Below are 115,343 nucleotides of genomic sequence, written 5' to 3'. Positions count from 1 at the left end.
GGATACGATTAAACTGAATATGGATTTTAGGGAAAAGGAACGCGAATTAACTGCTGTCGTTAATTTTCCTCTATTACAATATGGATCAAATGTAATAGACAGCCTTGCTTTTAGGGTGAACTCTAATAAAGAGAATCTGGATTTCGAGTTTGGTTTTAATTCCCTGGAAGGTGGCCCTCTTCTGGTTAAAAAAACCTTCCTCCAGGGAAAGATGGAAGACCAGAAACTATACCTGGACTTTGTTGCTAATGATAAGGATAGTCTTTTGGTGCACGTGATGACAGAAACCAGGAGAAAGGGTGATAGTGTGATGGTGAGCCTAAATTCTTCCGAATTAATTCTTAATAAAAATACCTGGAATATTCCGGATAATAACAGAATTGTATATACCCAAAACAAGCTTGAGTTCAGTAATTTCATAATAAGCCGAAAGCAACAGGAAGTAAGTCTGGATAATGTCTCCGGAAACACAGAAAAAGAACATATCGCCCTTAATTTCAGAAATTTTAATCTGGCTACCATTTTCAATTATTTTAATCCTGAAAAGGAACTGGCAGGAGGGAAAATGGATGGTCACCTGACACTGGAAGAACCTTTTGGAAGTACTGCCATGCTGGCCGATTTGGAGGTTAGAGATTTTAGAGTGATGGAAGCGCCCCTGGGAGTATTAAATATTGATGCAAGCGCCAAAGGCGGAGGAAATTATGCTATGGATCTTTCTACAAAGGGTGGAGAACTGGATATGGATCTAACCGGGGAATATGCAGCAAATGAACAGGCTGCACAATTAAACCTGGATCTTCAGATCAATGAGTTGCAGTTAAGCGTTTTGGAACGATTCTCCCAGGGGGAGATCAAAGAGACCAGTGGGAGTATCGCCGGGAATGTAAAAATTGGAGGAACTACCCTGGAGCCTGAATATTCAGGGACTTTGAATTTTCAGGATGCCAATTTTAATATAGCCAGGCTGAATGCCAATTTTGAACTTCAACAGGAAAAAATAGCTATTGATAATGAGGGAATTTATCTGGATGATTTCACCATAAGGGACAGAATTGATAACAAATTCGTGGTTTCAGGGGAGATTTTAACCGAAACATATTTAAATCCAGAATTCGATCTGAGACTTGAAGCTAATAATTTCAATGCTCTGAATTCTACCCGGGAAGATAATGATCTTTTCTTCGGAAAAGCCAATTTTGATGTAGATGCCAGGATAACCGGCGATCTTAAACTCCCCAGAATAGATGGAAATCTTAGAGTTAATTCTAATACCGATCTCACTTATATAATGCCGGACGCCGAACTTGAGATGATGGAACGTGATGGCGTTGTGCGTTTTGTAAACCGTGAGGACCCAGACGATATTCTAACAGGAAATACCGAAGAGGCAACTGCCGTAGTTTCTGGAATCGTTGTAAATACAATTATAGATGTAGATGAAGATGCGGTTTTTACAATAATTATAGACGATAATACTGGCGATAATTTTAGAGTTGCCGGGGAAGGGGAGCTAACTTTTAATATAGCTTCAAATGGCCGAACCAGTCTTTCGGGACGTTATGTTATGAACCGTGGGCACTATGAGATGAGCCTCTATGAATTGGTTAAAAGACGTTTTGAAATAGTAGCGGGGAGCAGTATTTCCTGGGCGGGGGATCCTATGGAAGCTCGATTGGATATAAGTGCCCTTTATGAGGTAGAGACCTCTGCAACTTCACTTATGGCCAGTGGGGCTACCACAGATGTTAGTGGACGATTCAGGCAGGAGCTTCCGTTCCAGGTTTATCTTAATGTTGATGGAGAACTTATGCAGCCCCAACTTAGTTTTGGTCTGGACATGCCTGAGGCGCAACAAGGCGCCATTGGAGGACAGGTTTATGGTAGAATTCAACAGCTTAACCAGCAGGAAGCTGAACTTAATAAACAGGTCTTTTCATTGCTTGTATTGAATAGATTTTTTCCTGAAGGAGGAAGTGATGGCAGTCGCGGTGGAACTATGAATATTGCCCGGGATAATTTAAACCAGGCCTTATCCGATCAGTTAAACCGGTTTTCAGATCAATTGGTGGGAGAAACAGGAATCGAATTAAACTTTGGCGTAGATAGCTTTACTGATTATCAGGGAGAAAGTCCGCAAGAGCGCACTCAACTTGATATAACCGCTCAGAAACGCTTGATGGACGATAGGTTAATCGTAAGTGTGGGAAGCCAGGTAGATGTGCAGGGAAGTAATCCTACGGGCGAAAGTACCCCTATGATAGGAAATGTAAGCCTCGAATATCTCCTAACCGAAAATGGACGCTTCCGGCTTAAAGGCTTTCGAAGGAATATGTATGAAAATGTGATAGATGGGCAGATTATCGTTAGTGGTATCGCTCTAATTTTTACCAGAGAATTCAACAAATTCAAAGAATTATTTGAAAAAGAACTCCAGGAAACGCAGAAAGAAAAATAGATATGCTTAACAGAAAAAACATATTCAGAATTTCTGTGCTTGTGGTGGCAGGAATGCTGGTGCAGGCTTGTAATGTAAAGCGTTTTATCCCTGAAGATGAACTTCTATATACTGGGGCAGAAATTAAGCTGGAAGCCGAAGACAGTATAAAAGCACAGAACAGGATAAAAGAAGAAATTGTGGCAGTGCTAACCCCCGATCCAAACACAAAAATTTTGGGCAGCCGTCCCGGATTGTATTTTCATTATAAAGCCCAGAAAGAAAATCCGGGGTTTATCAATAAATTCCTGAATAAAAAGATAGGAGAGGAGCCGGTTTATACTTCAGATGTAGATTTAGGTCAAACTTCAGATTTAATTAATAACCGTCTTGAAAACCGTGGATTCTTCTATAGTAAGATTAATGCTTCCATGGAAGAGGATTCCACCGCCAAAAAAGCTAAGGCGATTTATAAGGTTAATTTATCACGCCCGTATAGAATGGAAAAATTTGAGTTGGATGCTGATTCCTTAAATATTTATCCTGAAATAAAAGAAAGCCTGGCGGAGAGCTATATCGAACCAGGAATGAGATTTGATCTCACCATAATGAAGGCCGAACGCGAGCGAATAGATAAACATTTAAAAAACCGAGGTTATTATAACTTCAATCCATCTTTTTTGATATTTGAAGCCGATACCAATCAATATGATAACAAAAAATTCAAGCTTTATCTGAAACTCAAAAATAAGGTTCCGAAGCAAGCAATTATTCCTTATCAAATTGAAAAAGTAAATATTTATGCAAATTATGAAGTAGGAACCGATAGTGTTCGCCAGGATACTGTAAGATACGGGAACAAAAATTTTATTCAGAACCCCGAATTTTTTAAGCCAAAATATCTTGAGCCTTATATAATAATAGATGAGGGGCAATATTTTGACCCCGATGATTCCCGTAATACCGCCAGAAGACTTGGCTCTATTGGCGCCTATAAATTTGTGAACATTCGTTATAAGGAAACAGACACTATAACAAGCGATAGCCTTGGTAAACTTGAAGCCAATATATATTTATCGCCTCTCAAAAAAAGATCCATTCGAGCCGAGTTGCAGGCTGTAACCAAATCAAATAATTTTGCCGGCCCGGGCCTGGCCGTTACTTTTACCAATCGGAATTTATTCCGCGGTGGAGAAATACTTAATCTTACAGGGAAGTTCAATTATGAAAAACAGATTTCCAGTGGAGACCAGCGGGGTTTGAGTAGCACCCAACTTGGTCTGGAGACCGATCTCATCTTTCCACGCTTATTATTTCCGGTGAACATAAATCATAACTGGTTTCGGTATTCCATTCCTAAAACCAAAATAAGCCTGGGCGGCGATTATTTAAACCGAAGCAAGCTATTTAGCATGCTCTCTGCTTCAGCTAGATTTGGCTATTACTGGGATGCCAATCGTTATGTTAGTCACGAGTTTAACCCCATTTCCCTTAATTATCTCAGACTTGCTAATACCACTCAGGAGTTTAGAGATATCCTGGATGATAATCCCTATTTGCGCAACAGTTTTAACCAGGAATTTATTTCGGGCTTAACCTATTCCTTTATTTACAACGGGCATATAGACCAATGGAAAAAGCATCAGTTTTTCCTGAATTCCACTCTTGATATTGTAGGAAACAGTGTAGATCTGTTAAGTAATAAAGATGGCCCCAGGCCACGCACTTTTTTAGGCCTGGAATATGCACAATATGCCAAGGCCGATGCTGATTTTAGATATCATTTTATAATCAAAGGGGAACAAAAAATTGCCACCAGGATATTCGCGGGTTATGGAATTCCCTACGGAAATTCTGAAGTTTTGCCCTTCACTAAACAATACTTTACGGGAGGCCCGTATAGTGTAAGAGCTTTTAGAATACGTTCCCTGGGACCTGGAACTTACAACCCGGACGAAGATAACCAGGATTCTTTCTTTGATCAATCTGGAAACATAAGGTTGGAAGCCAATCTAGAATACAGGTTTCCAATAATATCGTTTTTAAAAGGAGCTGCCTTTGTCGATGCCGGCAATGTTTGGAACAGTAAATTTAATGAGGAACTGCCAGGTGGAAAATTTAATTCAAATTTTATAAATGAGCTTGGTATTGGCGGTGGCGCCGGGCTAAGAGTAGATATACAAAATTTTGTAATCCGGTTTGATCTGGCTGTTCCATTTCACGATCCGGGCTTAGATAAAGGCGACCGCTGGACGTTTGCTATAGATGAACCAGTACTTAATTTTGCCATTGGTTACCCCTTTTAATGCTGCGCTTTTTCTCCATAACACAGGTCGCCGGCATCGCCAAGACCTGGTACGATATAGTCCTGGTCATTTAGTTTTTCATCTATTGCCGCAATCCATAACTTTGTGGCTTCAGGGAAATTTTCAGCAATATATTGCACCCCTTCCTGGGCACCAATTACAGAAACCAGGTGAATTTGTTTTGGTTTCCCCATTTCCTGTAAAGCATTGAATACATTTACAAAAGATCGCCCTGTGGCCAACATAGGATCTGCAAGAATAAGCGTTTTTCCTTCCAGGGAAGGAGAGGCGAGGTACTCAACTATTATTTCAAATCTTTCATCATCATAGGGATGATGGCGGTAAGCAGAGATAAAAGAATTTTCAGCTTCATCAAAATAATTAAGCAAACCTTCGTGCAATGGTAATCCTGCTCTTAGAATACTACAAAGCACAATATCTTTATCAGGAAGATGCATAGTTGCTGATCCTAATGGGCTTTTTATTTCAGCTTCCTGAAAATTAAGCGATTTACTCAACTCGTATCCAAGGATTTCTCCTAAACGTTGAATATTTCTTCGAAACCGCATGCGGTCCTTTTGAATACTAACATCTCTTAATTCTGCTAAAAATTTGGAAGCGATGGAATTTTGTTCCAGAAGGTGGTGAACCTGCATTTTTTATGAGTTTTAGCAAAGATAAGAAATCCAAATTCCAAATTAGGATTAAAATAAAGCCTTGTAATTTCATAATCTCTTAATTTGGCTATATTTTTGATGTATACTGCTCCAATACAATTTAGTCATATGAAATCGGGATTACTTCTTTTAGTTATGTTATTAGTTGGACTGGGAACATATGCCCAGATTGAAATCCCCAGAACGACTAATACCGGAGGTTTACTCAAAGCCGAACCCGAATCAAAATCTGGCTTTCCTTTGCTGAAAGCTGAAAACCCAAAAGAGAGTAAATACCTTAAGACTGATAAGGCTAAAAAAATTGATTTCAGAGAAACCAATGATGAGTTAATTACTGCCGGGGAGGTAGTGGAAAAGAAATGGAAAAAAGAACGGGACATTAAAAATGCTCATAAAGAAAATCAATATTTGGGTGATTTTACCACAAGTGGAAAATTCGTGGAATTGTATGCCCGGGATCACGAATATGTTGATGGAGATAAAGTAAGGGTTATTATAAATGGCGTGGAAGTACAACGCATTACCCTTGGTGCAGGTTACCATCCCGTCCTGGCCAAACTTGCAAGCGGCTTTAATAATATCGAATTCGAAGCTTTAAACCAGGGAACATCTGGCCCCAACACGGCTGAATTAAAAGTCCTGGATGAAGAGGGCAAACTTGTTACTACCAAGGTATGGAACCTACTTACCGGAGCTAAAGCAAGCCTTATTGTTGTAAAAAAATAACCACTGCCCTGAGGCCAGAATCATCTGGATTTTTACTAACTTTATTAGAAGGATAGTCACTTAGGTAACAATTGTTACACTTTGATTTCGGCAATAATTTTATATTCGGGCGCTTCACTAAATTAACAGGCTTGCAATTGTATTATGGATAAATTAAAAGTTTTTAAGACTATATCTAAGATTTTCCTCGGATTTGTTGTATTTATCGTACTCTTATTTGGAGGGCTTATTCTCTTTGTTGAATCGCCAGAACTTTTTATCAGAGATAAAATAGCTGCAGCCGATTGGGAGCCGAAAAAAGTCGAAGAAGACCTGGAATATAATATCTTAGATCGTGACGTAGAATATGGCTACCGTTTAGTAGCTGAATCTGCCAAATATATGGGACCCGGAGCCGATCATCCTGAAATGCGCTATGCCGGTAATAATCTCGCTTGTGTGAATTGCCATTTAAAAAATGGTACCCAGGCAGGCTCGGGATCCTGGGTAGGTGTTTTGGAAAGGTTTCCTCAATACTCCAATAGAGATGGGAAAGAATCTACTATTCAAGATAGAATAAACGGTTGTATGGAGCGCAGTATGAATGGAAAAAAACTCCCGGTAGATTCTAAAGAAATGAATGCAATTGTTGCTTATATGGATTATATAAGTGAAGGTATACCCGAAGAAAGAAAAGCTGAATTTAAAGGTTATCCTTCTATTGAACTTCCAAATTTTGCAGCAGATCCAAAAATTGGAAAAGACTTATACACTAAAGAATGTGCAACCTGTCATGGGGAAGATGGGCAAGGGCAGAGGCTGGCAGAAGCAGAAAAAGGGTATTTGTATCCACCACTTTGGGGTGACGATACCTTTAATCACGGGGCAGGGATGCACCGGGTTATTACCGCCGCCGAATTCATAAAAAGCAATATGCCCTTCGAACAGGCAACCTGGGATAACCCGAAGTTAACAGACGAAGAGGCATATCATATTGCAGCTTATATAAACAGTTTTGATAGGCCTCAAAAAGCCAATACCGAACAGGATTTTCCTGATAAGAAATTTAAACCGGTTTCAACTCCCTATGGCCCCTGGGTGGATGATTTTTCTCCTGAACAGCATAAATACGGACCGTTCCCTCCAATAATAGCTTATTACAAAGAGAAATATGATATTTCTAAAAGTAAATAAGATAAACATAAACTAATCAGCCAGGTCTTCCAGGTTTTGGATTTCAGAAACTGTTGTGCGTATCTCCTGTAAATGCTTTTCCAACATGGCTTTGGTTTCAGGAGTAAATTCGGTTTTCTTTAATTTCTCTTCGTATTCTTTCAAACTGGCCTTTTCTCCCCGGAGACATTCTTCCAGGACCGCTTCATCATCATTTTTGGTGAATAAGGTTTTAAGGTCTATCCAGGTACGGTGTAAATCTGCCGTAGCGCTTCCTTTTTCTTTAGGTTCTGCATTTAGTGCCCTTATTGCTTTATGAATTTCGGTGGCAAACCTATTACGCCTTATGGCCTGTTTCTTTAGAAATTCTTTAAGGTTCACATTATCTGCTTCTTCCAAAGTTTTTTTATAGCCTTTTTCAGCATCATAGTTTTTTTCTAAAAGCTCTTGTAAACTATGGATTCGTTCTTTCTGGCTATCTTCTTTCGCAGCTTCTCTTGTAGTTTTCATAATTAATTGATTTTAAAAGGTTAATACCTTTAAATTTACGGCTTCAGAATCTAACCGCAATTGGTTTTAACAAAATTGAATTAAAATTTTCTTCTTAAATTTAATTCGCTAACCTAAAATCAGCTATTGCTATGAAAAAAGTTCTTATTGCTATAGATTACCATCCCGTATCTGAAGAAGTTGTAAATACCGGCTATGAATTAGCTCAAAAAATGGGTGCAGAAGTTTGCCTTGTCCACGTCCTTGCAGATGTGGCCTACTATGGGATGCAATACCAACCATTTATGGGATATGAAGGCTATAATGAAACGGCAATAGATTTAAACGTTGCCTCAGAAATGCGACAGGTAGCCGAAGATTATTTAGAAAAAGCCGCAGGACATTTAAATGATAAAACCGTTGGGCGCCATCTTGCTGAAGGAGATACCGCCAGAGCCATACTGGATTATGCTGATGAGTGGCAAGCAGATCTAATTGTTATGGGAACCCATAGCCATTCCTTTTTAGAGAAACTTCTAATGGGTACTGTTGCGGCCCAGGTACTGGAAAAAACAAAAATTCCTGTTTATATGGTTCCTGTGAAAAAATAATTTTCTTTTCTCCCATGTTTTAAATCAACTTTTTACAACTGTAGTCATAAAAAGTTGATTTTATGAGTTTAAAATACATTTTAATTAGGATAAGCTACGGCCAGGCCTTAATTTTGCATATCAAGAAATTAACTGCAATAATTGTATTTCCGGTAATAAATCCTTATAATAACTTTATTGCATAGTAAAACAACTTTCAGGATAAACCTAAGCTTGAAAATAATTTACAGAAATAATATAAATAATTAAATAATCAATAGGTAGTTAAAACGAATGGCAAAATCCCAACAAACATTTAATAAAATAGAAAAAGAAAAAAAGAAAGCAAAAAAGCGGGAAGAGAAGAAAAAGAAGAAGGAAGAGCGAAAAGCTTCTAATTCTGATAGTCCTGAATTCGCTTATGTAGATCAATATGGCAATCTTACCGATACCCCGCCAGATCCTGATCAAAAAGTAGAAGTAGATGCCGAAAGCATTGAAATTGGTGTTCCTAAAAAAGAGGATATGCCTGAGGAAGATCCCCAAAGGGAAGGTAAAGTTTCCTTTTTCGATCACTCTAAAGGTTTTGGTTTTATTTTGGATACTCAAACCCAGGAAAAATATTTTGTTCATATTAGCGGTACCCTTGAAGATATTGATGAAAATGACAAAGTTACTTTTGAACTTGAAAGAGGTATGAAAGGAATGAATGCCGTAAAGGTCAAAAAGATATAATTTCAATTCTATGGCTTCGGTATTATACCATGTTTTATTACCGAAGCTTCTTTATTTTTAGGCTATTAAATAGCCCTGTTACTTCCTGGAGCCGGAATTCACATTTTCCGGTAGTCCCCATTTATACAATTTATGCAGAAAACTAAAAAAAATCATCAGGAGATCCTGACCAAGCTTGGTATATCTGAGCTTAATCCTATGCAAAAAAAAGCGCATAAGGTAATAACGGAGCAAAAAGACACCGTTCTGCTATCTCCAACCGGAACCGGAAAAACCCTGGGGTTTTTATTGCCTTTATTAGAACTATTGGATCCTGATCTTGATCAGGTCCAGGCCATTATTCTGGTTCCTTCAAGGGAGCTTGCCATACAAATTGAACAGGTCACACGGGAAATAGGTTCCGGGTTTAAAACCAATGCTGTCTATGGGGGGCGTGCATTTGCTAAAGATAAAATAGAGTTAAATCATCCACCTGCAATTCTCATCGGTACTCCTGGTCGTATTGCCGATCATATAAGAAGAAAAACATTTGCCGTAGAAGAAATCAGAACACTGATTCTGGATGAATTCGATAAATCCCTGGAGGTAGGATTTACCGCTGAAATGAGTGAGATTATTGGTAGCTTAACCCAACTGGAGAAACGAATTTTAACCTCTGCTACACAGGGAATCGAAATCCCTGGGTTCACCGGTGTTAAAGAGCCTAAAATATTAAATTACCTGGAAGGAGGGAGGCCGCCACTCGAGATAAAAACCGTATCGGTTCCAGGTCGTAATAAACTCCCGGGACTCAAAAAGCTTATCAATCAAAACCCGTCAGCTAGCGGTATAGTTTTCTGTAATTTTAAGGATAGCATTGCAGAAGTCAGTGATTATTTAAATGGAAACAAAATCTCTCACGCTTGTTTCTTTGGAGGTATGGAACAAAAAGACAGGGAACGAGCCCTTATTAAATTCCGTAACGGAAGCCACAGAATAATTATCGCAACTGATCTCGCAGCACGTGGGATAGATGTGCCTGAGATCGATTTTATTATCCATTATCAACTTCCATTTAAAAATGAAGAGTTTATTCATAGGAATGGAAGAACCGCCCGGATGCACTCCAGGGGTATTGCTTATGTTTTACATGGTGAAAAGGAAAATTTACCGGAGTTTATTAAACCGAATCAACATAAATGGGAGGAGGGGCTTTCCTTTGAAAGTACAGTAAATACCTCTGCTGAACAAACCACTTTATTTATTTCCGGGGGAAGAAAAGATAAGATTTCCAAAGCTGATATCGCCGGTTTATTTCTGAAACAGGGACAGCTTGAAAAAGAGGAACTTGGCCTTATAGAACTAAAACAGGATTGCGCCTTTGTTGCCGTACCGACTTTTAAGGCGAAGAATTTAATAGAAATCCTCAATAATACTAGGTTAAAACGTAAAAAAGTAAGAATAAGTTTGGTATAATGGTTTTCCAATATGGGTAAAATACAGGAAAATACCTATAAGCTAAGCGAGGGTTTGAAGTTAACTTGGACTGTTTTAGTAAAAGTTACTTGGAACATAGTTATAATTCCTAAAAACCCTGTAATTATGAAAACATTCTTTCAATCATTTAAAACGAAAATTTTACTGTTGTCATTTATTTTTTTGTCTACGGTAACGCTCTTTGCTCAGGAACCATTTGAAGATTCTGTTGTAATAACCAAAACCGATAATAATCTACAATGGGGAGCTTGTCCCGATTTTATGCCAGCTGGTTGCGAGATAGCTGTATTACACGGGGATCCCGGAAAAATGAATGCTGATGTCTTTTTTAAAGTTCCCGCAAATACCCTAATTCCTAATCATAAACATACTTCAGCAGAGCGTATGGTATTGGTTTCAGGAGAATTGGAGGTTACCTACAAAGGTGAAGATTCTCAAATTTTAAGAGAAGGAAGCTATGCATACGGGCCGGCAAAGAAACCTCATTCGGCTAAATGTGGAGATTTGCCCTGCGTACTGTTTATTGCATTCGAGGAACCTGTAGATGCTTTTGCGGTAGAAGAATAAAATTTCTGAAATAGATTAATAAAAAGCTCCTAGAAAAGGTTCTATCCACCTTTTTACTCATATCAACAAATTGAACTATAATTTATATTATGTAAAATAGCATAATTAGATCCACTTCTATTTGTTTTATTTTTTAATTTCTAATCTTCTCCTATATGTCTAAAGTTTTCTAAAATTTAAGCTTAATACCTATGAGCGCTATTTAATTATTGTAATTTCATTTTTACACTGAAATTAATAATCAAATAAATTAAATCTGATCTCTATGGCAGGCGGATCGAAAATCGCAATCTATGGTGCCATTGGCGCCAATACACTTATAGCAATCAGCAAATTTACAGCATCGTTTTTCACAGGTAGTTCTGCAATGATGGCCGAAGGAATTCACTCCCTGGTAGATACCGGGAATGGTCTTCTTCTTCTCCTGGGTATAAAACGTTCTAAACAGGAACCAGACGAAATGCATCCATTTGGTTATGGTAAGGAAGTATATTTCTGGAGTTTTGTAGTGAGCATCCTTATTTTTGCTCTTGGTGGTGGATTTGCCATTTACGAAGGTATCCACGCGCTACAGGACCCTCACGTTATAGAAGACCCTACCTGGAATTATGTGGTCCTTGGCGCAGCAATTATTTTTGAAGGCACGGCGCTGTATCTTGCCCTTAAAACTTTTAATAAATCACGAACTAAGAAAACCAATCTTATCAATAGCATTGTAAAAAGTAAGGATGCTGCTACTTTTGCGGTAATCATTGAAGACACTGCCGCCCTGGCAGGACTTCTTGTAGCCTTGTTTGGTATATTTTTATCTCAACAGCTTCAGAATCCTTATCTTGACGGAGCCTCCTCCATTCTCATTGGACTTATTCTCCTATTAGTAGCCACTTTTCTTGCCCGCGAAAGCAAAGGTCTTCTCCTTGGTGAAAGTGCCAGCGCCGATGTTATGGTTTCTCTGGAAAAAATCCTCAAAAGAAATATTAATATAAAAGATTGGGCTGTTCCCCAAACTATGCATTTTGGTCCCGAAAACATTTTTGCAGTTATCGAGATAGACCTGGCAGATGACCTCAAACTTATTCAGGCAGAACAAACAATGGAAAGTCTGCGTTTGGAAATTAAAAATAAAATTCCGCAAATTCGCCAGGTGGTGATTCAAACCAGTAATGATATTGATGAATAATGTGTTTTCAAACTAAATAATTAGTTTGCGATAATTACCAATCATAAAACTTTGCCAAATGTGTTTGTGATGCTTGTATTGTTAGTGAAATTTATTTTTCTTGAACCTAAATAAAAAATAGAACTATGGACGCAAGATTTCAATATGTAAAGATGGATAAAAGCGAAGGTTTGGAGGAATTCAGCCAGAAAAAGCTTGATAAGTTAGAAGAAAAATATGATTTTATTATAAGTGCTGAAGTGCATTTTAAAAAACATGAAGTTGAAGACCCTAAGGGATATATCTGCAATATAAATATCAGTATGCCTGGCCCTAAAATCTTTGCAGAATCCAACGAAACTTCATTTGAAGCCGCTGTGGTAGAGTCTATTAAAGATATCGATCGTCAGCTTCAGAAAAGAAAAGCAAAAATGAGCACTCATTAAGAGTGGTCGTTTAAATCTAATAAAAAGGGTCTGAAAATTCAGACCCTTTTTTAATTAGATTTTATTCCATTTTGTCCTTATAAGTATGGTCTAAAGCTTCGTCTTCTCCCAGTTCCTGTTCTTCAATTCTTTCTTTAAATTCATTAATGATTCCGCCTTTCAGCAAGATGTTTATCTGGCGATCACTCATACTATGTTTTGTTTCAAATCTTACTTTATCCCCATTGGGTTTACGAACAATTACCCTGATATTATTTCTGTTTATAACATCATTACGCAGATCTCGAAAGGTTATGATATCCCCCTGCTCTATTTTATCGTAATCATTAATATCTAAAAACTCCAAAGGTAGAATTCCAAAATTAACCAGGTTTTGCCAGGCGATTCTTGCGTAAGAATTAGCTATCACCGCTATTTGTCCCAAATATTTTGGTGCGATGGCGGCGTGTTCTCTACTGGAACCCTGTGCATAATTATCTTTTGCAACAACAATGTGCCCCCCGTGTTCGTCTTTGGATTTCATGGCACGGTCATAAAAAGTTTCATCAATGACGGTATAAGAAAATTTACTGATCTCAGGAAGATTACTCCTAAAGGGTAAAACCTCGGCTCCTGCTTTTAAAATCTCATCGGTAGAAATATTATCACCCATCTTTAACAGAACAGGCACACTATAATGATCCTGCATGGGTTCAATATATGGAAGCGATTTAATATTGGGCCCCTTTTCAAGCTCAATATCAGAACTGTCTTCTGGCGGTGCCACGAGCATTTCAGTATTAATGATCTCCAGATCGGGATATTTAAATTGTGGATAGCTCATGTTATAAAGCTTTTCCAAATCCCTTGGATCGGTGATTTTTCCAGTTAAGGCTGAAGCTGCAGCAGTTTCAGGACTACATAGGTACACCTGATCATCTTTTGTTCCAGATCTGTCAGGGAAATTTCTAGGCATAGTTCTCAAACTTATAGTTTTAGATGCCGGGGCCTGTCCCATCCCTATACATCCCATACAACCAGACTGGTGAAACCTTGCTCCCGCTTTAATGAGGTTGGCAAACGCCCGGTTATCTATCATATTCTGAATTATCTGTCTTGATGTTGGGTTGATATCGAAGGATACATCGCCACTAACAGTTTTCCCATCCACAATAGCACCTGCTATCCAGAAATCTCTTAAGCCCGGGTTGGCCGAAGAGCCTATAACCACCTGGCTTATCTCCTTCCCTTCTACTTCGCGTACCGGAACCACATTTCCCGGACTTGTAGGTTTTGCTATTAGCGGAACAAGTTCATCCAGGATAATTTCTTCATGAAGGTCATATTCACATCCCTCATCGGCTATTAATTCTTTCCAGTCTTCCTCTCTGTTCTGTGATTTTAAAAACCTCCGGGTTTCTTCATCGCTCGGGAATACCGTGGTGGTAGCACCTAATTCGGCTCCCATATTGGCAATCACGTGGCGGTCCATTGCACTTAAGTTTTTAAGTCCTTCTCCATAATATTCCACGATCTTTCCTACTCCACCTTTTACATCGTGACGACGCAGCATTTCAAGAATGATATCTTTTGCACTAACCCAATCTGGCAGTTTACCGGTTAACTTTACCCCCCAAACCTGTGGCATTTTTACAAAATACGGTTGTCCTGCAATTGCAGCAGCTACATCCAGGCCTCCTGTACCAATGGCAAGCATACCCAGAGCACCTGCAGCCGGGGTATGGCTATCTGAACCTACCATGGTCTTTCCGGGTTTTCCAAAGCGCTCCATATGTACCGGATGACTTACGCCGTTTCCGGGACGGCTATACCAAAGCCCGAATTTTTGCGCTGCAGACTGGAGGAAAACGTGGTCATCAGCATTTTTAAAATCGGTTTGTAAAAGGTTATGATCTACATATTGTACCGCTACTTCGGTTTGCGCTTTTTTAAGTCCCATAGCTTCGAGTTCTAACTGCACGAGGGTTCCGGTTGCATCCTGAAGCAGGGCCTGATCTATTTTCAAACCGATTTCGGTGCCTGGTTTCATTTCCCCTTTGAGGAGATGCTCTTTAATAAGTTTCTGGGTTACATTTAATTGTGACATAGTTGGTTAATTTTATTTTTTAAAATATCATTTTTTCATTTGAATTACCTAGCATTTAACAATATCTTATAGCATGATTTAGTCTTATTCCTTTATTTTCCGATTGCTAACTAATTTTTGGATTATGAGTGTAATTATTAAACGGGCGCTTTTTGGAGGAGCTGTGGCTACTCTCGTTATGGCTTCCGGTACATTTGTGCTGGGCAGGCTTTCGGGTTATGAGGCAAAGGCTTTATTGGAATCTTCGGTTTCAGGTATAAATATGCTTTGTAATACCGTGATTTTGGGATCGTCAACCATTCTGGCTTTAATGTTAACCCTATTAAGCCTAAGTCGGGCTGCCAATTCCAGTTTAAATAAGGCACATTACCGGCAGGTATTGAGTATTGCTAAATATGATACCATCCTGATAATTTCAGCAGTGATAGCTTTTTTATTCCTGAATATTCCAATTACAGAAAGCCAGGAAGTACCCGGTAGTTGGTATACCACAATTTATTATATAACCCTAGGTGTCGCAGCTTTGCTTGGAGGTGGTTTGATCGCTGTTGTGACTATGCTTTATGGAACAATAGCAAATATTATTTTAATCGTGGGCCTGGGAGTTACCGATCACCCTTTGGTTGAAGATAATCAGGATGAGGAAACAAGTGAGGAATAAAGAAAAAGGGACTGCCTGAAAAATAAAACCAATACCAGACTGAATCCTGTTAGAAATTGGGAAAGGTATCGTTTTATTTTTATAGCAGCCCCGGGAAACTAAATTTAATGACTTCGGCTTAATGCGTTTAGAATATCGGTTTGCTGGCCTTCTTCCAGGTTAAAACCTGGTTTTCCTTTCCTCGGAAATAAATAACTGAATTCTTCTCTGAATGCACTCCAGCTTTCAGCAAGTCCAAAATCGTCATTCTTTTTCTTCATCTCAGGACGCTTGAAAGTATTAAGATCAGAATCGTAAGGGGAACCCTCGGCATCATCCCCGGTAAATAACATCCCGTCGTTTATTTCAGAATAAAGAATCACAGATGCTCCCCCATTGCCGGGAAGATCAAATACCTTTAGACCAAAATCCTTCAGGACATTTTCCTTGGCGGTTATATCCTTTGTTCTAAAGTCATCTCTGAAATTTTTTCTGGGATGGGCAAAAATTGCAGCGCCACCCGCGTCTTCCGAAATTGTTTTTAGATCGGCATAAGCGCTTTTCATTATTTCATCACAGGTGATGAGAATTCCTTTAATGCGATAGCCATCAGAAACCAGTTTTTTTACTGCGTCTTTTGTAGATTTTTCAACGACATCGATCAGAATTATATCCTGGCGATTTATATGCCTTATAGCATACCCCTGATTATGGCTTCCGTTGTTTTTATCTCCTTTAATAATAAAGGTATCCGGTATTAACTTATGGAATTTCCCAGGTTCGGCCTTTTCGATAAATTCGGCAGACTGGCTGTGAAGCACCTCCATTTTATCAACTGTCTTCATAAATTCTTTGGATTTTATATTAGTGGTATTAAGATACAAATTCACTTGAGCCCTCACAATCTCCTTTAGACTGTTTAACGCGTTTTAGGACTTAATTAACTACAAATTATTTTAGATGCTCCCCGCCATTTACCGGGATAATACTTCCATTAATCCAGCCAGCCTCATCTTTGCTCATCAGGTAAACCACATTGCCTACATCGGCAGGTACAGTGAGTCTTTTAAAAGGATTATGTTTTAGGGCGTGAACCCGTAGGGTTTCATTCCCGGGAATCATTTGAAGCGATCTGGTTACCGTTACTCCTGCCTGAATGCAGTTTGCTCTTATCCCATGGGGCGCAAATTCGAGGGCGATATTGCGCGTTATTGCTTCGAGGGCAGCTTTTGCCGCCGAAACTGCTGCGTAATTTGCCCAGGCTTTTTTATGGCCTTCACTGGTAAAGGAAATTATACGCGCATCTTTGGCAAAAAGTTTATTTTCAAAACAGTCTTTGGTCCAATCATAAAGACTAATAGCCATAGCATCTATGGTTAGCTGAAAATCCTGATTACTCAAAGTTTGGTCTTTTCCGGTCATTGGCCTTAATCTGGCTTTGGAAATACTGTGAATCAAACTTCTTATTTTCCCTTTTTCGTTTAGAATTTTTACAATTTCAGAAATAAGGTAACTCCTTTTATCGGCATCGGTGGCATCTACATTAAAGCTTTTTAGCTCTACGCCATGGGCTCTTATTTCGTCGAAGGTTTCCTCAATTTCCGGAATTTCACCTTCAATATCCCGGTGGATAATAATTATGTTCATTCCGTGTTTGGCAAGTTTGCGGGCCGAAGCCAGGCCCAGTCCGGTGCTTCCTCCAAGAATTAATGCCCAGTAATGAGAGTCTTTAAATTCAGCTTCCATACGAATGTAGATTGATTAGTTCTTCTAAGTTACCAAAAATCAATGGATTAAAAATAAAAATCCCGGCTTCTGGCCGGGATTTTATATTAATAAGCATAGTTTAATTTATTCCTGTTCTTCTGCCTGTCTTTTGGCTTCTTCTTTTAGTTCTTCATTGGCTACAATGGCCAGCTCTACCCTACGGTTTTTGGCTCTGCCTTCCACAGTACTGTTATCATATTTTGGCTGGAGTTCTCCATACCATTTCGTCTCAAACCTTCCACTGGCGAGACCTTCTCCCAATAAATAATTTGTAACAGCTTGTGCTCTGTTCTTGGAAAGGGTAAGATTATAACTCTCGCTACCTGTATTATCGGTATGTCCCTCTACAAGAATATTGGAATTGGGATATTCTCTAAAGATATCGGCAAGCTTATCAAGTGTTTCGCGAGATCTGGAGTTGATATTGTATTTGTCGGTATCAAAATAAACCCCACTGGATTCATCAAAAGTAACATTAATACCTTCTCCTACTCTTTCCACTTCTGCTCCAGGGATCTCTTCCTCAATTCTTTGAGCCTGCTTATCCATACGATCTCCAATATAGGCACCAGCGGCTCCACCTACTACTCCACCAATAATAGCTCCAAGAGCGGTATTTCCATCTCCGGTATTGTTACCAATAACACCTCCAATAACAGCACCACCGGCAGATCCGATTACAGCACCTTTTTGTTTATTATTAGCATTCTTGGTTGCTTCACAGCCAAACAACATAGTCGCGGCAAAAAGTAAAGCGAACATTTTATTCAATTGCATCTTCATATCAGTAAAATTTAAATTAGTTTTTAGAAAAGTTCATTCGAATAACAAATGGAGATCCATCCAGACTAACTGTTTGTTCCCAAACCATTTGTGTTTCACTTAAGGATCTAAGGTTTAATCTGAAGCCTTGATTTCCGGTAGTAGATTTGTAATTTTCATCGGTTGGTTTCAGCAGGAAATCATACAGGCCTTCCGGGGTATTTTCCTCATCTATAGACCACATAAAATGACGTTCACCTCCGTCGCAATTAATTCCCTGTACCCGATAGGTTCCATGGTTATTATTTGATATAAAATTCCAGGTACTTCCTTCAAAGCAATCGGCAGAGGCATCATTCAATAAGGTTACATTAAACTCCCCGGCGTTGTTCGGATAGGTTACACTGCTAAGTGTCCAGTCTCCATTAAAAGTTTTTCGGGCCTCTCTGGCAGTTTTACTGGGGCCACAGGCCGCGACCAGTAATGTTATAGATAATAATATTAAAAGTTTTTTCATGGTTTTGGATTTAATTAAATATAAAAACCCAATGCAAGCCCTGGAAAAAACCAAAAAACCACATTGGATTTAAGACTATAATAGATTAAATTATCTTCTGAATAATCGACTAATTAATGATATGACCAGTAGCACTAGAAATATATAGAAAATGATCTTTGCAATATCAGCGAAACCTTCTGCTATGCCACCAAATCCAAAGATTGCAGCGACCAAAGCAATGATTAAAAAAATAACGATTAAACGTACCATAATATTAGATTTTTTGATTAGTTAAAGTCTAAATTACAGTAGGAGCCTAAGGTCCACAAAAGATTATTACTAATTTAACAGTAAGCCCGTTAAGGTTTCTTAATATGATTGAAAAACTGTTTAATTAATGCTAATATTCAATTAATTCCTGAAGCTTAACTTTAAGTTTTTCCTTGGGTAGGTATTGTTTTTCCAACTGAGAGGCAAAGGGTATAGGAGTTTCCATGCTTCCTATTCGGAATACCGGGGCATCTAAATATTCAAAACACTCTTCTTGTATTAAAGCTGCTATCTCTGAAGCAAGACTACCGAATAAGCTATCTTCGGTAAGTACCAGCGCTTTCCCCGTTTTCTTTACCGATTCTATGATAGCTTCCTTATCTAAAGGTTGCAGGCATCTTAAATCTATTAAATCGGCATCGGAATAATCCATATCCTTTAATACTTCCAGCGACCAGTGTACCCCGGCACCATAGGTGATTATGCTAATTCGTTCCCCACGCTGAAGCATAGAGGCTTTTCCCAGAGGAAGTGTATAATAATCTACAGGAACCTCCTGTCTAATGCTTCGGTATAATGCTTTATGTTCGAAGAAAAGCACAGGATTAGGATCATTAAAAGCCGTATTTAGTAGCCCTTTGGCATCATAAGGGAATGCAGGGTAAATCACTTTTAAACCTGGTGTCTTGGTAAACCAGGCCTCATTGGTTTGGCTATGGAAGGGGCCAGCCCCCACTCCTGCCCCGCAAGGCATTCTTATAACCACATCGGCATTTTGGTTCCAGCGGTAATTAACCTTTGCCAGGTAATTTACAATGGGATTAAAACCGGAGCTTACAAAATCGCCAAATTGCATTTCTACCATGGCTTTCATGCCGTTAATAGATAGGCCCATTCCAGCAGCCACCACAGCAGATTCACAGATAGGAGTGTTTCTCACCCGCTCCCTGCCAAATTCAGCCATAAGACCATCGGTGATTTTGAAAACCCCTCCATAATCTGCGATATCCTGACCCATTAAAACAAGCTGGTGATGTTTCGCCATAGATTGCTTAATGCTTTGGGCAATAGCATCTACCAATCTTAACTCCTCTGTTTCTTCTTTTGGTGTAACTTCTTCATAATTAAAACTCCTGTACACATCATTTAATTCATCACTTTCAGTAGAGGATACGGGGTTTTCAGAAAAAGCAATCTTTAAATTCTTATCGATTTCTGTTTTAATTTCTGTAATCAATTCATCATTAAATTTTTGATCAAGAAATTCTTCCGCCATTAAATAATTTCTGAAATTTATTACCGGATCTTTTTCTGCCCAGTGTTGCATCAATTCTTCAGGTACATATTTAGTTCCGCTAGCCTCTTCGTGGCCCCGCATTCTGAAGGTTTTAAATTCCAGCAAAACCGGTCTCGGATTTTCACGAACACTTTGGGCTATTTCATTCACACGGGTGTAGACCTCGAGTATGTTATTTCCATCCATAATATGGGATTCCATTCCATAACCCAGGGCACGATCTGCGATGTCTTTGCATCGGTATTGTTCATTTGTAGGCGTAGATAATCCATATCCATTATTCTCAATACAAAAAAGTACCGGAAGGTCCCACACCGATGCAATATTAAGCGCTTCATGAAAATCCCCTTCACTGGTTCCTCCTTCTCCGGTAAAAACAGCGGTAAGTTTTTTCTCTTTTTTAAGTTTATGAGCAAGTGCGATCCCATCTGCAACGCCAAGTTGAGGCCCGAGGTGGGAAATCATTCCGACAATTTTAAATTCCTGAGTTCCGAAGTGAAAACTACGGTCCCTGCCTTTGGTAAAGCCGTTCATCTTTCCCTGCCATTGAGAGAAAAGCCGGTGTAATGGAATTTCCCTACCGGTAAATACTCCCAGGTTTCTATGCATAGGGAGTATATATTCATCCTTATGTAAAACTTTGGTTACACCCACGGAAATCGCTTCCTGCCCAATTCCGCTAAACCATTTGGATATCTTACCCTGTCGCAGCAAAATGAGCATTTTCTCTTCGATGAGACGGGGTTTGAGCATTAATCGATATAGTTCCAGCAATTCCGTTTTAGAAAGGCCTTTATTTTGGTAGGTAATATTGGAAATTAAAGAGGTTTCTGTTGTCATAATTTGAGGATTTCAATATCAAATGTAAATAAAAATCTCACGTCTTTATAATGCTAAGAAAAATATAAACGCTCGGCTTTTCCCTTAATTTTACTTAAATTCGCACGTTGACCTTACATATAAAAACACCCAAAAATGGCAATGAATAACATACCCAGCGTAAATCTGGCTGATTTTCTGTCGGATGATCCCAAAAGAAAACAAAAATTTGTTGATGAAATTGGCAAAGCTTACGAAGAAATTGGTTTTGTGGCTTTAAAAAATCACTTTTTGAGCGAAGAGCTGGTAGAGGAATTATATAAAGAGGTGAAGGCATTCTTTGATCTTCCTCTGGAAACAAAACGCAAATACGAAATCGAAGGCCTGGCAGGACAGCGGGGGTATATTTCTTTTGGAAAGGAACATGCAAAAGGTAAAAAAGAAGGTGATCTTAAAGAATTCTGGCATTTTGGACAGGAACCCGCCGAAGATGCTAACTTAATCGAAGAGTATCCTGAAAATGTTCAGGTTGAGGAATTAAAGGACTTTAATTCCGTAGGGATGGAAGCATACCGGATGATAGAAAAAACCGGCATTTATGTACTTCGTGCCCTGGCTTTGTACATTGGTCTCGATGAGCACTACTTCGATCATTGGGCGAGCAATGGAAACAGTATTTTAAGACCAATTCACTACCCTCCTATTACTGAAGAACCGAAAGGAGCTGTAAGAGCCGGAGCCCATGGGGATATTAATCTTATAACCCTTCTAATGGGAGCGTCTACTGGAGGCCTACAGGTGCTTAGAAAAGACGGGGAATGGATAGATGCTATTCCACAGGAAGACGAATTGGTGATTAACGTGGGAGATATGCTGGAGCGCCATACCAATAATAAATTGCGTTCTACCATTCACAGGGTAATAAACCCTCCAAAGGATGAATGGGACAAACCACGTTATTCTATACCCTTTTTTATGCATCCACGCAGTGAGATGCCCCTCAATTGCCTTGAGGAATGTATAGATGAAGATCATCCAAAACAATACGAAGATATTACAGCAGGTGAATTTTTACACCAACGCCTGGTGGAAATAGGTCTGGCAAAAAAATAAAGTTATGGGAAAGAAAAAGATGGGACTTGAAGATCTTGGAGGTTTCGTTTTTTCAACTAACGAAGATTTTGAAGGAAATGAAACTAAACAAAGCGATAACACCGAACTTTTAAGTCCGGGTGAACAGTTATTGGAAGCCCACTTTAGCAAAAAAGGACGGGGTGGTAAAACCGTAACGATTATTAAAAGTTTTGAAGGGCCCGAGGAAGAATTGGTCACGCTAGGGAAAAAACTTAAAAAAAGTTGTGGCGTGGGCGGCTCAGTTAAAGATGGTGAAATTATCATTCAGGGTGATGATCGTGAGAAGGTTGTAAAATTGCTTCAGAAGGACGGATATAAAGTAAAAAAAGTTGGTGGTTAACTAATGCTCCCTTTATTTAAATAGCTGTTATGGAAGGTACTGCTTTACATATCACTAACGGTGATGAGCTTACTGAAGAAATGCTGGAACTCAACCTGCCAGGGGAAATAGTAATCTGGCGTGAAATGTTATGTGAAGGTCCTACCCTACAGGAAGTTGGAAGCCAGGAATTCCTTAAACAGCGTAAAAAATTTCTAAAAAAGAATTATGGAATTTCTGCAGAAGCTTATGAAGAGAAGTTCATTTCTCAATTAAAGAAACTAAAGACTGCAAAAGATCACGATTATGTAGTCTTGTGGTTCGAGTTTGATCTTTTCTGTCATATCAATATGCTTGCCGCCATCAGTTACTATCTTAACCACAGGAAAAGCAAACCTTTTTTTCTGGTATGCAGTAAAAAATTAAAAGGAGAAAAAGAACAAATACCACTTTCCAGGCTGTCTCCAAAACAATTGCTTAATCACTACGAAAACAAGATCGCCCTTAATGATGACGATATTGAAATTGCCCTGTTGATCTGGGAACTTTATTGTAGCAATAATCCTATGAAGCTTAAGCAGCAGATCAAGACTACTTCAAATTTCGAGTATTTATCCAGTTCAATAAGAGCACATATAGAACGCTTCCCCAACTCGGTAACCGGACTCAATACCCTGGAGAAAAATGTACTTAAACTCATTAAAAAATATGAGATAACCTCTTTAAATCAATTACTGGGGTATGCCCTGCAATATCAGGGCTATTACGGTTACAGCGATTTACAGATGCAACGGCTTATCGATAAAATAAAAAATTTCTACCAGCTTATTAACAATCGGGTAAGCCTTACCGAAAAAGGGGAGTTAGCCTTGGAAAAGAAAAAGAACTTTTACGGAGAACTTAAAAATGAAGATTACCTGGGAGGTGCCAGAATGTATGACTTCTTATATGATTCTGAATCCCATCGTTTATTAAAATTATAGCATGAAAATTAAAGCTTCAGAATTAATATTAAATAAAAACGGAAGTATTTATCATCTAAACCTGCTTCCGGAACATATAGCCAAAACCATAATCACCGTTGGTGATCCTAACCGGGTTGCACGAGTTTCGAAACACTTCGATAAAATTGAACATAAAATAGAAAAGAGGGAATTTCATACCCACACGGGATACTATAAAGGTAAACGCCTTAGTGTGGTCTCTACAGGAATTGGCCCCGATAATATTGATATTGTATTTAACGAGCTCGATGCCCTGGTAAATATTGATTTTGAAACCCGGAGTTCGAAGGAAAAACTTAGTACCCTAAACCTGGTGAGGATAGGTACTTCAGGGTCAATCCAGCCGGAAATTCCAGTAGATTCCTTCCTCTTAAGTGAGAATTCCATTGGTTTTGATGGAGTACTTCATTTTTATAAAAATGAAAATATTCAGGACCTTGATTTCGCCCAGGCTTTTGTGGAACATCTCAACTGGTTTGAAAAGAAAGCAAGTCCGTATGTAGTAACTGCAGATGAAGAATTAGTGAAGAAACTCTCTTCTTCAAAAGTCTATAAAGGGATTACAGCGACTAATATTGGTTTTTATGGCCCCCAGGGTAGAGTCTTAAGGCTGGCATTGCAAGATGAGGAGATGAATGACAAAATCTCTTCTTTTTCCTATAACGATTTAAAAATCACCAATATGGAAATGGAAACGGCAACCATGTATGGCCTTGCGAAATTACTGGGACACCGTTCCATCTCTATGAATGCCATAATTGCAAACAGAGCTACCGGGGATTTCTCCAAAGACCCCGGGAAAATAGTTGATGAGCTAATTGTTTACACCTTGAATAAGCTGGTAGATTAGGCTTATTTAACAGAATATTAGAAACAGCACCATAGCCTAATTTGTATTTTTGGAGAAATACAAAATCTATGCAAGAAACTTCTGAGGATCTCCCTTTAATACATCGGGACCTTAACTGGCTCAGCTTTAACGAAAGAGTTTTACAGGAAGCCGAAGACAAAGTTAATCCTCTGTATGAGCGCATACGTTTTCTGGCTATATTCTCCTCGAATCTGGATGAATATTTTAGGGTGAGAGTATCTCAATTAAGGCAAATAAAACGGGTTGAAAAAAGTATCCGTAAAAAGCTTGCCCTTAAACCTACCAAGATCACCAAAAAAATTATTGAAGAAGTAAAAAAACAGCAGGATAGGTTTGGTGATATTTACCATGGGCAAATTCTTCCTGAATTAGCCGAAAACGGGATCAACCTTATTGATCATCAACAATTCAGCAAAAACCAAAAGAATTATATTGCTGATTTTTTTCATAAAAAAATAGAACCACAGCTCACTCCAAAATTAATAGATCTTAATAAGGAAAATGAACTCTTTTTGGAGAATTCTGTCTTATATTTTATCGTGATCTTTAAGAAAGAAAATGAATTAGGGGTTGTTAATCTTCCCGTAGAAAGCTGTGGAAGGTTTATAAGTCTGGAGAGTGAAGGAGACGACTGTTATCTCACTTATCTCGATGAGGTTCTTCGAGCCGAAATTGCTCATGTCTTCCCCGGAAAGGAAATCACTGGTATTTATGAAGTAAAGCTTTCCCGGGATGCCGAGCTGTATATCGAAGATAAATACACCGGGGTGCTCGCAGAAAAGATATATAAGTCTTTGGCGCAAAGAATGGATGGTCAACCCACCCGGCTATTGTATGATGCAGATATGCCCTATGAATGGCAGAAAAAAATAAGGAAACTACTTGGACTTGGAAAAATAGATATGATGCCGGGTGGGAGATATCATAATTTCAAGGATTTCTTTTCATTTCCCGATCCCACAAATAATCCCGAGCTTCAATATAAGCCTATGCCTCCAATAAAACATAGTAGCCTGGAGCAAAGCGAGAATTATTTCGAAAGCATTACAGAGAAAGATCAGTCTGTTCATTTTCCGTATATGTCTTTTAAATATGTCGAAAACTTCCTGGAACAAGCTGTTTCCGATAAGGAGGTTACCCATATCAAGATCTCCCTGTACAGGGTGGCCGATGAATCTAAGTTAACCAGTTGCCTGCTACAGGCTCTTGAAAACGGCAAAAAAGTAACAGTATTCGTAGAAGCAAAAGCCCGCTTTGACGAGGAGAACAATATTATCTGGGGAAGGAAATTTGAAGAAAAAGGTGCTAATGTAATTTATAGTTATCCCAAAATCAAGGTGCATTCTAAAATTATGTTGGTGACCCGGCGGGAAAATGAATCCTTGACCGATTATGCCTATATAGGAACCGGGAATTTCAATAGTGAAACCTCAAAGATATATTGTGATCACGCCATCTTTACCGCTAATAAAAGCATTACAAAAGAACTCTCACGACTCTTTAAAGTTCTTGAAGGCGATTTGATAATTCCCAGGGAAAAGAACTTGCTTATTTCCCCCTTCTCTACCCGCCAACGTTTCAGTAAGTTGATCTACAATGAAATGGATAATGCCAGGGAAGGTAAGAAAGCAAAGATCACGGCTAAAATGAATAGCCTTGAAGATCCCGAGATTATAGAGCTCCTTTATAAAGCCAGCCAGGCTGGAGTTGAGATCCGACTATTGGTAAGAGGCTTCACCTGTCTGATTCCGGGAGTGAAAGGACTTAGTGAGAATATTTATATGACCAGTATTGTAGATCGTTTCCTGGAACACGGACGCATTTATTTATTTGAGAATGGAGGAGAAGAATTGATTTTTTACGGAAGCGCCGACTGGATGACCCGAAATCTGGATAGGAGAATTGAAGTGATTGCCCCTATTCTGGATGAAGACATCGCTAATGAGTTTAAGGAAATTCTGAACATTCAGCTTAGGGATAATGTAAAAGCCCGCATCCAGGATGCAGAAGAAAGCAACACTTATGTAAAGGCGAAAAAAGGTGAGAAACCAATAAGATCACAGAACGAGATCTATAATTACCTCAAGAAAAAGCATTCAAAATGAAAACCATAAAAGTAGGCGGTGTGCCAGAACATTTTAATTTCCCCTGGCATAAGTGTATAGAAGAAGGAAAATTTAAAGAGAAAGGAATTAATGTAATCTGGAAAGATTTTCCAGGGGGCACAGGTGCGATGAATAAAGCTTTAACATCAGGAGAAATTGATGTTGCTGTAATTCTCACCGAGGGGATTATAAAAGATATCATTGGGGGCAATCAAAGCAGAATTTTGCAAACTTATATCGGTTCCCCCCTCATCTGGGGAATTCACGTCGCTGCCGATTCAAAATACAAATCGATAGAAGATCTTAAAGGAACCAAAGCCGCGATAAGCCGTTATGGATCGGGTTCTCATTTAATGGCTTATGTAAATGCTGAAAGGCATAAATGGGATATCAAAAAAGACCTCGATTTTGAAGTCGTTCATGATATTGATGGTGCTGTTGAAGCCCTTAAAACAGATAAAGCTCAATATTTTATGTGGGAACATTTCACCACTAAACCCTTTGTAGACAATCGCACCTTTAGATTGGTAGCCGATTGTCCAACTCCCTGGCCCTGTTTTATGATCGCAGCAAGAGACCAGGCGATAAAATATAATGCTGAAAGGCTCAATACCATGCTTCAGGTTTTAAATGAAGAAACCTTAAAATTCAAAGACATTCCGGACCTGGCTAATATTCTCGCCGATAATTATGCTCAAAAGCCTGAAGATATTGAAAAATGGTTAGGCATAACCAGTTGGAGCCAGGAACCTATAAATGAAGCGGAAGTAGAAGCCGTTCAGGATAAATTATTTGAGCTTGAACTTATTCCGAAGAAATTTAAGTATTCACAATTGGTTGCAACCCTTTAAATTTACCAGTCTATAGGCTTTTTTCCATTTTTACTGAGATATTCATTGGTTTGACTAAAATGTTTATTGCCAAACCAATACCCCCTGTTGGCACTTAAAGGCGAGGGATGCCCACTCGTTAAAACCAAATGTTTAGTTTGGTCTATCAGTTTCATCTTTTTTTGCGCAAATCCACCCCAAAGCATAAAAACCACGTGTTCCTTTTTTGTTGAAATTAAACTGATGACCCGATCTGTGAAAATCTCCCAACCTTTTTTTTGATGAGAACCTGCCTGCCCGGCCCTCACACTAAGCGTTGCGTTTAAAAGTAGAACGCCCTGGTCTGCCCAAGACTCCAGATTGCCCGAAAATGGTATGGGTTTATTTAAATCATTCTCAATCTCCCTGAAAATATTCTTAAGGGAAGGCGGGAATTTCACCCCGTCATTAACCGAAAAACATAAGCCGTGTGCCTGCCCGGGATTGGGATAAGGATCCTGCCCCAGGATGACTACTTTTGTGTTTTCGAAAGTGGAATGCCGAAAGGCGTTAAAGATTAAATCCTTTGGAGGGAAACAAGTGTTTTCTGCATATTCCTGTTTAACGAATTGAAGTAGATCCTGAAAATATTCTTTCCTGATTTCTTCCTGTAATTCTTTTTTCCAGTCGGGTGGTAAGTCTGGCTTCATTTTAATTAAGTAAATTTGCAGCACCTCAAAAGTAGGGAAATTATTCTATGATTAAAATTGCACCTAAAAGCCTTATTGACCTTGAATTTCCGGTGGTTTGTAACCAGATATCGGAGCTATGTATCACAGGAATGGGAAAGGAAAAAGCCCTGAAAATTCAGCCTTTTCCTTCCTATTCTAAAACTATCTTTGGCTTAAACCAAACCAATGAATATTTAAGTTCCAAAACGCGGGAAAGCCGTATTCCAAACCATGGTTTTGATGCGGTGAATAAAGAACTCCGAATGCTGGAGATTGAAGAAGCCATCCTGGAAGTTGGGAGCTTTAGAAAGATCGCCAGCCTCTCTGAGACTGTGAATACTCAGCTTAAGTTTTTCAATAAATTTCAGGAATATTATCCAAGTCTTTATAAAACAACTTCAGAAGTAGAATATACCACCGAAATTATCGACAAAATTGGGATTGTGATCGATAAATTTGGGGAGGTAAAAGATGATGCTTCCCCTCTTCTGCAATCGGTTAGAAGGTCTATCAATTCGGTAAAGGGACAAATCAATTCGAGTTTTGCCAAAGCGCTTACTACTTACCATAGCTATGGTTATCTTGATGAAATACGGGAAAGCGTTGTTGAAAATGTACGTGTATTGGCGGTAAAAGCTATGCACCGTCGCAAAGTAAAAGGGGGAATTCTCGGAAATTCCAAAACCGGTAGTATAGTTTATATTCAACCAGAAGCAACTTACCAGTTCACCCGGGAACTCAATAATCTGGAATACGAGGAAAAAGAAGAAATAAAGCGAATTCTGAAAGAATTGACCGAATTCATAAGGCCGTACGCAGGCTTGTTGCAGGAATATCAGGACCTTTTAAGCGAGATAGATCTCATTGCTGCAAAATCTAAGTATGCTGAAAACATTAACGGGATTTTACCTAAAATAACCAGGGAACGTGAGCTACAATTAAAGGAAGCTTACCATCCTCTCCTCTACTTGAGCAATAAAAAGAAGGGAGATAAAACCTATCCCCAAAGTATTGAACTGGGAAAGGATAACCGGATAATTGTGATTTCAGGGCCAAATGCGGGTGGAAAAAGTATTACCCTAAAAACTGTGGGCTTACTTCAGCTTATGGTACAAAGCGGGATTCTTATTCCGGTGCATGAATACAGCCGGGTTTGTTTGTTTGATAAGATCTTAACCGATATTGGGGATAATCAATCTATAGAAAACCACCTGAGCACCTATAGCTACCGGCTAAAGAATATGAATTATTTTCTTCGGAAATGTGATAACAAGACCCTTTTTCTTATCGATGAATTTGGTACTGGAAGTGACCCGGAACTCGGGGGCGCTCTGGCAGAAACTTTTTTGGAGGTTTTTTATGAAAAGGAATCTTTTGGTATTCTTACCACTCATTATGCAAATTTGAAAAAACTGGCTAACGAACTGCCGGATATGAGTAATGCCAATATGTTGTTTGATTCTCAAAGCCTGGAACCTATTTATAAACTACAGGTGGGCGAAGCGGGTAGCTCCTTTACCTTTGAGGTAGCACAGAAAAACGGCATTCCCTACAGCCTTATAAATCGTTCCCGTAAGAAGGTAGAGAAGGGAAAAATAAGGTTTGACCGCAGTATTGCAAAGCTTCAAAAGGAACGTTCCAAACTTCAGAAAACAACAGATTCCTTAAAAACAAAGGAACAGAAAGCCGCAAAAGAAAAGGATAAACTGGAGGAAACCAATACCAGGATTCAGCAGAAACTGGAAAGCTATCAGGAATTATATGATAGCAATCAACGTCTAATCTATATTGGACAAAAAATAAACGACATCAGTGAAAAATACTTTCAGAATAAAAAGAAGAAAGAGCTGATAGCTGAATTCCTGAAATTCGTGGAGATAGAGAATTCCAAGCGGAAAAAGGAAACTAAAAAGCAGCAGCAGGCCAAGAAAGCCAAGGAGAAAAAGGTTCAGCAGGAAGTAAAGAAAAAAGTGGAGGTTATTAGGCAGAAGAAGAAAGAAGAAAAAGCCAAAATGACCGAAGCTGAACGAAAGGCTGCCGAAAAGCCAAAAATAACTCCCAAAGTTGGGGATAGGGTTAGGTTGGAAGACAGTAAATCTGTTGGGACCTTAGACAAAATCGAAAAAGGAAAAGCCCTGGTTAATTATGGAATGTTTACCACCCAGGTAGACCTGGAGAAGCTGGAACTGGTGCAGGCAATTAAGAAAAAATAAATATGGAGATACCTAAGGATAAAAAGATAGTGCTTTTTGATGGGGTTTGTAACCTTTGCAACGGTGCTGTGACCTATATTATAAAACACGATAAAAAAGATGTTTTCAGGTTTGCTTCTCTGCAAAGTGAGCTTGGCAGAAAATTGGTTTCCGAAAGAGGAATGGATCCCGATGATCTTGATTCTATTATTTTAATTGAACCCGGAGTAGCGTATTTCAGAAAATCTACCGCAGCCCTCGAAATTTCCAAGGATCTCTCAGGGGGTGCTTCTTTGCTTCAGTATTTCTGGTTTATTCCTGAAAGTCTAAGAGATGGGATCTATAATCTGGTTGCCAATAACCGATATAAATGGTATGGCAAGAAGGAAAGCTGTATGATCCCAACCCCCGAATTAAAATCTAAATTTCTGGATTAAGCTTTTTCTTCCGCAGGAATATTTTTAGGATGATATTCGTCGTCCCATTCTTTTACATTTGGGGGGCCCATTTTGTCAACAGATTTTGCCACCATTAAAGAAACCGCCGCATCGCCGGTAACATTGACCACTGTTCGGCACATATCGAGGGGACGGTCTACAGCAAAAATAAGAGCCAGGCCAGCTTCGGGAATTCCTGCCTGGGCAAGTACGATTACCAGCATTACCATTCCTGCACCGGGAACGGCCGCCGATCCAATAGAAGCCAGGGTAGCAGTAGCGATAATTCCGAGTTGCGCCCCTATACTAAGGTCCATTCCAAAGGCCTGGGCGATAAACACGGCGGCAATCGCCTGGTAAAGGCTTGTTCCATCCATATTAATTGTTGCGCCTATAGGAAGAACAAAACTCGTAACCTCCTGGTGTACTCCCATATGCTCTTCTACTCTTTCCATAGTAACCGGTAAGGTAGCGGCACTCGAACTGGTTGAAAAGGCGAGTAACTGTGCCGGAGCGATTCCATTGATAAAAAAGGAAGGTTTGTTTTTAGTGAAAACCCAAACCAGGAGGATATATACTCCTATCATTAATGCGAGACCAATTAAAACGGTAATTCCATACATGGCCAGGGCTGCAAAAAGATCGCTGCTCGGGGATTCTACGACCAGGGCTGCGAGTAAAGCAAAAACTCCATAAGGCGCTGCGAGCATTATAAGGTCTATCATTTTTAGGATCACTTCGTTAAACCCATCAAAGAAATCCTTAACAGGTTTGGCGGTTTTTTCAGGGATAAGAATTAATCCTATTCCGAAGAAAATAGCGAAGAAAATCACCTGCAGCATATTGGCATTATCTCCAGCGGCTGCAAAAATATTGTCGGGAACAAGGTCTTCCAGCGCTTGTAAAGGTCCGGCTTCTTTTTGTTTTTCGGCATCGGCAATTTTACTGGAAGCATCACCCTCATAGCTTGTAATAAGGTCTTGCTGGGTTTCCTGGGTAATGGCGTTACCGGGTTTGATTAAATTCACCATCGTGAGGCCAATCAAAACGGCGATAATAGTGGTTCCAATATATATTCCAATAGTTTTAGTTCCCATTTTGGAAAGCTTGGAGATGTCTTTCAGGTCTGAAATTCCTTTGATCAGGGAACCCAAAATTAGCGGCACTGCAATAAGCTTAAGGGCATTGATGAAAATTGTTCCGAAGGGTTTGATCCAGTCGTTTACAAATTCTGATCCCCAGCTGAAATTGGTTAGGATAAGCGCGAAAATAACCCCGGCGGCCATTCCTAATAAAATCTGCCAGTGCAGTGCGAGTTTCTTCATAGTTGTTCTATTTCAATTTTGGATTATAGTTTAGAAATCTTATTCTCAAGCCAGAAATCGGCAATTACCAGTGCAGCCATTGCCTCTACAATAGGCACAGCCCTGGGAACTACACAGGGATCGTGGCGGCCTTTCCCTTGCATTTCAACGGTTTCGCCTGCAGCGTTAATCGTTTCCTGATTTTGCATAATGGTCGCTACTGGTTTAAAAGCGACATTAAAATAAATATCCATTCCGTTAGAAATTCCGCCTTGCACGCCTCCGCTCAAATTGGTTTTGGTAGAACCATCAGCATTAAAAAGGTCGTTATGTTCACTGCCTCTCATTTTAGTTCCTTCAAAGCCACTGCCATACTCAAAACCTTTTACGGCATTTATGGATAACATTGCTTTACCAAGCTCTGCGTGAAGCTTATCAAAAACCGGTTCTCCTAATCCTTTAGGTACGTTCTTAATTACGCATTGTACGGTTCCTCCTACCGTATCCCCATCTTTCCTTATTTCCTTGATATAGGCCTCCATTTTTTCTGCGGAAGCTTTGTCGGGACAGCGCACGGGATTGCTTTCAATAAGACTGAAATCTATTTCTTCCGGGCTTTTATTTAGCTGGATATCTCCAACAGAAGCGGTATAGGCGTAAAAGTTGATTTCTTTTAATAATTGTTTGGCTATAGCACCTGCCACCACACGCGAAGCGGTTTCGCGAGCCGAAGACCTGCCTCCTCCCCTGTAATCCCGAAACCCATACTTTTCATCATAGGTATAATCGGCATGACTCGGGCGGTAGGTATCTTTAATATGTGAATAATCCTTTGACTTTTGATTGGCATTGCGAATCACAAAACCTATAGGGGTTCCGGTGGTTTGTCCTTCAAAAATCCCTGAAAGGAATTCTACGGAGTCCGGTTCTTTTCTTTGAGTGACTATCGCCGATTGGCCTGGTTTTCTACGGTTTAATTCCGTTTGAATAGCTTCCAGGTCAAGTTGAAGTCCTGCGGGGCAGCCGTCTAAAATTCCTCCAATTGCAGGGCCGTGTGATTCCCCAAATGTGGTAAGTTTAAATAATTTTCCAAAGGAATTTCCAGCCATGCTTTCGATTTTGAACAAATGTAATTTTTTAACCTAATATTTAAAAATCTAAGGCTAATTAAAAAAACTCTTCGTATTCTCTAATTTTTCCTGTAATTAGAGGTCCTGTCAGATTGTTTAGATTAAAGCTTCCCTTAGAATTGTTACCGGGTGTTTCGCAATGCGTTTCGTCCCGTCAAAAATTTGGTGACGACAACTAGTCCCATTTGCAGAAATAATCGTCTCCTCAGCCGTTTTTCTTACGGCTGGGAATAATGTTTGCTCTCCAATGTTCATGCTCACTTCGTAATGTTCCTTTTCATAACCAAAAGAACCGGCCATCCCACAACAACCCGAAGGGATGATACTCACCCTATAATTTTCAGGAAGGTTTAATATGTCAAAAGTAATGGCCGTATTAGACAAGGATTTTTGATGACAATGTCCGTGAATTTTAATTGTTTTTTCTTCTGAGGTAAATTGATCGGGTTTTATTTTGCCGAGTGCGATTTCTTTTTTCAGAAATTCTTCAATAATAAATGAGTTTTGTGCAAGTTTCTCTGCTGCCACTTTATTATCTGCAAGGCGGAGGTATTCGTCTCTAAAGCTTAAAATAGCCGAAGGCTCAATACCAATTAAAGGTTTTTCAGCTGTAATGAGATCTTTAAAGATGCTGATGTTCGTATTGGCAAAATCCCGGGCTTCCTCAAGGAAACCTTTGGAAAGATGACTTCTCCCGCTTTCCGCGTGATTTACGATTTCTACCTGGTAGCCTAATTCACTCAGTAATTCCAAACTGTCTATACCAATTTCAGCATCCAGATAATTCGTGAACTCGTCATTGAATAAATAAAGGGTTTTTATAGGTTTTTTTACCTGTAAACGATCTTTATTCTTGCGGTAGAATTCGCTTAGGCTTTGCTTTGAAATTTTTGGAAGGCTCCTTTCCGATGCTATTCCCATGGCTTTCTTAGCAACTCCGGCAGTTATTTTATTGCTGAAAAGAAAATTAGAAAGTCCCGGGATTTTTGAAGCGAGTTTATTCATTCTTCCGTTACTCACAAAGGCCTTACTTCGCAGGGAGGTTCCGTTCTCTTTTTGATACTGATATAGGAATTCTGCTTTTAAAGCGGCTACATCAACACTGGAGGGACATTCGCTCTTACAGCCTTTACAACTGATGCAGAGATCAAAAACCTCCTTTAATTCGGCATTATCGAATCGGTTTGGTTTATCTGAATTGGTGAGAAACTCCCTTAAGGCATTAGCACGGGCACGGGTAGTATCTTTTTCATTTTTGGTTGCCCTGTAGCTGGGACACATAGTGCCGCCGGCTTCTGAAGATTTTCTGCAATCCCCACTACCATTACATTTTTCAGCAAGCCTAAGTATCCCCTGGGATTCAGAAAAATCCATGAGGGTTTCAATTTGCGGCTCGGTTCTATCGGGTGCATATCGCAAGGAGGTATCCATTGGAGCAGCATCAATGATCTTTCCGGGATTAAATATATTTTCAGGGTCAAAGGCCAGCTTGATATTTTTAATAAGCTGATAGTTTATTGGCCCAATCATCATTTCTATAAATTCTGCCCTTAGCCTACCATCACCATGTTCCCCGCTCAGGGATCCATTGTATTTTTTAACAAGTTCTGCCACATCTTCGGTGATTTGCCGAAACAGTTTTACGTCTTCAGACCTTTTGAGATTAAGAATAGGTCTTAAATGAATTTCCCCGGCACCGGCGTGGGCATAATACACCGCATCCTGTCCATAATTTTTCATGATCTTACCAAACTCCGATATATAATCGGCCAGGTGTGGCAGGGCAACTGCTGTATCTTCAATACAAGCTACAGCTTTCCTGTCGCCAATAATATTTCCCAGCAATCCAAGGCCAGCCTTTCGCAATTCCAGAGCCAGGTTAATCTGCTCATCAAAGAGCACAGGCAGGGCATAGCTTAACCCGGAATCACCAAGGGTTTGTAGCAGGGCTTTAGTTTGCTTTTGCAATTCTTCCTGGGAATTTGCCCGCATTTCCAGCATAAGAATAGCCTGCGGATCTCCTTCAATAAAAAAGCGGTTCTCCTTGTACTTTAAGTTTTGTTTGGTACAATCCAGAATTACCTTATCCATCATTTCGCAGGTGAAAAGCGAATGTTCCATCGCGGGAACCACCGCCTGCATACAGGCATCTATACTTGCAAAATGTGCAGCGATCATTGCAGAATGAGGAGGCTGTAAGGCGTCCAGTTGCAGAGTGATTTCGGTGGTAAAGGCCAGGGTGCCTTCACTTCCGCTTAAAAGTCGGCAAAGGTTAATTGGTGCTGTGCTTTCTGAAAATACTTCGGAATAGATAAGTTCATCTACCGCATATCCGGTATTTCGACGATGTAACTCTTTGGGTGGGAATTTCTCGATGATCTCCTTTCTGGTATCAGCAGGAGACAATTCGGCATATATTTTACGGTATATCTCCCCTTCCAGGGTTTCCAACTTAAGCTTCTGCTGAAAATCTTTTTTAGAAATTTCCCTGAATTCAGCTTCGCTCCCATCGCTGAGTAAAACCTTCATTGAAACTATCTTATCGCGGGTAGTCCCATATTTTATTGAAGTAGTTCCGCTGGAATTATTTCCCACCATTCCCCCAATCATACAACGATTGGAAGTTGAGGTATTCGGTCCAAAAAATAAACCATCTTCAGCCAAAACACGATTCAGGTCATCCCTTATAACTCCGGGTTGCACCCTAACGGTTTTATCCCGGAGATTTACCTCCATTATATCGGTGAAATGTTTAGAAACATCTACTACAATGCCATCACCCACACATTGGCCGGCGAGAGAAGTTCCCGCTGTTCGCGGGATAAGAGAAGTATTGTTTTTCCTGGCAAAATTTATAAGTCGCCTGAGGTCCTGCCCGTTTTTAGGGTAACAAACGGCCAGCGGCAATTCCCGGTATACCGAAGCATCTGTAGCATAAATCGATCGCCAGAGCTCATCGTAATATAACTGACCGTCAATTTCCTGCGAAAGCTGTTGCAATTTTTTTTCCATAGTAAGCCGCTAAAAATACATAAAATATGCTAAAATACTTAACAGATTTTTATGGAATATTAACAATAGATTGGGCTACCAAGGCGTTAGCATTCTGGTTTAACAATTAAATTTGCACAACGAATCTAAAAACTATGAACATGAAAAAATTAATTTTAATAGCCGTTTTTGCTATTGGAGCAACTTTCGTGAATGAAACACAAGCTCAAAGTATTTCAGAAAATGCATTGGGATTACGACTTGGTGGTGGAGACGGGATAGGTCCTGAAATTTCTTACCAAAGAGCCCTGGGAGGTCAGAATAACCGTTTGGAATTAGACCTTGGATGGCGTAATCACAGCCGTTATGATGCCTTTAAATTGGCAGGATTATACCAGTGGGTTTGGAATATTGATGGAGGCTTTAACTGGTACGCCGGACTTGGTGGGGGTGTTGGAAGTGTAGATGTTCATGAGGATTGGCGGGAACGTTATCCTAATGATGGCGCATTTTTGTTTGTAGCCGGAGATATAGGGATAGAATATAATTTTGATATTCCGTTATTGCTGTCACTCGATTTCAGACCAGAAATAGGTTTTAACGATTACAACGTTACCAACGACCTTTCCCCCGATATCGCTTTGGGGATTAGATATCAATTCTAAAAATTGAATATTTTAAATAAAAAAAGTGGAAGTTAAACTTCCACTTTTTTTATTGCTTCACCAAAGCTTTTTCATAGATCGCCTCGTACATAGGAACGATTTTATTTATATCAAATTTAGCCGCCGTTCTTACTGCACCTCTTTTAAACTCTTTCAGTCGTTTTTCGTCATCAAGAATATATAATGCATTTTTAGCCATATCTTCTATATCCCCAACTTCACTTAAGAACCCCGAAACTCCTTCCTTATTAACCTCTGAAAGTCCGCCTGTATTGGAAGAGATAACAGGTACCGAATGTACCATAGCCTCCAGGGCCGCAAGGCCAAAGCTTTCAGTTTGAGAAGGCAAAAGAAACAGATCTGAAAAACATAAAATCTTATCGATCTCATGGCTTTCCCCAACAAACAGTACTTTGTCTCCTATTCCCATTTCTACAGCCATATTTTCAGCCATTTCCTTTTCCGGGCCTTCGCCTACCATCATTAATTTGGCTTTAATCTTCTTCTGAATTTCAAAAAATATTTTTATAACATCATCGATGCGTTTTACTTTTCGGAAATTACTGATGTGGGTAATAATTTTTTCATTCTCTTCGGCCATCATAGTGCGCTGGCAATCTGTAAAAGAAAATCGGTCGCATTTAGTTATGTCTATAAAATTAGGAATAACTTCAATCTCTTTGCGTATGTTGAAGGATTGGAAAGTGTCTGTTCTTAAACTCTCTGAAACAGAGGTCACCACATCACTATTGTTTATACTAAAAGTAACCGCCGGTTTATAAAAGGGATGTCTACCCACAAGCGTTATATCGGTACCATGAAGGGTGGTAACCATAGGAAGCTCTATTCCTTCTTCAGCAAGCATTTTTTTAGCCATATAGCCTGCATACGCATGCGGAATGGCATAGTGAACGTGTAAAACCTCAATTCCATGAAGTTTAACCATATTAACCAACTTACTGCTTAAGGCAAGTTCATAAGGCTGGTAATGAAAAAGAGGGTATTCGGGAACGTGGACTTCATGAAATCTCACATTGCTCGATAATTGATCCAGTCTTACCGGCTGGCTATAAGTGATAAAATGAACTTCGTGACCACGCCTGGATAGTGCAAGACCTAACTCTGTGGCTACTACCCCACTTCCTCCAAAAGTAGGATAACAAACAATGCCTATTTTCATTAAATTTTTATTTAAATATAAACTTATTGAGGAAAACGATTAAAAATCAATGGCATCATAGATCACTTCCTGAATTTTTGATCGTACATCTTCCCTTATTAATTTTCTGTTGTTAGAATCGGGGAAGGTCCGGTTAGACAAAAATACGTATACTATCTCTTCTTCCGGGTCTGCCCAGGCAAAAGTTCCGGTAAATCCTGAATGGCCAAAGCTTGACATAGAAACGCAATTACAGGTTGGACCGGAAGTTTGCAGTTGTGGTTTGTCGAATCCAACGCCGCGCCTTACATTTTCTTCACAATAATAACAGGTGTTAAACTTCCCTACGGTTTCTTCCTTAAAGAATTTTTCTCCACCATAGGCACCATTATAAAGAAAAACATGCATCATTTTGGCAACATCATTAGCGGTGCTAAAAAGCCCTGCGTGTCCACCAATCCCACCTTGCATGGCTGCCCCCTGATCGTGAACATAGCCATGGACCACCTGGCGGCGCCAAAGTTTATCATTTTCGGTAGGTACTATTTGCTCCTTTTTAAATCTCGTTAATGGTAGATAACCCGTATAATTTGCTCCCAATGGTTTGTATAAATTTTCCTGTGTAAGGCTTTGTAGAGTAGTCTGGTAATAAGCTTCAAGGTAATATTTCAGGATATAAAATGGAAGATCGCTGTATTTATATTCCTTTCGTGGCTCCAGTTTGCTTTCTTTTATAATATCTAAAATGGTATCCTGCATATCATTACGGATATACATTTCATCGGCTACCATAGTATTGAAATCTGCTGAGGCTGTTTTCGCGTAATAAATAGTAGACGGTTTTCGCGTTACCTTGTCAATAGTTGGAACATAAAAAGGTAACCAGGCTTTTAAACGCGCATAATGCATAAGCATATCCTGAAGTTTAATATGTCCCTTGTTTGAACCCTCAAATATTGGAAGCAATTCATCCAGGCGGGTATTAAAATTTACAATCCCGTCTTCTTCCTGTTGCATTATAAGAGGAAGCGTCGCGAGGATCTTGGTTAACGAAGCCAGGTCATAAAGCGAAGTATCACTAACGGGAATATTCTTTTCATAGGTATGATGTCCAAAATTCTTCTGATAAACAACCTTCCCTTTCCTGGCAACAAGAATTTGGGCACCCGGAGTCATTTCCTTATCGATGGCGTCTTCCATGATGCTGTCTATCTTCTGAAGTTTATAGGAGTTGAGTCCTACATTTTTAGGTTTTCCATAGGACATTCTGTTAAGACCTTTTGTTTGGAAGCCAGTCCCCACAGGAAATTCATTACCTAAACTTACAGGCAGTACACCCCTGGCTTCTATCCCACCAAAGATTACCTGCGCCAGCTTTTGCTGGGCAATTTTATTATTTTGATACCCAATTACAATTCCTTCCAGATTTTGCGTGGGTAACGGAGTTAATGCATACGGCCGGGTAAATAGCCCGAGGATAGTGGTATTCCTTCTGGCAATTTCATGGATCCATTCAATTTCCCGGGGTGAAAATTTGAAACCTGCCCAGGGATTCACATCGGGTTTATGAAAACCAATTACTACATAATTGTATTTCTCAAGTTTTTTCAACAAAGCTGAAATGGTGGTCGCACTAACCCAATCTACCTTTGCATATTTTCGCATTTGAGCCAAAAACTCACTCCCATCGGCATCTCCAAAATTCACGTAAGCTATATTCTTTTCCTCCAGATCTTTAACAGGAACTACCGCTCTATTATTTTTAAGAAGTGTGAGGGAGTTTTCCACCAAATTTTCAAATAGCGCACTGTCTCTAACCGTTTTTAATTCTTCGTAAATATAACCAGGATCCACAGGCTTATAATCATTTAAACCAACCTTATACTTAGCTAAAAGAATCTTCTTTACAGAATGGGCTAATCGCGGCTCAGAGATGGTTCCCTTTGTATAGGCATTGGTAAGAGTTTCTATGGCTTTAGGTACATCTTTAGACATTAATAAAATGTCATTTCCGGCCAGAAAAGCAGCAAGATCTAATTCACCAGGTGCCTGATAACCTGAGGCAGCTTTCATATTCAGGGCATCGGTAAAAATAAGACCGTTAAAGCCCAATTGATCTTTAAGGAGATCAGAAATTATATTTTTACTAAGGGAAGATGGTAAATTCTCCTGGGGTTCAAGTTCCGGCACATTCAAATGAGCTACCATTACGCTGGAAAGACCTTCCCTGATAAGAGGATAATAGGGATAAAGCTCAACCTCTTTGATCCTTTCTTCTGAAAAACTTATTGTAGGAAGTGTTTTATGCGAATCAGATTCGGTATCGCCGTGGCCAGGAAAATGCTTTGCGCTCGAAAGCACTCCTTCCCTGTGCATGCCTTTCATGAAAGCAACAGATTTTTCGGCTACATTTTCCTTTTCTTCCCCAAAACTTCTGTTCCCGATAATGGGATTATTAGGGTTGGTATTGATGTCTACCACAGGAGCAAAAGTAATGTGCACTCCCATTCTCTTGCTATGCCTGCCAATAGCCGCCCCCGCAGATTCAATTAATTGGTTGTCTTTAATGGCTCCCAGGGTCATATTCCAGGGAAGGGCAAATGTAGAGTCAAGACGCATGGAAAGGCCCCATTCGGCATCCATCCCTATTAGTAAAGGAAAATCGGATAATTCCTGAAATTCGTTGTGCAGACCTATCTGTCTTTTGGGGCCTCCTTTGGAAAAAATGAGACCGCCTATTTTATGTTCCTTAATAAGTTTGCGGGTCCTGTTCAGTTCTCTTTCTGAAGCACTGGAGAAAACATCTACCATAAATAACTGGCCAATTTTCTCATCCAGGCTCATTTGTGCATAGACGCTATCTACCCATTTCTTTTGTGCTTCGGCATCATCGGCCAGTAAAGGATGTGCATTCTGCCCGGATAAATTAAAGCTTATAAAAATGAGGAATAAAAATAGAAAACGAATCTGACCCTTAAAATTCATCATTTTAAAAATCTGTTGTGCCAGCTTTCGGAAGCAGGAACCTCCCAGTTATTGATATATTCAGCCTTAGTATTTACGAGGTTATTGAATACAATAGTATTTGGAGAAACCGATTTATTTTTGGCCATTTTCCTAAAATCAGTCAGAGACTTATAGGCCACAAATTCTCCTTGTTTGTAAGAAACGTTCATCTTGTCCAGAAGGTCCACATTATAGTCTTTCTCAAGTTGTTGTATAAAAGCAACAGATGCATCTATAGAGCAACCCGAGGCAGGATTAAGCTTTTGGTCCAATCCTATAGTGATAAAACGCTTGTATTTAATCTCGTAACCTGCTTTTAGCTCGGAGCCGTGTACGGTCCATTGGGTGAGAAAATCATCTAACCTTCCTTTTATTTCTTCTAATTCTTCCTGGGTAAAAGACCGGTTGGCCTGATAAACCCAAACACGGGCAGAGCCCGGCAGGTTTTCAAAGGGTACTAACATTTGCTGTAAATTTAGGTAAGCACAAAACTAATTGATTTCCCTGGTGGAATTCAAATATAGTACCAGTTTTTAGTGTTAAAAATCCCTTATAAATCTTCAGCTGAAGCGATAAGTTCGGCTACGTCCATAACCGCAATATCATCCTCCTGATTTTTGCTCTTTACCCCATCGGTCATCATGGTATTACAAAACGGGCATCCCGCGGCGATAACTTCAGGTTCCACTTCTAGAGCCTGTTCGGTCCTTTCGATATTAACATCTTTATTGCCGGGTTCAGGTTCTTTGAACATCTGTCCGCCTCCTGCACCACAGCATAAACCTTCGCTCTTGCATTTTCTCATTTCAATGAGTTCTACCTCGAGTTTACGAAGTAAATCGCGGGGCGCTTCATATTCGCCATTGCCACGCCCCAAATAACAGGGATCGTGAAAAGTGATACGCTTGCCTTTAAATTTTCCGCCTTCAACCTTTAACCTACCTTCTTCAAGAAGTGATTTCAGGAACTGGGTATGATGCACCACCTCGTAGTTTCCGCCCAGGGCCGGGTATTCGTTTTTGATGGTGTTAAAGCAATGGGGGCAGGCTGTTACTATTTTCTTTATTTCATAACCATTAAGCACTTCAATGTTGGTCGCGGCCTGCATTTGGAATAAAAATTCATTTCCTGCACGTTTTGCCGGGTCTCCGGTACAGCTTTCTTCAGTACCCAGAACAGCAAAATCCACTCCGGCGTTATGTAAAAGTTTTACAAAGGCTTTGGTTATTTTCTTTGCACGATCATCAAAACTTCCGGCACAGCCTACCCAAAATAAAACTTCGGGTTTCTTGCTTTCTGCCATATATTCGGCCATTGTAGGTACCTTTAGTGCTTCTGCCATAATTGTATAATTTTATTCAAAATTTTTTTCCTGATTAGTTTTAATTCTCATTAACCCAGTTGAGACGATCCTGTTGATTATAGGGCCAGGGCGCACCATTATTCTCAATATTTGTCATAGAGATTCCTAATTCATTAGGAGCAGCACTCTGTTCCATAACAAGGTACCGGCGCATATCAAGAATAATCGAAAGTGGATCAATTCCAATTGGGCAAGCCTCCACACAGGCATTACAGGTGGTACAGGCCCAAAGCTCTTCCCGAAGAATATAATCATCCAGCAATTGCTTGCCATCATCTTCAAATTTTCCATTTTTATTGATAATCTCTCCTATTTCTTCCACCCGATCGCGGGTATCCATCATAATTTTTCGCGGCGATAATTTCTTTCCTGTCAGGTTTGCGGGACATTCGGAGGTACACCTACCACATTCGGTACAGGTATAGGCATTGAGTAATTGCACCCTGTTAAGATCCATCACATCGGAAGCCCCGAATTTTTCGGGTTCGGCATCGGCATCTTCTTCGGCAGGGGCTGCAAAAGGATCGGCATCGGGATCCATCATAAGTTTCACCTCCTTTGTCACGGCTTCAAGATTATCCATTTCTCCTTTAGGCTGAAGTTTGGAATAATAAACATTAGGGAAAGCCAGCAGAATATGCAGGTGTTTTGAATAATATAAATAATTCAGGAAGATCAATATTCCCAATATATGAAGCCACCAGGCTGCTCTTTCAATAATGATTAAGGTGGCGTTGCTCATTCCATCGAAAATTGGAAGAAGGAACTGACTAACCGGGAAAGCTCCAACAATACCCGCTTCCTGCGAATAATGTGCAGCACCGTTTAGCTGAAGTTGGTAATCTGTAGCATTCATCACCAAAAACAGGAGCATAAGTACCATTTCAAAATATAGAATATAGTTGGCATCATTCTTAGGCCAGCCTTTTAATTCTCTGCTTAAAAATCTGTAGATATTGCTGATGTTTCTACGTGTCCAGAATATAATTACTCCAATAAGAACCAGAAGTGCCAGGATTTCAAAAGAACCGATGAGGAAGTTATAAAACCCTCCCATAAAAGACAGAATACGGTGGGTTCCAAACAAACCATCAATTATAATTTCCAGAACTTCGATATTGATGATTATGAAGCCCACATATACTATAACGTGGAGAATTCCAGCAATGGGTCGTTTCACCATCTTACTCTGCCCCAATGCTATTCTGGACATTTTAGCCCACCGTTCGCCGGAACGGTCGCTGCGGTCAATTTCTTTTCCTAATTTAATATTGCGGATAAGGCGTTTTACATTTCTGGTAAAAAACCATATGCCGGCCACCAGGGCCAGGAGGAATAAAATCTGGGAAATAATTTGCATAACAGGTTGGTTATTTTAAAGAATCCTGCGGCGGCTCATAAGGCCCTGGATTTTTTCCAAATACAGAGAAGTGAACATAACGCTTAGGATTCAGTTTTATATCTTGTAATAGTTGGTCCAGCTGTTTCGTTGCCCTGTCAAGATTATCATATACCTTATCGTCATTAAGCAATTTTCCCGCAGTTCCCTGGCCGTTACTCAGGTTACTGGAGATCTGTTCAAAATCGGCGACCACACTTTCAATATCATTAGTGATCTTGCCTATATTCATTGTGGAAAGCGTATCAGAGAATTTATTGAAATTGGTAGACATCTCATCCAGATTTGTAAAAGTCCTGTCTAATTTAGATGAGTTGTTTTTAACCAGGCCTTCCAATTCATAAGCGGTTCCTTTGAAAGAACGGGCCGTCTCTCCCAGGTCATTAAAAGTACTTCTGATATTGTTACGGGTGCTATCATCCATAATCTTATTTAACGCAGTTAGCAAAGAATCGGCGCTCACAATAGAACTTTCTATTTTTTCCTGAAGTGGGGTAAGTTTATCATTTACCAGTTCCATAATCCCTTCCTCTACTTCACTTTTTAAAATATCTCCGGATTCAGCGATTTCAGGATCCTCATAATTGGGGATGATAGACAAAGACTTCCCGCCAATTATTCCTCCTCCATATACCTTAGCGATGCTGGATTTAGAGAATTTAAAATCATTTTCTACGCTAAATGTTACCCGGATCAATCCAGACTGGTCTACAAAATCAATATTAGTGATCTGGCCAACTTTCAGGCCGTTAATAGTCACTGGAGAAGAAGGAGATAAACCTTCCACATCATCATACATGGCGTAAAAGGTCCTGCTCGAATCGAGAAGATTTTTTCCTTTCAGAAAACTGTAACCAAATATTAGGAGAATTATAGCTGTAATCGCTAAAAGGGCAGTTTTTACCTCACGTGTAAATTTCAAGAGCTATTTTTTTTGAATATGCACAAATTTAGAAATAAAATAGAAAGATCGCTCTATTTAACCTCAGATTTTAACGCCTCATTAACCGTAATCTTTTTATCATCTTTAAACGCGACTATAAAACTTGAAGGATATCCATTCTCTTTTGCCTCTCTATGTAATTCCTGAATTCTCATATAACTCGAGGTATCTCCATAATAGTATTTATAAAGCTTATCCTCTTTTGCACGGGTTACATTCCTAAGCCCCTTGAAGTTGTAGGGTTTGGTGTCGAGTTTGGTGCTGCCGGCTGCCAACTGAACTTTAAAAGTAATACCATCATAATAATCTGGAGATTCAGCATTCCCTAATTCCCGGTCTGAAATACTTTCAAGAGTATTTAAATTAATGCTTTCCCCATATTTAATTATAGCATCAACAATCGCATTCGAAAGGTTTTCCTGCCCCTTTCTACTGTTCAAATAGGGACCTTCATGATTATTGGTTAAAAAGCCTGTTTCGATTAAAACGCTGGGCATAACTGCATTCCTCAACACAAGAAAACCAGCCTGTTTTACGCCTCGATTTTTACGTTTTAATTTATGAGTAAAATTTTTCTGAATAAAATCGGCTAGAAGTATACTCTGGTTAAGATATTCCTCCTGCATAAGTGCCATCCCTATATAAGACTCAGGGGAATTGGGATCAAAACCATCGTAGGTGATTTCATAATCCTCCTCGAGAAAGATCACAGAGTTCTCTTTTTTGGCTACCTCAAAGTTTTCCTGGGTTTTATGAAGTCCCAGCACAAAGGTTTCGGTGCCGTAGGCCTGTGAGTTATGGGCGTTTAAATGTACCGACACAAAAAGATCGGCATTAGCATCGTTGGCTATTTTAGCGCGTTGGTTAAGCTCGATAAAGACGTCGCTCTTTCGGGTGTAGATAACCTCTATATCTCCTCTTTTTTCCAGGGCTTTCCCCACTTGCAAAACAATATTTAAAGCAATTTCCTTTTCTTTGAAACCATTACCTCTGTTCCCGGGATCTTTTCCGCCGTGACCGGCATCCAATACAACTACAAAACGATCTCGTGGCGGCTTTTCAGTTTCAGAAGCATACAGGTAAGTTGCTGGCAGAAGAAAAATTAATACGAAAAGTTTAAGTAGGTTCGTTCTCATAAATACGTAACGCAAAGTTTGGGGTGAATATTTTAATTACTATTTTTCCTTAAATCTCAAATCCAAGCTGAAAAAATATATGTAATTTTGAATTCGCAAAAAGCGAGCCATTCCTTACAAAAATAGCACTTAAAGCATTGCAACCAACTAAACTTAATATACTTTTTTTCTCTATTTTTTTTCTGTTTCAGGGGATTATTACCGCCCAGGAAATTGGGAAAAAAGACGGAATTGAGATTGAAGCCCGGCGCGATACCCTGGTCTCGGTTGGAGATTCGCTTCCTCTTGCTCAAAGTATAAAATCGCTGGATACCATTATTGGAGACGCTATTGTTCAGGATACCATTAAGCCACAGGGAAATCAACTTATCACCGATGTGGTTACCTATACCGCCAAAGATTATATGCGGATTAGCCAGAAAGAAAACAGAATGTATCTTTATAATGAAGCCGAGATCACTTATGAAGACATGATTATAAAAGCCGGGCTAATTGTTATCGATAATAATAAGAATGAAGTTTATGCCTATGGTATCCCCGACTCTACCGGAGCATATTCACAAAAACCGGTGTTCACACAGGCCAACCAAACGGTAGAACCCGATTCAATTCGTTTTAATTTTGATACAGAAAGGGCCCTCGTGTATAATTCAAAGACTCAGCAAGCTTCCTTTAATGTTCTGGGGGAAGTTACCAAGCGTGAAAATGATTCGGTTTATTTTATGCAGAATGTACGCTTTACTACTTCTGAAGATGTAGAAAACCCCGATTATTTTTTCTATGCCCGGCGAATCAAATTCGTCCCGGATAAAAAAATTGTTTCAGGCCTTGTAAATATGTACATCGCCGATGTCCCTACGCCTTTAGGCTTACCTTTTGGGTATTTCCCCATGACCGATGAGGAAACCTCGGGTTTTATACTACCTAGTTTTGGCGATAGCCGGAGAGGATATTTTCTGCAAAATGGAGGGTATTATTTTGCGATTAGCGATTATGTAGACCTTATGGTGCTGGGAGCCTATTATACCAACGGTAGTTATGAGCTAAGTACAGAATCCAATTATGCAAAACGATATAAATACCGGGGTAATTTCAGATTAAGATATGAGAACCAGTTGGATAGTGAACGTGGTTTTCCCGATTATGCCGAAAGGACCCAATATAATATACAGTGGACGCACAATCAGGATGCCAAGGCAAATCCCAATTCACGATTTTCTGCATCGGTTAACCTTGGGAGTAGTACCTATTACAAAGAATCGGTAAATCAAGGAAATACAGGTAATTTCTTAAACAATACCTTGAGCTCTTCGGTGTCTTACAGTAAGACTTTTGAAGGAGAGCCCCAGGTTAATTTAAGCCTTGCTGCAAGGCATTCCCAGAATACCAATACGCAAACTATTAATATGAGTTTGCCAACCGCCCAGTTGAGCATGTCCAGAATCTATCCCTTCGCTCCAAAGACGGGAGCTAAAAAGGGCTTTTTCGAAAACATCAATTTACAGTATAATTTCAGGGGAGAAAACCAGATCCAGACTACCGATTCCCTCTTTTTTAAGCCAGAAATGTTTGAGGGAATGAATTTTGGTGCCAAACATACCATTCCGGTTTCCACCAACTTCAAGGTGTTCAAGTATTTGAGTGCAAGTGTAAATGCCAATTACGAAGAAAACTGGGTTTTTAAAACCTTTGAACGCTCCTGGGATGAGGCGGCCAATATAGAAGTTATCGATACTATTAACAAATTTGATTCCTACCGAACTTATAATTTCAGCACCAATATAGGAACTACAATTTACGGTTTAAAAAACTTCGGAAAAGACAAGAAGATACAGGCTATACGCCACGTTATGCGCCCTAATATAAGTTATAATATTAATCCTGCCTTCGATCAGTATTATGATAGTTATGAGCGTATTAATCCAGCAAATCCTTTGGAAACCAATATGGTTGACTATTCCCGATTCCAGGGAACCCTCTATGGCCCACCGGGAAGAAGGTTTTCAAGCTCGATTGGTTTAAGTCTAAGCAATACCCTGGAAGCCAAGGTTCGCGATAAAGACAGCACAGCAACCGAGCCCAAAAAGATTACCCTGCTTAACAACTTTTCTTTGAATACTTCTTATAATCTGGCGGGAGATTCCCTGCGCCTATCCCCTATTTCTTTCCGGGGAGGTATCCCCATAATTCAGGATAAACTGGATATAAATGTAGCCGGGAATATTGATCTCTATGCCCTGGACAACAACAACCGAAGGATCGATAAGCTTAATATTGAAAATGGAGGTAGTCTTTTCCGGTTTACCAATGCCAATATAAGTTTTGGGTATTCTTTTTCCAATGAGGATTTTGAGGGTGGTGCTGAAGAAGATGATGAGCTGGAAAATGAAACTTACAGAAATGGTGGCCGCCGTGATGATCTCTTTGGAAAGGGCACCGACATGGACGGGCGATTCTATGATGAAGATGATTTTGAAGACGAGAGCCGCGACGAACGTGACGATAGATGGTACAATTATAAGATTCCGTGGGATCTACGCTTATCCTATACGATGACCTATAATAATAGGGCCCGACAAAATGAGATCACTTCACATTCCCTCATGTTTTCGGGAGATGTGGAAATTTCACCAAAATGGAGAGTTGGTGGTTCTTCAGGCTACGATTTAAAAGAACAAGGTTTCACCTATACGCAATTGCGCTTTCAACGAGACCTCGATAGTTGGAGAATGACTTTTAACTGGGTGCCTTTTAGCGAACGTAGCTCGTGGTACTTTTTTATAGGAATTAAATCATCAATCTTAAGCGATATTAAATATGATAAACGACGGGAACCAGACCGTCAATTATAAAACCAGAACAGTATGAAAAAGATTATCAAAACCAAAAATGCACCGGCTCCTATTGGCCCCTATAATCAGGCGGTAATGAGCGGAAATATGCTTTTTATTTCAGGGCAGATTGCTATTAATCCTACAACCGGGGAGCTGGAAACATCAGACCTTAAAAAGGAGACCAGCCTTGTAATGGAAAACCTTAAAGCCATTCTTGAGGAAGCAGGTTTAAATTTCGAAAACGTAATTAAAACCTCTATCTTCATAAGTGATATGAATAATTTCTCCAAGATAAATGAAGTTTACGCTCAATATTTTGATGCAGAGACCGCACCTGCCAGGGAAACCGTAGAAGTGGCAAACCTGCCTAAATTTGTAAATGTGGAGATAAGTGCTATCGCAGTAAAAGCTTAAGCCTTTACAAAAGCCTAATTAAATCCCCTGAATAAGCAGTTTAGCTGTAGCAGGATTTGTTGCCAGTGGAATATTGTGTACATCACAAATACGCATTAGCATAAAAATATCTGGTTCATGCGGATGTTTGTCCATTGGATCCCGAAAGAAAATAACCATTTGGATCTGACCCTCTGCAACTTTGGCAGCGATTTGTGCATCCCCGCCAATAGGACCGGAAAGTAATTTTTCTACTTCAAAGCCTGCGGTTTCGGTTTTTGCACCCGTTGTTCCCGTGGCGATAAGGTGGATGGCTTTGGATTGCAGAATTTCCCTGTTTTCATTTAAAAACTGAACCATTTCGGCTTTCTTCCCGTTATGGGCAATTATTGCTATTGTTTTCATCATTTTAAGTGGAAAGGATATCTGAAATTCTTAATAACTCTTTATTGATCGTTGGTTTATCTTTTAAAGCCTTATCCAGATCGCAGGCTTCAATCTGATTATTCATCATTCCCACCATTACATTATGCTGCCCATCCAGAAGTAATTCTACCGCTTTTACACACATGCGGCTGGCCAAAACCCTGTCAAAACAGGTGGGGCTACCTCCACGTTGTATGTGGCCTAATACGGTTACTTTAGCATCATAATAGGGTAGATTTTCCTTAACATAATCTGCCAATTCAAATACATTTTTTCCTATTTTATCCCCTTCTGAAACTACCACAATACTGGAGGTCTTACCTGAGCGCCTGCTTCTTTCGAGGGAATTTAATAATCTATCGAGGCCTAAATTCTCTTCGGGGATAAGGATTTCTTCTGCACCGGCACCAATTCCACTATTTAGCGCTATAAAACCGGCATCCCGCCCCATAACTTCCACAAAGAATAACCTATTATGAGAGCTTGCGGTATCTCTAATCTTGTCTATTGCCTCCACCACAGTATTCAAAGCCGTATCGTAACCAATAGTATACTGGGTTCCAAAAATATCGTTATCAATTGTACCGGGAACTCCCAGTACCGGGATGCCGTGTTCTTTAAAGAGTACCTGGCCGCCTTTAAAAGTACCATCCCCACCGATAAGAATCATAGCGTCTATGCCAAGTTTCTTAATATTAGCTGCTGCTTTTACCCGGCCTTCTTCTGTTAAAAATTCTTTAGAACGCGCAGATTGCAGGATAGTACCTCCAAGTTGAATGATATTGCGCACACTACGGGCATTAAGCTCCATGTAATCATTCTCAATCATTCCCTGGAATCCTCTTTTAAAACCAAAGCATTCCACGTGATAATAGGCGCAAGCCCTGGTTACGGCTCGTATTGCAGCATTCATTCCAGGGGAATCTCCCCCGGAGGTCATTAATCCTATTCTTTTTATCCTTGGTGACATATTTTTCTCGTATTTAACATTATAAATCTACAAACAAAGCCTTAAATAGCATCGCCCCCACTAAATTTTAATTTTAAAATAATATTGAGTTTAAATCACCCCAGAGGTTTTACTCCCTAAATTAATTGAATCGTTCCTCCGGGAAGTTTATGTAATCTGGCGCGATTGATTTTGGCGAATTTTCCTGTTTCTCCTCTTCTTTCGATTTTATATTTTCCTTATCCAGGATTTTCCGTATCAATTCCTTGAAGGTATCGAAATCTACCGAATAGGAAAGTCCAATCCCTTGAGTGAAACCAATTTCTTCACCTATAAACTGGATATTATTTTCGCGATTAAAAACTTTGGCCCTCAAGGAACCGTCTTCATTCAGAAGAAAATCTATCTGAAGGTCTCCCACAATTATTGATTCTGTAACTCCTCCGATAGGTACCCCCACCTGCCCATTAATTATTACCCGGTCGCTTATTTGTGTAGAAAGGGTTAAACCAAATCTGTCTACAGTTTGTTGGTCTGGGGTGCGGTCTCCCTGAACATAATTTACCCCAACCTGGAATTTACCGTCTTCATCAGCAAAAATATCATTGACTATACTTGATGCTCTCTCGGCAAGGGTTCCCGTAATAGCATTTTGGCGTAACCCAAATTCACTATAAAAAGATCCCTGGGTGACCAGGAAAAGGGCCTGTAATTCACGGCTAGCCCTATCATCCATTCGGTATTCCAATTCTGAACGCACCACCGAGCTGGCATTAGGGAAATCAATTTCAAAAGTAATATCGGGTTGGATGATCTCTCCCTGAAGATCTATAATTACTTCAACCGGGATTTTTCTGTTTATACTGGGGTTTTCAAGCAAAACGGCAGGGTTGGCATTGAGTTCGTAGATGGCGCGAACATCAAGCTGTGCGCGAGCGGGATTGCCATCCCAGTTAATACTTCCGCCAGATTCGACTTTAAAAACCTTTTGAACCAACCCGGCATATTTAAAGTTATAAACCCCTTCGTAGGCTACAAAATCCCCCCACATATTAAATTTCCCGTTGGTATTGATTTCCAGTAAAAGGTTTCCGGCACCACGCCCCCGAAGTGTACTTCCACTGGTTTGATCTACCACTACTTCAACTTCGGCATCATTGGTTACGTCCAGATCAAAAATCATTTCAATTCCTTTTACCTCCCGGGTTACGATTTCCTCACCTGCCTGGCGCGCTGCCTTTTCTTCTGGGCTAAGGAAATAGATATAAGAATTATCTCCTGCCGATTCGGTTTCATTCAAAGGAATTTTAAAAACCGTTCCTCTTTCGGTAGTAGCATTTACCTCTATCACAAGCTCATCGGTAGGACCTGCAATCCTGGCATCTCCACTAATAAAAGCAGTCCCATAATACAGGGCATCTTCGCTGGCCTCGGTATCGAGTACCAAAAGCCTGTCGGTAGTAACATCCAAATTAAGCATCCATTCTCTGAAATTGCGATGCCTTATATAGCCATCAAGAATTCCCCGGGTACCATATTTAGTATCTCTTATCTCAATTTCATCAAAATTAAATTGTTGTTCAGAAAGGCTCACGGTTGCGGCTTCCATAAAATCCAGGTCTACGTTAAGATAAGGAATTCCGAGGCCGGCTTCCTGAAGCTTGAGTTGCCCCGAGAACTCCGGGTTTTTGTAATTTCCGGAGACTCCTGCATTCCCGGAAGCAAATCCCCTTATATTACTAATTACCTCCCCTCCCAAAGGGCTAAATGCAGCCAAATTTAAGCGGTCCAGTTCTATTGCCAGGTCTATAGAAGGTTCATTACCGCTCACATCAATATTTCCCAGGGCCGAGAGGGATTCAAATTCCTTCTTCCGTAAGCTCGCATTAATATTGTAATTGGAAAGATCTTCATTTCCTTCCACATCGATAACCAGATTCCCAAGGAGATTATCATTAATGTCCAGAGAGTCTATCCTTAAGGAAGTATTGGGGTAATATGCTCCATCTTCCTGTAAAAGATCAAGTTTTCCGTTAAGAACTCCTGCCAGGCGAAGGCTATCGATTTGTGGTGTGATTTTGCCGATATCAACCTCGTCAAATTCCATGCTGAAATTTTTATAGGTGCTGTCCCGCAGTACCCCATTCAGCCTAATTTCTTCATTTTGATGGCTCATCACCAGGGAATCTATCGTGATATCCTGAAAATTATTATCAAAGACTATTTTGTTACTTTTATTACGATCTTCATTGATATACCAAATATTTTCCCTGAAACGGATATCTGACCGCTGAATTCCCACCACCGATTTATTTTCCTCATTTATGGTATGGAAAAGATTTATATTAAATACATCGTCATTTTTCTTTCCTCCCTGGAATTCTGAGCGGATAAAAAGCGTATCCCTTTGTGTTACATTAATAAAGCTAAATTCTGAAAAGTTATAGACTTGAGTAGAAACGCTATCTGACTCAAAAAAGGTATTATAAATCGGGTTGGTATTATCAACCTGCAGATTTACGTTTTCAAACATATTTCCGAAGAGATCTATTCTGGGGGACTTGAAGGTGATCTTGAATTCAGATTCGTCTGATTCCACCCGGCCTCGAATAAAAGTATTTGGCGCTAAAGTTATTTCTGGGTAAAAAACCTCTACAATCTTGTTATAAATATCAAAATCGAATTCCATAAACTGGTTACTCGTAATGGTTTCGGGCTCATAATTCGTGTAAATGCTCCCAAGGGAATTTTTAAACAAGTCAACGATTTCAGCAACCTGGAAAACACCCTGGACCTTCCCGCTAATCACATCGGGGGAATTGATCTCTAAGGTCCTTACCTGGCCTTCGAAACTGGAGACTATGCTAAAATCATCAAAATAATAAAGATCATTTTGATTTCTATATGAGGTATTAAGCAAAAGAATTTCCCCAAAGGCATTATCTACCGTGGTGCCTTTCATATTCATAATCACATCCCCTTTAAAAACCGAGATACTATCCCTTGTTACCAGGTTGAGCTTATTCAGGTTCGCATAACTCACTGCAGCCTCGAAGTCATACACATTTATTTCTTCAGAAAGGTCGGCCAGACCATTAAATTCCATTCTTAAATTGGGGTCGTTAGCCATAAGCAAACCATTAAATACAGGCTGGCGCATATCCCCAATCACCCTGATATTCGAGTAGCTGTAATTATTGAATTCCAGCTGGGATATCTGTCCCTCCAGGCGAGCGCTTAGACTTTCCTGATCGAAGCCTGTGCCATCTACATTTAAGTTGAAACTGGTTTTTCCCAGATTTTTATTGTTGAACAATCTTCCTAAATTGAACTCCTTCAAAACCAGGTTTCCTTTGTATTCTGCAAGTTTTACGCTGCTGAAGTTATTAAGGGTAAAAAAGGCTTCGGCATCGCCAAGCTGGGTACTGAGGTCGATATCGGCATCCAGGGAGTTTTTGGTAAGCAGCGCATCCCCCACTATCCTGATATTTCCAAAATCCCTAATGTTTTCGGGTAATTTTCCACGAAGATCCCCAGGTAATAAATTTATTAGATCGTAATAGTTGGAGGTGAATTCCTTAAATTTACCATTGATTCTCAAATTTTCTCCCGCAGGGGAAAAGGCACCTTCAACGCTCACCCGGCCATCCACGCGGCTGCGGTCCATTCCGTTTAAATCAAGTTCCTCCAGCGTAAAATCATTGAGTGTCCCACTAAATTTAGTGTCAAAAACCAATAGCTGATTCTTTCCAAAATCATCGTAAAATGCTTTTAAATCTGAACTTGAAACACTAGTATCCTCAAATTCTCCGGTTATCTGTACCTTATTGGTGAAATCGGAAAAATCGCTTAGGGCATAAACCAGTTTTAAATCGGCTTTAATCAGAGAATGCGGGGTTTGAAGCAAGAGTTCATCCAGGACCATTCTGGTTGGAGTATAAGTAAAATCGGTACTCAGGTGATTTATGCTGAGGCCCCGTTTTTCGTTGCCTCGAATATTGGTGATTTGAGTGCTTATTTTACTCCCCTCTATCTCAAAGTCCTTCGTTAGAATAGCTAAATTATCGAGAATGATTATTTCGGGCTTATCTCGATTTTCATCTCTGAAGCTATAATGCCCATTTAGTACTTCCACGGTACTCACATTCAATTTGAAGACCGTTGAATCCCCGGTGGGTTCCTTTTTTAATTTATTGAGAAAGATGGCCAGATTGTCCTTATCCTCATTAGGATATTTTTTCATTTTGAGCCTGAAACCGTCCAGTTGCGTAAATCCTAAAGAAGGCTTCCCGCCTATTATATTGGAAAGACTTAATATTGAAGTACGTAGCTGCCGGGCGTGCATTAGTGTATCGGCATGGTGATCTTCCACAAAAATCCCATTGAGCTTAACTTTACCAAAATATCCTAAACTTACCCTTTCCACCGAAATATCAACATCGTTGTTTTCTTTTAGGGATTTGGTTATCCTTCCGGCCACCGAAGTTTGAACAGCCGGAATAGAGAAAATTATAAGAAGTAGAATAAAAAATAAAACCAGCGCAACCACGGTTCTAGTTAATATTTTCCAGAATTTTTTGATACGCTTTTATGTTTTAACTTTGTACACAATATTAACAATTTCTATGCCCCGTATTTCTTAATGGCTTCACAAAATATTTACATTTTAGGGATCGAATCTTCCTGCGACGACACGGCTGCGGCCATACTTCATAACGGTAAAATTTTATCTAATGTTGTGGCCACACAAGAGGTCCACAAGCAATATGGCGGTGTTGTTCCTGAACTCGCTTCCAGGGCACATCAGCAAAATATTGTTCCGGTAATCCACCAGGCCATCACTCAGGCAAATATCGTTAAAAAAGATATAAATGCAATCGCTTTTACACGCGGCCCCGGACTTATGGGATCTTTGCTTGTAGGAACTTCTTTTGCAAAATCATTAGCTATGGGGCTGGACATCCCTATAATTGAGGTAAATCATATGCAGGCTCACATCCTTGCCCATTTTATTGAGGAAGATGCTTTTGAAAAACCGGAGTTTCCCTTCCTTGCCTTAACCATAAGCGGAGGGCATACCCAAATCGTTAAAGTTTCCGACTATTTCCAAATGGAAGTTATTGGTGAAACCACAGACGATGCTGTGGGGGAAGCCTTTGATAAGAGTGCAAAAATCCTGGGTTTACCCTATCCTGGCGGGCCTCTTATCGATAAATATGCCCAGCCGGGAAATCCAAAAGCTTTCAAATTTCCCAGACCTAAAGTGGCGGAACTCAATTTCAGCTTTAGCGGATTTAAAACTGCGGTGCTCTATTTCATTCAGCGGGAAACCAAAAACACCCCTGATTTTATAAAGGAAAACCTCGAGGATATTTGCGCTTCTATTCAATATTCCATAGTTGGAATTTTAATGGATAAACTGAAAAAAGCGGTGAAACAAACCGGAATAAACCGTATTGCCATTGCCGGAGGGGTTTCAGCAAATAGTGGAATAAGAAATGCATTATTTGAAGCCGAAAAGAAATACGGATGGAAATGCCATATTCCTAAATTTGAATATACTACAGATAATGCCGCCATGATCGCCATTGCCGGGCATTATAAATATCTTGAAAAAGATTTCGCCGATTTTTCCATCACCGCCCAGGCCAGGTATAAATTTTAGTTTATGCAACTTTTTTATAATCCTGAAATCGACGAAAATCAAAAAAACATTGAATTCCCCCGGGATGAAAGTAAACATATCATCAAGGTTTTACGAAAGAACACCGGGGATGTTCTGGAAGTCACAAACGGAAGGGGCTTCCTTTTTTCTGTAAAGATAACCGATGCTAACCCTAACCGATGTAAAGCAGAAATAATCGCTTCTGAAAAAGAAGAACCAGATTCCTGGCATCTTCATATGGTCGTGGCGCCCACCAAAATGAATGATCGCTACGAATGGTTTTTGGAAAAAGCTACAGAAATTGGTTTGCACAGGATTACTCCTGTTATTTGCGACCACAGCGAAAGAAAACATGTGAAGCTTAATCGCTTTGAAAGAGTTTTACAAAGCGCTATGAAACAATCGCTGCATGTAAGGCTTCCGCAGTTAAACGAAGCCGAAAACCTGGAAGATTTTCTAAAAAGGGAAATTCCAGGGCAAAAGTTTATTGCCCATTGCGAAGAGGGAATGGAACGCTTTCAGCTAAAAGATAAAATTTTGGCTTCTTCTGAAGTAACCATATTAATTGGTCCGGAGGGGGATTTCTCTCCCGATGAGATCAAACTTGCCCTCAAAAATGGCTGGCAGCCGGTGAGTCTTGGCAATAGCCGCTTAAGAACAGAAACCGCCGCCATTGTAGCTTGCCATACGGTTGCCCTTGCTAACCTGTAATAGGATAAAAACTTGTATTTATTTTCTATTTTTACCAAAATCCATAATGCTATGAAGATTTGGTTGGCTGTTATGCTTATTGTCCTGGGAATTTCCGGGGCTTCTTCACAAAAGATCGCGCTGCTTAAATATGATGGCGGGGGCGACTGGTATGCTAACCCTACTGCCCTGCCTAATCTTATAAAATTCAGCAATGAAAAGGCTAAAACTTCCATAGACTCCAAACCGGAAACCGTAAGCCCGGGAAGTACAGATATTTTTCAATATCCCTTTATTCACATGACAGGTCATGGAAATGTATATTTTAGCGATGCAGCTTCCGAAAACTTACGGAATTACCTTTTAAGCGGGGGCTTTTTACATATTGATGATAATTACGGAATGGAACCTTATCTACTGGAGGCTTTAAAAAAGGTATTTCCAGACAGGGAATTACAGGAATTAAGTCCTGCACATCCTATTTTTAAACAGGCTTTTAATTTTCCTAAGGGTTTGCCAAAAATCCATGAACACGACAATAAACCACCACAGGCCTTTGGAATTTTTGAAGAAAAACGTCTGGTACTACTGTTTACGGTAGAAAGCGATCTCGGCGATGGATGGGAAAGCCCTGAGGTTCATAACGACCCTGAAGAAGTTCGACTTGAAGCTTTAAAAATGGGGGCTAACATTCTTAAATATGCTTTTGAAAATTGATGCAACTTCACCACGAACAAACTAAATTCAAGAAAAAGAAGTTCCCTATAGTGCTCTTATTGGACAATATTACCGGTGAGGCTAATATTGGCAGTATCTTCAGACTGGCAGATGCTTTTAATGTTGAGAAAATAATATTTACCGGTACTCCACCAAATCTCAAAAGTAACCGCTTGAAGAAAACAGCTAGAAGCACTCACCAAAGAGTGCTTTGTGAAATAAAAGAAAACAATCTAAAGGCTGCTGAAAATTTGAAATCCCAAGGATATTTGCTTTATGCCTTAGAAATAACTTCAGACAGCCTTCCAGTTGAGGATTTTGAATACCGGCCCGAAAATCCTCTTTGTATTATTCTTGGAAATGAAATTTCAGGAATTGCAGAAGATGTACTGAAAATTACAGATAAAAGACTGCATATCAATATGTATGGAGAAAATAGTAGTATGAATGTAGCGCAGGCAGCCGGAATTGCGCTTTATGAAATAACAAAAACAATCCTTGCTTTCAACAAGAAATAATATATTTACCCTGTGAATTCAAAAGCAATTACTTTAGGAATATTACGTGCAGCCGGTATTATGGTAGGTATTATCCTACTACTTTATCTGTTATACGAGATCCAATCTGTACTTATTTATATAGCAGTTGCGGGAGTAATTTCCTTAATTGGGCGTCCTGTGGTGCTGTTTTTAAAGCACCGGCTTTTAATACCTAATAAATTGGCGGTTATTATGGTGCTCCTCCTTGTGCTTTCTATGCTCGTAGGGATAGTTTTTGTATTCGTGCCCATTGTTATTGAACAGAGTCAGCATCTGGGCCAAATCGATATTGAAGCCTTCCGAAGTGATCTTAATGAGCTCAATCAGGAAATCAATGATTACCTGGGGGTAGATGAAATCAATATCATCGAAGGTTTACGTCAAAGTGAATTCTTCAGGGATTTTGATATTGGAGGGATTCCAAAATTTTTGAACAATGTCTTTGGAATATTAGGTGCAGCCCTGATAGCCATTTTCTCTGTGATCTTCATTTCTTTCTTCTTACTAAAGGATAGTAAATTAATGTTGAATTCTATCCTGGTTTTCGCCAATCGCGGCGAGGAAAAGAAATTCCAGAGAGTATTTAATAAAATTAAAATCCTGCTTTCGCGATACTTCGTAGGCCTCTTTTTGCAGATTACGGTGTTATTTCTGTTATATACCATATTGCTAAGCGTTTTTGAAATTAATAATCCTGTGGCCATTGCCTTTATTTGTGCATTTTTAAATCTTATTCCTTACCTGGGGCCGATTTTCGCCGGTATTTTAATGGGCTTGTTTGTGATCTCCAGTTTTCTGGGGGCCGATTTCTCTACGGTAATTTTGCCAAGACTGGGTTACGTGATGCTGGGTTATGGAATTTGCCAGGTGATAGATAATTTTATCTCCCAACCTATGATCTTTGGCGCGAGTGTACGTTCGCATCCCCTGGAGATCTTCCTAATTATCCTAATTGCCGGTTTGCTTTTCGGAATCGCAGGAATGGTAGTGGCTGTGCCTTTTTATACCGCCCTGAAGGTTATCGCTAAAGAATCTCTTAGCGAATATAAAATTGTGAAAAGGCTTACCCGCGATCTTTAAATCTTCTGCTTTGAATAAAGCGCTATTAAAACCCGAAATTCAAAAGTTTATCAGGAAAAATCTGAAAACCGAAATTTCGGGCCTTGTCCTGAAAGGAAGCCCTTTTCCAGAGGTTTCTTCTGTCGAAATAGCCACGCAAATTTCAGGTTTAAAAACGGCCAGCAGAAAGCTACCAACCTGGTTTGACACCCAAAATATTTATTATCCGCCTAAATTAAACCTGGAGCAAACCTCTTCAGAAATAACCGCAAAATATAAGGCTTCCCTCATAAAAGGAAAACGAATCATCGACCTTACCGGTGGTTTTGGTATCGATGATTATTTTTTTGCTGAAAACTTTAAGGAACTAATCTATTGCGAATTAAACGAAGAGCTCGCCAAAATCGCCAAACATAATTTCCGGCTGCTGGGAAGGAATAATATACATATTGTTGCAGGCGATGGTTTAAAAACGCTCGAAAACTGCGATAAAAGTTTTGATGTAATCTATGCCGATCCTGCCCGCCGGAATGATCAGGGCGGAAAGGTTTTTAAACTCGCAGAATGTCTTCCTAATATCCCGGCTAACCTGGATCTTTTTTTCAATAAAGCCAATAGAATAGTTATTAAAACCTCTCCGCTATTGGATATTAAAGCTGGCTTAACCGAATTAATACACGTATCTAAGATCCATATTGTGGCGGTAAATAATGAAGTAAAGGAGCTTCTATGGTTTATGGATAAAGGTTTTTCAGGTTCTCCTGAGATAAAAACCATCAATTTTACTAAGAACCGCCAGGAAGAATTTTCAGGAGACATCATAGACAAACCTGAAATAAGTTTCAGTCTACCCAGGAACTATCTCTATGAGCCAAATGCCGCCATTATGAAAAGTGGTCTTTTTGGACTTTTAGCCGAAAAAACCGGCGCCTTTAAACTGCAAAAAAACTCCCATTTATTTACTTCAGAAAAAATAATAGAATTTCCTGGTAGAAAATTTAAAATTATTGATGTAAAGGACTTTAAACCTTCTATATTAAAGAAAGAATTTAAGGATGAAAAGGCGAATATTACCACCCGTAATTTCCCTGATAGTGTTGCAGGTTTACGCAAACTCCTAAAAATTAAAGAGGGCGGGGAACGCTACCTTTTCTTTACTACAAACCAGGAGAATAAAAAAATAGTTCTCGATTGCCGAAAGCTTTAAGGCTTAAAATTAAACCGAACCCGGTAGGCTATGGTTTAACCACCTGTTGCTGCCTGGTAAGGGAGAACATAAAATAAAATATTGCCCAAAGGGTTAGCGCGATTACTCCTGCCAGGGTAAAGCTGCCAAGAATGTACTGCCAAAATCCCTGGATCAAGTCTGTAGCCGAATCAAAGTCTTCCGGCCGTAATTCCCATCTAAAGCCTCTACCGGTAATAAAAGATCCCACCTGGTAACTGGCATACACGATTAAAGGTATCAGCGGTGGAATACTTATGTTGGAAAATAAGAAAGCTACCACCTTGTTTAGTTTTAAAACTGCGGCCAGGCTGAAAACTAACAAAGTGTGAAACCCCCAAAAAGGAGAAATTCCTACAAATACCCCTAATGCTATGGCTGCAGCTTTTTTATATGCCGGCTCCTCACTTTTAATTATATTTTCTTTCCAGAAGCGTTTAAAACCTTTTCTTCTGAAATCATTATAAGTGTCCCTGGGGTGAATATAGAAGAAACTAACCAGCACAAACCAGATATAAAGCAGTGTGATACGGCTTATATCCCAGAATGGCCTGAAATGGGTTACCCGGTTTTCTTCTTCGTAGAATACTTTAATAGGAATGTTCTTAACCTTAACCTTACGCCAGGCTGCTTTTACAATTACCTCAATTTCTAATTCAAACTTTTTGGTATAAAGTCTTAACTCATTAATTGTTTTAAGGGGATATAAGCGGTAACCGCTTTGAGTATCCGTCAAATTGATTCCGGTTACGACCAAAAACCAGAAATTAGAGAATTTATTTCCCAGGCTGCTTTTCCCCGGAATCCCCTCCTGGGTCATATTGCGATCTCCAACCAATAGTATTTCGGTGCCGGATTTCTTATTCTCCAGTTCACCTAAAAAAATATCAAGATCATCGGGATAGTGTTGCCCATCAGAATCTATAGTCACTGCATATTCATAACCAAGTTCTTCAGCGATTCTGAAGCCCTGTTTTAAAGCTTCGCCCTTTCCTTTATTTTGTTCAAAGTGGTGAATATTTATTTCAGAAAATTCCTGAAGTATTTCAAAGGTAGAATCTGTAGAACCATCGTTAACTACCACCAGATTGGATGTATAAAGCAGCAGATCCTGCAATACACTCGCCAGGGTTTTTTCATTATTGTATGTGGGAATAAGGATGCAACAATTAAGATCCTCAAATCTGGCTTGATGTAAAGGTGTACTGCTCAAATCTATCTTTATTTTGCGGCGAAAGTAATTAAATTAATCCGTATATAGCGTTGATTTTTAAGGAAATACCCTCACTGGTTTTAGCTATTCCCTTAAGCCTGATTTCTTGGTTGTTATGCTCAAAATGATACTCCAGAAACAATTCGTTATCGATATTAGGATCTACCACCGCCATAAATTTCACATTATTGGCCTTTTTTAATTGCAGCGAAATATTCAAACGACGCTCAACATCTTCTTTGAATAAATGCATCAGGATAACTCCCGGGGTAACAGGACGCCTGGGAAAATGACCCTGATAAATCTCGTGGTCTTTATTGATTTTTATGAGGCTAATGTAATTTTCACCTTCCTGCCTTGAGGATTCCACCGAATAAAAGTCTTTTAAAAGCATCTGTTCTTTTTGGATATTATCACTAAAATATATTGAAAAATAGGATTAAAACAGCCGGGAGCTTATAAATTAATTTTAGAAAATTTTCGGACCCCAGACTAAAACCTTTAAAATCTAATTAGTCTACCGTAACGGTTTTCATTTCAGAGGTTGCAAGAATTTTGCCGGTTTCATCTTCTGTTCTTGCTCCTACCGAAGTAACATTCTTAAATTCCTGGAGGATTTCCACATAAGTAGTAAGGGTGCTTCCGGCCTTTGGTAAGCTAAAGATCTCGACCGATTTGATCGAACCAATAAAACCTGTTTTCGGTTTTTCCAGTCCCGCTAAAAAACCCTGATACCCCCGCCACAACGACATGCTTTGAGCCATATGCTCAATAAGACCCGGTTCAGAAAAAACAGCATTCTCCACCAGAATATTATCTTTCGGAATTACAAACCCGGTTTTTCCCGTACTTTCGGTATATTCCAGGAGCCGGTCTACCATTACAAAAGGCGGTTTCTGCGGAATTAATTCCAGAATGCGTTCCATTTCCAGGATAGGTTTTTTCAGTATACTTTGATCCATAAATATGATGTTAACTGATTTATCCAGCTTTATTAAAGCAAGGCTATTTGTATGGGAAAATTCAAAAAATTAAATATAAGCTTTTTGACGGCTTTTGCCTAGTCTGATTTGACGATTCAACAAAATATTCGCCTGTATATTACCATCACGGCAGATCTCTCCTTTGGAAATATTAAAGGAGGCTTATAAAATTAAAAATTTTTTTTTGGTTAAAATTCTGATGCAAAAGTGATTAATAAAATCCTTTATTTTTAATGCTTGTTTTAGCCATAAAAAGTTTGGAAGCTACCTAAGTAAAAGTTACATTTGCAACCGCAAAATAATTGCAACGTTCATAAATATTGGAGAGGTGGCAGAGTGGTAATGCAGCAGCCTGCTAAGCTGTCATCCTTTTTGGATGCCCGGGTTCGAATCCCGGTCTCTCCGCAAGATTTTTAGTCTGTGGATTATTTATTCTCCTTTTCAATAGAAAAGACAGGGATAGATTTCCTCCGCTTCCCGACTGCTTCAGTGTATTTTGGAACGGAAAAGGCTAAAAATTAAAACGATAGCGCAAGCTATCAAGCTACGGGGTGTAGCCCTGACCTTCGTCAGGATAGACTCCGCCCGGTTCCCGGTCTACCTTTAAAAGTGACCATGAACCAAAAACTTGAAATAATGAACTACAGCGCAAGCTGTAACCTCGGGGTGTAGCGTAGCCCGGTTATCGCGCCTGCTTTGGGAGCAGGAGGCCGCAGGTTCGAATCCTGCCACCCCGACAAAGAAAAGCCCTGCACGGAATGTGTGGGGCTTTTTTGTTGCTTCAAGGCGAAAGCCGCAGGAGCAACAAAAAACCGGGCAGGCGTTAGCCTGTGGGCTTTTCTTTGTCACTTCCCCTTTCAGGATCACCGGCCGTAGAGAGGTAACTCTGCCACCCTCATAAAAAAACCCTCCACCGTAGTGTAGGGTTCTTTAATTTCATTCTTGTGGAGACTTCTTCATTTAGCCTACCGAAAAGTAGAGAAAAATTAAAAAAGGCTTATATCCTACTTTAAATCATTGATGTAACCATAACTGCACTATATTTAATAATTTTTCAATATTGACAGGTTTTGTAAGGTAATCATTGGCACCTGCCTCCAGGCTTTTAGCTTTATCTTCAGGCATGGCTTTAGCCGTTAATGAAATTATAGGTAAATTATTATAGTCAGGATTTTCTCTGATTTTGGTTGTAGCCTCGTAACCGTCCATTACCGGCATCATTACATCCATCAACACAATATCGATATCTTTTTCCTGCTCTAACTTTTCAGTGGCTATTTTACCGTTCTCTGCCACAATCACCTTCATTCCGGAATCAATCAGGGCTTTGGAAAGCGCATAGGAATTACGTTTGTCGTCATCTACCAGCAGTACTTTTTTATCTTTTAGAAGATGTTTTGGATTGTGGATATCGGTCATTATCTTTTTTTGCCGGCTTGAAAGCTTACTTTCGTCAAAATGTATAAATAAAGAAACCTCATCCAGAAGCACCTCTGGCGTAGAAGCTCCCTTAATTAAGACACTATCGGTAAATTTGTACAATTCTTTTTCTTCCGTTTTAGTAAGTTCTCTCCCGGTATATACAATTACAGGCGTATTATATGCTTTCGGATTTGATTTCAGCTTTTTTAGCACCTCAAATCCGGTAATGTCTGGTAAATTAAGGTCAAGAATAATACAGGTAAAGCTTTTTGATTTCAGCATTTCTAAAGCATCCTTTCCGGTAGCAGCAGTTGAAATTTTCACCTCTTTATTCTCCAGAATACTCTTAACCGCCTTTATAGTGGCTTCATCATCTTCAATAATCAGAAGATCTCTTTCAAGGGAGTTATGTAATTGCTCCATCTTTTCCATGGCATTTTTAATATCCATTGAGGAAACAGGCTTTAGACCAAAGCCCATTGCACCTTTACAAAGTACCTCCCGACTTTTGTCATCTTCTGCCATAAAATATACTGGTATATGTCTGGTTTTTAAATTAAATTTCAAATGGTCCAAAACGATAAGCCCTTTCATATCCGGTAATAGCTCATTTAATATTATCCCATTGGGTTTAAATTTTGCGGCCAGTTTCATTCCTTCTTTTCCATCTCTTGCAAAAAGTAACTTATAGTCATACTCCTGGACAATTTTCTTTACTGTTCGACCAAAAGCTTTATCATTATTGATAATTAATAACGAGTATTCATTAACTTTTAAATTTTCCCTGTCATCTGGGATAAAGGCCTCTAAAATATCTGCCGATTTATTATCGGCCATTTCCAGGGCTTTATTATTTGAAGATTCATCAAATTTTGGTTCGCTATAGGAGGAAATAGCATCGTCTTTTTCTTTTATTGGGGCACTGGTAAGGTCTATAGGGATATATACCGTAAAGACACTACCTTTTGATTCGGTGCTTTCTATATGGATTTCACCCCCTAATAATCGTGACAATTCCCTTGAAATAGTTAATCCTAAGCCTGTACCTCCATACTGACGGCTGGTACCACCTTCTGCCTGCTGAAAAGCTTCAAAAATCATTAACAGTTTTGCTTCAGGGATTCCAATTCCACTATCTTTTACTGAAATTTCCAAAACCTCTGATCTTGACAGGGTAATTTCCCTGAAAGTAACCTTTGCATCAGGTTTACCAATCGAAACCTTTACCGAACCTTTTTCAGTGAATTTAATTGCATTTGAAATAAGATTCTTAATGATTTGTTCCAGGCGTTGCCCGTCGGTTATAATCTTGTTAGGTGAATTGGCCTTAGTTTGAATGGTGAAATTCAACTTTTTTGATTTAGCCAGAGGCTCGAACTGGTTTTGCAGGTTATTTATAAGGTTCTCTACAAGAACTTCTTCGGGATGGATTTGTAGTTTTCCAGCCTCTACTTTGGAGAGATCCAGAATATCGTTAATAAGGTTTAGCAGGCTTAAGCCTCCTTCATAAATAATACTGGCAGATTTCTGCTGATCCTTAAACAAATTCCCTTTTCTATTATCGCTTAGATCTTTAGAGAGGATCAATAGACTATTCAAGGGGGTTCGCAATTCATGAGACATATTGGCCAGAAATTCTGATTTATATTTACTGGCAAGCTCCAATTCTTTTGCTTTACGTTCTACTTCTACCCTGCTGAATTGCAGATCTTCTTTCTGCATTTCCAAATCTTTGGTCTTTGATTCAAGATCCTCATTGGCCATTTGTAATTCCTTACTCTGGATCTTTAGCTTTTCCTGTTGGTTCAACAACTCTTCAGATTGTCGCTGTGATTCTTCCAGCAGATCTCTCATTTTTTCCCTATCCAGGGAAACGTTTGTGGTAATAGCTATATTCTCACCGACAGATCGAACCAATTCCAGCTGATTATCATTAAAAGACTTGAAGGAACCAATTTCGATCACTCCTTTTACTTCCCCATCGATAAGAAATGGCTGAACAAGGATATTCTGGGGTTTTTTCTCCCCCAAACCAGAAGATACACTTATATAATCTGAAGGAATACCAGAAAGTACGATCGCTTCTTTCTCCAGAGCGGCTTGTCCCACAAGACCTTCTCCAAAATCAAAAGTGGTTTTAAGAGATTTTCGGCGGGTAAAGGCATAAGAGCCAGTCATTCTCAATTGTTTCTTATCTTTATCAGATTCAGCCAAATAAATTACTCCCACATGACCGTCGAGGTATTTAGTTAGGTAGGAAATAATATTTTTAGACAGGGTCAACAGGTCTTGTTCCCCACGCATCCTGTCGTTAAGCCCTGCCTGGCCGGTTTTAATCCAGGCTTCATTTTCATTTTCTTCAGATATTCGTTTTAGGTTCTCGGTCATTGTATTAAGAGCGATACCGAGTTGATCGGCTTCACTTCGCAGTGGCATCTCAATGGCAAAGTTTCCTTCTGCTATAGTATTGGCGGCCTTTACAATAGTGGTGAAACTATCAACCATCGCATTTATGTTATTCTTAAGCTCCTGAACTTCACCCTTAACTTCCACATCAATCTTCCTGGAGAAATCACCCCTGGCAAGTGCCGTTGATACACCGGCGATATCCCGTACCTGGGAAGTTAGATTACTCGCCATCTGGTTTACATTCTCGGTAAGATCCTTCCACGAACCGGCCACATTGGGTACTTCGGCCTGGCCACCAAGGATACCTTCGGTTCCCACTTCACGAGCAACATTGGTTACCTCATCAGCAAATATGTTAAGCGCATCAACCATGATATTAATGGTGGTAGAAAGTTCTAATACCTCACCCCCTTTCCCCTGTTCTGAAATTTTCTGTGAAAGATCCCCGTGGGCCACGGCGGTTGTTACCGAGGCGATCTCTCGTACCTGGGTGGTCAAATTACTAGCCATTGTATTTACATTGTCAGTCAAACCTTTCCAGGTACCTGCCACATTAGGCACTTTTGCCTGGCCTCCAAGCATACCTTCTGTTCCCACTTCCCGTGCCACCCGGGTAACTTCCGCGGCAAAGACATTCAGCGAGTCCACCATCTGGTTAATAGTATCTTTTAATTCGGCTATCTCTCCTTTTACATCAATAGATATTTTTTGTGAAAGATCACCGTCGGCCACCGCTGTTGCAACATTTGCAATCTCCCTCACCTGACTGGTAAGGTTACTGGCCATCGTATTCACATTATCGGTAAGATCCAACCAGGCACCAGCCACATTCGGAACCTCCGCCTGACCTCCCAGCATTCCTTCAGTACCTACTTCACGGGCAACCCGTGTTACCTCGTTAGAAAGTATGTTCAGGGAATCTACCATCGTATTGATTATCGTAGAGAGCTCCAGTACTTCTCCCCCTTTTTCCTCTTCAGAAATCTTTTTGGATAAATCTCCATTCGCCACCGCTTTAGTTACCGAAGCAATTTCCCTCACCTGAGTGGTAAGGTTTGATGCCATGGTATTTACGTTTTCGGTAAGTTCCAGCCAGGCACCACCGACATTAGGTACTTCGGCCTGGCCACCCAGAATACCTTCGGTTCCTACTTCTCTGGCAACACGCGTTACCTCATCAGAGAAAATATTCAGGGAATCCACCATGGTGTTGATGGTTTCTTTTAATTCTGCTATTTCTCCCTTAGCTTCAATGGCGATTTTTTGTGCCAGATCCCCTTTTGCTACCGCGGTTGCCACATTTGCAATCTCCCGCACCTGGGTGGTAAGGTTGGAAGCCATATAATTCACATTATCGGTAAGGTCTTTCCAGGTTCCTGCAACATCAGGCACCTCCGCCTGACCTCCAAGAATTCCTTCTGTCCCTACCTCACGGGCAACCCGTGTTACCTCATCAGAGAAAATGTTAAGGGAAACCACCATTTGATTAATGGTATCTTTAAGTTCTGCAATTTCTCCTTTTACATCAATGGTAATCTTTTGGGAAAGATCCCCATCTGCTACCGCGGTAGCTACATTTGCTATTTCCCGAACCTGGGTAGTCACATTGCTAACCATGATATTAACATTATCAGTAAGGTCTTTCCAGGTCCCGGCTGCCGTTGGTACCGTTGCCTGGCCTCCCAGTTTACCTTCGGTCCCCACTTCACGAGCCACCCGGGTTACCTCAGCGGCAAATAAGGTTAAAGAGTCCACCATGCTGTTAATGGTGTTGGAAAGAACTAATACTTCTCCCCCTTTTCCCTGTTCTGAAATTTTTTGTGAAAGGTCTCCCTGCGCAACCGCCGTGGTTACAGAGGCTATCTCTCTCACCTGATTGGTCAGGTTACTTGCCATTGTATTCACATTATCTGTAAGGTCTTTCCAGGTGCCGGCAACATCGGGTACAGTAGCTTGTCCTCCCAGCTTACCTTCAGTACCTACTTCCCGCGCCACACGAGTTACTTCATCGGAGAAAATATTGAGGGAATCCACCATTTGGTTAATAGTATCCTTTAATTCTGCTATCTCCCCTTTTACGGTAATAGATATTTTTTTTGAAAGGTCACCGTTAGCAACCGAGGTGGCTACTCCAGCGATCTCCCGCACCTGTGCTGTAAGATTAGATGCCATGGTGTTCACATTAACCGTAAGGTCCTTCCAGGTTCCTGCAACATCCGGCACATCTGCCTGTCCTCCTAATTTTCCTTCTACCCCCACTTCCCGGGCCACATTGGTAACCTCTGCGGCAAAGATGTTTAGGGAATCCACCATCCTGTTTATGGTAGTGGATAAACCAAGTACTTCCCCTCCTTTTCCTTCTTCTGTAATTTTTCTTGAAAGATCTCCATCGGCAACCGCTGTGGTTACCCTTGCAATTTCCCGTACCTGCTCCGTCAGGTTACTCGCCATATGGTTCACATTATCGGTAAGATCTTTCCAGGTTCCTGAAACATTAGGCACACTTGCCTGTCCTCCCAATTTTCCTTCAACACCCACCTCCCGGGCTACCAGGGTTACCTGTTCGGCAAAAATATTCAGGCTTCCTAAGGTTCGGTTTATTACATCGGCCATTGCCCGAAAGTCACCGGTTACCGTCAGACTAAATTTATCATCCAGTTTTCCTGCTGCTATACTGTTAAGAATCCTGCTTACTTCAAGTACAGGTTTGGCTATTGCTTCAATAAGAATGTTGATGTTGTCGATCATGTCCTTCCATACCCCGGTGGAAGCTTTAAACTCTGCCCTGGCATCCAGGTTACCTTCAATACCTCCCACACGGGATATACGCGATACTTCTGTACTTACACCCCCAATCATTTCAACCATAGTATTGTAAGCCTCGGCTACATCTGCGAACTTATCATTTCGTTCCTTAGACAGCCTAACAGAGATATCCCCTTCCCTAAATGCCTCCAGAGCAAATATCAGTCTGTCCAACTGTTCATGCATATAATCGTTATCCTTGAACATATCTTCATCGGCTACCCTTTTGGACTTTTTTACCATTCGGCGTTTTGTTGGAGCTTTTTTCTGAGATGAAGTTTTAATACTCGATTTTGGGGAAGGGGTCTTTTTTGACATTTCGATTGGTAGGTTTATAAATTAGCTAGACTAAACAAATGTGAAATAAATATTAATATTTGCTAAATAAATCGAGGGTAAAAAAAGGGCTTTATATCTAATTATTATGTGAAAATTATGTGAAAAATAGATGAAGCTATAATTCTAAAACTATTTTTGGCAAGCGAAAAAGCTATATATCATAAAAATTATGCTGTTTGCACTTAATGAAATTTCCAATAGAAATAATTATAGTGCCTAAGGATGAAAAGAGAAATGGTTACATGTCAGAAATAAATCATCAATTTGAAAAATAAATTAAAATGAATAAACTTTTACTTGTTGAAGACGATTATCACCTGGGGCTAATACTCAATGACCAATTGGAAATGAATGGGTATGAAATAAAACTATTAAGGGAGCCTAATAAAACGGTTGAAACGCTTCTGGAAGAAAGTTTTGACCTGGTAATAATGGATAAATTATTGAAGGTGATGGATGGAACCCAAGTCTGTGAAGCGATAAGAAATACTCAAGGTGTTTCCAACATCCCTATTCTTATGATGTCTGGACTTGATGGCGCCAAAGAAACCTGTATCGCTGCCGGAGCTAATAATTTTATCGCCAAACCTTTTGAAGTTGACAGCTTTATAAAAAGTATTAAGGCTACCATAGAGAAAACGAAGGATTTTCAGAATTAACCCGGTTGATTTCAAAAAAAGGTTTTCTCAATATTTATAATCCTAAAACAAATATCAACAGGTATTTATACAAAGGGTTTGTGTTTTTTCAGCCCTAATAAAAGAAAGCCCTGCACGAAAGTGTAGGGCTTTTTTATTGTCTCAAATTGAAATTCACCTCCAGGCTACCAATTGAACAGCAGTCTTTTTCCAATTACTAAAGGTATTTACTTATAATCTTTTAACCCACCAGGCTTGTAAAGGAGTAGGTTTCAATGACTTTTCTCATATTTTTTAAGCAAATTTTTGGTTTACTTTGAGAAAGATCTTTTACCCCATGAAAGCTGCTTTGATAATTTTCGTACTTCTGATTTTTATCTCCTGTTCTAAGCCGGCTGAAAAAATTATACCGCAAAGGGTGATATTGGTAGAATCGGTATACTCCTCTGCCATTGTTCAACCGGATAGTCTGTACCAGGCATATGCAACGGTATTAGGAATACTTGATAAGAACCTTGTTGAAGAAGGTAACCGGGTAAAAGCTGATACACCTATCATTCAACTCATAAATATCGCTCCCGCTTTAAACCTGGAGAATGCGAAACTGGGTTATCAACAAGCTCGCGATAACTATAGTGGAACTTCAGCAATACTGAAATCCCTGGAGAAAGAGATACAGTCGGCCAGGTTAAACCTGCGAAATGATTCGGTGAATTACCTGCGACAAAAAAGACTATGGGAGCAGAACATTGGCTCTAAGCTGGATTATGAAAACAGAAAGCTTGCCTATGAGCTATCCAGTAATAACCTTCAACTTTTAAAGGAAGAATATGAGCGTACCAGAAACGATTTATCGATCCAGGTGAGGCAAGCCCTGAACAATTATAAGTCTTCTGAATTTAATTCCGAAGAGTTTACCGTCACCAGCAAAATGAAAGGTCTTGTTTATGCCCTGTATAAAGAACCAGGGGAGATCGTAAATACCGTAGAACCATTGGCCCTTATTGGAAGTGCAAATAATTTTGTAATAGAGCTTCTGGTGGATGAGATGGACATCGTAAAAGTTGAAATAGGCCAGAAAACCCTGGTCACATTAGATGCCTATGGTACCAGGGTTTTCGAGGCTAATATTAAAAAAATATATCCGGCTAAGGATGAGCGTACCCAAACCTTTAAGGTGGAAGCCGTTTTTTCAAAAAATCCACCTCAAAAATTATTTCCGGGCCTGGTGGGCGAGGCAAATATTATAATTGCCGAAAAAGAGGATGCGCTGGTTATTCCTAAAGAGTTTCTTCTAAATGAAAACCAGGTATTAACTGAAGACGGGCCGGAAAAGATTGTTACCGGACTTCAGGATATGGAACATATAGAAATTATTTCTGGGATCAGGGAAGATGAAACCATTTACAAACCAGACCAATGAGATCCTGGAAAGTAATATTTGAAATTGCGAAGACGCATCTTTTCACTAAGCTGAAATCTACTGTCACAGCTTCCATTGGAGTGACCTTTGGGATAGCGGCTTATATCACTCTGGTTAGTTTTATGACAGGTCTTAATTCCATGCTGGATGACCTCATGTTAAACCAGGTACCCCATATTCATCTCTACAATGAAATAAAACCCAGCGAAAAACAACCAATTGCGCTTTATAATGATTTTGAAGATGCCCTTCCCATCATTCATTCTATAAAACCCAGGCAAGGCCAGAGGAAAATCCATAATGCATTGCCAATTCTCGATGATCTTGAAAAAAATGAAAAAGTGCAGGGTGCTACCCCGCAATTACAGGCTCAAATTTTCTACCTGTCAGGCAACATTGAATTAGGCGGAAATTTAACAGGTGTTGATATTATAAAGGAATCTAAACTTTCCAACATTCAGGATTATATTACGGAAGGTAGTGTCCTGGATTTAAAAAATACCGAAAATGGAATCTTACTGGGCTCGGGCATTGCCGAAAAACTATCGCTTTCCCTGGGTAGAAAAGTGCTGGTAAGTACGGCCAGGGGAGACAGGTTTCATTTTAAGGTGGTCGGAATATACCAAAGCGGTATCGCCGAAATTGATGACATACAAAGTTTCGCTAACCTCAAAACAGTACAAAGAATCTTGGGGGAGGCTGAAAATTATATCACCGATATCAATATAAAGCTAAATGATATCGCCCGGGCCCCTGCCCTGGCCAGCGTCATGGAAAAGAAATATAATGTCTCTGCGGTAGATATAAATGAAATAAATGCACAGTTTGAAACCGGGACCAAGGTTAGGAATCTTATTACTTATGCAGTATCCATCACCTTATTAATAGTTGCTGGTTTTGGAATCTATAATATCCAAAACATGCTTATTTATGAAAAGATGAATGATATCGCTATTCTTAAGGCCATTGGTTTTTCGGGGGCAGATGTACAAATGATTTTCCTGAGCCAGGCTGCTTTTATCGGAATTTCAGGAGGAATTCTGGGGCTTGTACTTGGCCTGGGATTGTCTAACCTGATTGACAATGTCGCCTTCGAAACCGAAGCATTGCCAACTATTACTACTTATCCTGTCAATTATAATCCAAACAATTATATAATCGGGTTCTTTTTTGCCCTGTTATGCACCTTTATCGCCGCTTATTTTCCTTCAAAAAAGGCAAAAAATATAGATCCGGTTCAAATAATTCGGGGAAATTGAAACAATTATGAGTGTAATTCTGGAAACAAAAAATATCAATAAATATTTTGGCAAAGCAAAACCTTTTCATGTGCTAAAGGATATTTGTATGAGTATTAACCAGGGAGAATTTACCAGCATCATGGGAAAGTCGGGATCTGGAAAATCTACCTTATTATATATTCTTTCTACCATGGATACCGATTACAGTGGGGAGCTTTATCTTCAGGATGAACTCATAACAGGGAAATCTCAACCTGAATTATCTCATATCAGAAACAAAAAGATAGGTTTTATTTTCCAGTTTCATTATCTCTTGCCTGAGTTCAGTGTGCTGGAGAACGTAATGCTTCCAGCAAAAAAATTAGGACTTAAATCGCTGGAGGAAATTAGGGAAGAGGCTCTGGATTTGCTTAAAAAACTGAATATTGATCACCTGGCTCCTAAAAAAGCATCAAAAATTTCTGGTGGTGAAAAACAAAGGGTTGCAGTCGCCCGGGCCCTTATTAATGAGCCTATTCTGCTTATTGGTGATGAACCAACAGGGAATCTTGATAGTCACAATTCAGAGAACCTGTTCCAGATTTTAAAAACTTTAAAGAAAGAAAAAGGCCTCTCTTTGCTTATGGTAACTCATGATGAAGATCTGGCCAAAAGAACTGACCGTACAATCTATCTGGAAGATGGGGAGATTATTAAATAAGTCTGAATGATCGTCCCTTTAAATCAATATTGAAAACTCCCCAATATGTCTTTACAATTAATATTATATATCAGTTAAATCTTCCAGTAAATTAAGCCTCCAAAACCTACTTATTCACTATCTTTAATAGGTTTATTTACTTTAAATTCAGTGAGATGAGTATAACAGTTATAAGGAAAGATGTCGAATTCCTGCCGGATTCCAGTAGAATCCTTGCCCGGTTTTTTATGGCCGGTGACCTTAGGACCAAAAACCTTATTTCCAGGGTCCTTTCCCTTGATGAACCCCAGGTTCATCTTGCTCTGGAACAGACCCTACGTGAATTTGCCAACCGGCATAGAAACATCTCCCGGGTTTTTCTTCGGCATTACAATAATATTGAAGGGATTATTAAAGACATGAAAGTTGATCTTGACCAAATTTCAGAAGAACGCAAATTATTGATAGGGGCCTATTGTACCATGGAATATTCCATAGAATCTGCTGCATTCTTCAACCCTTCTATTATGGAAGATTTTGACCAGACCCTGCTGGAACCGGGAGAAAAAAGGGTTATTCTTTCATTCAGGGCCACGGGCGAGGGCCATATCTCCTCTATTGTTTTCCGAAGAGCTATCATCGATAAAAATTGCGACCTAAAACTAAAAACCATTGGGGTAGATATCGATATGCCGGAAATCTCACATAAGACCCTATATGATAAAGGGCGCTTCATTCAAAAACTTAAAGAAATGGAGATCCCCGAAAAGTATATTATGACTATCATGCAGCAACTGCCTGATAAATTTGAATATTATTCCCTTAAAGAAGCGGTCGCCGAGGTGTTAAATAATAAACATATAAAAGCAGAGAAACGATTGGCTTTAGAGGAGATAACCTGGCTGGTAGATTCGTTCTATGATCTAAAATTCCATCACGATTCCGATATTACCGAAAGAGTAATTTTTCCAATATCGGCTTCAGAAAGCCGGGGAATTGAGGACGCCCGCTTTGTTTGCTTTCATGATGAGGATAATACTGCAAAAATATTCGCTACATATACAGCCTTTGACGGGCATACAATTCTTCCAAAATTGGTCTCTACAGACGATTTTTATACCTTCAGAATTATGCCCCTTCATGGGAATGGTGCCCGGGACAAAAACCTGGCCTTATTTCCGAGAAAAATTAAAGGAAAATATGCGATGCTTGCCAGGGTGGATGGAGTAAATAACTATGTTATGTTTTCGGACAGGGCTACCTTATGGAATGAACCGATAAAAATTCAGGAACCTAAATATAATTGGGAATTCACTCAAATTGGAAACTGCGGCTCTCCAATTTATACCGAAGAAGGCTGGCTGGTATTAACCCATGGTGTTGGTACAATGCGCCGTTACTGCATTGGCGCCTCCCTGTTTGATCTCGATGACCCAACTAAAGAAATTGGGCGATTAAAAGAGCCCCTAATTGCTCCTTTGGAAAGTGAACGCGATGGCTATGTACCGAATGTAGTTTATTCCTGCGGATCAATAATTCATAATAATCATTTAATCCTGCCTTATGCCGTTTCTGATTATTCTTCTACCTATGCGGTGATAAATATGGATGAGTTATTGTCTGAATTGAAAAAATAAGTCTTTTAAAATAAACTTTAGTCATCCTTATAAACTGTTTCATTTCGCATTTCCTCAAAGAAGGTTGTCTTTCTGTTCTCTACACAATGGGCTGCATAGAGATATAATGCCGCACTCCAGGTTTGCCAATCCTGTCCCTTTGGAGTTCCATCCTGCGCTTTTATCCATTCATTAAAACCAAATTCCAGCTCCGGATCCCGGGACATAGAAACTATTCGCGTTAATTCCAACAACTTTTTCTCTGCCAGGCTATATTTTTCAGCAGCGACAAGTGCAGCTATATATATCCCACTTATAAAAGGCCAAATCCCTCCATTATGATAATCTCCCGGAAGATTAAAAGAGCTATACCTTTCATGCCAATCCAGGTCCCGGGGCTTAATAAAGGGGAAAAAGTTTGGAGGAAGGTCAACCGCCAAATCCCCGCTTATCTCCATGGCTTCACATTCTTTTTCAATCCAGGTAATCATTTTTCTGGACCTGCTAGGAGCACTCAAACCAGAAAGAATTGCCAGACTGTTACCCAATAGATCGAAGCGTTCACTGCCTAATACTTTATAAGACCATAGGGCGTAATAGGGTTTGTGTTTTAAGACCAAACCTTCGTGCACATAATGATGCATCTTTTTCGCGCTTATGGTAAATCTTCCCATTTCTTTGCGTAAAGCATCGGCTCTTTTGTGATGACCTAAAATCCGCAAATAACTGTATACTATTGTATTTACAAATAGACCGTAGCCCAGAACCCATTGTTCGTCCCGCCAATCGCTAGTAGGTTGTTGAGCAACAAGGTATTGATCTGTGGGGCTTTGATATTCCATCCATAAAAGCGCTTTTTCTACCGCTTCCTTCAGAAAAGGAGGGTCTCCCAGGAGTTTCCTGTAGATTCCCACCCCGAGCAAAAATAAAGGAGTGGTATCACTGGCCCCTCTGTCTTCTTTATCATTGGCCAGGGAGGGAATATGTCCTTTTTCAGACTGGGTTTCAGAAAGTTTTTCCAAAACCTTCCGGTAACTGGCAATCAAATTAGAATTGCCGCTCACAGCGACCCCTAATATAGCCAGCATCAGATCCCTGGTATAGGGTTCGGGATACCCCCAGGCGGCTGTTCTGGGAAGTCCATGCCTGGTCCCCCTTGAATTATTAAGCAGAACCTCCAAAGCCGCTTTTTTAGCAGCAGCTATTTTATTTTGATTTTCAGCATTCATCTTTATCATTTTAAGAGATTCCCAGTTTATTCTGAATGAGCTGTACAAATCGTTTTGCCACTATTCTATGGTCAAAGTTTTTAACCACATGTTCGCGGGCCGCTTTGCCCATATTTCGGCGTAATTCAGCATCATTCATTAACTGCAGCAGATATTTTGCGATATCCTGTACATCGGCGCGATAATCAACTGTACGGGGGAAATCAAAGTTTATCTTATGGTTTTTTTCAAATCCAGACTCCTTGCCTAATATTACTTCACTTACCACATTTTGCTTGGCCACCTTAGCCAAAAATGCAGTTTTATTATGAATAAGGGTGTCTAACATTCCCATAGCGTTCAGGCTGATAACCGGTTTTCCACAGGCACCGGCCTCTACCTGCGGCATTCCAAAACCTTCCAGCCTTGAAGGTGCAGCATAAATATCGCAGGCGCCTATCAAGTATGGCATAAAATTGCGGGAGATCGTATTAGTAGCGTAAAGAATGTTTTTCTCTATTCCCAGCTGGTGTGCCAGTTCGAGATCGAGAAGGTTTTGAGCTTTAGTTCTTGGTTGGGGCCAAACTTTGCAAATATATTTCCAATCCGGAGCCTGGGCATCAATTATAGCCAGGGCCTGCATAACTTCCTGTGCTCCTTTTGAGGCCGCATCTCCACCCACGGTTAGTATCATTATCTGCTCTGGAGCAATTCCAAGGGATTCTCTTACTGCCAGGATTTTGGGATCATTCTTTCCAAATGGAACAAAAGAGCTTGTATCGCAGCCTACGGGAAGTACTTCAATGTTATTGGGCTTGATCCCATCCCGAACATACATTTCTTTAACCCAGTTTGAGGTAACCAGAATAAGGGGTAATTCATTGAGAATTTCCTGGTAATTGGCTATGTACCCATCGGCTACCAACCAGGGAACGGGCTGAATACCATAACGCTGCGGATGCAGGATAAGATGAGGGCTATGGCCCCAATACCCTACTCCCACCACAATATCGGGCTTGAACCACCGATAATACCACTCTTTTTCCTGCGCCGATTCAAAATGTACCGCATGGGCCTCGATACCCAATTCGAGAAGCCCCTTATACAATAAATCTCCCTGGGTGGCCAAACCTCCCGGAGAAGGCGGGTAATCATAAAGCACCAGTATTTTCATATAATTTCAGTTTAACAAACTTAATAACAGCCTTATGCCTGTGATCTTTTCAGCCATTTGAGCCCTTCCTCAGGCTTCTTGAATCTCCAGAAGGCTTCGGTTCGCGGTGTTGTCTCAGCTTCAAAACTACCGGGTTCGAATCCATAGATTTCTGTGATAAGTTTAAATTTCATTTCCCATATGGCTTCAGGGAGTGACTCGAGAATCGAAGCGCTTTCAATGGCTTTGGGATAGTACTTTTTCCCACCATCTTCATACGCAAAGGTCCACAGCTCTATGGTCCTTATCGCGTTAATATTCCAAAGTTTAATAACCGCAGTTCCTGTTTCCTCATGACGCTTATGTCTTGTATATTCTCCTGCCGGATCGTGAGTGATCACCAAATCAAAACTTTGGGCAGGTAAAAGTTCAAGAATTATTCTTTTCACCTCTTCCTCCTCCAGGGAAAACTGTTCCGGACCATCATCCATATCCCCAATGTCTCCCTGTGCTTTCAGTAATTCCAGCACCTTGTAAAATTTAGGAGCTCTGTCGGGGTCTGATCTCCTACAAAGGGAAATAATATACCAGTTATGCTTGGGGTATTTAAGAATAAGGCCTCCACACCATAGAATTTCATCATCGGGATGCGCCACGATAACCGCCACCTCCTTACCAGGAATATTTAGGATCGAATTCATACTTCCAACATCAGTTAATTAAAATTACCGGCAAAGTCTCTGGATAACAATGATATATATCAAGAGGAACAATTTATTTTTAAATAAAACCTCTGATAACTTCCTGATATTTATCATTTTATGAAGTATAATTTGTTAATAAATTGAGATGTTAATTCTAAAATATTATTATCATGAAAAAGTTATTAATAGCGCTGTTTGTATTTGGATTTACCTTCCAGTCCTTTGCCCAGATCACAGAATTACCTGAAATTGAACTGGTTGCCGTGAATTATAAATATCTCGATGCAGCCGGGAATGAAGATGCATCCATATCTGTGAAGCAACTGCAGCAGCAGGTGGCCGAGTATGATGTAAGAAAAGCCGATTTCTATGCCGATGAATATGATTTTTATACCGTAAATTTCTTTATTCCTGATGGTAAGATCCTGGCTTCTTATGACGAGGATGGAAATTTATTGCGTACCGCTGAGAAATTTAAAGATGTGGCCCTGCCACAGGCTGTAAGAGAGGCAATTGCCCAGCGATTTCCAAACTGGAATATGGCAGGCGATGTTTACCTGGTAAATTATCATGATGCGGGTAAAGTGACCAAGAAATATAAAATTCTGCTTGAAAACGGTGACAAGCGAATGAGGGTTAAAACCGATGAAAAAGGAAATTTCCTTTAGAAGGAATAAGAGCGGCAAAAACCGCTCTTATTTTTTGATTTAAGTGGACAAAAATCACCCAGCTTTTTCCCTGCTTTGAAGGTATTCTTTATCAGTTAAATCCAAAATCATAGGTGTGATACTGGTTTTTCCCTGTTTCACAGCCCAGCGATCAGAACCTTCATCTTCAGGTTCAATGGGGACAACGGTAAACCAGTAATGTTGCCTTCCCATAGGATCTTTATTTGCGATAACCTTGCCATCATAATGTCTTACAGATTGCGAGGTCCAAAGAATTTCACCATCGGGATATCGTGGGAAATTGATATTCAGAAGTTCCCGGTCTTCCTTATCGATTACTTCGTCAAAAGCCATTTTTACGAAAGGCTCAAGAGCATTAAAATCGGGTTCTTCATCCCCTACCGACACGCTAAAGGCAATACCCCGAATTCCAAAAAGTACAGCCTGCCTTGCCGCTGAGAGCGTCCCCGAATGCCAGGCCGAATTTCCAATATTGGAGCCTATATTAATTCCTGAAACCACCAGATCTATGTCTTCCATAAGATGAGTGCCAAGGGCCACACAATCGGCAGGGGTGCCGCTTACCCGGTATGCTTCAATTCCCTCGAAATGTATAGGTGAATTTTTATAAGTAATTGGTTTGCCCGAAGTAATGGCCTGCCCCATCGACGATTGTTCTACATCGGGGGCCATCACAATCACCTCGCCATAATTTGAGGCTACCCTGGCCAGACAGGATAAGCCGGGACTATAAATACCATCATCATTAGTGACCAAAATTTTCATAGCTTTAAATTTCTAAGGTTTATAAAATTTAATTTACGAAAATATATACGGCTTGATTCCCTTTATAAAGTCCGGAGATCAAAAATTATCATTATTTTAATAGACTGAAGGCTTTCATTTTAAAAGCTTTAAAACTTAAATCATAACTTATCGTTAAGTGACATAGAATCTTTAATGCTGTCATTTAAATTTGAAGGAAAGATCGAAACATGAAGAAAGCTCAAATTATACATAATCCCACCGCAGGAAATGCTGCTCATACCAGAGAAGAAATTATTGAGTTGGTTAAAATGGCCGGTTTTAAAACCAATTATGTATCTACCGATGATGAAGCCTGGGAATCTTTCATCGAGAATGAAATGGATGTGATCTTCCTGGCCGGTGGAGATGGGACGATTCGAAAATTGGCTTCAGTCCTCATTGAGAAGGAGATGTGCGACAGGCATATTCCAATTTATCTTTTACCACTGGGTACTGCCAATAACATCGCCACCAGCCTTGAGATTTCTAAAAAACTGAATTCAGCATATACAAAAAAGGAAAAAGAACTTCAGAAATTCACCTGTGGTAAACTAAAGGGAGTAGGCGATGATGATTTCTTCCTGGAAGGGGTGGGTTTTGGGGTTTTCCCGGAGTTGATCCGGAAAATGAAAGAAAAAGACCAGGATGGGGAAACTCCCGATGAAAAACTAAACCGTAGCTTAAGAATTCTACTGGAAATCGTGAAAGATTACAAAGCTCAAAAGGCAAGCATTAAAGCCGATGGTTTAAAAATCAAAGGGAGATTCCTTCTTGTGGAACTAATGAATATAAAATATATAGGTCCGAACCTGGAATTTGCCCCAAATGCCAATGTTGAAGATAATTTCCTGGACCTGGTACTTATCCCGGAAGCAAAAAGAGAAGCTTTTGTAGCATATGTGGAAAGTCTTATCAGTGGAAATTCAAAATTCCAGGATATTAGAAGTTTTGTAAAAGTGCTACGGGTTAAAAAACTAAAGATGAAATGGAAGGGATCACAACTGCACGTGGACGATAACCTTATCGAGGATTACGACGGAAAAAAAATCAGGATGAAAATGAATTCCAAAAACCTGGAATTCTTTACCAGTAGCCCGGTCTATATGGAAATCTTAAGAGACAAATTGGATGCTTAATTACTGATCAGCTTCTTTTCATTTTTTGCTGAACTCTTAAGGCGAAATATTGAATTTTCCATAATTAAAATTGCCACTTCTGTCATATTTTTTAGTTCGTAGAAGGCGATAGAAGGCAACTCCTCCTCCACTTCCTTCCTCAACTTATATAACTCTTTCAACACTTTATTTTTGAAGTCCAAATCTGTACCCTGAACTGCCTCATATCCCATTAATTTATTTAACCTGCCATGCTTAGCTTCTATAGAAACGCCATCGCCTGAAACGACAGCAGGCTCAGATTCTCCAGCCTCACTACCAGCCACTGGCAAACGATCTATTTCCCTGGATATATTTTCAAAAGCCTGGTGAGAATAAACCAAAGCTTCCAGTAAAGAATTGGAAGCTAAACGATTGGCCCCATGGAGCCCGGTATAAGCACATTCTCCTGAAGCATAAAGGTTTTCGATGGAGGTTCTTGCTTTGGTATCTACTTCAATCCCGCCACATTGATAATGAGCGGCAGGAACAATAGGGATAAGCTCTCTTTCAGGCTTGATTCCAACTGAATTACAATAGGAAACTATTGTTGGAAAGTGCTGTTGAAAATCCTCCGAGTTAAGGTGCCTGCAATCCAAAAACACAGATTCTTCCCCCGATTCTTCCAGTTCCTTTACGATTGCTGAAGAAACAATATCCCGGGTAGCGAGTTCCCCCCGGGAATCATATTTAAATAGAAAGCGTTTCCCGCTAGTATTCACCACATAAGCGCCAAAACCTCTTACTGCTTCTGAAATGAGAAATAAGGGATGTTTATTGCTTTCAAATAATGCTGTGGGGTGAAACTGAATAAAATCCATATCTTTAATCGTGGCTCCTGCTCTATGGGCGATAGCGACACCATCGGCGGTGGCTACAGACGGATTGGTAGTATTCCCGAAGATCATCCCGCTTCCCCCGGTAGCTAAAAACGTAATCCTGGCTTGAATCTCAACATGTTTATTGATGTTCTTATCGATGGCTTTTGCTCCAATACATTGTGTTTGCCCCCTATTCTCTTTCGTTAAAAGATCGGTAACAAAATAGTGATCCTGAATACTGATATTAGGTAAAACTGCCACTTTTTTCAAAAGTGTTTTTTCCATTTCAAGTCCGGTTAAATCCCGATGATGAACTATTCTTGCCTGAGAGTGACCACCTTCGAGGCCAAGGGCAAGTTGGCCGGTTTTATTCTTATCAAAAGAGGCGCCCCAGGCAATAAGTTCTTCCAGCCGCTCTGGAGCTTGCGAGACAACCATCTCTACAACCTTGCGGTTGCTTAGGCCCTTTCCGGCTTTCATGGTATCTTCAATATGCTGATGAAAACTATCTTTAAGTTTATTCAATACCACGGCTATGCCCCCCTGCGCCCGGGCGGTGTTACCGGCCTCATCGCTACTTTTGGTAAGAATTAAAACCGAAAGATCGGGCCGGGCTTCGGCAATTTTAATCGCAAAAGAGAGTCCCGCGATACCGGAACCAATAATGAGAATATCACTTGTTTTTTTCATCTTATTAAGATAATTCCATCATTCGTTTTATTGGTTTGCCGGCTTGCTCCATGAGATCTTTTTCCAGCAAAATTTCAGGGGTTTCATTGTATAAACATTTATAGAGTTTCTCCAGGGTGTTCATTTTCATAAAGGCGCATTCGCTGCAGGCACAGGAATTATCTTCCTTGGCGGGAGCAGGAATCAATTCTTTATGAGGCACCTCCTTTTGCATCTCATAGAGAATTCCGGCTTCGGTAGCTACGATAAAGCTGCTCTTCGGACTTTCCCTGACGTAATTGAGCATTCCCGAGGTTGAACCTATATATTTTGCCGTTTTAAGAATATGTTCCTCAGATTCGGGATGAGCGATGATCTCTGCCTGTGGATTTTCTTTATGAAGCTCAATTAATTTATCTAAAGAGAAAGCCTCGTGAACTATACAGGCCCCATCCCATAAAAGCATTTTTCTGCCGGTTTTTTCCATCAGGTATTTTCCCAGATTCTTATCGGGTGCGAAAATGATCTCCTTCTCCTGCGGAATAGAATTGATCACTTTTTCGGCATTTGAGGAAGTACAAACGATATCGCTTAAAGCCTTGATCTCTGCAGAGCAATTGATATAAGTTACCACCACATGATCTGGATTCTTAGCTTTTAATTCAGCAAAAGTATCGGGTGGGCAACTATCTGCCAGGGAGCAGCCCGCCTCAAGATCGGGTAAAAGAACCTTCCGGGAAGGATTAAGGATCTTTGCGGTTTCGGCCATAAAATGCACGCCTGCAAAAACAATTATATCCGCCTCAGATTGAGCCGCTTTTTTAGCCAGTTCCAGGCTATCGCCTACAAAATCTGCTATTTGCTGAATTTCAGGCTCCTGGTAATAATGCGCCAGGATCACGGCATTTTTCCGCATTTTAAGCAAGCTGATCTTCTCCTGTAATTCGGCGGTATTCGGTTTGAAAACGTTCATGAGTATATTTTGCAAACAAAGCTACAGGCATTGGAACTGGATTTTTATGATTCTAATCAGTATTTGAAAAGAACTTCGGCTATTTCACGCATGTTTAAGCTTATTTTAGCTAAGCTTTAATACTGAAATGGCCACCTTCTTCGTAAATTTAGGTAAAATGAAACCAGCAAGTTGCTGGACCCAAAAAGGGCAACATACAGGCACTTGATTACAAGTCTATCCCTGATCCCAAATTGGGATTTAAATTATAAACAGATGAAAAACAGGCCTATCATATTGCTTATTATCACCAGTATCCTGCTGCTCCTGGTAACTGTTTTGTCTTATTTTAATGTGCAATTCCCCCTGGTATTTTACCTGACTGTAATTGGCCAGGCCTTTTTAATTTACACGGTTTTTAGCGTACTTACTAATAATTATAAAACCACCAAAACCTTTGACGACTGGTATGAAGACCACCCGATAGGTAATGAAAAGTTGTAGGCTAAATAAAATATAACCTGATTCTAATCATACTGTACATCTTGATAAAAACCCTAAATTTGCTGTAAAGATTAATTGATTTATATGCAACTCAACCAATATATTGACCATACCTTACTTAAACCCACAGCAACACCGTCAGAAATAAAAAAACTTTGTACAGAAGCCGTTCAACACCAGTTCTACGCGGTTTGTGTAAATGGATGTTATGTGGAAACTGCTAAAAAAGCAGTTGAAAATTCCGAGGTGAAAATCGCTGCGGTAATAGGTTTTCCCCTAGGGGCCTCGACTACTGCATCAAAAGTTTTTGAAGCTGAAAACTGTATTGAAAAAGGCGCCGATGAGATCGATATGGTGATAAATATCGGGATGCTGAAAAGCGGAAATCTCAAATTCGTTGAAGAAGAAATTGGGGCCATAAAAAAAGCCATTGGAGATAAAGTTTTAAAAGTTATTATTGAAACCTGTTTTCTTACCGATGAAGAAAAAACACTGGCTTGTCGTGCTGCCTTAAACGCCAAAGCCGATTTCGTTAAAACATCCACAGGTTTTGGTTCCGGCGGTGCCACAACCGAAGATATCGAAATTATGAAAGATGTGGTGGGTGATAAATTACAGATCAAAGCTTCGGGAGGGATCAAGGATACCAAAACTGCTCAGAAATATATAAAATTGGGGGTTTCCCGCCTTGGAACTTCATCTGGAGTCGCCTTAATAAGTTAAATACCAGAAATAGATGAGTGTACATATTCAAGCAAAAAAAGGAGAAATTGCCGAGGCCGTTTTAATGCCTGGAGACCCGCTGCGGGCCAAATGGATCGCCGAAAGCTTTTTCGAAGATGCTTTTCTTTATAATTCGGTGAGAGGCATGTATGGCTACACCGGCACGTATAAAGGGAAAAAAGTTTCGGTACAGGCTTCTGGAATGGGGATCCCCTCGGCTTTGATCTACTGCAATGAACTTATTACCGATTACGGAGCTAAAAAACTTATCAGAGTAGGCTCTGCCGGTTCTTATCAAAAGAACCTGAAAGTAAACGAAGTGGTTATCGCGATGGCCGCTTCTTCTAATTCTGGTTTTAATCGTGCCAAATTCCCACATGCCGATTTTGCGCCTACCGCAGATTTTGAGCTGTTTATGAAGGCTGTTAAATATGCTGAAGAAAACCAGATTAAGTTTCGTGCCGGAAATGTGTTTTCTTCTGATGTTTTTTATGAAGACGACCCCCTGGACTATGAAAAATGGGCAAAATACGGGGTTTTGTGTGTAGAGATGGAAACCGCCGGACTTTATACTGTTGCTGCAAAGCATAAAGTACAAGCGCTTTCGGTATTAACTATTTCAGATTCGCTGGTTACCGGAGAACATTTACCAGCTAAAGACCGCGAACAAAGTTTTAGCCGTATGGTGGAGATCGCCCTGGCTACTGTTTAAACTATTCAGGAATACTTCTGCGGAATTTTTTCTAACTTGAAGCCTTTAATTCCCTGTCGCATGAAGTATTCCTTTTTTCTCTTATTTCTAATTATTTCTGTGGCTGTTTTTCCGCAGCAAAAAACACAAATTTTCCAGGAAAAGATAGATTCTATTTTTACTGAAAGTCAGGGAGATTTTGCTCTTGCCTTTAAAGAACTTTCCGGAGAGAAAGGAAGCATCTTTATCAATGAACATGAAAATTTTCATGCTGCCAGTACTATGAAAACTCCGGTAATGATCGAAGTTTTTAAGCAAGCTGAAGCGGGAAAATTTTCCCTTGATGATTCCCTGCTTATCAAAAACGAATTTAAAAGCATTTTTGACGGTAGCAGTTTCAAACTTGATCTGGGCCGGGATAGTGGAGAACATTTATACAGCCAAATTGGTAAAAAGATAAGTATAAAAGATTTGGTGATCGATATGATTAGCCAGAGCAGTAACCTGGCTACTAATATCTTAATAGAGTTGGTAGATGCAAAAGAGGTTAATGCAAGTATGCGAAAAATCGGCGCCCGGGATATAAATGTTCTTCGGGGTGTGGAAGATATGAAGGCCTATGAGGCCGGGTTGAGCAACTCTACCACGGCCTATGATCTAATGCTGATTTTTGAAGCTCTTGCCAATGGACAGGCGGTGAACCCTGAAGCCGATAAGGAGATGTTGGAAATCCTGAGGCTTCAGCAACATACCGACCTTATTCCTGCCCTACTCCCTAAAGAGGTGAAAATTGCCAACAAAACAGGTTGGATTACCGGCGTGCATCACGATTCTGCACTCGTGGAATTACCCGACGGGAGAAAATATGTACTGGTGTTACTATCTAAGAATATGAAAGAAATGGAAAAAGGCACTCAAATGCTTTCAGGCATATCTAAAATGATATACGATCTTATGGTCAATAATTTTTAATTCAAAGAATATATTATGAATACCTACACAGCAAACGAAAATCGATACGAAAAAATGCAATACCGTCGCTGCGGAAAAAGCGGGATCATGCTTCCCCTACTTTCGCTCGGTTTATGGCATAATTTCGGGGACAAAGCTGACCAGAACAATGCCCGAAGCATTTTAAGGACAGCCTTTGATAATGGAATCACGCACTTTGATTTGGCTAATAATTACGGCCCTCCCTATGGTTCGGCCGAAAGAAATTTTGGGAAGATCTTTGCTGAAGATTTTAAAAAATATCGAGATGAGCTTATCATTTCTACCAAAGCCGGCTGGGATATGTGGCCGGGGCCATACGGGAATTTCGGTTCAAGAAAATATCTTATCGCCAGCCTTGATCAATCGTTAAAGAGAATGGGATTGGATTATGTAGATATTTTCTATCATCACCGTCCCGATCCCGATACGCCACTGGAGGAAACGATGGGCGCCTTAGATCAGATCGTAAGACAGGGAAAGGCCCTGTATGTGGGAATCTCTCAATATTCGGCTAAAGACACCAGTAGGGCTGCTAAAATCCTTAAGGCACAGGGCACCCCTTTCCTTATTCACCAGCCCCGGTATAATATGATGGACCGCTGGGTAGAAAATGGCCTGATGAACACTTTGGAACATGAAGGCCTTGGAAGTATTGTTTTTTCACCCCTGGAACAGGGAATATTAACCTCAAAATATCTGGATGGTATTCCCGAAGACAGCCGTGCGGCTACTGAAGGAACTTATTTAGATAAAACCCAGATAACCCCCAAAGTAGTAGAGCAAATACAGGAATTAAACAAATTGGCTGAAAAACGTGGTCAAAGCCTGGCTCAAATGGCCGTTGCCTGGTTACTGAAAGATATGAGGGTAACTTCTGTTCTTGTAGGCGTAAGTAGGGTTTCCCAATTAGAAGATAATATTAAGGCACTTCATAACCTGGAATTTAGTCCCGAAGAATTAAAGACGATCGACAGGATTCTCGGTTTTTAACAGCTCGGGTATTCCGAAAAAACAAAACTGCCCATTACATTCGTAGGGCAGTTTTTTATTTTTAATAAATATCCTGGTCCCTTTAATTGATAAAAACCTCCAGTAATTCACAATCTTCAGCCTGGAGTATTACTTTTTTATTTTTTGCCGGAATAAGCAGACTTTCGCCCTGGTCGAGTTTTTCGCTATACCCATTGGTAGCTATTTCAGCGCTACCACTCACACACATATAGATTACAAAAGAATCCAAAGCACTGTAATCTTTAATTACCTTTCCCCCTATGGGAAGATAATTGGTCGTGAAATATTTACAACTCGCTACTTCAGAGGATTGATTTTTTTTCTTCTGATAACTGAGTTTGAAATCGTCTCGTTTTTCAAAGTCTATAGCGTCTATGGCCAATGCCGTATGAAGCTCTCTTCCCTTTCCCTGATCGTCTACCCTGTCCCAGTCATAAATACGGTAGGTGATATCTGAAGTTTGCTGTATTTCGGCCAGGAGAACCCCCGCCCCTATGGCGTGCACTTTTCCGGTATTTATAAAGAAACTATCTCCTTTTTTTACTTTTTCAAAGTTCAGTACCTCAGTAATAGTCCCTTCTTCCAGGTGTTTTATATAATCTTCTTTAGAAATATTCTCCTTAAAACCAATGTTGATATTTGCATCCTCGTCGGCCTGCATGATGTACCACATTTCTGTTTTTCCAAAAGAATTATGCCGCTGCTGTGCCAGCTCGTCATTGGGGTGCAGCTGTACCGACAGTGCGGTTTTGGCATCTATATATTTTATAAGAAGCGGAAATTCATTCCCAAATCGCTCGTAGATATGGTTCCCCACCAGTTTGCTTTCATATTTTGCCAGCAGGTCAATGAGGGATTTTCCTTTTAAAGATCCGTTAGCCACCAAAGAAACATCTTCTTTAACCCCCGATATTTCCCAGCTCTCTCCTATATTTTCAAGGCTGCTGTCCTTATTTAAAATCGTTTTGAGCTTATTGCCCCCCCAAATTTTTTCTTTTAAAATAGGTTTGAACTTCAACGGATAATCTAACATGGTTTTTTACTTTGGTGGGTTAAAAGCAAGGTAAATATAGTCAATATTAATGATGGTAGAAAATGGATGAAAACCTTTAAAAGTCTAATTCTTTAAGCTTAACTCACTTAGGATATAAATAAAGAATTTTAAATAAAAAATATTGTTTTATTTACAAAGAGGTTTATATTTGCAACCGCAAAAACAATGGTCGCGTAGCTCAGCTGGATAGAGCACCTGCCTTCTAAGCAGGCGGTCCCAGGTTCGAATCCTGGCGCGATCACTTTTTGAGAGATCAACCACAACAAAACCCCTTGAATCTCAAGGGGTTTTGTATTTTTAGACTCCCGGGATAACAGGACAGCATGGCGAAAGATCTTAGGATTGCCTTTAGGCTTATTTAAATTAGGTTCTATCCAAAAAAAGGAGCAGGTTTCAGACTATAGTTTGTCTTATCACTGCTCCCCATCCAATAATGAAAAAACTTAAGCATCCAGAGACATCTCCCTGGAAACTCTTACTAACCTTAATTTTAACCTGTTGGGTTAAAAAACCTACAGTGTAACAAGTACGCACTTTTTATTTATTTTTATTCAAGGGGAAAACCCCTGATTTTAACCGGGATTTGATTGTATTGCATATAATTCCATCCGGATTATATTGAGTAAATTTCTACTTTTATATTTGCCGGGTAATAAACGCTTTATTGGAGTTATATAAAAAGATAAACGAAAATCAACCAGCCCAATACCTTATAGGGATTGGGATTATTACTTTTGTATCCTTTATTTGTTATCTGTTTATAGACTTTATTGGATATCATGTAGTTGCCTTAATTCTGCTGCTTGCTGTTTCAATTCTGGCCATGTTTTTTGAAATATTTCCAATTGTTACAATAGCTGTTTTAAGTGCCCTTATCTGGAATTTTTTCTTTATTCAACCACAGTATACTTTTAAGATAAGCACTCCGGCAGATGCCTTATTTTTTTTAATGTATTTTATGATTGCCGTAATGAATGCAGTTTTTACCACCAAAATAAGAAAAGCTGAGTCCACTGCACAAAAGCGTAAGGAACGAGGGAAGACCCTTGAATTATATAATACTTTACTCAATTCACTTTCACACGAATTAAAAACCCCAATCGCAACAATTATCGGATCAATTGATACCCTAAAGGAAAATACAGAGAAACTTTCTCAGCAAAATAAGGAAGACTTGTATAGTGAAATAGAAATTGCGGGGAATCGGTTAAACAGGCAGGTGAAAAATCTGCTTAATATGAGTAGGCTGGAAAGTGATTTTATCCAATTACAATTGAATTGGTATGATATTAATGAATTGATTTATAGTGTTATTAAACATAATAAAGGTGATGCTTTAAACCATCATATTAATTTTTACCCTAATGATGATCTCCCCTTGTTTCAATTTGATGCAGCTTTAGTAGAGCAAATACTGCATAATATTTTGCACAATGCCCTACAATATACTCCCATTGGATCTGTCATTGAAATTAAGGTTTCCTATACTGCGGAAATATTAAAAATGGAAATAAAGGACAACGGAAAAGGCTTTCCGAAGGATGAAATAAAGCGTGTTTTTGATAAATTTTATAGATTGCCAAACTCGGTAACCGGAGGCACAGGACTAGGTCTTTCTATCGCACAGGGATTTGTCAAAGCTCATAACGGAAAAATTTATTTAAAAAATCGATCTTCGGGTGGTGCAAAATTTACTGTAGAAATACCAGTCGCGTTGGCTGATCCCAAAAATTATCAAAATGAATAATGCTGAAATACTTGTTATTGATGATGAACCTCAAATCAGGAAACTGCTTAAAATCTCCCTGGAAAGCAATGATTATAAGGTTACCTTAGCTGAAACAGGTACTGAAGGTATTCATCTTGCAGCCAATCACACTCCAGATCTTATCATCCTTGACCTGGGTTTACCCGATAGAAACGGTCATATAATTCTAAAGGAGCTTCGGGAATGGTATGAGAAATCGGTAATAATTTTGTCGGTGCTGGATAAAGAGGCCGATATTATAAAAGCCCTGGACAATGGCGCAACCGATTATCTTACCAAACCCTTTAGAACAGGAGAACTTTTAGCCCGAATTAGGGCTTCCCTGAGAAGTAACCAGAATACCGAATTACAACCCAGAATAAAGGCACAGGATCTTGAAATTGATCTTTCAGCAAGATTAGTTGAAAGGGATAAAAAACCTATTAAATTAACCTCTACCGAATACAGTTTGATAGCTCTTTTAGCAAAGAACCAGGGAAGGGTGCTTACCCACCAGTTTATACTTAAGGAGATTTGGGGAATAGGGTCCCAGAACGAAACTCAATACCTACGGGTTTTTATTGCCCAGCTTCGCAAGAAACTGGAAAAGAACCCAAATGCCCCTGTTCACATCATTACGGAAAGTGGGGTGGGTTATCGGTTTGTGTAATCTTTATAAAATCTTTATATCCCCGCACTAAAATTTATATTCTACTTATAAGTTGAAGCCTAACTTTGCAAGCCAACCAATTAAAATAAGCTCATGGCTAAGCGGAAAGATGGATCAGGAGAACCTAAAAATCAATCTTATTCTCATTTAAAATGGCCAGGTATTATAATGGTTATTCTTATTCTTATTTTAATAGTAGGCCTCGATTACTGCTCTCGTTAGGACATTAATTCAATCTCCAGGAAAATGACGCCACTTTCAATTCAACTTCTGGCCAGTATGAAACTGGAAAGAAGACTCAGGAAATTCTCAGGTTTTATAAGTATGATCGGGATAGCTTTGGTCATTTTCGATATAGGTTTTACTCATATTGAAAGTGAGAAAGCCATTCTTAAAGAGCTCTATTACCTTATCATAGGAATAGGTTTAATTAATGTGCTCTTTAGGAAATTTGTAGCCCCAAAAAAGCCTCCCAGGAAAGTAGCCTTATTTGACTGGTTTTTAATCATATCTTTTCTACTACTACTTTTTATTAGGAGCGAATTCCTGGTAGAAAATATTGAAATTTTAAAGGTCTTTAATAAAATGGGGTGGCTCTACCTGGCCATATTGATGTATTTTCTCCGCGAAGTTTTTTCCTTTAGGTTGAATTTCAGAAAAGAATACCTAAACCCCGCACAACTCTTTGTAATTAGCTTTTTGCTAATGATATTTCTGGGAACATTATTCCTATTGCTTCCTAAGGCCACGCACTCCGGAATTTCCCTCGTAGATGCGCTATTTACGGCTACCAGCGCGGTATGTGTTACCGGGCTTATCGTGGTAGACACCGGCACCTTTTTTACCGGCTTCGGGCAAAGCGTGATCATGATATTAATTCAATTGGGAGGCCTTGGGATCATGACCTTTGCAAGTTATTTTAGTTATTTTTTCCGCGGAAATACCTCCTATGCCAACCAGCTTATGCTAAAAGACATCAGCAATTCAGAGAAAATAGGAGAAGTTTTAATGGTCTTAAAGAGAATACTTTTACTCACCTTTGGGATCGAAGCTATAGGGGCTTTCCTAATTTATCTTAATCTTAATAGGAGCTATTTCACATCTATTCCTGACCAAATATTCTTTGCGGTTTTTCACAGTATTTCGGGCTTTTGTAACGCCGGATTCTCTACCCTTGAAAACAGCCTTTACGAGCCTGCATTCAGGTTTAATTATCCTTTGCACCTCATTCTTGCGGCACTGTTTATTCTTGGGGGTATAGGCTTTCCCATTTTGCTTAACCTGTATAAATTTTTACGGTATTATGTATTCAGAAAATTTCAAAAATTTAAGGACCCGCAACAAGCCCATTATTTACCATGGGTGCTTAACCTTAATTCCAGAATAGTGCTGGTATCTACTACAATTCTATTATTCGCAGGTTCGCTTGCCTTTTACTTTTTTGAATATAACAATACTTTGGCAGAGCATGGCCCATTCGGAAAAATAGTGACCGCATTCTTTGGAGCCGCTACACCCAGAACTGCCGGATTCAACTCGGTAGACACCTCGGCGCTCCATTTCTCTACCTTAATGATCGTATTTTTGCTGATGTGGATAGGGGCTTCCCCGGCATCCACAGGAGGCGGGATAAAAACAAGTACTTTCGCCCTGGCTAGCCTTAATTTTTTTAGCCTTGCTCGTGGAAAAGACAGGATTGAGGTATACCGCCGTGAAGTATCCCCTATTTCAATAAGACGTGCTTTTGCTATTATTTCATTATCACTATTGGTTATTGGTGCTTCCATTTTCCTGGTAACACTTTTTGAAAGTGACAAAAATATAACCGATATCACTTTTGAAGCATTTTCTGCTTACAGCACTGTGGGTTTAAGTATGGGAATTACCTCAGGCCTTGGCAGTTATTCCAAACTGGTAATTATTGCTACTATGTTTATTGGAAGAGTTAGTATGCTCACGGTACTTATTGCTATGCTTAGAAATATAAAACATTTAAATTACCGTTATCCTAAAGAAGAAATATTGATAAACTAAAAATTAAAAGCATGAAATATATAATTATAGGATTGGGTAATTTTGGTACTTCCCTGGCCGAAAAACTTACCGCTATGGGAAATGAAGTGATTGGAGTAGATAATAACCTGGATCGCGTTGAAGCCATAAAAGAAAAGATTACCCACGCGATAAGTCTGGATGCAACAGATTTTAACGCGGTCACTAACTTACCTCTAAAAGATACCGATATAGTAATAGTTAGTATCGGCGAAGATTTAGGGGCTAATATCATGGCTACCGCCTTAATGAAACAACTGAAAGTAAAAAGATTGATTAGCCGTGCTGTTTCCTCCTTGCAGGAGATGGTTCTCGAAGCGATGGGCGTGGAAGAGATTATCCATCCCGAGGAAGAAACCGCTGAGCGCTGGTCTAAAAAGCTTAATCTGGAAGGTGTTGTAGATTCTTTCGAAGTAACAGGCGAATACAGCATCGTTGAAACCGAAGTACCTGAAGAATATGACGGTAAAACGCTACAGGAGCTTGGCCTAAAACGCAAGCATAATATTATTGTACTAACTACCATAAGAATTGCCACGGAGAACAATGAAATTGGAGCCAGAAAAAATGTTTCTATAGTACAGGGAGTGGCCTCTGCGCAAACCAAACTGCATTCTGGCGATGTGATGGTTTTATATGGGAATAACAGCGATATAAAAAAATTATTGACCTCGCTTAATGCATCTTAAAACAAATAAAGTTAATTAAGACAGGTCCTTTTAATTTTTAAAAATCTAATTTTTCTCCCAGCTTTTTGACTTAATTCTACAGCTAAAGAGCCTTAACCCGATGAGGGCTTTTAGCTTTCGGGATGGTATGACGAAACAACACAAAAAACCGTCACCCTAAGCTTGACTCAGGGTCTCACAAGGGTGAGCTAGGCAAGCACAGGTCAAAGCAGCAGGATGAGATTCCGGGTCAAGCCCGGAATGACGTGATGAATAACCCCGCCATAAGCATAGCCCCACGTCACCCTGAACCCGATTCAGGGTCTCATAAGAGTAAGCAACCGGGAACTTCAGAACTCATAACCGGGAACGGCAGGATGAGATTCCGGGTCAAGCCCGGAATGACGCAATGAATAACCTGCCATAACCATACCCCAACGTCACCCTGAACTCGTTTCAGGGTCCCATCTGAATAAGCAACCGGGAACTTCAGAACTCAGAACTGATAACCGCGCGATGAGATTCCGGGTCAAGCCCGGAATGACGCGATGAATAACCCGCCATAAGCATACCCCAACGTCACCCTGAACTCGATTCAGGGTCTCATAGCAGTAATCAAAGAAAAACTTAGCCCAAAGGGTAACATTTATTAATAAAAGAACACCAATAAAGAAAAGCCCTAAAACACCCCCATGCAAAGATCACTTCTATTTTTAATCCTTCTCTTTAGCTTCACTACAAATGCCCAGGACATTGGCGACCTTTTTACCGCCGGGAAAGGCATAGCTGGAAATTCCTCCCAGGATAAGATCCCCAAGCGTTGGTTTTCTACCGCCGAAGCCGAATTCAGCGTTAATTATGAAGTGCGCTATGATTTTTCGAGATATAAAACCAATGGAGATTTGATTTCGGGAGGCAATGCCGAGCTGGAAAACAAAGCTTCCTTTGGTGCTCTATACAGCATTAATTATCCTGTTTTCAATAAACTTAGTTTGGGTGCCGTTGGCGGATTTCAGTACCAGGGCCAGCAGAAAATTTCAGCCTTGAAATTAGGTGCTATTATAAGATACCATTTCATCAATTACGAAAGCGTAAACATAAACCTAATGACCGCCTATAACGTGGGACTAAGCGATAAGATAAAAGGCGATATGGCCAATGTGCGACTCGGACTTCAGTTCCCGATCGTGAAGAATTACGATTTCAATTTAAACCTAAATGTCTTCGCCGATTATAATTATTACATGCTTGACGAAAACCAGGCATTCCTGGATGAACCGGGAGAAAGAGGGAAAAGTCTAATTTACAGGTCGTATGGAGTGAGTTTAGGTTTTTTGTTTTAACCTGAAGCAGCCCTTTCAGGAGGAGATTCCGGGTCACGCCCGGCAGGACAAAAAAAAGATCTTCCATACTGGCACCCTGAACCCGATTCAGGGTCTCATCTGAGTGAGCAACCGGGAACTTCACAACTCACAACCGCCCGATGAGATTCCGGGTCAAGCCCGGAATGACGCGATGAATAACCCGCCATAAGCATACCCCAACGTCACCCTGAACTCGATTCAGGGTCTCATAGCAGTAATCAAAGAAAAACTTAGCCCAAAGGGTAACATTTATTAATAAAAGAACACCAATAAAGAAAAGCCCTAAAACACCCCCATGCAAAGATCACTTCTATTTTTAATCCTTCTCTTTAGCTTCACTACAAATGCCCAGGACATAGATAAAAGGCGATATGGCCAATGTGCGACTCGGACTTCAGTTCCCGATCGTGAAGAATTACGATTTCAATTTAAACCTAAATGTCTTTGCCGATTATAATTATTACATGCTTGACGAAAACCAGGCATTCCTGGATGAACCGGGAGAAAGAGGGAAAAGTCTAATTTACAGGTCGTATGGAGTGAGTTTAGGTTTTTTGTTTTAACCTGAAGCAGCCCTTTCAGGAGGAGATGCCGGGTCACGCCCGGAATGACGCGATGAATAACCCCGCCATAAGCATAGCCCCACGTCACCCTGAACCCGATTCAGGGTCTCATCTGAGTGAGCAACCGGGAACTTCACAACTCACAACTGAGAACCGGACGATGAGATTCCGGGTCATGCCCGGAATGACGAAACAACACAAAAATAACCGTCGTCACCCTGAGCTTGACTCAGGGTCTCATCTGAGTGAGCAACTGACAACTTCACAACTCACAACTGAGAACCGGACGATGAGAGGCCGGGTCCAGCCCGGAATGACGAATCAAAAAAGATCTTCCATACCGTCACCCTGAGCTTGATTCAGGGTCCCTATTGGCCATTAATCTCTGTCTTTGCAAGTGCGGCTAATTTCCAATTTTCAATATTCTTACTGCTCCCTGAATTACTAAAATAAAAACAATACTTCCTATTATTAAATCTGGCTTACTTGAGTTTAACCAATTTACAAGTAGGCCGGCAGTAATAACTCCTAAATTTATAATTACATCATTTGATGTAAAAATCATACTGGCTCGCATATGAGCTTCTTTCTTATTATTTGATTTTTGGAGTAGGTATAAACAAATTCCATTTGCGATTAATGCAAAAACTGAAACAATAATCATAGTTGAGAAATCCGGAAGTTTCTCGTTGCCAAAAAATCTTCTTAGGACTTCTGCAAATCCCATTACTGCTAATAGAATTTGAAAATATCCAGCTAAATTGGCAATTTTCTTCTTTTTAACTATTGAACCACCTACAGCAAATAGACTTATTCCGTACACGAATGAGTCTGCCAGCATATCTAAACTATCTGCGACTAATCCCATTGATTTTGAGATTATTCCTGTTGTCATCTCAATTATGAAGAACGTAAAGTTTATGGCTAATACAGACCAAAGTAGTTTCTTTTGATTTGAATTTTCTTCAAAAGCTACTTGGTCAGTCTCTTCTGTATCTATCTTTTTAGTTCCTAAATTTAATCCGAGTAAAGACTTCTCAATTTGTTCAGTTTCTCCTGTATGAAATACAGTGAGTTTTCTATTTGGAATGTCAAAATCGAGATTTTTAATGTTTGTAATCCCATCTAATTTCATTCGAATTAGATTTTCTTCCGAAGGGCAATCCATCTTTGAAATTTCGAATATTGACTTTTTCATTCAAATTAATTTATCTAGATGTTGCAAGATAAATTATGAATTTGGACTTGTAGACTTTCTGTTTTAGAATTTTGTTTTTTTAGCCTGGCTTATTAAAAATTTTCTTGCGGGAAGCACAAATGAGACCTTCGCCTTAACTTCTATTTGCTTTAGATGACCTAAAAAAGCCCTGATATCTCAGGGCTTTTATGACCAATAACTCTCTATTAAAATATAGGTAGGGCACGAATTACCGATCTTCTATAAAAATAAAAATCTAAAAGGATGAAAAACGAGGCAAAAAAGTGTGAACTCAATGAGTTGTAATAAAGGTAAGGCCTTTTATTAAAACTTTAATTATTATTCTATAAAGGCCTCAAAAATTCGATAAAGCCCGTTATTTATCTTAATCTTGTAATTATTCTCCTATACTTTATTGGTTGCAGCGTCTCTGAGCCCAACTTCTATTCCTTTAGTAAGGAACTCTTATATCGGGCCGATAATTTTTCCCTCAGTGGGTGATTTTCATATCCTAAAAAAAACCCAAAGTCTGATTTTCACCTTTTTAAGCCCGATTTTCTTTCTAAATTTAATCTAAGGCTTCTGAGAAAAAATTGGCTTTATCAAAGACTTTCAGGCCATTGCAAAAAATTAAAATCATAATAACAAACCAAGACGTTTAAAAGAATGCTGGATATATCGGAATTATCTGAGAAATCGATTAAGCAAATTTTAACAAACCTGGAGGAAGAAAAGGAGTTAAGCTGCAGTCTTCCCGGGGGTGGAATGCTCCATATTGAAAAGGACCTGCCCTATCTAATTGTTTACCGCCGTCGTAAAAACGATGCCGGTACAGCTCGTATAGTAATGTGCGAAGCTTCCTATCTTATAATTGGCGACAGGGACTTTGAAGCCTACCAGGACTTACTTTTCCAGGTTTCAGATAAACTGGCCAGCGATTTTAAATCTTATCTGCTTTTTGAGATATATGCCGGTGAACCCGGTTCCGCTTGTTTTACTATTAAAGGTCCGGCCAAAAAGCTGGCTTCTTCCCTGGGACTTTTACAGGAAGAATTGGAAAAGATCAATGAACGTTATTCCGGGCTTTATCTCAAATCTGAAATAAAGGATACCCCAAACAGGCAAAAAGAAGGCGAACCTCCTTTAATGGAAATAGAACAAACCAAACAATCGGGGGCTGTGGTGGTCGGTTTGGAGATTCCGCCTGTTTATCGAAATATGGAGGGAGAACTCTACCCGGTATTTTTCCGGGGTTATCGTGATTTTATCGTTAAGGCTATTCACAAAGCGATCTTTGATTATATAAGGGTGCAAACTTCCTGTGGGGTGGCAAGTTTTCATGCCCTGGGGAGAAGGTACCTAAAAGACAAGGTCTTTGAGATAGATAAAAAGCTGGGGCAGATAGAGAGTTCTTATGAATTCCTGTGGTTAGTCTCCCCTTCTAATATTCACGAGATCAAGAAAGAGTTCTTCGATTCCAATTACGATAAGCTGCTGGATTATCACTACCGTCTTTTACCTATAGATCCCGATGTGCTTAAACGGGAATTATACAATCTTAAAATAGAGGATATAGACGATCCCGCAATGTCTCATCTCTTCAGAGAAAAACGGGAAGAACTGGACCAACAAATCACTATGCTCAGCGAAAGAGGCACCAAAAACTTCTTTTATAACAGTATCAGGCTATATAAAGGGATAGACACCACCTTATGTGAAGAGGCGGGTAAACTACTACGGGAAGTAGATGAGGAAGACCCCGTTAAAGATGCCGAAATGATTGACTCCAAAGGCTTCTCAAGCCTTGCGCGACGGGAATTCGATTACTTTACAGAACAGGATGAAAATTTTAAAAGCAAGGTGCATATCCGTAAGGATGTAAATATCATGATGGTTTCCAAAGGGGAACTCTTTATCCCCGAGGATTACAAGATGAATAAAACAGAAACTGAAGCTTTAATCCAGCACGAGGTAGGCACCCATGTACTTACCTATTACAACGGCAGCCGACAGCCTTTGTCTTTATTACGTACAGGCCTTGCAGATTACGATCCCTTGCAGGAAGGCCTGGCGGTTATGGCCGAATACCTTGTAGATGGACTTACCGCAAACCGTCTGAGAACCCTTGCAGGAAGAGTTATTGCCGGATCGGCCCTGATGGAAGGTGGAGATTTTCAGCAAATATTCCGCCTGCTGACCACAGATTATGGATTTTCAGGAGAGAGAGCCTTTAACATCACCTCCAGAATTATGCAGGGCGGCGGCTTTTTAAAAGATATCATCTACCTCAAAGGCCTGGTAGAACTTAGACATCACCTTCAGAACGGAGGCGAATTTGAACCGCTGCTGGCAGGAAAATTCGGCTTAAAACATATCGGGATCATCAAAGAACTAACCGAGAGAAAAGTATTAAAAAAACCTGTGCTTAAGCCCAGCTATTTATTAACCGAAAATGTTCAAAACAAATTAAACCTAATCAAAGAGGGATTACCCCTTTCTAAAATGATAACCAGATGAAAATATGCTTTGTATTAAATGATGTGGAAACCGAAAAGGTAGGAACATCGGCACTACTTATGAATGCGGCCTTTAACCGTGGCCACGAGGTATTTGTTATGGGAGTTGGTGATTTTAATTTCCATCACGATGGCCCTATAAGTATTAATACCACCCATGTACCAAAAAATACTAAAACCAAATCTGCCAAAAAATTTCTTGAAATTCTACAAAGCAGTAAAGCGAAGAAAAAGAGACTGACCTCCAAAGATCTTGACGTGCTTTTTATAAGAAATAATCCTACCGAAGAAGGCTCTGGCCGGGAATGGGCCGAACAATCGGGAGTGGCTTTTGGGCGTATGATGCAACAGGAAGGGGTACTCGTGCTAAATGATGCCTATGCCCTATCCCACGCCTTTATTGATAAGCTTTATTTCGAAGAGCTTCCGGAGTCTATTAAACCGGATTCGCTTATCACCCGAAGCAAAGAAGATATCCTTAAATTTTGGGAAAAACACGATAAGAAGATGGTATTAAAACCCCTGGAAGGATCTGGCGGGAGAGATGTATATCTTATTGATGAGAATGAAAAGAATGTCAACCAAATCATAGAAACCATCAGCCAGCAAGGCTATGTAATCGCCCAGGAGTTTCTTCCGGCGGTCAAGGATGGTGATGTGAGAATACTGCTGCTGAATGGTAGAGTAATGGTTAAAGACGGTGTTCAGGCTATTATTCGTCGCTCTCCGGGAGAAGGCGAATTTAGAAGTAATTTCACCCAGGGAGCTACGGCAAACAGCAGCGACCTTACTCCTGAAATGCAACGCATCGTCGATCTTACCGCGCCTAAATTAATTCGCGACGGACTCTTCTTTGTGGGGCTTGACGTAGTGAAAGACAAGCTCATTGAAATAAACGTGCTTAGTCCCGGCGGGATGGAAAGATTTAAGGATATTGGCCTGCCCGATTTCACTCCAATGGTTATTGAAGCCATAGAGCGCAAGGTAGATTACAAAGAAATGTATAAAGGACAGCTCTCTAACCAGGTGCTGGCCACTATGGAATAAAGTTGAAAAGAATGAGCAAGGAAAAGAAAGAAATTCCAAGAATAATAGGCAAATACACCAGTGATAAAAAAGGGCCACTCCTGTTTGTTACCGGTGGTGTACACGGAAATGAACCCAGCGGGGTGCAAGCCCTGCAAAGGGTCTTTGCCGAACTGGAAAAAACAAAACCAGAAATTGAAGGAACCATTATTGGCGTTTCAGGAAATAAGGAAGCTTTAAATCAAAATAAGCGTTACCTGGAAGAAGACCTGAACCGCACCTGGACTGAAGAGAATATTCAGCAGAAGAAAAAAGAAACCCACGAACAACGGGAAATGTGGGAGATCATTGAGGTTTTGGAACAATATCCTGAAAGTGATTTTACTAAACGTTATTTTCTGGATTGTCACACCACCTCCTCCCCCAGCCTACCTTATATTTCGGTGCAGGAGGTGAATGATAACGATGCCTGGGCACATAGGTTTCCCACTTATATTGTACGGGGATTCAGCGATATGGTTTATGGTTGCATAGACCATTATTTAAGCCGAACGGGGCTTACCGGCTTTGTACTGGAAGCCGGGCAGCATACCGATAAAACTTCGGTTGAAAATCACGAAGGCGTGATCTGGCTGGCCCTTAAAGAAGCCTGTAATTTAGATCTCACTAAAATTTCAGGATATCCCGAATGCGTGAATAATTTCGCTGAAAAGAATGCCCCCGAACAAAAGACCTTTGAATTGGTACACCGTCACGGTTTGGAGGATTCTGATGAATTCAAAATGGAGCCGGGCTTCGAGAATTTCCAAAAGATCACAAAAGGGGAACTGCTGGCTATTCAGAATGGAAAAGAGATTAAAAGTGAATGGGATGCGCGCATCTTTATGCCGCTTTACCAGGCCCAGGGCAATGATGGCTTTTTCGTGGTAGAAGAAGTCGATTAAAACTTTTTAAGACTGAAATTAAGATCCCCGAAAAGTATAATCTACCTTTCGGGGATCTTTTTATTTTTTAACCACGCCGGCAACCTCCCCGTTTTCACAGTAAAGCCTTAGCAGCTCATTCCGGTTTATCCCGTATTTACCTTCCGGCACCTCATAATCTCCTACCCCGCCCTCTGAGCGTATGAAACGTACTTCTGTACCATCCCTGGGATCGATCATAGGACTTTTACAGGAATTCCTGTTCAGGGTCACCCCATCTTCAGGAACAAATGCTGCCGGTATATTTTCTGGTTGCCGAATTATTTCTCCCATAACCGCTGGGACCGAGGTGCTACAGGAAATCAGGAAAATGGAAAACAAGCTTAAAACAAGTTTCTTCATATCATTAAGATCTTTTGAAAAACCTTTCAATTTAAAGAAAAATCCATTTGCTAAGGATGGGGAATACCCCCTATTCTGAAAATTCAATACAAACAGGAGTTTTCACTTCAACCGATTCTAAATGAGGGATTAATTCCCCATTCATCTTATTAATCCTGAAAATACTGATGTTATCTGAATTTTGATTTGCGGCATATAAAAAACTGCCATCGGGAGAGATCGCAAAATTCCGCGGAAATTCGCCCTGGGTAGAATAATGTCCTATAACTGCCAGTTTTCCTGTTTCCCTGTCAACCCGGAAGGCAGCTATACTGTTATGCCCACGGTTGGAGGCATAAATAAAGTTGCCTGTAGGATGTAAATGGATATCGGCCGTAGAGTTCTTTTCGTCGAAGTTTTCTGGTAAGCTGGGATAAGATTCAATTAAAGTTAAACCAGCTTCCTGATCCCTTTCAAACAAGCTTATGGTACTATTCAGCTCATTTATGGTATAAGCGAATTTCTCATCCCTTGAAAAACTAAAATGCCTTGGTCCTGCCCCTTCTTCAAGCTCCACATAAGGTTTAGCCCGAGGAGTAAGTTTTCCCGCTTTCGCGTCAAAATTATAGAGCCAGACTTTGTTATTTCCAAGGTCATTGATGTAAGCGAATTGATTATCGGCAGAGATACTCACCGAATGCGGATGAGAGGTCTCAGGGTTTTCAAGCTCTATTTTTTGTTTTTTCTGAAGTTTCCCGTGCTCATCCCTTTCGTAAAGCATTACCACGCCTCCCACGTAATTGGAAACAAAAACGTATTTCCCGGTTTTATCAAAGGCTATATGACAGGGCGCGAAGCTTTCCGTAGAAATTTTCCCGATTTCTTCCAGGTAATTGTTCTCTTTTCTGCTGAAGGAATAAATATAACCCGATTCCCCGTCTCCGGAGCCCAGCTCACTTACCGCATAAAGGTTTTTGCCATCGTTTGAGGCTTTCACAAAGCTGGGATTGATGACTTCTGCCACACAAACAGGTTCACTTAAATCACCGGTTTCAGCATTTTGCTGCATGAGGTAAATCCCCTCGGCTTTGCCATCTACGTGGCCTTCGGTTTTGGTGTAGGTTCCGATGTAAACCGGATTCTGGGAGAGCCCAGGAATGCTCAACAGACTAAATAAAAAGACGGGTAAGAATTTCATTTTATAACCATTTTTTGCGTTTAAAATAGAAAAGCATTAAGACAAAGATAGTAAGCATAACTCCCCATAGGATATAATAACTGTATTTCCATTGAAGTTCAGGCATAAATTCAAAATTCATCCCATAGATCCCGGCAATAAAAGTGAGGGGAATAAAAATTGTAGCAATAATGGTGAGTACTTTCATCACCTCATTCATTTTATTGCTAATGGTGGTCATGTACATATCCATAAGGCCCCAGGTCATCTCCCGATAGATATCTATATTCTCTGTCGCCTGGAGGATATGGTCATAGAGGTCACGAAGGTAGTTTCGTGTGCGCTCCTCAATAAGGTCTCCGTCCATCTTCTCCAGGCGGCTTACCACCTCCCTAAGCGGAAAAACAGCTCTCCTAATACGTAAAATAGCACGTTTAAGCTCCTGAATTTCGTAAGTGATATCATCATTTGGCTGGCTATCGAAGAGCCGTTCTTCAAGGTATTCTATTTTATCGGCGATATCTTCAATTACAATAAAGTAGTTGTCAACTATCGCATCGAGTAAGGCAAACAGAAGATAATCGGCGCCGTTAGAGCGTATACGGCCATGAGACTTTTTAAGCCTATCTCTTACGTTATTAAACACATCCCCACCGGCTTCCTGGAAACTAAGCACATAATCACGGCCAAGAACAAAGCTTATATGTTCGTTCTCAATATGTCCGTTTTCACCATGATAAAGCATTTTTGCGACTACAAAAATGTAATCCTGGTACTCATCAATTTTTGGTCGTTGGTTGGTGTTAACTATATCTTCAGTAATGAGATGGTCCAGATCATAATACCTGCCTAGCTTTTCAATTTTTTCGGTATTGCTCAGGCCATCGATATTAAACCAGGTTACCTTGTCGGGAGCCTCAAATTTAAAAGCGTCTTCAGGGGTTTTCGAAATAAAGCGCTCAAAACTGTCTTTATTATAATCAATAACCTCAAGTTTAGTCTCAACCGAGTCCTTATGCCCTACATAGGTAGCGGTTCCCGGGGCCTGGTGTAAGGCTTTATTAGGCTTGGGGCGGCGAAGGGAATACCTCTTTCTTTTTATCATCAGGAATTCTTTCCCATAAAGGTAGGAAAAAGACTTAAAGTGAAACCGAAAGATTTATCCCCGGGCGTTTTTCAAAATAAAAAAGGAGAAGGTTTTAGGCCTTCTCCTTTTAAATATTTTTATATAAATCCTACTCTACTACATACATCTCATTAGAAGCTTTGATATATTCCTGCGGATTAAAAGTATTTTCAAAACTGTTTCTCACCAGGTCTAATTTCAATTTAAGCTGAGCCATTCTTTCCTTCAGGAATTTATCATCTTTATATTTTTCTATAAGATGCTCATACTTATTGAGATTCTCCAGAATCCTGAATGTAATCGTTCCAAACCTGATCTTCAGGTTCTGCACGGCTATCATCTGGTCGTGATAATCCTGTTTCCAGTTCTCAGGATTTTTGGCTTTTTCTTCTACGATCTTATTTTCGGCCACCTTTGAAATATCTAAAATATACTGGGTTCGTTTTTTCGCATCGGTCTCATCGGTGAAATTTTTCTCAAATTCTTTAAGGTCGATTCCCAGGATTCCGGTAAGATTTTCTTCCAGAGCTTTATTTTGAAGTTCTTTCAGCTCATCGAGACTCTTATTGATCGACTCCCATTCTGTTTCGATAAGGTCTTTATCGTGGGTAAACTGCGCCACTGTAGTGGTAAGCTTCAGCATTTCGGTACTGCGCTCTCTTAGTTCCCGATCGCGGCGTTTAAGGTTATTGATAAAACTACCAATTCCGTCAAACAGGCTTCCGGCAAGCATTCCGGTGAAGGGAGTTCCTTTGGTTAGATCTCCGGTTACGCTTAGGATATGGCTTAGGGCATCAAGGCGGGCATCGTCCTCCTTCTCTTCATCCACATATTTTTTAAAGCTGCCAAACCATTCTTTGTAACCATCATAGTTCATTGGATTGCTCACCTGGGCCAGGGTAGAATAAAATTCACGGGAACTGTTGAAAAGGTTTAAGGGTTTTATTTCCCGCTCCATCGAAGCCAGATTAAGCACCGCCGAACTGTAGTTGTATTTATAAACACTCACAGTGTTTTTATCAAGCTCCTCCTGTCGCTCTTCCAGGTATTTTACCCGCTCCAGAAGTTTCTCCACCTTCTCGGCAGAAGAATTTGAATTTTTAATGCTCTCATCCAGGGTGCTAATTTTAGAATCGATCTCTTTAATCCTGTAATCCAGGTTTCTACTCAGCAGGCTTCGTTCCCTGTTGAGCTCACTAAGCACCTGCTCTGTCACCGATTGATTTTCATTAAAGTTTTGGGCCTGGCTTACTGCAGATATTGAAAGCAATAAACTAAATATAAACAAGTGTATCTTCCTCATAGTATTTGGGTTATTAAAACTGTGTTTCAGGTATTAAGCTTAAAACGTCAAGGTTTTTTACATATTTTATGCCAGCCTGTACCGGGGGTAAATTTAACGCAGAAAAGCTTGCTTAAAAGTTAAACTTTTCAAAGAATGTGCAATTCAGGTGTTTATCATTTCCCCATTTTAAATCACAGGTTCCCGGAAAAGGAAGCTTTATTAGGTTAAAACCTGAGCCTTATCATTTTGCCTGTTTTTAGGAGATTGTAACTTTAAAATCAAATCAGTAGCTGAATTATGAAAAAGTCGGGCCTTGATCTTTATTTTTTACTACCCATAAAGAATTTTATCGAGAAACAAACCTCGGTGGGCCTGGTGTTGATCTTTTCGGCAATTCTGGCAATGATCGTGGCTAACTCCCCTCTAGCAGAAGCTTATCACGGCCTTTGGAAACAATATATACACCTGGGCATAAACGATTTTGTTTTACGAAAAAACCTCTTGCATTGGATAAATGACGGCTTAATGTCTATTTTCTTTTTTATGGTTGGGCTGGAACTAAAAAGAGAAATCCTGCAGGGGGAATTGTCCAGCTTAGGTAAATCTATCTTACCCGTGGCTGCAGCGATTGGAGGTATGCTTGTTCCGGCTATAATATACTATTACTTAAATGCCGGCGAACCTGGAGCCTCCGGTTGGGGAATTCCGATGGCTACCGATATAGCTTTCGCTTTAGGAATTCTTTTTCTACTGGGCGACAGGGTTCCCTTCACCTTAAAAATTCTCCTAACGGCCATTGCGATTGTTGATGATCTGGGTGCCGTCCTGGTGATTGCATTCTTCTATACTTCCGAAATTTCTATGGAAAGCCTGGCAGTAGGGGCCTTCTTTCTTTTAATTCTGATAACTGCCAATATTATTGGAATAAGAAATACCCTGTTCTATGCGATTATGGGAATTGGCGGTTTATGGCTGGCAATTTTACTCTCAGGGGTTCATGCCACCATAGCCGCGGTGCTGGCTGCCTTTGCTGTGCCTACTTCTAAACGTATCAATACTCCACTTTTTCTTCGGAAGGCAAAAATGCTTTCTTTTGAAATAAAACAGCATTACCGCGACAGAGAAAGAAATCCCATAGAGACCGAAGAAAAGATCACCCATACCATAGAAAAGTTCGCTTCGCTAACCGAAGATGCCACCCCGCCTCTCCAACGTTTGGAACACGCCCTTTATCCCTTTGTGAGTTTTGTGGTACTGCCAATTTTCGCTTTTGCCAATGCAGGAGTTACCATAAACACCACTTCTTTTGACCTTTTCCATAGCCCGGTTACCCTGGGCGTTATCTTCGGACTTATTATCGGAAAAATCTTCGGAATTGTCATTTTCACCAGGCTTATGGTCTTCTTAAAAATTTCGGCACTACCAAGAAATGTGAAATGGAAACATATTTACGGACTGGGATTTCTGGGAGCGATTGGATTTACTATGTCCTTATTCATCACCGACCTTGCATTTGTAGATGAAGCCCTGCAAGCCCAGGCAAAAATCGGAATTCTAATCGCATCCATGCTCGCAGGAATAATAGGATATTTCTACCTGAACATCATCTCCAGGACCAGAAAACGAAAGAAGAAACTTTAACAACCGAAGGATGGGGATTACTAATATTTTCTTAAATTTAACTCTTAAAGTTGATAGGACAATTCTTAATTAACTCGTAACCTGATTCTAATCATATTACACCTGGCACAATTGCTCAAAATTTGCCGGAAAATCTAGCTTGCATATGACCAGTTGTTTTCACTGCGGTGAAGAATGTAAAGAAGAGCATCTACGTTATCAGGAAAAGGATTTCTGTTGTACGGGCTGCAAAACCGTCTATGAGATCCTGAATGAAAGTGACCTTTCCTATTATTACGACCTGGATAGTAACCCGGGGATCTCTCCGGCTTCTTCAGAGCGAAAATTCGATTTCCTCGATAATAAGGAAATCCTTGCAAAGTTGCTGGAATTCAACGAGAACAATACCCAGGTGGTTAACCTGCTCATTCCGTCTATGCATTGCAGTTCCTGTATCTGGGTACTGGAAAACCTCAATAAACTTAATCCGGGAGTAAAAACCTCTCAGGTTGATTTTCCGGGTAAAACAGTTCGAATCACCTATAATCCTGAAGAGGTCTCCCTAAAAGACCTTGCATATCTGTTAAGTAGAATTGGTTATGAACCCTACATTTCCCTCAAAGATTTTGATGAAAAGAAACCAGATATAAACCGAAGCCTTATCTATAAATTAGGAGTCGCGGGCTTTGCCTTTGGGAATGTGATGTTCCTTTCTTTTCCCGAGTATTTTGAAGTGAATGAATTCTGGTTGGAGCGTTTCAAAAACCTATTCCGCTGGATGATGTTTGCCTTTTCCCTTCCCGTGGTTTTTTACGCGGGCTCGGGTTATTTCATTTCGGCCTATAAAGGGCTTCGGGCTAATATGCTAAATATCGATGTTCCTATAGCTCTGGGCATTGCGGTATTATTTCTACGTAGCACCGCAGAGATTGTCCTGGACCTGGGAACAGGCTTTTTTGATAGCCTCACCGGCCTGGTCTTCTTCCTGCTTTTAGGAAGATTTTTTCAGCAAAAAACATACTCTTACCTTTCTTTTGAACGGGATTATAAATCGTATTTCCCCATAGGGGTTACGCGACTCACTTCAGAAAATGTTGAAGAACAGGTGCAGGTATACGATATAGAACCCGGAGATCGTATCCTGATAAGAAACGGGGAGTTAATTCCGATAGATGCTGTCCTGATGACGGGGGATGCCTTAATCGATTACAGTTTTGTAACCGGAGAAGCCAATGCCGTGGAGAAATTACAGGGAGAAACCCTGTTCGCCGGAGGACGCCAGCAAGGAGGATTGATCGAAATTGAAGCGATAAAAGCCATAAACCAAAGTTATCTAACAAAACTATGGAGCAATGAGGTTTTTAAAAAGAATAAGAATTCGGCTTTCCAAAGCCTTATCAACCAGATCAGCAAGCGATTTACAGCCGCCGTGCTAAGTATTGCATTTCTGGCCAGCTTGTTTTGGATTATTTACGATCCTACTAAAGTCTTAAATGTGTTCACCGCGGTGCTTATTATAGCCTGCCCCTGTGCTATAGCCTTATCTACGCCTTTTACGCTGGGTAATTTGCTTCGTATCTTCGGAAGGAATAAATTCTACTTAAAAGAAGCAGGAATTATAGAACAAATCGCCCAAATCGATTGTCTGGTATTTGATAAAACCGGAACGATCACCACCAATAAAAAAGCCGAGATTTACTACGAAGGCCTTAAGCTCACCACAGAAGAGGAAAAACTCCTTAGCGGAAGTCTGCGGGCCTCGGGGCACCCCCTTAGCCGGCAGTTATACGATATTCTCAATAAAAATGAGATCCTCACCCCAGAGGAGTTTACCGAACATACCGGAAAAGGTATTGAGGCCAGGCATAAACAAAGCAATTTAAAGATAGGTTCTGCAGACTTTGTGCAGCAACCTTTAAGCGAGACCGCACAAGCTAATAAAACGGCAGTACATATTAGCAGTAACCGGGAATACAAGGGGCGTTTTATTTTCAGGAATTCCTATCGGGAAGGCCTGGAAGAACTCCTGGAAAAACTCGGGAAAGGAAGACAAATCTTTATCCTCTCGGGAGATAATGATGGTGAGAAAGAACGTCTTGAAAAAATGCTTCCGCTGCAAACGAAATATTATTTTAACCAGAAACCCGAAGATAAACTGGTTTTTATAAAAAGGCTTCAGCAGCAAGGCAACAGGGTGATGATGGTTGGAGACGGCCTTAATGATGCCGGGGCTTTGGCCCAAAGTGATGTTGGAATATCGGTTTCAGAAAATATAAATGTTTTTTCCCCTGCCTGTGACGGGATCCTGGATGCTTCCAGGTTAAAAGACCTGCACAGCTTTTTTGAAATTTCAGAAAAGGGAATGAAGATCATTAAATGGAGTTTTGTGCTGAGCCTGTGCTATAACCTGGTGGGGCTGGCATTTGCAGTCACCGGGAATTTAATGCCGGTAATCGCTGCAATCCTTATGCCCCTGAGTTCCATTAGTATAGTAGCTTTTACCAGCCTGGCAACTAAGCTTGCCGGGAAAGGGCTTAGGCAATTTTAAACACATGAAACCTGATTGAGGTCATATTTTAAAATTTAATTAGCCATTATTTTTGTGGCGCAATTAACTAAACAATGAATATTATCTACCTGCTACTGGCACTCAGCGTTCTGGTAGCCATAATTTTCTTTATAGCTTTTATCCTCTCGGTAAAAAAGGGCCAGTATGACGATATGTATACTCCTTCGGTCCGTATGCTGTTTGAAGACGAATTAGTAAACTCAAAATCCAAAAATAAAACCACCAAACAAGAGAAAACTGAATAACTATGCAAACAGAACAGTTTTATTACGATAATAAGATCGTAAAGATGTTTACCATTGCCACCCTCGTATGGGGTATTGTGGGAATGAGTGTTGGCCTGCTTCTGGCCTTTATGTTTTTATTCCCTAACCTTACCGATGGCATTTCCTGGCTTAGTTTTGGCCGGTTACGACCACTGCACACTAATGCGGTGATCTTTGCCTTTGTTGGGAACGCCATTTTTGCCGGAGTATATTACTCTACCCAACGGCTGTTAAAAGCCAGAATGTGGAGTGATGCACTTAGTAACATAAACTTCTGGGGTTGGCAGACTATTATTGTTGCCGCGGCGATTACCCTACCAATGGGTTTTACAAGCTCAAAGGAATACGCCGAACTGGAATGGCCTATTGATATCGCAATAGCCATAGTTTGGGTAGCATTTGGAGTTAACCTTATTATGACAATGATAAAACGCCGGCAGCGCCATTTATATGTAGCCATTTGGTTTTACCTGGCAACTTTCGTGACCGTTGCGGTGTTGCATATCGTAAACAATCTTGAAATACCTGTTTCTGCATTTAAAAGTTATTCTATTTTCTCAGGAGTTCAGGATGCCCTGGTACAATGGTGGTACGGGCATAATGCGGTGGCATTTTTCCTTACCACTCCTTTCCTTGGGCTTATGTACTATTTTGTACCCAAAGCAGCTAATAGGCCTGTTTACTCCTACCGACTCTCGATTATTCACTTCTGGTCATTGATATTTATTTATATCTGGGCCGGGCCCCACCACCTGCTCTATTCTGCATTGCCAGATTGGGCTCAGAACCTTGGGGTTGCATTTTCAGTAATGCTATTGTTCCCCTCCTGGGGTGGAATGATCAACGGCTTATTGACCCTGCGTGGAGCCTGGGACAAGGTAAGAACAGATCCTGTTCTTAAATTCTTCGTAGTGGCGATTACCGGATACGGGATGGCAACTTTTGAAGGCCCTATGCTTTCACTTAAAAACGTTAATGCCATAGCCCACTTCAGTGACTGGATTATTGCGCACGTGCACGTTGGGGCTTTAGCCTGGAACGGTTTCCTAACCTTTGGGATGGTCTATTGGATGGTGCCACGATTGTTCAAAACAAAGCTTTACTCGGTTAAACTTGCCAATGCACATTTCTGGATAGGTACTCTTGGTATTATTATCTATACCCTCCCTATGTATGTTGCCGGATTCGTACAGGCTTCTATGTGGAAACAATTTAATCCCGATGGAACCCTTACCTACGGAAACTTCCTGGAAACGGTAACTTCGATTATTCCGATGTACTGGATGCGTGCCATTGGAGGAAGTTTATATATCGTTGGTGCTTTTATCTTACTCTATAATATCGTAAAAACCGTTAGACAGGGAAGCGCGGTAGAAGATGAACTTGCTGAAGCTGCACCGCTACAAAAAGTTACCAGAAAACGTGTTACCGGAGAAGGTTACCACACCTGGCTGGAAAGAAGACCTGTAAAACTAACTCTGTATGCCACCATCGCAATTCTTATTGGTGGAATAGTACAGATAATACCATCGCTGATGGTAGACGAATATGTTCCTGTTATTTCCAGTGTAAAACCATATACTCCGCTGGAGCTTGAAGGCCGCGATATCTACATCAGGGAAGGTTGTGTGGGATGTCACTCCCAGATGATCAGGCCTTTTAGAAGTGAAGTGGAACGCTATGGAGAATACTCCAAATCGGGCGAATATGTTTACGATTATCCGTTCTTATGGGGTAGTAAACGTACCGGCCCCGATTTACTGCGGGTAGGAGGTAAATATTCCGATAACTGGCACCTAAACCATATGTACGATCCCCAGAGTACCTCTTCGGGCTCAATTATGCCGGCCTACAAATGGCTGATCACCGATGAGTTGGATAAGAGCGATACCGAAAATAAAATGCGGGCACTTAACACCCTTGGGGTACCATATACCGAAGAAGAGATCGCCAATGCACAAGAGTGGATGTTGGAACAGGGAACTGAAATCGAGGAAAACCTGCACTCCGATCCTGACTTTGCACGTACCTACCAGGCCGATAAGGAATATGCCGAGGAGAATAACACCGAATTCGTAGAGATGCGTAACCGGGAAATTGTAGCTCTTATTGCCTACCTGCAACGCTTAGGAACCGATATCAAGGTAATAGACGCCCAGGAAGTTTCAGCTAAAAACGAGTAATTATGTTAAAATTTATAAAAGGAAATCTTGAAGCTATAGATGGGGTAACGATCTACCCCATCATCTCGCTGCTTATTTTCTTCATCTTTTTTGTTGCCCTTTTCTGGTGGGTTTTCACTACGAAAAAAGAACACATTAATGAAGTAAGCCAGCTACCCTTAGACCAAAACCAAGAAAATAACCAATTATGAGATCTACTTCGTCATATTTAAGAATTGCAGGGTTTATAATCCTGGCATTCCTCTTAATAGAAATAAGCATAGATGCTGAAACCACCTGGGTATTTCAACAATACCCATTTGTTTGGGTTGTTTTAGGCTTGATCCTTATCATTGCCATCGCTATTGAAGCCTCTCTGGCGGCCCTTAAGAATATGGTGCGTAAAAGCCTTGATGAGCAAGGCCGTGATAAGCTTTTTCAGATTGAAAAGGCCCAACACCAAAAACGTACCGCCTGGTTTAGACGCCTCTATGAAAAGATGGTCACCAAAAAGCCTCTGGAAAAAGAAGATGAGATTATCTTAGATCACAATTACGATGGAATACGTGAATTGGATAACGATCTTCCGGCCTGGTGGTTGTATGGATTTTACATCAGTATCATCTTTGCGGTTATCTATATGGTACGCTATCACGTGTTTGACGGAGCAGATCAAACAGAAGAATATCTTGCTGAAGTTGCAAAGGCCAAAGAACAGGTAGAAGCTTATAAAAAAGAGAATCCGGATTTACTGGATGCCTCCAATGTTGAGTTACTTACCGATGCTGCCGATCTTGAGGCCGGGGAAACAATTTACATGGCAAACTGTATAGCCTGTCACCGTGCCGATGGTGGTGGCGCTATTGGCCCAAATTTAACCGATGAACACTGGATCCTGGGAGGAGGAATAAGCAATATTTTCCATACTGTTTCTGAAGGGGGCCGTGACGGAAAAGGAATGGTCGCCTGGAAATCTTCCCTTAGTGCCGAAGAGATTGCTCAGGTTGCAAGCTACGTGGTAAGCCTGGAAGGCACCAACCCTCCCGATGCCAAAGCACCGGAAGGAGATGTCTGGACAGGAGATGCAGAATAACTGGTAGATTTAATTTAAGAGAATAAGAAGTTGGAAAACAACGAAAGCTTTAGAGATACTATAGCCACCGCGGGCGAAAAAGGAGAGAGAAAATGGATCTATCCCAAGAAACCCGAAGGTAGGTTTTATGACTATCGTAAATACGTTAGCTATGTGCTTCTCATCTTTCTTTTTGCCGCTCCTTTTGTGAAAATAAACGGTAACCAGTTCCTGATGTTCAACATCCTGGAACGACGTTTCAATATCTTCGGATTTCCCTTCTGGCCCCAGGATTTTCACATTTTTGTGATCATGATGGTGATTGGGGTGGTGTTCATTATTCTTTTTACGGTAGCCTTCGGAAGGATCTTTTGCGGATGGCTTTGCCCACAAACCATATTTATGGAAATGGTCTTCCGAAGAATTGAATACTGGATAGAAGGTGACCGTGGGAAGCAGATGCGTCTCAATAAACAGGAATGGAATGCCGAAAAGATTAGGAAAAAAGGCTTAAAATGGTTCTTGTTTGCTATTATTTCCTTTCTTATAGCAAATGTTTTCCTCGCCTATTTAATAGGTAGCGACCGTTTGATACAATACGTTACCGATGGCCCGATGAACCACCTGAGCACCTTCTTTTCGTTGCTCATTTTCACGGGGGTTTTCTATTTTGTCTTCGCCTGGTTCAGGGAACAGGTTTGTGTTATTGCCTGTCCCTACGGAAGGTTGCAAGGCGTACTTCTGGATAATAAATCTATTGTTGTTGCTTATGATCATAAGCGTGGGGAGAAAGAAAAAGGTCGGGCAAAGTTCAAAAAGAACGAAGACCGCGAAGCCAGCGGAAAAGGAGATTGCATAGACTGTTTTCAATGTGTGCAGGTTTGCCCCACGGGTATAGACATTCGAAACGGGACTCAGTTGGAATGTATTAACTGTACGGCTTGTATCGATGCCTGCGATTCTATGATGGAAGCCGTAGATCTTCCCAAAGGTCTTATTCGCTATGCCAGCGAAGAAAATATTGAGAAAAAGGCAAAATTCAGATTTACCCCAAGGCTTAAAGGCTATACCGTAGTGCTGGGGATTTTAACCGCAGTGCTCATCGGGATGCTGTTTGTGCGCAGCGAGGTAGAAGCGCGTATTTTACGTTTACCCGGCCAGCTATATGAACACAAGGATAATAACGTGATCAGCAATGTCTATACCTACAAATTGGTAAACAAGACCACCGCCGATTTTGGGGATATCGAATTTAAATTGATGTCGCATCAGGGAACGGTAATACCGGTACAGGATAAGGAGATCGTGGTGCCGGGACAGGAACTCAGTGAAGGAACTTTGTTTATTGAGATCAATGCCTCGGCCCTGGAAGATGAAAAAGAAAAAGTGGAAATAGGCATTTATAGTGGAGACCGCCTCATTGAAACCACCAAGACAATGTTCATGGGACCACGAAGTTTTAATTAAAATTTTTACTTATGAAAATTAACTGGGGAACAGGCATAGTGATAGGGATGACGCTTTTTATAAGTTTTATACTTTACCTGGTATTTAATATGCTCACCGATGAAAAATTTGATCACGATCTCGTGACTGAAGAATATTACAAAAAGGAGCTTTTATTTCAGCAGGAAATCGATGCGGAAACACGGGGAAATGCCCTGGCTGAAAATATAAGCGATCGAAGGATCATGAACGGGTGGCTAATTGAGTTTCCTGAAGACCTTAAACTTTCTGAAATTTCAGGGAGTTTGAGCTTCTACCGGCCTTCTAACGCGAAACTGGATTTTGATATTCCATTAAATCTGGAATCCAACCGTATCGAGATCACTGATAAAAATCTGATTCCCGGAAGATGGAACATCTATATTCACTGGGAATATCAGGGGGAAACCTATCTGTATAAAAATGAGATCGTTTACTAAAACATGCTAGTTTCAGCACTCATATTCGGCCTTTTAGGAAGTTTTCACTGCATCGGCATGTGTGGTCCCATTGCTTTTTTGCTTCCGGTAGACCGTGAAAATTCCCTGCGCAAAGTCGGGCAGGTGAGCCTTTATCATATAGGGAGAATTTTCTCCTATGCTATTATTGGCCTCTTATTCGGAATTATAGGCAAAAGCTTTGGTTTGTTTGGACTTCAGCAGCAATTATCCATTGCCGTTGGCATCTTAATGATCCTGGTGATTTTTTTACCCTATAAAACTTTTAATAAAATTAACGGCTCCGGCCCGGTTTACAGGATAATTTCTAAAGTAAAATCAGGCCTGGGACAAAGCCTTAAGAAAAAAACTCCCGACACTTTTTTTACCGCCGGCTTCCTTAATGGGTTCCTGCCCTGTGGCCTGGTATATATGGCTGTTTTTGGGGCTGTGGCCTCAGCCAATGCGCTTGAGGGCAGTCTTTATATGATGTTGTTTGGGCTTGGTACCGTACCGATGATGACGGCCGCGGTTTACCTTGGTAATATTATAGGTACCGGGGTGAGGCAAAAGATAACCAAAGCTGTGCCCGTATTTGTAGTAATAATAGGCCTGCTTTTTATTATACGCGGGATGGGATTAGGGATCCCCTACCTCTCTCCCGTTGAAATGACTCCAAAAATAACCGCAGTTCAATCCTGCCATTAAATATAAAAATGATGACTCTAGCTAATAATCTTGCCCTGGTAAACTGGGAAATGGGAACATATATTATTGGATTTTTTGCCCTGGTATGTGTCGCCCTTATTTTTGTAGTCCTAAAAATGATCTTTGGAGGTAAAAAAGAGTAATCCTCAAAACTTTTTTAAACAGAAAAACCACGAAAATTCGTGGTTTTTATTATTCTTTTTTTAAGTCTGAAAGCCTACATGGTCATAGAGAACAATCTGGTATCTGGAACATTTCTTTGTAACCTTAGATCAAAGGCCATACAAATATTTCGAACAAAAGGCCTACCTTTTTCCGGAATTCGCAATCCCTTTTCTGAGAATTCAACTAAA

At 40.2% G+C, this 115,343-nt stretch carries 100 protein-coding genes and 3 tRNA genes (2 of these 103 only partly in view); 63 read left to right on the top strand and 40 right to left on the bottom strand.

The features are described 5' to 3' along the window. Positions 1 to 2,458: the final stretch of a translocation/assembly module TamB domain-containing protein gene (locus BUW93_RS08720; RefSeq protein ID WP_081211190.1), read on the top strand. Its footprint begins 2,489 nt before the window's first position; only the last 2,458 of its 4,947 coding nucleotides appear in the window; the start codon falls outside the window, past its left edge; the stop codon is at positions 2,456 to 2,458. A gap of 2 nt (positions 2,459 to 2,460) precedes the next feature. Beyond that, complete coding sequence (gene tamL, locus BUW93_RS08715; protein WP_081211188.1) at positions 2,461 to 4,743, top strand: translocation and assembly module lipoprotein TamL; 2,283 nt, start codon at positions 2,461 to 2,463, stop codon at positions 4,741 to 4,743. Here tamL and upp read toward each other — a convergent pair. Next, complete coding sequence (upp, locus tag BUW93_RS08710; RefSeq protein WP_081211186.1) at positions 4,740 to 5,399, bottom strand: uracil phosphoribosyltransferase; 660 nt, start codon at positions 5,397 to 5,399, stop codon at positions 4,740 to 4,742. The genes tamL and upp overlap by 4 nt on opposite strands. Positions 5,400 to 5,528: 129 nt before the next feature. Between upp and BUW93_RS08705 the strand changes: the two genes are divergently transcribed. Further along, a complete protein-coding gene (locus BUW93_RS08705; RefSeq protein WP_081211184.1) occupies positions 5,529 to 6,146 on the top strand; it encodes a hypothetical protein in 618 nt (205 codons plus the stop codon). 144 nt (positions 6,147 to 6,290) lie between these two features. Continuing rightward, positions 6,291 to 7,319, top strand: coding sequence for a c-type cytochrome (locus BUW93_RS08700; RefSeq protein ID WP_081211182.1), 1,029 nt, complete (start codon positions 6,291 to 6,293; stop codon positions 7,317 to 7,319). A 12-nt stretch (positions 7,320 to 7,331) separates the two neighbouring features. Here BUW93_RS08700 and BUW93_RS08695 read toward each other — a convergent pair whose 3' ends face one another. Further along, positions 7,332 to 7,808, bottom strand: a complete 477-nt coding sequence (locus tag BUW93_RS08695) for a ferritin-like domain-containing protein (RefSeq protein WP_081211181.1) — start codon at positions 7,806 to 7,808, stop codon at positions 7,332 to 7,334. A gap of 131 nt (positions 7,809 to 7,939) precedes the next feature. Between BUW93_RS08695 and BUW93_RS08690 the strand changes: the two genes are divergently transcribed. The 6 genes from BUW93_RS08690 (at position 7,940) to hpf (ending at position 12,760) form a co-directional block, all read left to right on the top strand. Continuing rightward, positions 7,940 to 8,398 carry a universal stress protein gene (locus tag BUW93_RS08690; protein ID WP_081211180.1) on the top strand — a complete coding sequence of 153 codons (459 nt, stop codon included), beginning with the start codon at positions 7,940 to 7,942 and terminating at the stop codon, positions 8,396 to 8,398. A 273-nt stretch (positions 8,399 to 8,671) separates the two neighbouring features. After that, positions 8,672 to 9,112 (top strand): cold-shock protein, encoded by a 441-nt coding sequence (locus BUW93_RS08685; RefSeq protein ID WP_081211179.1) that lies wholly within the window; start codon positions 8,672 to 8,674, stop codon positions 9,110 to 9,112. Between the two features lie 132 nt (positions 9,113 to 9,244). Further along, positions 9,245 to 10,567 carry a DEAD/DEAH box helicase gene (locus tag BUW93_RS08680; RefSeq protein ID WP_081211178.1) on the top strand — a complete coding sequence of 441 codons (1,323 nt, stop codon included), beginning with the start codon at positions 9,245 to 9,247 and terminating at the stop codon, positions 10,565 to 10,567. 126 nt (positions 10,568 to 10,693) lie between these two features. Next, complete coding sequence (locus tag BUW93_RS08675; protein ID WP_081211240.1) at positions 10,694 to 11,155, top strand: cupin domain-containing protein; 462 nt, start codon at positions 10,694 to 10,696, stop codon at positions 11,153 to 11,155. Between the two features lie 265 nt (positions 11,156 to 11,420). Next, on the top strand, positions 11,421 to 12,335 hold the full coding sequence (locus tag BUW93_RS08670) for a cation diffusion facilitator family transporter (RefSeq protein WP_081211176.1): 915 nt from the start codon (positions 11,421 to 11,423) through the stop codon (positions 12,333 to 12,335). Between the two features lie 125 nt (positions 12,336 to 12,460). After that, positions 12,461 to 12,760, top strand: coding sequence for a ribosome hibernation-promoting factor, HPF/YfiA family (gene hpf, locus BUW93_RS08665; protein WP_081211174.1), 300 nt, complete (start codon positions 12,461 to 12,463; stop codon positions 12,758 to 12,760). 61 nt (positions 12,761 to 12,821) lie between these two features. On the opposite strand, the gene BUW93_RS08660 is transcribed toward hpf, so the two are convergent. After that, on the bottom strand, positions 12,822 to 14,846 hold the full coding sequence (locus BUW93_RS08660; RefSeq protein WP_081211172.1) for an aconitate hydratase: 2,025 nt from the start codon (positions 14,844 to 14,846) through the stop codon (positions 12,822 to 12,824). A 124-nt stretch (positions 14,847 to 14,970) separates the two neighbouring features. Here BUW93_RS08660 and BUW93_RS08655 point away from each other — a divergent pair, with 124 nt between their 5' ends. Continuing rightward, entirely contained in the window at positions 14,971 to 15,507 is a 537-nt protein-coding gene (locus BUW93_RS08655) for a hypothetical protein (protein ID WP_081211170.1), read from the top strand. 104 nt (positions 15,508 to 15,611) lie between these two features. Here BUW93_RS08655 and BUW93_RS08650 read toward each other — a convergent pair whose 3' ends face one another. The 6 genes from BUW93_RS08650 to BUW93_RS08625 form a co-directional block, all read right to left on the bottom strand. Continuing rightward, positions 15,612 to 16,331 carry a hypothetical protein gene (locus BUW93_RS08650; RefSeq protein WP_081211238.1) on the bottom strand — a complete coding sequence of 240 codons (720 nt, stop codon included), beginning with the start codon at positions 16,329 to 16,331 and terminating at the stop codon, positions 15,612 to 15,614. 106 nt (positions 16,332 to 16,437) lie between these two features. Further along, the gene (locus BUW93_RS08645) at positions 16,438 to 17,232 is read right to left on the bottom strand and encodes an SDR family NAD(P)-dependent oxidoreductase (RefSeq protein WP_081211168.1); all 795 of its coding nucleotides are present in this window, start codon (positions 17,230 to 17,232) and stop codon (positions 16,438 to 16,440) included. A gap of 105 nt (positions 17,233 to 17,337) precedes the next feature. Then, positions 17,338 to 18,036, bottom strand: a complete 699-nt coding sequence (locus BUW93_RS08640; protein ID WP_081211166.1) for an OmpA family protein — start codon at positions 18,034 to 18,036, stop codon at positions 17,338 to 17,340. A 16-nt stretch (positions 18,037 to 18,052) separates the two neighbouring features. Continuing rightward, positions 18,053 to 18,532: a lipocalin family protein gene (locus tag BUW93_RS08635; protein ID WP_081211164.1), complete on the bottom strand. Its 480-nt coding sequence runs from the start codon at positions 18,530 to 18,532 to the stop codon at positions 18,053 to 18,055. 90 nt (positions 18,533 to 18,622) lie between these two features. Beyond that, complete coding sequence (locus BUW93_RS08630; protein ID WP_081211162.1) at positions 18,623 to 18,784, bottom strand: DUF1328 domain-containing protein; 162 nt, start codon at positions 18,782 to 18,784, stop codon at positions 18,623 to 18,625. 130 nt (positions 18,785 to 18,914) lie between these two features. Then, positions 18,915 to 20,921: an alpha-ketoacid dehydrogenase subunit alpha/beta gene (locus BUW93_RS08625; RefSeq protein WP_081211160.1), complete on the bottom strand. Its 2,007-nt coding sequence runs from the start codon at positions 20,919 to 20,921 to the stop codon at positions 18,915 to 18,917. A gap of 141 nt (positions 20,922 to 21,062) precedes the next feature. Between BUW93_RS08625 and BUW93_RS08620 the strand changes: the two genes are divergently transcribed. From BUW93_RS08620 to BUW93_RS08595, 6 genes are all read left to right on the top strand, one after another. Beyond that, a complete protein-coding gene (locus BUW93_RS08620) occupies positions 21,063 to 22,013 on the top strand; it encodes an isopenicillin N synthase family dioxygenase (RefSeq protein WP_081211236.1) in 951 nt (316 codons plus the stop codon). Between the two features lie 4 nt (positions 22,014 to 22,017). After that, positions 22,018 to 22,374: a translation initiation factor gene (locus BUW93_RS08615; RefSeq protein ID WP_081211158.1), complete on the top strand. Its 357-nt coding sequence runs from the start codon at positions 22,018 to 22,020 to the stop codon at positions 22,372 to 22,374. 29 nt (positions 22,375 to 22,403) lie between these two features. Next, complete coding sequence (locus BUW93_RS08610; RefSeq protein WP_081211156.1) at positions 22,404 to 23,336, top strand: DUF1835 domain-containing protein; 933 nt, start codon at positions 22,404 to 22,406, stop codon at positions 23,334 to 23,336. 1 nt (position 23,337) lies between these two features. Continuing rightward, positions 23,338 to 24,207, top strand: a complete 870-nt coding sequence (locus tag BUW93_RS08605; RefSeq protein ID WP_081211154.1) for a nucleoside phosphorylase — start codon at positions 23,338 to 23,340, stop codon at positions 24,205 to 24,207. A gap of 68 nt (positions 24,208 to 24,275) precedes the next feature. Beyond that, positions 24,276 to 26,333 carry a polyphosphate kinase 1 gene (gene ppk1 / locus BUW93_RS08600; RefSeq protein ID WP_081211152.1) on the top strand — a complete coding sequence of 686 codons (2,058 nt, stop codon included), beginning with the start codon at positions 24,276 to 24,278 and terminating at the stop codon, positions 26,331 to 26,333. Further along, positions 26,330 to 27,184, top strand: coding sequence for a substrate-binding domain-containing protein (locus tag BUW93_RS08595; protein WP_081211150.1), 855 nt, complete (start codon positions 26,330 to 26,332; stop codon positions 27,182 to 27,184). Before ppk1 ends, BUW93_RS08595 begins: the two co-directional genes overlap by 4 nt. 2 nt (positions 27,185 to 27,186) lie before the next feature. On the opposite strand, the gene BUW93_RS08590 is transcribed toward BUW93_RS08595, so the two are convergent. Beyond that, complete coding sequence (locus BUW93_RS08590) at positions 27,187 to 27,852, bottom strand: uracil-DNA glycosylase (RefSeq protein ID WP_081211148.1); 666 nt, start codon at positions 27,850 to 27,852, stop codon at positions 27,187 to 27,189. A gap of 47 nt (positions 27,853 to 27,899) precedes the next feature. On the opposite strand from BUW93_RS08590, the gene BUW93_RS08585 reads away from it, so the two are divergent. Together BUW93_RS08585 and BUW93_RS08580 are read left to right on the top strand one after the other, a co-directional pair. Continuing rightward, a complete protein-coding gene (locus BUW93_RS08585) occupies positions 27,900 to 30,086 on the top strand; it encodes an endonuclease MutS2 (protein WP_081211146.1) in 2,187 nt (728 codons plus the stop codon). A 2-nt stretch (positions 30,087 to 30,088) separates the two neighbouring features. After that, on the top strand, positions 30,089 to 30,502 hold the full coding sequence (locus tag BUW93_RS08580; RefSeq protein WP_081211144.1) for a thiol-disulfide oxidoreductase DCC family protein: 414 nt from the start codon (positions 30,089 to 30,091) through the stop codon (positions 30,500 to 30,502). Here the strand turns inward: BUW93_RS08580 and BUW93_RS08575 are convergent. The 3 genes from BUW93_RS08575 to BUW93_RS08565 form a co-directional block, all read right to left on the bottom strand. Next, entirely contained in the window at positions 30,499 to 31,827 is a 1,329-nt protein-coding gene (locus BUW93_RS08575) for a dicarboxylate/amino acid:cation symporter (protein ID WP_081211142.1), read from the bottom strand. The two genes, BUW93_RS08580 and BUW93_RS08575, sit on opposite strands and share 4 nt — an antisense overlap. A gap of 23 nt (positions 31,828 to 31,850) precedes the next feature. Then, on the bottom strand, positions 31,851 to 32,915 hold the full coding sequence (gene aroC, locus BUW93_RS08570; RefSeq protein WP_081211140.1) for a chorismate synthase: 1,065 nt from the start codon (positions 32,913 to 32,915) through the stop codon (positions 31,851 to 31,853). Between the two features lie 117 nt (positions 32,916 to 33,032). Next, the gene (locus tag BUW93_RS08565; RefSeq protein WP_081211138.1) at positions 33,033 to 35,948 is read right to left on the bottom strand and encodes an FAD-binding and (Fe-S)-binding domain-containing protein; all 2,916 of its coding nucleotides are present in this window, start codon (positions 35,946 to 35,948) and stop codon (positions 33,033 to 33,035) included. Between the two features lie 140 nt (positions 35,949 to 36,088). Between BUW93_RS08565 and BUW93_RS08560 the strand changes: the two genes are divergently transcribed. Further along, positions 36,089 to 36,592 (top strand): hypothetical protein, encoded by a 504-nt coding sequence (locus BUW93_RS08560; protein ID WP_081211136.1) that lies wholly within the window; start codon positions 36,089 to 36,091, stop codon positions 36,590 to 36,592. 49 nt (positions 36,593 to 36,641) lie between these two features. On the opposite strand, the gene bshA is transcribed toward BUW93_RS08560, so the two are convergent. The 7 genes from bshA to BUW93_RS08525 all read right to left on the bottom strand — a co-directional run bounded on the left by bshA (position 36,642) and on the right by BUW93_RS08525 (position 45,598). Beyond that, the gene (gene bshA, locus BUW93_RS08555; protein ID WP_081211134.1) at positions 36,642 to 37,772 is read right to left on the bottom strand and encodes an N-acetyl-alpha-D-glucosaminyl L-malate synthase BshA; all 1,131 of its coding nucleotides are present in this window, start codon (positions 37,770 to 37,772) and stop codon (positions 36,642 to 36,644) included. 39 nt (positions 37,773 to 37,811) lie between these two features. Continuing rightward, positions 37,812 to 40,736 carry a glycoside hydrolase family 3 N-terminal domain-containing protein gene (locus tag BUW93_RS08550; RefSeq protein ID WP_081211132.1) on the bottom strand — a complete coding sequence of 975 codons (2,925 nt, stop codon included), beginning with the start codon at positions 40,734 to 40,736 and terminating at the stop codon, positions 37,812 to 37,814. Next, the gene (locus tag BUW93_RS08545) at positions 40,736 to 41,221 is read right to left on the bottom strand and encodes an ABC transporter ATPase (RefSeq protein WP_081211130.1); all 486 of its coding nucleotides are present in this window, start codon (positions 41,219 to 41,221) and stop codon (positions 40,736 to 40,738) included. Before BUW93_RS08545 ends, BUW93_RS08550 begins: the two co-directional genes overlap by 1 nt. 86 nt (positions 41,222 to 41,307) lie before the next feature. Beyond that, entirely contained in the window at positions 41,308 to 42,099 is a 792-nt protein-coding gene (locus BUW93_RS08540) for a (Fe-S)-binding protein (protein WP_081211128.1), read from the bottom strand. 40 nt (positions 42,100 to 42,139) lie between these two features. Then, positions 42,140 to 43,480, bottom strand: coding sequence for a (Fe-S)-binding protein (locus BUW93_RS08535; protein ID WP_081211126.1), 1,341 nt, complete (start codon positions 43,478 to 43,480; stop codon positions 42,140 to 42,142). A gap of 10 nt (positions 43,481 to 43,490) precedes the next feature. Continuing rightward, positions 43,491 to 44,441 (bottom strand): MlaD family protein, encoded by a 951-nt coding sequence (locus BUW93_RS08530; RefSeq protein WP_081211124.1) that lies wholly within the window; start codon positions 44,439 to 44,441, stop codon positions 43,491 to 43,493. A 53-nt stretch (positions 44,442 to 44,494) separates the two neighbouring features. Then, positions 44,495 to 45,598, bottom strand: coding sequence for an N-acetylmuramoyl-L-alanine amidase family protein (locus BUW93_RS08525; protein ID WP_081211122.1), 1,104 nt, complete (start codon positions 45,596 to 45,598; stop codon positions 44,495 to 44,497). Between the two features lie 137 nt (positions 45,599 to 45,735). Here BUW93_RS08525 and BUW93_RS08520 point away from each other — a divergent pair, with 137 nt between their 5' ends. Together BUW93_RS08520 and BUW93_RS08515 are read left to right on the top strand one after the other, a co-directional pair. After that, positions 45,736 to 48,450: a putative LPS assembly protein LptD gene (locus BUW93_RS08520; RefSeq protein ID WP_081211120.1), complete on the top strand. Its 2,715-nt coding sequence runs from the start codon at positions 45,736 to 45,738 to the stop codon at positions 48,448 to 48,450. A gap of 12 nt (positions 48,451 to 48,462) precedes the next feature. Continuing rightward, on the top strand, positions 48,463 to 48,846 hold the full coding sequence (locus tag BUW93_RS08515) for a RidA family protein (RefSeq protein ID WP_081211118.1): 384 nt from the start codon (positions 48,463 to 48,465) through the stop codon (positions 48,844 to 48,846). Between the two features lie 18 nt (positions 48,847 to 48,864). On the opposite strand, the gene BUW93_RS08510 is transcribed toward BUW93_RS08515, so the two are convergent. The 3 genes from BUW93_RS08510 to BUW93_RS08500 form a co-directional block, all read right to left on the bottom strand. After that, positions 48,865 to 49,230, bottom strand: coding sequence for a methylglyoxal synthase (locus BUW93_RS08510; RefSeq protein WP_081211234.1), 366 nt, complete (start codon positions 49,228 to 49,230; stop codon positions 48,865 to 48,867). Between the two features lie 4 nt (positions 49,231 to 49,234). Next, complete coding sequence (gene pfkA / locus BUW93_RS08505; protein WP_081211116.1) at positions 49,235 to 50,221, bottom strand: 6-phosphofructokinase; 987 nt, start codon at positions 50,219 to 50,221, stop codon at positions 49,235 to 49,237. A gap of 121 nt (positions 50,222 to 50,342) precedes the next feature. Next, positions 50,343 to 54,749 carry a translocation/assembly module TamB domain-containing protein gene (locus BUW93_RS08500; RefSeq protein ID WP_081211114.1) on the bottom strand — a complete coding sequence of 1,469 codons (4,407 nt, stop codon included), beginning with the start codon at positions 54,747 to 54,749 and terminating at the stop codon, positions 50,343 to 50,345. 93 nt (positions 54,750 to 54,842) lie between these two features. Between BUW93_RS08500 and tsaD the strand changes: the two genes are divergently transcribed. The 6 genes from tsaD to BUW93_RS08470 are packed head-to-tail and all read left to right on the top strand — an operon-like array spanning position 54,843 to position 60,077. After that, positions 54,843 to 55,865, top strand: a complete 1,023-nt coding sequence (gene tsaD, locus BUW93_RS08495) for a tRNA (adenosine(37)-N6)-threonylcarbamoyltransferase complex transferase subunit TsaD (protein ID WP_081211112.1) — start codon at positions 54,843 to 54,845, stop codon at positions 55,863 to 55,865. A gap of 3 nt (positions 55,866 to 55,868) precedes the next feature. After that, the gene (locus BUW93_RS08490) at positions 55,869 to 56,576 is read left to right on the top strand and encodes a 16S rRNA (uracil(1498)-N(3))-methyltransferase (protein ID WP_081211110.1); all 708 of its coding nucleotides are present in this window, start codon (positions 55,869 to 55,871) and stop codon (positions 56,574 to 56,576) included. Positions 56,577 to 56,627: 51 nt separating this feature from the next. Beyond that, on the top strand, positions 56,628 to 57,272 hold the full coding sequence (locus BUW93_RS08485; protein WP_081211108.1) for a DUF4159 domain-containing protein: 645 nt from the start codon (positions 56,628 to 56,630) through the stop codon (positions 57,270 to 57,272). Next, entirely contained in the window at positions 57,272 to 57,790 is a 519-nt protein-coding gene (locus BUW93_RS08480) for a TrmH family RNA methyltransferase (protein ID WP_081211106.1), read from the top strand. The genes BUW93_RS08485 and BUW93_RS08480 overlap by 1 nt, the downstream gene beginning before the upstream one ends. 60 nt (positions 57,791 to 57,850) lie before the next feature. Then, positions 57,851 to 58,891 (top strand): AI-2E family transporter, encoded by a 1,041-nt coding sequence (locus BUW93_RS08475; RefSeq protein ID WP_394334623.1) that lies wholly within the window; start codon positions 57,851 to 57,853, stop codon positions 58,889 to 58,891. 10 nt (positions 58,892 to 58,901) lie between these two features. Further along, positions 58,902 to 60,077: a class I SAM-dependent methyltransferase gene (locus BUW93_RS08470; RefSeq protein WP_081211094.1), complete on the top strand. Its 1,176-nt coding sequence runs from the start codon at positions 58,902 to 58,904 to the stop codon at positions 60,075 to 60,077. Positions 60,078 to 60,105: 28 nt separating this feature from the next. On the opposite strand, the gene BUW93_RS08465 is transcribed toward BUW93_RS08470, so the two are convergent. The 3 genes from BUW93_RS08465 to BUW93_RS08455 all read right to left on the bottom strand — a co-directional run bounded on the left by BUW93_RS08465 (position 60,106) and on the right by BUW93_RS08455 (position 62,270). Beyond that, positions 60,106 to 61,308 carry a DUF2062 domain-containing protein gene (locus tag BUW93_RS08465; protein ID WP_081211092.1) on the bottom strand — a complete coding sequence of 401 codons (1,203 nt, stop codon included), beginning with the start codon at positions 61,306 to 61,308 and terminating at the stop codon, positions 60,106 to 60,108. A 28-nt stretch (positions 61,309 to 61,336) separates the two neighbouring features. After that, positions 61,337 to 61,702 (bottom strand): hotdog family protein, encoded by a 366-nt coding sequence (locus BUW93_RS08460; protein WP_081211090.1) that lies wholly within the window; start codon positions 61,700 to 61,702, stop codon positions 61,337 to 61,339. 118 nt (positions 61,703 to 61,820) lie between these two features. Then, positions 61,821 to 62,270, bottom strand: a complete 450-nt coding sequence (locus BUW93_RS08455) for a hypothetical protein (RefSeq protein ID WP_081211088.1) — start codon at positions 62,268 to 62,270, stop codon at positions 61,821 to 61,823. Between the two features lie 343 nt (positions 62,271 to 62,613). Here BUW93_RS08455 and BUW93_RS08450 point away from each other — a divergent pair. After that, positions 62,614 to 62,696, top strand: a tRNA-Ser gene (locus tag BUW93_RS08450). 257 nt (positions 62,697 to 62,953) lie between these two features. Next, positions 62,954 to 63,028: transfer RNA gene (locus BUW93_RS08445), tRNA-Pro, on the top strand. A 277-nt stretch (positions 63,029 to 63,305) separates the two neighbouring features. Here the strand turns inward: BUW93_RS08445 and BUW93_RS08440 are convergent. Beyond that, positions 63,306 to 69,245 carry a HAMP domain-containing protein gene (locus tag BUW93_RS08440; protein WP_081211086.1) on the bottom strand — a complete coding sequence of 1,980 codons (5,940 nt, stop codon included), beginning with the start codon at positions 69,243 to 69,245 and terminating at the stop codon, positions 63,306 to 63,308. 302 nt (positions 69,246 to 69,547) lie between these two features. Here BUW93_RS08440 and BUW93_RS08435 point away from each other — a divergent pair, with 302 nt between their 5' ends. The 5 genes from BUW93_RS08435 to BUW93_RS08415 all read left to right on the top strand — a co-directional run bounded on the left by BUW93_RS08435 (position 69,548) and on the right by BUW93_RS08415 (position 74,884). Continuing rightward, on the top strand, positions 69,548 to 69,925 hold the full coding sequence (locus BUW93_RS08435) for a response regulator (protein ID WP_081211084.1): 378 nt from the start codon (positions 69,548 to 69,550) through the stop codon (positions 69,923 to 69,925). Positions 69,926 to 70,220: 295 nt separating this feature from the next. Then, positions 70,221 to 71,327 (top strand): efflux RND transporter periplasmic adaptor subunit, encoded by a 1,107-nt coding sequence (locus BUW93_RS08430; protein WP_232778334.1) that lies wholly within the window; start codon positions 70,221 to 70,223, stop codon positions 71,325 to 71,327. Beyond that, positions 71,324 to 72,586, top strand: coding sequence for an ABC transporter permease (locus tag BUW93_RS08425; RefSeq protein WP_081211080.1), 1,263 nt, complete (start codon positions 71,324 to 71,326; stop codon positions 72,584 to 72,586). Before BUW93_RS08430 ends, BUW93_RS08425 begins: the two co-directional genes overlap by 4 nt. A 7-nt stretch (positions 72,587 to 72,593) precedes the next feature. After that, a complete protein-coding gene (locus tag BUW93_RS08420) occupies positions 72,594 to 73,268 on the top strand; it encodes an ABC transporter ATP-binding protein (protein WP_081211078.1) in 675 nt (224 codons plus the stop codon). Between the two features lie 155 nt (positions 73,269 to 73,423). Continuing rightward, on the top strand, positions 73,424 to 74,884 hold the full coding sequence (locus BUW93_RS08415; RefSeq protein WP_081211076.1) for a glycoside hydrolase family 130 protein: 1,461 nt from the start codon (positions 73,424 to 73,426) through the stop codon (positions 74,882 to 74,884). A 17-nt stretch (positions 74,885 to 74,901) separates the two neighbouring features. Here BUW93_RS08415 and BUW93_RS08410 read toward each other — a convergent pair whose 3' ends face one another. Genes BUW93_RS08410 through BUW93_RS08400 form a run of 3 tightly spaced genes read right to left on the bottom strand, consistent with a single transcriptional unit; the run spans position 74,902 to position 77,925 of the window. After that, positions 74,902 to 76,092 (bottom strand): glycoside hydrolase 100 family protein, encoded by a 1,191-nt coding sequence (locus BUW93_RS08410; RefSeq protein ID WP_081211232.1) that lies wholly within the window; start codon positions 76,090 to 76,092, stop codon positions 74,902 to 74,904. 10 nt (positions 76,093 to 76,102) lie between these two features. After that, positions 76,103 to 77,245, bottom strand: a complete 1,143-nt coding sequence (locus BUW93_RS08405; protein ID WP_081211074.1) for a glycosyltransferase family 4 protein — start codon at positions 77,243 to 77,245, stop codon at positions 76,103 to 76,105. 32 nt (positions 77,246 to 77,277) lie between these two features. After that, positions 77,278 to 77,925, bottom strand: a complete 648-nt coding sequence (locus BUW93_RS08400; protein WP_081211072.1) for a PIG-L deacetylase family protein — start codon at positions 77,923 to 77,925, stop codon at positions 77,278 to 77,280. A gap of 173 nt (positions 77,926 to 78,098) precedes the next feature. Between BUW93_RS08400 and BUW93_RS08395 the strand changes: the two genes are divergently transcribed. Then, positions 78,099 to 78,596, top strand: a complete 498-nt coding sequence (locus tag BUW93_RS08395; RefSeq protein WP_081211070.1) for a nicotinate-nucleotide adenylyltransferase — start codon at positions 78,099 to 78,101, stop codon at positions 78,594 to 78,596. Positions 78,597 to 78,650: 54 nt separating this feature from the next. Here the strand turns inward: BUW93_RS08395 and surE are convergent, their stop codons facing one another. Further along, entirely contained in the window at positions 78,651 to 79,382 is a 732-nt protein-coding gene (surE, locus tag BUW93_RS08390) for a 5'/3'-nucleotidase SurE (RefSeq protein WP_081211068.1), read from the bottom strand. Between the two features lie 209 nt (positions 79,383 to 79,591). Here surE and BUW93_RS08385 point away from each other — a divergent pair, with 209 nt between their 5' ends. Further along, positions 79,592 to 80,539 carry a diacylglycerol/lipid kinase family protein gene (locus tag BUW93_RS08385; RefSeq protein WP_081211066.1) on the top strand — a complete coding sequence of 316 codons (948 nt, stop codon included), beginning with the start codon at positions 79,592 to 79,594 and terminating at the stop codon, positions 80,537 to 80,539. Here BUW93_RS08385 and nadB read toward each other — a convergent pair. Together nadB and nadA are read right to left on the bottom strand one after the other, a co-directional pair. Next, entirely contained in the window at positions 80,536 to 82,068 is a 1,533-nt protein-coding gene (gene nadB, locus BUW93_RS08380; RefSeq protein ID WP_081211064.1) for an L-aspartate oxidase, read from the bottom strand. The genes BUW93_RS08385 and nadB overlap by 4 nt on opposite strands. Before the next feature lie 4 nt (positions 82,069 to 82,072). Next, positions 82,073 to 83,020, bottom strand: coding sequence for a quinolinate synthase NadA (nadA, locus tag BUW93_RS08375; protein ID WP_081211063.1), 948 nt, complete (start codon positions 83,018 to 83,020; stop codon positions 82,073 to 82,075). Between the two features lie 255 nt (positions 83,021 to 83,275). On the opposite strand from nadA, the gene BUW93_RS08370 reads away from it, so the two are divergent. The 5 genes from BUW93_RS08370 (at position 83,276) to mgrA (ending at position 86,900) form a co-directional block, all read left to right on the top strand. Continuing rightward, positions 83,276 to 83,503, top strand: coding sequence for a hypothetical protein (locus BUW93_RS08370; protein WP_081211062.1), 228 nt, complete (start codon positions 83,276 to 83,278; stop codon positions 83,501 to 83,503). Positions 83,504 to 83,587: 84 nt separating this feature from the next. Then, complete coding sequence (deoC, locus tag BUW93_RS08365; protein ID WP_081211061.1) at positions 83,588 to 84,226, top strand: deoxyribose-phosphate aldolase; 639 nt, start codon at positions 83,588 to 83,590, stop codon at positions 84,224 to 84,226. A gap of 13 nt (positions 84,227 to 84,239) precedes the next feature. After that, entirely contained in the window at positions 84,240 to 84,938 is a 699-nt protein-coding gene (gene deoD / locus BUW93_RS08360) for a purine-nucleoside phosphorylase (RefSeq protein ID WP_081211060.1), read from the top strand. A 60-nt stretch (positions 84,939 to 84,998) separates the two neighbouring features. Then, positions 84,999 to 85,889, top strand: coding sequence for a serine hydrolase (locus BUW93_RS08355; protein WP_081211059.1), 891 nt, complete (start codon positions 84,999 to 85,001; stop codon positions 85,887 to 85,889). A 15-nt stretch (positions 85,890 to 85,904) separates the two neighbouring features. Beyond that, positions 85,905 to 86,900: an L-glyceraldehyde 3-phosphate reductase gene (mgrA, locus tag BUW93_RS08350; RefSeq protein ID WP_081211058.1), complete on the top strand. Its 996-nt coding sequence runs from the start codon at positions 85,905 to 85,907 to the stop codon at positions 86,898 to 86,900. A gap of 82 nt (positions 86,901 to 86,982) precedes the next feature. Here mgrA and BUW93_RS08345 read toward each other — a convergent pair whose 3' ends face one another. Then, entirely contained in the window at positions 86,983 to 87,954 is a 972-nt protein-coding gene (locus tag BUW93_RS08345) for a type I phosphomannose isomerase catalytic subunit (RefSeq protein ID WP_081211056.1), read from the bottom strand. 188 nt (positions 87,955 to 88,142) lie between these two features. On the opposite strand from BUW93_RS08345, the gene BUW93_RS08340 reads away from it, so the two are divergent. From BUW93_RS08340 to BUW93_RS08310, 8 genes are all read left to right on the top strand, one after another. Further along, a tRNA-Arg gene (locus BUW93_RS08340) sits at positions 88,143 to 88,216 on the top strand. A 423-nt stretch (positions 88,217 to 88,639) separates the two neighbouring features. Continuing rightward, positions 88,640 to 89,722 (top strand): sensor histidine kinase, encoded by a 1,083-nt coding sequence (locus tag BUW93_RS08335; RefSeq protein ID WP_110688283.1) that lies wholly within the window; start codon positions 88,640 to 88,642, stop codon positions 89,720 to 89,722. Beyond that, positions 89,715 to 90,392 carry a response regulator gene (locus BUW93_RS08330; protein ID WP_081211052.1) on the top strand — a complete coding sequence of 226 codons (678 nt, stop codon included), beginning with the start codon at positions 89,715 to 89,717 and terminating at the stop codon, positions 90,390 to 90,392. Before BUW93_RS08335 ends, BUW93_RS08330 begins: the two co-directional genes overlap by 8 nt. Positions 90,393 to 90,638: 246 nt before the next feature. Continuing rightward, complete coding sequence (locus BUW93_RS08325) at positions 90,639 to 92,426, top strand: TrkH family potassium uptake protein (protein ID WP_232778333.1); 1,788 nt, start codon at positions 90,639 to 90,641, stop codon at positions 92,424 to 92,426. Positions 92,427 to 92,437: 11 nt separating this feature from the next. Then, positions 92,438 to 93,133 carry a potassium channel family protein gene (locus BUW93_RS08320; RefSeq protein WP_081211048.1) on the top strand — a complete coding sequence of 232 codons (696 nt, stop codon included), beginning with the start codon at positions 92,438 to 92,440 and terminating at the stop codon, positions 93,131 to 93,133. A gap of 245 nt (positions 93,134 to 93,378) precedes the next feature. Beyond that, entirely contained in the window at positions 93,379 to 93,525 is a 147-nt protein-coding gene (locus BUW93_RS14920) for a hypothetical protein (RefSeq protein WP_157893302.1), read from the top strand. Positions 93,526 to 93,804: 279 nt separating this feature from the next. After that, complete coding sequence (locus BUW93_RS08315) at positions 93,805 to 94,455, top strand: hypothetical protein (RefSeq protein WP_081211046.1); 651 nt, start codon at positions 93,805 to 93,807, stop codon at positions 94,453 to 94,455. A 392-nt stretch (positions 94,456 to 94,847) separates the two neighbouring features. Further along, positions 94,848 to 95,039, top strand: coding sequence for a hypothetical protein (locus BUW93_RS08310; RefSeq protein ID WP_081211044.1), 192 nt, complete (start codon positions 94,848 to 94,850; stop codon positions 95,037 to 95,039). Positions 95,040 to 95,442: 403 nt separating this feature from the next. Here BUW93_RS08310 and BUW93_RS08305 read toward each other — a convergent pair whose 3' ends face one another. After that, complete coding sequence (locus tag BUW93_RS08305; protein WP_081211042.1) at positions 95,443 to 96,237, bottom strand: cation transporter; 795 nt, start codon at positions 96,235 to 96,237, stop codon at positions 95,443 to 95,445. A 666-nt stretch (positions 96,238 to 96,903) separates the two neighbouring features. Between BUW93_RS08305 and BUW93_RS08300 the strand changes: the two genes are divergently transcribed. From BUW93_RS08300 to BUW93_RS08290, 3 genes are read left to right on the top strand one after another with little or no spacing between them, the layout of a single operon-like run. Next, the gene (locus BUW93_RS08300; RefSeq protein WP_081211040.1) at positions 96,904 to 98,754 is read left to right on the top strand and encodes a flavohemoglobin expression-modulating QEGLA motif protein; all 1,851 of its coding nucleotides are present in this window, start codon (positions 96,904 to 96,906) and stop codon (positions 98,752 to 98,754) included. Beyond that, complete coding sequence (locus tag BUW93_RS08295) at positions 98,751 to 99,800, top strand: glutathione synthetase (RefSeq protein WP_081211038.1); 1,050 nt, start codon at positions 98,751 to 98,753, stop codon at positions 99,798 to 99,800. The genes BUW93_RS08300 and BUW93_RS08295 overlap by 4 nt, the downstream gene beginning before the upstream one ends. Positions 99,801 to 99,811: 11 nt before the next feature. Continuing rightward, entirely contained in the window at positions 99,812 to 100,723 is a 912-nt protein-coding gene (locus tag BUW93_RS08290; RefSeq protein WP_081211230.1) for a M14 family metallopeptidase, read from the top strand. Positions 100,724 to 100,783: 60 nt separating this feature from the next. Here the strand turns inward: BUW93_RS08290 and BUW93_RS08285 are convergent, their stop codons facing one another. From BUW93_RS08285 to BUW93_RS08270, 4 genes are all read right to left on the bottom strand, one after another. Next, the gene (locus tag BUW93_RS08285; RefSeq protein WP_157893301.1) at positions 100,784 to 101,104 is read right to left on the bottom strand and encodes a hypothetical protein; all 321 of its coding nucleotides are present in this window, start codon (positions 101,102 to 101,104) and stop codon (positions 100,784 to 100,786) included. 70 nt (positions 101,105 to 101,174) lie between these two features. After that, on the bottom strand, positions 101,175 to 102,281 hold the full coding sequence (locus BUW93_RS08280; RefSeq protein WP_081211034.1) for a lactonase family protein: 1,107 nt from the start codon (positions 102,279 to 102,281) through the stop codon (positions 101,175 to 101,177). Between the two features lies 1 nt (position 102,282). Continuing rightward, entirely contained in the window at positions 102,283 to 103,365 is a 1,083-nt protein-coding gene (corA, locus tag BUW93_RS08275) for a magnesium/cobalt transporter CorA (RefSeq protein WP_081211032.1), read from the bottom strand. 130 nt (positions 103,366 to 103,495) lie between these two features. Next, positions 103,496 to 104,689 carry a hypothetical protein gene (locus BUW93_RS08270; RefSeq protein WP_081211007.1) on the bottom strand — a complete coding sequence of 398 codons (1,194 nt, stop codon included), beginning with the start codon at positions 104,687 to 104,689 and terminating at the stop codon, positions 103,496 to 103,498. Between the two features lie 279 nt (positions 104,690 to 104,968). On the opposite strand from BUW93_RS08270, the gene nhaA reads away from it, so the two are divergent. The 10 genes from nhaA to BUW93_RS15130 all read left to right on the top strand — a co-directional run bounded on the left by nhaA (position 104,969) and on the right by BUW93_RS15130 (position 115,133). After that, on the top strand, positions 104,969 to 106,312 hold the full coding sequence (gene nhaA / locus BUW93_RS08265; RefSeq protein WP_081211006.1) for a Na+/H+ antiporter NhaA: 1,344 nt from the start codon (positions 104,969 to 104,971) through the stop codon (positions 106,310 to 106,312). 145 nt (positions 106,313 to 106,457) lie between these two features. Next, positions 106,458 to 108,839 (top strand): heavy metal translocating P-type ATPase, encoded by a 2,382-nt coding sequence (locus BUW93_RS08260; RefSeq protein ID WP_081211005.1) that lies wholly within the window; start codon positions 106,458 to 106,460, stop codon positions 108,837 to 108,839. A 74-nt stretch (positions 108,840 to 108,913) separates the two neighbouring features. Continuing rightward, positions 108,914 to 109,105, top strand: a complete 192-nt coding sequence (gene ccoS / locus BUW93_RS08255) for a cbb3-type cytochrome oxidase assembly protein CcoS (protein ID WP_081211004.1) — start codon at positions 108,914 to 108,916, stop codon at positions 109,103 to 109,105. 2 nt (positions 109,106 to 109,107) lie between these two features. Beyond that, positions 109,108 to 111,309 carry a cytochrome-c oxidase, cbb3-type subunit I gene (gene ccoN / locus BUW93_RS08250; protein ID WP_081211003.1) on the top strand — a complete coding sequence of 734 codons (2,202 nt, stop codon included), beginning with the start codon at positions 109,108 to 109,110 and terminating at the stop codon, positions 111,307 to 111,309. Positions 111,310 to 111,311: 2 nt separating this feature from the next. Continuing rightward, the gene (locus BUW93_RS08245) at positions 111,312 to 111,500 is read left to right on the top strand and encodes a CcoQ/FixQ family Cbb3-type cytochrome c oxidase assembly chaperone (RefSeq protein WP_081211002.1); all 189 of its coding nucleotides are present in this window, start codon (positions 111,312 to 111,314) and stop codon (positions 111,498 to 111,500) included. Continuing rightward, positions 111,497 to 112,381, top strand: a complete 885-nt coding sequence (locus BUW93_RS08240) for a cbb3-type cytochrome c oxidase N-terminal domain-containing protein (protein WP_081211001.1) — start codon at positions 111,497 to 111,499, stop codon at positions 112,379 to 112,381. Before BUW93_RS08245 ends, BUW93_RS08240 begins: the two co-directional genes overlap by 4 nt. 30 nt (positions 112,382 to 112,411) lie before the next feature. Further along, positions 112,412 to 113,827, top strand: coding sequence for a cytochrome c oxidase accessory protein CcoG (gene ccoG / locus BUW93_RS08235; protein ID WP_081211000.1), 1,416 nt, complete (start codon positions 112,412 to 112,414; stop codon positions 113,825 to 113,827). An 11-nt stretch (positions 113,828 to 113,838) separates the two neighbouring features. Continuing rightward, a complete protein-coding gene (locus tag BUW93_RS08230) occupies positions 113,839 to 114,285 on the top strand; it encodes a FixH family protein (RefSeq protein WP_081210999.1) in 447 nt (148 codons plus the stop codon). Between the two features lie 3 nt (positions 114,286 to 114,288). Beyond that, on the top strand, positions 114,289 to 114,990 hold the full coding sequence (locus BUW93_RS08225) for a sulfite exporter TauE/SafE family protein (RefSeq protein ID WP_081210998.1): 702 nt from the start codon (positions 114,289 to 114,291) through the stop codon (positions 114,988 to 114,990). 8 nt (positions 114,991 to 114,998) lie between these two features. Next, positions 114,999 to 115,133, top strand: a complete 135-nt coding sequence (locus BUW93_RS15130; protein ID WP_262507188.1) for a hypothetical protein — start codon at positions 114,999 to 115,001, stop codon at positions 115,131 to 115,133. Positions 115,134 to 115,207: 74 nt separating this feature from the next. Here the strand turns inward: BUW93_RS15130 and hemN are convergent, their stop codons facing one another. Next, a protein-coding gene (hemN, locus tag BUW93_RS08220) for an oxygen-independent coproporphyrinogen III oxidase (protein ID WP_081210997.1) crosses the window boundary here: on the bottom strand, positions 115,208 to 115,343 show its end. Its footprint extends 1,220 nt past the window's final position; 136 of the gene's 1,356 nt are visible here — the last part of the coding sequence; the start codon falls outside the window, past its right edge — the gene reads right to left on this strand; its stop codon occupies positions 115,208 to 115,210.

It is taken from the genome of Salegentibacter sediminis (genome assembly GCF_002078605.1).
GTDB classification, from domain to species: Bacteria; Bacteroidota; Bacteroidia; order Flavobacteriales; family Flavobacteriaceae; genus Salegentibacter; species Salegentibacter sediminis.
Note: the sequence above shows the minus strand (reverse complement) of the source record. Positions and strands in the feature narration are given on the sequence as shown.

Coding starts and splice junctions, on each gene's coding strand:
- tamL (WP_081211188.1), top strand. CDS start 2,461: ATGCTTAACAGAAAAAACATATTCAGAATTTCTGTGCTTGTGGTGGCA.
- upp (WP_081211186.1), bottom strand. CDS start 5,399: ATGCAGGTTCACCACCTTCTGGAACAAAATTCCATCGCTTCCAAATTT.
- BUW93_RS08705 (WP_081211184.1), top strand. CDS start 5,529: ATGAAATCGGGATTACTTCTTTTAGTTATGTTATTAGTTGGACTGGGA.
- BUW93_RS08700 (WP_081211182.1), top strand. CDS start 6,291: ATGGATAAATTAAAAGTTTTTAAGACTATATCTAAGATTTTCCTCGGA.
- BUW93_RS08695 (WP_081211181.1), bottom strand. CDS start 7,808: ATGAAAACTACAAGAGAAGCTGCGAAAGAAGATAGCCAGAAAGAACGA.
- BUW93_RS08690 (WP_081211180.1), top strand. CDS start 7,940: ATGAAAAAAGTTCTTATTGCTATAGATTACCATCCCGTATCTGAAGAA.
- BUW93_RS08685 (WP_081211179.1), top strand. CDS start 8,672: ATGGCAAAATCCCAACAAACATTTAATAAAATAGAAAAAGAAAAAAAG.
- BUW93_RS08680 (WP_081211178.1), top strand. CDS start 9,245: ATGCAGAAAACTAAAAAAAATCATCAGGAGATCCTGACCAAGCTTGGT.
- BUW93_RS08675 (WP_081211240.1), top strand. CDS start 10,694: ATGAAAACATTCTTTCAATCATTTAAAACGAAAATTTTACTGTTGTCA.
- BUW93_RS08670 (WP_081211176.1), top strand. CDS start 11,421: ATGGCAGGCGGATCGAAAATCGCAATCTATGGTGCCATTGGCGCCAAT.
- hpf (WP_081211174.1), top strand. CDS start 12,461: ATGGACGCAAGATTTCAATATGTAAAGATGGATAAAAGCGAAGGTTTG.
- BUW93_RS08660 (WP_081211172.1), bottom strand. CDS start 14,846: ATGTCACAATTAAATGTAACCCAGAAACTTATTAAAGAGCATCTCCTC.
- BUW93_RS08655 (WP_081211170.1), top strand. CDS start 14,971: ATGAGTGTAATTATTAAACGGGCGCTTTTTGGAGGAGCTGTGGCTACT.
- BUW93_RS08650 (WP_081211238.1), bottom strand. CDS start 16,331: ATGAAGACAGTTGATAAAATGGAGGTGCTTCACAGCCAGTCTGCCGAA.
- BUW93_RS08645 (WP_081211168.1), bottom strand. CDS start 17,232: ATGGAAGCTGAATTTAAAGACTCTCATTACTGGGCATTAATTCTTGGA.
- BUW93_RS08640 (WP_081211166.1), bottom strand. CDS start 18,036: ATGAAGATGCAATTGAATAAAATGTTCGCTTTACTTTTTGCCGCGACT.
- BUW93_RS08635 (WP_081211164.1), bottom strand. CDS start 18,532: ATGAAAAAACTTTTAATATTATTATCTATAACATTACTGGTCGCGGCC.
- BUW93_RS08630 (WP_081211162.1), bottom strand. CDS start 18,784: ATGGTACGTTTAATCGTTATTTTTTTAATCATTGCTTTGGTCGCTGCA.
- BUW93_RS08625 (WP_081211160.1), bottom strand. CDS start 20,921: ATGACAACAGAAACCTCTTTAATTTCCAATATTACCTACCAAAATAAA.
- BUW93_RS08620 (WP_081211236.1), top strand. CDS start 21,063: ATGAATAACATACCCAGCGTAAATCTGGCTGATTTTCTGTCGGATGAT.
- BUW93_RS08615 (WP_081211158.1), top strand. CDS start 22,018: ATGGGAAAGAAAAAGATGGGACTTGAAGATCTTGGAGGTTTCGTTTTT.
- BUW93_RS08610 (WP_081211156.1), top strand. CDS start 22,404: ATGGAAGGTACTGCTTTACATATCACTAACGGTGATGAGCTTACTGAA.
- BUW93_RS08605 (WP_081211154.1), top strand. CDS start 23,338: ATGAAAATTAAAGCTTCAGAATTAATATTAAATAAAAACGGAAGTATT.
- ppk1 (WP_081211152.1), top strand. CDS start 24,276: ATGCAAGAAACTTCTGAGGATCTCCCTTTAATACATCGGGACCTTAAC.
- BUW93_RS08595 (WP_081211150.1), top strand. CDS start 26,330: ATGAAAACCATAAAAGTAGGCGGTGTGCCAGAACATTTTAATTTCCCC.
- BUW93_RS08590 (WP_081211148.1), bottom strand. CDS start 27,852: ATGAAGCCAGACTTACCACCCGACTGGAAAAAAGAATTACAGGAAGAA.
- BUW93_RS08585 (WP_081211146.1), top strand. CDS start 27,900: ATGATTAAAATTGCACCTAAAAGCCTTATTGACCTTGAATTTCCGGTG.
- BUW93_RS08580 (WP_081211144.1), top strand. CDS start 30,089: ATGGAGATACCTAAGGATAAAAAGATAGTGCTTTTTGATGGGGTTTGT.
- BUW93_RS08575 (WP_081211142.1), bottom strand. CDS start 31,827: ATGAAGAAACTCGCACTGCACTGGCAGATTTTATTAGGAATGGCCGCC.
- aroC (WP_081211140.1), bottom strand. CDS start 32,915: ATGGCTGGAAATTCCTTTGGAAAATTATTTAAACTTACCACATTTGGG.
- BUW93_RS08565 (WP_081211138.1), bottom strand. CDS start 35,948: ATGGAAAAAAAATTGCAACAGCTTTCGCAGGAAATTGACGGTCAGTTA.
- BUW93_RS08560 (WP_081211136.1), top strand. CDS start 36,089: ATGAAAAAATTAATTTTAATAGCCGTTTTTGCTATTGGAGCAACTTTC.
- bshA (WP_081211134.1), bottom strand. CDS start 37,772: ATGAAAATAGGCATTGTTTGTTATCCTACTTTTGGAGGAAGTGGGGTA.
- BUW93_RS08550 (WP_081211132.1), bottom strand. CDS start 40,736: ATGAATTTTAAGGGTCAGATTCGTTTTCTATTTTTATTCCTCATTTTT.
- BUW93_RS08545 (WP_081211130.1), bottom strand. CDS start 41,221: ATGTTAGTACCCTTTGAAAACCTGCCGGGCTCTGCCCGTGTTTGGGTT.
- BUW93_RS08540 (WP_081211128.1), bottom strand. CDS start 42,099: ATGGCAGAAGCACTAAAGGTACCTACAATGGCCGAATATATGGCAGAA.
- BUW93_RS08535 (WP_081211126.1), bottom strand. CDS start 43,480: ATGCAAATTATTTCCCAGATTTTATTCCTCCTGGCCCTGGTGGCCGGC.
- BUW93_RS08525 (WP_081211122.1), bottom strand. CDS start 45,598: ATGAGAACGAACCTACTTAAACTTTTCGTATTAATTTTTCTTCTGCCA.
- BUW93_RS08515 (WP_081211118.1), top strand. CDS start 48,463: ATGAAAAAGATTATCAAAACCAAAAATGCACCGGCTCCTATTGGCCCC.
- BUW93_RS08510 (WP_081211234.1), bottom strand. CDS start 49,230: ATGAAAACAATAGCAATAATTGCCCATAACGGGAAGAAAGCCGAAATG.
- pfkA (WP_081211116.1), bottom strand. CDS start 50,221: ATGTCACCAAGGATAAAAAGAATAGGATTAATGACCTCCGGGGGAGAT.
- tsaD (WP_081211112.1), top strand. CDS start 54,843: ATGGCTTCACAAAATATTTACATTTTAGGGATCGAATCTTCCTGCGAC.
- BUW93_RS08490 (WP_081211110.1), top strand. CDS start 55,869: ATGCAACTTTTTTATAATCCTGAAATCGACGAAAATCAAAAAAACATT.
- BUW93_RS08485 (WP_081211108.1), top strand. CDS start 56,628: ATGAAGATTTGGTTGGCTGTTATGCTTATTGTCCTGGGAATTTCCGGG.
- BUW93_RS08480 (WP_081211106.1), top strand. CDS start 57,272: ATGCAACTTCACCACGAACAAACTAAATTCAAGAAAAAGAAGTTCCCT.
- BUW93_RS08475 (WP_394334623.1), top strand. CDS start 57,851: ATGGTAGGTATTATCCTACTACTTTATCTGTTATACGAGATCCAATCT.
- BUW93_RS08460 (WP_081211090.1), bottom strand. CDS start 61,702: ATGCTTTTAAAAGACTTTTATTCGGTGGAATCCTCAAGGCAGGAAGGT.
- BUW93_RS08455 (WP_081211088.1), bottom strand. CDS start 62,270: ATGGATCAAAGTATACTGAAAAAACCTATCCTGGAAATGGAACGCATT.
- BUW93_RS08440 (WP_081211086.1), bottom strand. CDS start 69,245: ATGTCAAAAAAGACCCCTTCCCCAAAATCGAGTATTAAAACTTCATCT.
- BUW93_RS08435 (WP_081211084.1), top strand. CDS start 69,548: ATGAATAAACTTTTACTTGTTGAAGACGATTATCACCTGGGGCTAATA.
- BUW93_RS08425 (WP_081211080.1), top strand. CDS start 71,324: ATGAGATCCTGGAAAGTAATATTTGAAATTGCGAAGACGCATCTTTTC.
- BUW93_RS08420 (WP_081211078.1), top strand. CDS start 72,594: ATGAGTGTAATTCTGGAAACAAAAAATATCAATAAATATTTTGGCAAA.
- BUW93_RS08415 (WP_081211076.1), top strand. CDS start 73,424: ATGAGTATAACAGTTATAAGGAAAGATGTCGAATTCCTGCCGGATTCC.
- BUW93_RS08410 (WP_081211232.1), bottom strand. CDS start 76,092: ATGAATGCTGAAAATCAAAATAAAATAGCTGCTGCTAAAAAAGCGGCT.
- BUW93_RS08405 (WP_081211074.1), bottom strand. CDS start 77,245: ATGAAAATACTGGTGCTTTATGATTACCCGCCTTCTCCGGGAGGTTTG.
- BUW93_RS08400 (WP_081211072.1), bottom strand. CDS start 77,925: ATGAATTCGATCCTAAATATTCCTGGTAAGGAGGTGGCGGTTATCGTG.
- BUW93_RS08395 (WP_081211070.1), top strand. CDS start 78,099: ATGAAAAAGTTATTAATAGCGCTGTTTGTATTTGGATTTACCTTCCAG.
- surE (WP_081211068.1), bottom strand. CDS start 79,382: ATGAAAATTTTGGTCACTAATGATGATGGTATTTATAGTCCCGGCTTA.
- BUW93_RS08385 (WP_081211066.1), top strand. CDS start 79,592: ATGAAGAAAGCTCAAATTATACATAATCCCACCGCAGGAAATGCTGCT.
- nadB (WP_081211064.1), bottom strand. CDS start 82,068: ATGAAAAAAACAAGTGATATTCTCATTATTGGTTCCGGTATCGCGGGA.
- nadA (WP_081211063.1), bottom strand. CDS start 83,020: ATGAACGTTTTCAAACCGAATACCGCCGAATTACAGGAGAAGATCAGC.
- BUW93_RS08370 (WP_081211062.1), top strand. CDS start 83,276: ATGAAAAACAGGCCTATCATATTGCTTATTATCACCAGTATCCTGCTG.
- deoC (WP_081211061.1), top strand. CDS start 83,588: ATGCAACTCAACCAATATATTGACCATACCTTACTTAAACCCACAGCA.
- deoD (WP_081211060.1), top strand. CDS start 84,240: ATGAGTGTACATATTCAAGCAAAAAAAGGAGAAATTGCCGAGGCCGTT.
- BUW93_RS08355 (WP_081211059.1), top strand. CDS start 84,999: ATGAAGTATTCCTTTTTTCTCTTATTTCTAATTATTTCTGTGGCTGTT.
- mgrA (WP_081211058.1), top strand. CDS start 85,905: ATGAATACCTACACAGCAAACGAAAATCGATACGAAAAAATGCAATAC.
- BUW93_RS08345 (WP_081211056.1), bottom strand. CDS start 87,954: ATGTTAGATTATCCGTTGAAGTTCAAACCTATTTTAAAAGAAAAAATT.
- BUW93_RS08330 (WP_081211052.1), top strand. CDS start 89,715: ATGAATAATGCTGAAATACTTGTTATTGATGATGAACCTCAAATCAGG.
- BUW93_RS08325 (WP_232778333.1), top strand. CDS start 90,639: ATGACGCCACTTTCAATTCAACTTCTGGCCAGTATGAAACTGGAAAGA.
- BUW93_RS08320 (WP_081211048.1), top strand. CDS start 92,438: ATGAAATATATAATTATAGGATTGGGTAATTTTGGTACTTCCCTGGCC.
- BUW93_RS08315 (WP_081211046.1), top strand. CDS start 93,805: ATGCAAAGATCACTTCTATTTTTAATCCTTCTCTTTAGCTTCACTACA.
- BUW93_RS08310 (WP_081211044.1), top strand. CDS start 94,848: ATGGCCAATGTGCGACTCGGACTTCAGTTCCCGATCGTGAAGAATTAC.
- BUW93_RS08305 (WP_081211042.1), bottom strand. CDS start 96,237: ATGAAAAAGTCAATATTCGAAATTTCAAAGATGGATTGCCCTTCGGAA.
- BUW93_RS08300 (WP_081211040.1), top strand. CDS start 96,904: ATGCTGGATATATCGGAATTATCTGAGAAATCGATTAAGCAAATTTTA.
- BUW93_RS08295 (WP_081211038.1), top strand. CDS start 98,751: ATGAAAATATGCTTTGTATTAAATGATGTGGAAACCGAAAAGGTAGGA.
- BUW93_RS08290 (WP_081211230.1), top strand. CDS start 99,812: ATGAGCAAGGAAAAGAAAGAAATTCCAAGAATAATAGGCAAATACACC.
- BUW93_RS08285 (WP_157893301.1), bottom strand. CDS start 101,104: ATGAAGAAACTTGTTTTAAGCTTGTTTTCCATTTTCCTGATTTCCTGT.
- BUW93_RS08280 (WP_081211034.1), bottom strand. CDS start 102,281: ATGAAATTCTTACCCGTCTTTTTATTTAGTCTGTTGAGCATTCCTGGG.
- corA (WP_081211032.1), bottom strand. CDS start 103,365: ATGATAAAAAGAAAGAGGTATTCCCTTCGCCGCCCCAAGCCTAATAAA.
- BUW93_RS08270 (WP_081211007.1), bottom strand. CDS start 104,689: ATGAGGAAGATACACTTGTTTATATTTAGTTTATTGCTTTCAATATCT.
- nhaA (WP_081211006.1), top strand. CDS start 104,969: ATGAAAAAGTCGGGCCTTGATCTTTATTTTTTACTACCCATAAAGAAT.
- BUW93_RS08260 (WP_081211005.1), top strand. CDS start 106,458: ATGACCAGTTGTTTTCACTGCGGTGAAGAATGTAAAGAAGAGCATCTA.
- ccoS (WP_081211004.1), top strand. CDS start 108,914: ATGAATATTATCTACCTGCTACTGGCACTCAGCGTTCTGGTAGCCATA.
- ccoN (WP_081211003.1), top strand. CDS start 109,108: ATGCAAACAGAACAGTTTTATTACGATAATAAGATCGTAAAGATGTTT.
- BUW93_RS08245 (WP_081211002.1), top strand. CDS start 111,312: ATGTTAAAATTTATAAAAGGAAATCTTGAAGCTATAGATGGGGTAACG.
- BUW93_RS08240 (WP_081211001.1), top strand. CDS start 111,497: ATGAGATCTACTTCGTCATATTTAAGAATTGCAGGGTTTATAATCCTG.
- BUW93_RS08230 (WP_081210999.1), top strand. CDS start 113,839: ATGAAAATTAACTGGGGAACAGGCATAGTGATAGGGATGACGCTTTTT.
- BUW93_RS08225 (WP_081210998.1), top strand. CDS start 114,289: ATGCTAGTTTCAGCACTCATATTCGGCCTTTTAGGAAGTTTTCACTGC.
- BUW93_RS15130 (WP_262507188.1), top strand. CDS start 114,999: ATGATGACTCTAGCTAATAATCTTGCCCTGGTAAACTGGGAAATGGGA.